Raw genomic sequence first — 111,722 nt, forward strand, 5'->3', positions numbered from 1 at the left:
ATGGATTCGCGAGAAGTCGCTCTCACCCAGGGTAAGCTGTTCGACTATCTCGACAGCCCGCTGCACGGCAAAGTCCGTGGCGAGCAGAGTATCATGGACTTTCCACTCTTCTCGTTAGCGAAGCGGCCTCAGATGGAGGCGATGACCTACGAAATGGACGGCGTCAAAATCGAGATCAAGCCCAGTTCGAGCGGTATCGCGACGATGTGGGATAAAGAGGTCCTGATCTACGTCCTGTCGCTGATGGTGCAGCATATTGGTCGGACCGGGGGTGAAGTACAGAACGTCTTCACCTTCAATGCACACGACTTCTTCCGGGCGACCGGCGTCGGACGCCCATCGAAGCGTGATTACGATCGCTTCATCGAAGCGCTCGGTCGTCTGCAGGGCACGCAGATCCGCACGAACATCAAAACTGGCACCGTGGGGACGAAGGGCTTCTTCTCCTGGTTCGCGGAAGCGCAGGCGACCACTCGCGAAACGGCGAGCGGCGTCGATCAACTCATGCCGGTCCGCGTCCAGCTCTGTGACTGGCTCGTCCGCGCGGTCTCGCGTGACAGCCGTATCTATGACTACCACAACGACTATTTCCGTCTCGGCTCGATTGAACGACGCCTTTATGAATTGGCGCACTGCTATTGTCGTGATGAAGAATATGAAATGCCTCTGGAAATGCTGGGTGCGAAGATCGGCTCAACGTCGCCGCTCCGCACGTTGAAAAGTCAGCTCAAGAAGATCGCAGCCGAGAATAAAATGCCGAGTTATTCGATCGAAGTTCGTGAAGTTGTCCCCGAAGTCCCTGCGCGGGATAAACTCGGCCGACGGGTCGGGAAGCCCGAAACGGTCGTTGTGATGCGGCCCAAGGATCGGTCGATAGGCGGTCGGGCCGCGTTGGCCGCCTGATATCGACCCATATGCCTGACATCCTGCCCGTCTAGCGGCGGCCGACACGTCGCGACAGGCTCTGGGAGATTGCGTCGCGGTAGCGATGCTTCGTCGGGCAAAAGGCGTTCAGAGGAGAGGGAGCCTTCGGCTTGTTGATCCGGTGATGATCACCGGGCGACAAGAAGGAAGCCCTCGATGCGTACCTCAACCGCAGCTCTCGAACTCGATTTTACCGAACCCTCGATCACGGCCGCCAAAGCAGTCGCCGACATCATCGCCAGGAACGGATCGCTCCAACGTGACACGCTGCTGTGGGTCATGGAGCAAGCCTATGGCGGATCCTCGGCCGACGGTCGCTGGTCGCTTCGCGACGCTTACGACATGCTCGAACTCGCCGAGGTCATTTACCTGGTGAAGGCCGACCTGCCAGCCACGCCGGGCGATTGCCTTGTCGCACTGACCGAGCTGGTCGCCGGCCTGCCCACGCATACCGTCCGCAGCGAGGAGCAAATCGAGCTTCAGCAATTCTCGACCCCCGCCCCGATCGCCTATCTCGCTGCGCTCGCTGGCAGGATCGCGACCACGGATCTGGTCCTCGAACCGTCTGCCGGCACCGGCCTGCTCGCCGCCTTCGCGCACCGCGCCGGTGCCCGCCTGGTCCTTAACGAGATCGATCCGGCCCGCGCCGAGATGCTTGCGGCCGCCTTCCCGGGCGTCGCTGTCACGCGCCACGACGGCGAGCTGATCCACGATCTGCTCGAACCAACGATCCGGCCCACGGCCGTCCTCATCAATCCTCCCTTCTCGCGCAGCATCGGTCGCCACGCCGACCGCCAAGCAGCGTTCCGGCATCTTCGCGGCGCCTTGATGCGTCTCGGCACCGGAGGCCGCTGCGCCGCCATCCTGCCCGACCGCGTCGACACGTCGAGCCGCGGCTGGGCGAAGGCGACCGAGGGCTGCACGCTGACGCTGCACCTCGAACTGCCAGCGAACGCCTATGCGAAGCATGGCACCAGCCAACCTGTGAAGATCATGGTGCTGGAAAAGGGAACCGGCACGCCGGCCGAGCTGATCCGGTGCGCGACGCTCGCCGATGCGCTCGCGGCGATCGCCGCAAAGGCCGTTCCACTTGTGTCGGCGCCTGTCCCGCGCACGGCCTCGTTGCTGGCCCGCCCGCGCGGGCGCAGCTCGCTTCTTGGCGGCTTGGCAAGCAAACCACGCCTGAGCGCGCCCCCGGCAAAAGCCGCGCAGTCGCAGACCGCGACGCCGATCGATTACACCGTGTTCGCCGAGCCACTTCCGACCGGCGAGTCTGTCGGTGTGTACCTGCCCTATCGGCCGAGCCGCATCGCGATCGGCTGCGCATCGGCGCATCCAACCGCTCTGGTCGAATCGATCGCCATGGGCTCGATCACCGCGCCACGGCCGACCTACGTCCCCATGCTCCCGCACGCGGTCGTCGATGCAAAGACGCTCTCCGACGCGCAGCTCGAGACACTGATCTATGCCGGCGACGCCTTCGAGCGCGACATCCCCGGCCTGTTCAAACCTGTCGAGGAAGGTCTTTCGATCGCACCATCCGAGGATGGCCGTCCGTACCGGACCGGCTTCTTCCTCGGTGACGGCACCGGCGCCGGCAAGGGCCGCCAGGTCGCGGCGATTATCCTCGACCAGTGGCTGCGCGGTCGCCGCAAGCACATCTGGGTCTCCAAAACCGAGACGCTGCTCGAAGATGCGCGTCGCGACTGGGCCGCAGTTGGCGGTCTCGCGCTCGACATCCAGCACCTCAACCAGTGGAAACTCGGGTCGGCCGTAGGCGCTGCCGAAGGCGTGCTGTTCCTCACCTATGCGACGCTGCGCTCCAATCGCGGTGACAAGGGCACGCGGCTACAGCAGATCCTGGAATGGGTCGGCGACGACTATGACGGCATGATCGTGTTCGACGAGGCGCACGAGATGGCCGGTGTCGCAGGCGGCGAAGGCAGTTTCGGCACGAAACAAGGCTCCGACCAGGGCATCGCCGGCGTCCGTCTCCAGAACCTTCTTCCGCGCGCTCGCGTCCTCTACGTGTCCGCGACTGGCGCGTCCGACGTCAACAACCTCGCTTACGCGACCCGGCTCGGGCTGTGGGGTCCGGGCACGGCCTTCGCCGATCGCCGGACCTTCGTCGACTCCCTGCGCCGGGGCGGGATCGCCGCGCTGGAGCTGATCGCGCGCGACCTGAAAATGCAGGGCCTCTACGTTTCGCGTGCGTTGAGCTTCGCCGGTGTCGAGTACGAAATCCTCGAACACAAGCTGACCGTCGACCAGATCGAGGTCTATGACGCCTATGCCGATGCGTGGGCGATCATCCACAGCAACCTGCGCGCCGCGCTCGACGCGACCCGCGTCACGGACAGCTTCTCGAACGACACCTACAACAGCGGCGCCAAGGCCGCTGCGTTGTCGATCTTCGAGTCCACCAAGCAGCGGTTCTTCTGCCAACTCCTGATCGGCATGAAGCTCCCCTCACTCGTGCCCGCGATCCGCGCCGATCTCGCCCGCGGCGAGAGCGTCGTGATCCAGCTCGTCTCCACGTCCGAAGCGATGCTCAACCGGGCACTTGCCGCGCTGACCGTCGAAGAGCGGGCGAACCTCGACATCGAGCTTTCGCCGAGGGAGTTCCTCATGTCCTATCTGACGGCCGCCTTCCCGGTGCGTCAGATGAAGACCTTTGTCGACGACACAGGCAAGACCCGCTCCGAACCGATGTCGGACGAGGACGGCCGCCCCGTGTTCAGCCAGGAGGCGCTGGCAATGCGCGACAACCTTCTCGAGCAGCTCTGCGCGCTGCCCATCGTCGGCTCCGCGCTCGATCACATCATCGGGCATTTCGGCACCGATGCAGTCGCCGAGGTGACGGGGCGCAGCCGGCGTGTCATCATGGACGCCCACGGCCGCCAGCGCGTCGAAAGCCGCTCGCCCCGCACCAATCTCGCCGAGACCGACGCCTTCATGCGGGGGCAGAAGAAAATCCTGATCTTCTCCGACGCTGGCGGCACCGGCCGCAGCTATCATGCGAGCCTTACCGCTGAGAACCAGTCGCGTCGCAATCATTACCTCCTCGAGCCAGGCTGGCGTGCTGACGCCGCCATCCAGGGGCTCGGACGCACGCACCGCACCCACCAGGCGACCGCACCGCTGTTCCGGCCGGTGTCGACCGACTGCCGGGGCGAACGCCGCTTCATCTCGACGATCGCGCGCCGGCTCGACAGCCTGGGTGCGCTTACCCGCGGCCAACGGCAGACGGGCGGTCAGGGGCTGTTCGATCCACGCGATAATCTCGAAAGCGACTATGCCAAGGAGTCACTCGAACAGTGGTTTCGTTTGCTCGCCAATGGCAAGCTGCGCTCGACCACGCTGTACGAGTTCCAGAAGCTGACCGGCCTCGAGCTGGAGGGCGAGGGTGGCGGGATCAAGGAGGAGATGCCCCCGATCCATCGCTGGCTCAATCGCATCCTCGCGCTGCGCATCGCCATGCAGAATGCGATCTTCGACGAGTATCTCGGGCTGATCGAGGCACGGATCGAGGCGGCCAAGGAGGCCGGCACGCTCGATCTCGGCGTCGAGAGCATCAACGCCGAGCGCATCACGATCCTCGATCGCACCGTCATCCGGCGCGATCAGACCAGCGGCGCCGAGACCGAGATCCTGCGGTTAGAAACCGAGGAACGCTACAAGCCGCTCGCGCTCGATCGCGCTTTGCGGATCCTTGGCGACGACGCCCGCCTGATCGTCAACCGCAAGTCGGGCAAGGCCGCGATCCGGTGCAGCACCTACTCGCTGACCGACGACGACGGGGAGATCGTGCGTCGCTACGAGCTGGTGCGGCCCATGCGCACCGAGCGGATGCGGCAGGATCTTCTCCTCGAGACAATGTGGGAGGATGCCAGCGAGGCGGAGTTTTCCGCGCTGTGGCAGGCCGAGGTCGAGGAAATGTCGGGCAAGACCCGCATCAGCACGCTGTACCTCGTCACCGGCCTGCTCCTGCCGGTGTGGGACCGTCTGCCCGACGATCACGTCCAGGTCTGGCGGTTGAACACCGATGATGGCCAGTCCTTCCTCGGCCGCATCGTTCCTGCGCCGCTCGTGACCAAGCTCGCGGACGCCTTCGGCATCGCCGCGACCATCACGGTGTCGGGTGCCGAGACCGCCAGGCACGTCATGGCGACGGCTGAGATCACCGCGCTCGGTTCGTACCGGCTGAAGCGCAGCCTGGTCGCCGGCCAGCAGCGCCTCGAACTGCTCGACTGGCCGCACACCCGGTTGCCGGAGCTGAAGGCAGCCGGGTGCTTCACCGAGATCATCCAGCACAAGACGCGGATGTTCGTTCCCGTCGCGACCGCCGCGACCGTGATCGATCGTATCACCGCCTGACACGAACGAGGCTCTCTTCCCGATCATCAAAGGGAGGGGAGGGAGCCTTCGGCTTTTTGAGCTTGGAGGACCAGGCTCGCGTGACCGCGGGACGCGGCGCGCCATTTCCAAACGGAGACGACCGATGATCCAGTCCGTGAAGATCAAGAACCTGACGCTGTCGAAGGACAATGTGCGCAAATCCAACCGTGACGCAGGGATCGACACCCTTGCCGCGAACATCGCAGCCCAGGGGCTGTTGCAGAACCTGATCGTCACCCCGCTCAAGAAGGCGGGTACGTTCACGGTGAAGGCGGGCGGTCGGCGCCTGCGCGCGCTCCAGCTCCTGATCCAGCAGGGCACCCTCCCCGCTGACCACACCGTCCCGGTCCTCGTGCTGAGCGATGACGACAACGCGATCGAGGTAAGCCTCGCCGAGAACTTCCAGCGCGTGCCGATGAATCCGGCCGACGAATGCACCGCTTTCAACTTCCTGATCCAGAAGGGCATGACCGCCGAGGACGTCGCCAAGCGCCAGGGCGTGACCACCCGCTTCGTCGAGCAGCGCGTGCGCCTTGCCGAGCTGGCCCCAACCGTGTTCGAGGCGCTCGCAGCCGGCGAGATCACGCTCGGCGTTGCGCAGGCTTACGCCGTCACCACCGACGTCGATCGCCAGACGCGTGTGTTCGCCCAGATGAAGACCTCCTACTACGGCGATAACCCCGACAACATCCGTCGCGCCATCCTCAACGGCACCGTCAAGGCGAACGACGCCAAGGCCCGCTTCGTCGGTCGCGAAGCCTATGTTGCCGCAGGCGGTCGCATCGAGGGCGACCTGTTCGCCACCGAGGGCGACGAGAACTGGATCGACGTCGACCTGATCGAGACGCTCGCCGCTTCGAAGCTCGAAGCCGCAGCGGCCGAACTGGCGAAGTCCGAAGGTCTCGCGTTCGTCACGCCGATCGCGGCGACGCACGTCCCCTACGATCTGGAGCGCCAGCTTCACGAGTATCACGCTCCGGCCCGCGCCCTCACCGAGGACGAGACCGCGCGTGTCGAAGTCCTGTCGGCCGAGAACGACGCGCTGATCGACCAGCTCGAGCAGGAACTGCTCGACGGCAGCGCCGAAGCCGAGGCGGCGAACGCGCGTATCGAGGCGATCGAGCGCGAGCTGGAGACGATCGAGGACGCCCGGCACGAGATCGATCCGGCGCTTAAAAGCCAGATCGGGACGTTCGTCTATATCGGGGGCGACGGTGAACCCCGTGTCCACACCCGCCTCTTCAGCGAAAAGCCGGTCGTGGATCCGAACGCCCCGCCCAAGGAGTCGGGCGGCGCAACCGGGGACGGCGATGCCGGCGACGCCGAACAGGGGCGCACCCTCAGCGCCACGCTGATCGATGAACTGGCGACGCAGCGCCGCCAGATCCTCGTCGCCCACGTTGCCAGCGACCCGGCGATGGCACTCGACCTGACCATCTTCCTGATGGCGCAGAACGTGGTGTTCGAGCAGGCCCACATCCCCAACCACTCGACCCTGAAGTCGAGCGCCGCGGGCTTCCCGATCTTCGCCTTCCGCGACGAGGGTTCGATGGCGTCGCAGACGATCGACGACCAGCGCCAGCGGCTCGACACGAGCTGGGCGGGTCTGCCGACCATGACCGCCCGCTTCGACGCCTTCCGCGCGCTCGACGACGAGGCCCGGGGCGCTTGGGTAGCATACTCGATAGCACGAACTCTCGAACCGACGCTCAACGTTGCCGAGGGCTATCGGAGCAACGGCTTCCACGACCATCTCGGTCGCCTCCTCGACATCCAGGTCGAGAATTGGTGGCGCCCGACGGCCGAGAACTTCTTCGGCCGGGTCAAGAAGACCGTCATGCTCGACGCGCTCGAGGAGATTGGAGGTCCGATCCTGCGCGGCCGATACAAGGACGCCAAGAAGGGCGACCTTGCCGGCACCTGTGCCTCGCTGTGCAACGGCCAGGGCATCGTCGAAGCCGAGATCCGCGAGAAGGCGACGGCCTGGTTGCCGGAAGCCATGCGCTTCGAGGCACAAGAGAAGGCGGCACGCACGCCGCTGCGCTCGAGCTTCGTCGATGACGAGACCGGCACCGATCCGGACGAGGACGAGGATACCGATCTCGACTCCCGTGACGACGCAGTGATCGATCACGAGGAAGAGGGGGATTTCAGCCAAGCGGCCTGACGCCGGCTTGCACATTTCGAGGCACCTGGGGGCGGCACTCTTCGCGCAAGTGTCGCCCCTGTTTTTGTGACCCGGCACCGCCCTTTCAGAGGGGAGGATGCTCACGGGAGTTTGCCTCACCTCAATCAGGAGACCGATCGTGGCACAGACCACCGACAAGCCCTTGCCTGCCGACATCATCACCAACACCATCATCGACAAGCTCGAATCTGGAGTACGGCCCTGGGTCAAGCCGTGGCGCCCCGGCCTTGGCGGCCGTCCGCTGCGCGCAACCGGCGACCCCTACAAGGGCATCAACTGCTTCTGGCTATGGCTGTGTGCCGAGGGCGCAGGCTACAACTCGCGCACCTGGATGACGTACAAACAGGCGCAGGCTCACGGCGGCCAGGTCCGCGAGGGCGAGCGGTCGCAGATCGCGATCTTCTATAAATCCTACAGCAAGACCGTCGAATCGGTCGTCACCGGCGACACAACCGACGAAATGCGGCGCGTGCTGCGCTCCTACGCCGTGTTCAACTGCGACCAGATCGACGGGCTGTCTCCCGACTTCTACCCGAGCCCAGTCAGCATCGTGCCCCCGACCGATGCGCTGCCCGAGCGCGCGCAGCGCTTCCTCGATGCGCTGCCGGCGACGGTCCACATGCGCGGAGATCGCGCGTTCTACGACCGTACCGCCGACAGCATCACCATGCCGCCCGTCGCGCTATTCTCGACGCGCGCCTATTTCGCGGCGACGCTCGCCCATGAGGCTGGCCACTGGACCGGCCATCCCGACCGGCTCGATCGCACGTTCGGCAAGCGCTTCGGCGACGACGCCTATGCGTTCGAGGAGCTTTGCGCCGAGATGACCTCAGCGCTGCTCGGTGCCGATCTTGGTCTCCCGACCTCGCACATGGACGATCACGCCGCCTATATCGGCTCGTGGTTGAAGGTGCTGCGCAAGGACAGCCGGGCGATCATGACCGCCGCGGCCAAGGCCGAAGCCGCAGCCGGGTATCTGCTCCGCGCAACCGGGCTCGACGCCTTGGCCGAACCCGAGGAACAGATCAGTGAAGCAGCATGACCGCTCCGGCCGCCCTCCCCGACCTCGGCGCCTACCGGCACTTCGTCGTGGCATTCAGTGGCGGCAAGGACAGCCTTGCCGCCCTGCTCCACCTGCTCAGCCTCGGCGTGCCGGCACACGCGATCGAGCTGCATCACCATGATGTCGATGGCCACGGCCCGACCTTGATGGATTGGCCGTGCACCCCCGCCTATGTCCGCGCGATCGCCGACCATTTCGGGATCGCGCTCTACGTCTCGTGGCGCGTGGGCGGCTTCGCGCGCGAGCTGGCGCGCGACGACGCGCCGACCGCCCCGATCGCGTTCGAGACGCCAACCGGCATCGGCCGTGCCGGGGGCAAGGGCCCTGCCGACACGCGCAGGCTCTTTTCCCAGACGTCTCCCGATCTTCGGGTGGGCTGGCGCAGCCCCGCGCTAAAGATCGACGTCCTCGCGGCCGCGATCCGGAATCAGCCGCGCCTCCTCGACGGCCGCACGCTGGTCATCACCGGCGAGCGCGCCGAGGAAATTCCTGCGCGTGCGCGCTATGCGACGCTCGAGCCGCATCGCACTTCCACCCCCGCGCGTGAGGGCGGCACCCCGCTTGTCGATGCCGATATTCCTGTACGTCAGCAATACAAGGGCCGCACGGGCGGGATTGGCTGAGGAATTACTTGGTTGTTCCGAGAGACCTGGGCGAGGCATCGGGTGCCAATCCTTGATAGGTCGATTCCCCCCATCCAAGTCCTAGTGATTTTTGGATGGCGACATAACTTGCCGTAAGAGCCGCAATCGCACTTTGAAGGTTTGATGCGGCAAGCACTTTCTGACGACCGGACTCGAGTGCGTCGCTGCGGGAAATCACCTTTCGCTGGAAGCGTTGTTGTGTCAGAATATCTGACTCGTCGGCTGATCGCTTGATCTCGGCGAGCGCTGCCACATTGCGACGTTGCTGTGCAAAGCGCGCGAGCGAATTCTCGGCGTCCTGGAACGCACCTAGAACGACCTGTCGATACTGTGCCTCAGCTTCGTCTCGTCCAGCGCGCGCTTGCGTTATCTGGGCCGAAGTTCGTCCAAAATCGAGCAACCCCCATTGTAGCTGGGGCACGGCAATGTTGGAGATATTTCCCAGATCGACCAAGTCTCCGACAGACGTTCCGCCGATGCCTAGGATCCCCATAAAGCTGATCTTGGGAAAACGCGCTGCTTCAGCGACGCCAATCCGGGCAGTCGTGGCCGCCAGATTGCGCTCGGCGGCGCGTATGTCGGGTCGACGGCGAAGGAGAGAGGCGGGATCGCCGATGGCGACGACCTGTGGCGGCAAGGGGACGTCACGCGGGACAGCCAGCAAGGAATCGAGCCTCCCTGGCGCCTCCCCTGCAAGCACGGCGAGCGCATTGAGATAAATTCCGATCTCCGCCTCAGCCGTAGCGAGATCGCCGTTGGTAGCCTGAATGGCGCGGTTCGCCTGACCAATGGCAAAGGCCGGCACCGTGCCTTGCTGAAAGCGTTGCCGAGCGAGGCCTAGCTGCTGCTTCTGCAGGTCCAGCCCCCCACGAAGTGCAGCGGCGCGCTGCTGCCGGTCCCGCAGATTCGTATAACTTTGCGCAACGTCGGCTGCGAGTTGAACGTGTGCATCTGCCGCGTTGTAGGAAGCCGCTGCGGCTAGTGCGTTAGCGGATTCTATTTTTCGGATCTGGCCTCCTGCAAGATCGATTTCCCAATTTGCGTTCAGGCCGAGATTGAAAAACTGGAGAGAGGAATCCGCGTCCTGGGAAGGGGGCGTTGCGCCGTTCCCCTGAGCCGACTGCAGATCGATCCCGGGAAGGTCCGCGAAGATTCCGGTCGCTTGTGCCCCAGCTTTCGGAAAGCGGTTAGCGCGCTCCTGGCGCACGGATGCACGCGCCTGACGGAGCCGCGCCTGGGCGACATCGATCGACGGATTCGCTGCAAGTGCGCGTCGCTCAAGCTCGTTCAGGACCGGATCTTGAAGAGCCGTCCACCACTCAGCAACTGCGGGGTCATTGGTGCTCGTACTCGCGGTCTGGCGCACGAACTTGGATTGGGGGGCGGCGCGACCCAACCCCGGCGGTCCGGCGTAGTCCGGGCCAACGACACATCCGCCGAGCAGCAAGGGGGCGAGAACGAGACCTCTGAAGTTTGTCATCGCAGCCTCAATGCATCGCCATGGACTGCCCTTTGGGCAGCGGGCGCAGGAACAAAACGAGTGGAAGCGTGGCCAGTGTCGCAAGCGCCATCGCCAGGAAAATGTCATTGTACGTCATGATGAAGGCCTGCTGCTGAATGGTCCCGGCAAGCGACTGAAGGGCGGCGTCCATCTGGCCAAACGTCCTGGCCATGCCGGCGAGATAATTTTGCAACCTTGGGTCGTTTGCCCAAAGGGTCTCTTCCATCCGCCGGCTATGGAGCGACATTCGCTGGTCCTGAAAGGAGGCCAGGGCGGCCAAAGCGAACGACCCGCCGAGATTTCGTGCGGCATTGAAGATGCCTGATGCATCACCGGCATCCTCCTTGCTGACCGAAGCGATAGTGGCCTGGTTCAGGAACAGCATGGTGAGGATCATGCCGACACCACGCAGTAACTGTCCGGCGGTAAAGGCTTCTCCGGCAGATTCCGCGGTGAGGCTGGTGTTGACGAGGCAGCTGGCGGCCATGAGCGCAAGGCCTGTGCCGACGGCGAGCCTGATATCGACGACGCGGATAAGCAGCGGGATGACGGGCATCAGCAAGAAGGCAGGCACACCCATGAGGAAAATCACCTGACCCGTCTCAAGGGCGTTATAGTCAGCGATCAGCGCGAGGAATTGCGGGATGACGAAGGTCGAGCCGTACATCACCATGCCCAGCGCCAGCGCCATGACGACGACGCTGCCGAATTGTCGATTCATTACGATCCGCAGCTTAAGCACAGGCTTGGCGGCCCTGAATTGTCCGATCCCCAACATGACAAAACCAATCAGGGTCATGATCGTCAGCCGGACGATGTACGTCGATTCAAACCATTCTTCACGGTGCCCTTCCTCAAGCACGACCGTCAGTCCTCCCAGGCCGAGGATCATGCCGACAATCCCGAACCAGTCCGCATCGCGGAAATAGACCCAGTTCGTTTTCTCGTGCGGCAGGCCGAGAAGCAGCAGCAGCACGAGCAGACCGCAGACCGGCACGTTGACGAAGAAGGCATAATGCCAGCTCAGATTTTCCGTGAGCCAGCCTCCGAGCAGGGGGCCAAGAACCGGACCCAGGATGACGGTCATTCCAAAAAGGGCCATGCCGATCGGCTGTTGCGATGGCGGGAGGCGCTTTGCGACGATCGTCATCGCTGTCGGGATGAGCACGCCGCCCGTGAACCCCTGACCCGCCCTGCCGACGATCATTGTCATCAGATCCGTAGCGGTGCCGCACAGGACCGAGAATCCTGTAAAAGAGGTCACCGAGATGAGGAGAAGTGTCCTCAATCCCAAAAGCCGTTCCAGCCACGCGCTCAGCGGTATGATGATGATCTCGGCAACGAGAAAAGCCGTGGCGATCCACGTTCCTTCCGTGCCGGTCGCTCCGATCTCCCCTTGGATAGTCGGCAGCGCCGAGTTGACGATCGAGATGTCGAGCGTCGCGAGCAGCGCGCCCAGCGCGCCGGCCGCGACCGCGATCCAGGCCGTCGAGTCGGCTCGCTCGGCGCGTAACGTCCCCGGACATGCAGCAACCGTCGCCACGCTCAGCGCTTCCGACTTACGGCCTGCCGGATTCTCTCCAGGTCGCCTTTGGCCGAACGGGTATCGACAGTAATGCCGACCGACATTCCGGGAACCAGAAGGGGTCTGACTTCGGGCGGCGCATCGATCGCGATACGGACGGGCACGCGCTGAACGATCTTCGTGAAGTTGCCGGTCGCGTTTTGCGGCGGGAGCACGGAGAACTGGGCACCTGTGCCCGGTGCGAAGCTGGCAACCCGCCCTTTCAGCTCGACCCCGGGGAGCGCGTCGACGTCGATGCTGACGGGCTGGCCGACTCGCATGAGACCTAGCTGCGTCTCTTTAAAATTGGCCTCGATGAAGAGGCGCTCCACCGGCACCAGCGTCATCAGGCGCGTTCCGGGCTGTACGAACTGCCCTACCCGGACAGCGAGATCGCCGACGCGACCATCGATCGCTGCCTTGAGCAACGTCGATTCGGTGTTCACACGCGCGGCGGAGAGCTGAGCACGAGCGGCTTCGGCCTGCGATTGCGCCTGTCGTACCTGGGCACCAAGCGTGCCAACGCGCCTTTCTGCTGCGGTAAGGCCGGCCTGAGCAGCATTGGCGCGCTCATCTGCCTGTCGTGCCTGCGTCTGAAGCTGGGCAAATCGCTCGCCTGGCTCTGCGCCAGACGCCGCCAGCGGCTGATAGCGCGCAACCTGCTGCCGCGCGAAGGCGGCCTCGGCGCGCGCCGAGGCCGCCTGAGCACGCGCCTGGACGATTGTCGCCTGCTGTTCAGCGATCTGCGAACGGCTCGTCTCGACCGCAGCTTTCGCTGTGTCGATCTGGCTGGCGATCTGCTCGCTTTGGGCTCGATATTCGCGAGGATCTAGTTCTGCCAACTGCTGCCCTTTGCGGACCGCTTGGTTCGCACTGACAAACACGCGCTCGACATATCCGGCAACTTTCGGGGCCACCACGACAGAGTCCGCCGCCACATAAGCGTTGTCGGTTTTCTGCATGAACTTGCCGCGGTTCTGATGGTCAAAATACCATACCAACCCCGCTCCCACGATCGCGACCGCGACAACCAACAGCGCCAGCCGAACCCGTACCGACTTGAGCGGACCAGCGGGCCGCTCGCCGACATCGTCATGGTCGCCTGAACCGACTGTGGGATCTTCCACCATTCTATTCCCGATCAACTATCGATTCAAAGAGCCGGGGGACTTGCCACGGCGGCCAAGCTTCGGCAATACCACATTATATGGAACCTCACCAATCGGGTATACGTGGGATCGCAACCACCTTCGGCTGGACCTGGTACAGGATGCGGCGGCTGATCGACGCCTATCTTGCCTGTCAGGGTGCATCGATGGCCCAACTAAAACTGCTCGCGTATCTCGCGGAACAACCGCGCCGCTCCACCGACATTGCGAGCTTTTTCGATCAGGCGCCCCGCACTGTTACTCAGGCGATCGACGCGCTCGAGCAAAATGGTCTCGTGTTCCGATCGCCTGCTCCGGACGATCGCCGTTCCAAACTGGTGCAGATAACAGACGCCGGCCGGGCCACGTTGGGACTGGCCATGCCGCTCTACGACGACATCGTAGGGCAGACCTTCGGAAGCCTGACAGCGGATGAACTCGAGGGTCTCGACGCAGCGATCAAACATTTGAACCGGCTCGTCGACCATCTGGAGACGAAGGCCAGCGTTCCCGAGACCCAAGTTCCCGCCCCGAAAAGCCGGGCGCATGATTGATCTAGCTCCTACCGATGAAGCCGATACGACTGCTCTAAAAGAAAGGGAGCGGTTCGCGCAGATACTCGTCCTGTTCGGCCGGCACGGTCTCAAGGGGCTGGCCGCTCGGTTGGGTCTGGGGGCGGGGGGGGGCGAGCCGATTGAAGATACCCGGCCGGAAGCGATCGTCGCGCTTTTGCGGGATATCGGCCCTGTCGCGGTCAAATTCGGACAGATCCTCGCGATGCGAAGCGACCTTCTGGAGCCGGCATGGGTCGATGCACTTTCAAAACTGCAGGACCGCGTTCCTCCGCTTCCATTCGCGGCCGTGCAGCCGCTGATCGAGGAGGCGATCGGCGGGCCAATTGAAACGAGTTTTAGTCACTTCGACACCGAAGCGCTTGCGGCGGGTTCGATCGCTCAGGCGCATGCGGCGACGCTGCTCGACGGGCGTGACGTTATCGTCAAGATTCGCCGCCCAGGCATCGAGCGGATCGTCGATGCCGATCTTCGGCTCTTGCGAAGACTGGCCCGGGTTGCGGAGCGCCGTATCCCCGAGATCGCAAGACTGAAGCCGGACGAGTTGTTGCGCCATTTCGCCGAGAGCCTCGCCCGGGAGATGGACCTCAGCGCAGAAGCGCGCGCCAGCGACGCGATCGGTGAATATCTTAAAAACTACGGGGTTCGAACCGCACGCTTCGATTGGGAGCTTTCGGGAAGGCGAGTGAACATCCAGGAGCGGCTCTGCGGATTTCCCGCAAGCGATCTGGATGCGGCACGCCAAAGCGATCTCGATCTGGCGGCGCTCGCCAGCACCTATGCGCAGGCGATCCTGCGCATGATCATCATCAACGGTCACTTCCACGCTGATCCGCATCCCGGCAACGTCTTCTTTCTTGAAGACGGGACGCTTGGCCTGATCGATTTCGGGGCCGTGGGCACCCTCCTGCCTAGGCGCCGGGAGGAACTCGTTCGGCTTGGCCTCGCGATCGCTTCGGAGGACACCGGCGGTGTCGTCGATATCCTTATGCTCTGGGCCGGTGATCCGGACGTGGAGCGGGTCCGGCTCGAAGAAGCAATGGCCGAACTGATCGACCGCTTCAGCAACGTCCTGCTCGATCAGATTGACCTCGCCGACATTTTTCAGATGGTATTCGCGATTCTGCGCGACTTTCATCTCGCGCTTCCGCCTGACCTCGCTTTGGTGCTCCGGACCTTGCTGACCGCCGAGGGGTTCGTCCGGCGCATCGATCCGGCATTCGACATTGCTCGCGAGCTTGCTCCCATAGCAAAGGAATTGATGCGGGAGCGGGCGAGCCCTGCCCGGCTGCGCGGTGAGGCGGGCAAGCTGCTCGCAGCGCTCGGACGAGCGGTTCTGTCAACGCCGAACCTCGTCGGACAGATCGAGAAGGTTGCGCGAACCGGCTCAATCACCGTCAGTATCGCGCCCAAGGACCTTGAGCGTTTACGCGGAAGGGAGCGTGCCGGCAGGGGTACTCCGCAACTCTATCCTGCCGCCCTCGCGATCTGCGCCGCGATAGTGTTTTCCTCGCAGCCTCTCCTGGCGGGACTGTTGGCTTTCGGCGCTGTTGCACTGGCCGTTTTCGAAGGTGTGAGGCCGCGATGAGCGCGGCGTACGCAGAGCTGACCGCGGAGCATCGTGCCTGGCGCGGTGGGCCACGGAATTTCTGACTTTCTATGGAAACGCATTCAAACTGGTTGAAGGTGAGCCTGATCGTGGGCCTGCTCATGCTCACTGCGATCGGATTCGCTTTGTGGCTTCTCCAGGCGAGCGATGCCAAGGGGCCGACGTACCAAATACGATTTGAACAATCCGTCGATGGCCTGCAACCGGGGTCGGCCGTGAACCTTCTCGGTGTTCCCATCGGCCGCGTAACTGAAATCCAGGTCCAGCCCAAAAATCCAGATTTTGTGACCGTGCGGTTCGTACTGACCAGTGACGCGATTCTTCATCGCGGTGTGACAGCATCGATCGAACGATCGTTATTTGATGGATCGGCAAAGCTGAGCCTGAGCGGCGACAACAATCGCAACCCTGTGCTCGCGGCCCGAGATGGACAGCCGTTCCCGATCATACCAGCAAAGGGCGGAGGACTCCTGGGCGGCGGTGGCCCAGCAGACCTCATTGCGAAGGTTTCGTCGAACGCTGAAAGCGTGTCTAAAAAGCTCGATCCCGCTGGTTTGCGTTCGATAGAAAAGCGTCTCGACGAACTCGCGCGCAACTCGCAAAGCTGGACTGACAAAGTCGGCCAAGTGGCGGGACGGTTGCCACAGACGGACAGGCTCGATGCTTTTGCAAAGCAGATCGCCAATACAGGAGATGGTGCAACGAGACTTCGCAGGCGCATTGAAGCGTCACGTGGAGGATTTCGTGAGCGTATTTCTAGGTCGCTGAATTCGGCTGACAAATCAGCTGTGTCTTTTGGGCAGTCGCTTTCGCGCGCACGACCTCGGATGAGGCAGTTGGAAGCGGATGCCCGCCAGGTCACTGAAACCGTTCGATCGCTCCGGGGACCGGTCGGTCGTGCCGGCGATGTCGCCAAGAGGATCGAACAGGGGGGCTTGGGATCGACCAAATTGCCCGATTACAAACCCTCGCCTGGCCAACCAAGCGAGATCGAGACCCCTGCAACGAAGATCGGATCGAAGCAATGACCAGCGTATGCCGATCCACGGCACGGCATTGCTGGCAGGTGGTTCGCGCCGGAATCGATGCAAGAAGGCGCGATTTATCAACAACGGCAGCAACCATCGGAGTGATCGATGCCGAATACCGACCCAAAAGACAAAGCGGCGACACTTATCGCCACGCTGCTCGTCCTCCTTGCGGAAGCCGATGCGTTCGGATTCACGCTACCGGCGATACACATCGACGCTGCGATCACAGCGTTGAGTGGGATTGGCGGCGCAACTCAAATATCGACCAAAGGCTGACTCGACGGCATCCCGCGTCGATGCGTTTGCCCATTCCGATCTCCTCTAGAAAGCCACAGAACAATGGGATCGCGTCGGCTTTCGTGGCTGGAGCGGTCTTCTCACCCAATTTGCACAGTCTGCAAAGGTGACGCGGATGACACTTCCCGTCGCCATTGAGCAGACTGATCCGTTTATAAGCCAGCGCGGTTTTAGCCATGCTGTGCGCAGGGTGATGCCGAACCTGCGGATTTATGCGCGTCGACTGACGCGTAACGAGGCAGATACCGAGGACCTCGTTCAGGATACATTGGCGCGCGCCTGGGCCGCGCGAGAGCGTTTCGAGATCGGGACGAACCTCAAGGCTTGGCTTATGCGGATCGCACGGAACAGCTTCCTGTCCGGGAAGCGAAAAGATCGGCGCTCGGTATCGTGGGATCCGACAATCGCAGAACGTCTTTTAATTGCCCCTGCCGCGCAGGACGAAGGAATTTTCTCCAGTGAACTCAACCAAGCCGTGTCGTCGCTTTCTGATGGACAACGCGTAGCCTTCGAGCTGGTGACACGGGACGGGCTGACATTCGAGGAAGCCGCGGATCGTCTCGGCGTACCGCTTGGCACTGTCAAAAGTCGCGTATCGCGAGCCCGTCGGGTGCTCGTTGACGGCTTTGAAACCGATCCGCCTCTCCCGGTCCAGCTACCAACGCCCCCCGCGCCCGCGTGCGAAGCTCCAGAAACAAGCGATGCGAACATATACCAAAACTGGAAAAGATCAGGTTCGAGAACAATCGGATGAATACGCGGCAGCCTGGACAGTTCGGTTTCAATCGCGTCACGCCGGATCAAGGCCACATAATTGATTCAGTCAAAGAAAGGCACTGAGGACCATGCGTGAAATCCCGTCCGATATCGTACAGACCTGGGCGCCAGATCCTGCATACCTGCCCGATTGGTTTGTCGACGCGCTATCCGTGCCGCGGGAGGAAGGCTTCGTCGAGGTCTCTGGTGTAAGAATGCACTACTTCCGCTGGGGAGATCGTTCCGCGCCTCCTTTACTGATGACCCACGGCTTTCTCTCTCATGCACGGTGCCTGGCGTTCGTCGCGCCTTACATGGCTGAAAATTACCATGTGATCGCCTACGACCATTCAGGAATGGGGGACAGCGACGTTCGCGAGAATTGTGACATGGTCGCGCGAGGACGGGAGATGATTGGGGTCGCGGAGGCCCTTGGACTTTTTGGACACGAGCACAAGCCGATCATCGTCGCACACAGCTTTGGCGCGGCAGTCGCGCTCCAGGCGATCACGCTGGCGCCGGATGCCTTTGCCGGCACGGTGATTTGCGATCTGATGGTGCTGCGTCCGTCCAGCTTTGACGCCGTTTGGGGCGGCGGCCGCACCGGCCCGGGATCAGGCGACCCCGATCGCCCGCATAAGCGCTACCCCGATTACGCCAGCGCGCGCGAGCGGTACGTTCTATCTCCGCCACAGCCCGTTGGTGAGGCGTTCCTGATGGATTACATGGCCTATCACTCACTTCGACGCGAAGGCGAAGCGTGGACCTGGAAGTTTTCGCCATCAGTGTTCAAGCGGGATAATGCGCCAAGCGAATGGCTTGAAATGGGCAGAACGCTGGTCGAGGCGCCAGGCCGCAAGGCGATAGTACACGGCGAGCAAAGCCTCCTTTTTACAAATGATTCCAGTGATTACGTACGCGAGCTCGGCGGTATCGATATCCCGATCATCGCTGTACCCGAAGCTCGGCACCATCTGATGCTGGATCAGCCGCTGGCGTTCGTCGCCACCTTGCGGGCGTTACTGGCGGGCTGGACCATCGAGCGCAATTAGACCGGCATGATACCAGGCTACGCTACTCCGACCGCATTCGCTGCCGGGCTCGAACAGCAACGGGCGGGATTAACCCCGCCCGTTGCTTCACCTGCGCTCATGCGTGACAACACCGGTCGGTGTCTGGTTGCCGCTGGTTGAAAGACTGAGGTTACATCATCTTCAGCCGTATACGCTAAGTTAACACGACGTTCTTGGGGTTGAAGCGATTGGCGCGGATCGGGCGATAGCGTACCGGGGGCAGTCGATCTCGTTCCATAGATAGTCGCCGATGAGCGCAATATGGGTACAGGGCGACGGCGCGACCTGGGCGAGGAGCGCGTTGGGAATGGCGCGTTCCCGCATTGGTCGCGATACTACCTTGCTGAAAGTAAATCGTTCACTCGTGCGCAAGCATTCAACACCTTGAGCGCGACTTCAGGAACTTGCTCTTCGCTGAGACGCTCAGCCGGAACTATCAACGCCAAAGCACCGATCGGACCACCAGTGTGGTCTGCGATCGCGGCTGCCACGCTGTTGATCCCGCGCGTCCACCCGCTGCGACTTACTGCGAAGCCTTGATCACGGATACACTCGAACTCGTTGATCATCGCCGACCGATCGAGCTCTGCCGCCTCCGGCACTGTTTTGATGATCGAATCAAGCAATTCGAGTCCCGAAGAATGGTGTGCGAGGATCACCTTTCCAGCGGCAGTAAACGCGGCCGGCACCCTCCATCCTTCCCGCAGGGTGGCTCGAAGGGGCGTCAACGATAGCACACGCTCCACATATAAAATGTCGCTACCGACCAGAATGGCCAGCGCTACCGTCTCGCCGGTGGCTTGATGAAGTTGCTGCACGAACGGAGTAGCGGCTCGCTTTACTGGATTTCGATTTGCCACCAGCGCGCCGAGTTCGTGTACTTTCATGCTGGCTTCGTACCGTCCAGTGTCGTCTTGCCGCGCAAAACCTTCCTCGATCAAGCTTTGAAGAAGACGGTGGACATTGCTCTTTGGCAAGTCGAACTCACGTCCCAGTTCTGACAGGCGAGTCGCACCGCGACGTGCAAGAAAGTCCAGTATCTTGAGTGTGCGCAGGACAGCGGGCGTCACGAAAAGCCTGCCAGCCAGCATGGCGGCGCCCATCGTGCGAGGCATCGTATTATTATGATCATCGGTATTAGAGTAGCCTTAACCAACCTAACGGTCCAGCCCTCGGAACGTCGTTCCAACTAATTGCGGTAATCAGCCAGCTACGCGGCCCAGTAGGTCTCGAGCTATGATGAGCTTCTGAACTTCCGTGGGTCCCTCGCCGATCCGCCGGATGCGCAGTTCGCGATACCAGCGCTCCAGTGGCAGTTCCTTGCTCACGCCCAGCCCACCGTGGATTTGCATAGCACGATCAACAACTCTCCCTGCGCCTTCGGTGGCGACGATCTTGGCCACCGCCGCCTCGGTGCGGAATGGTTCACCTGCATCAGCCTTGGCTGCGGCTTGCAGGACCAGCAACCTGGCACTCCGAAGATCGATCTCGTTCTCGACAAGCATCCACTGGATGCCTTGGCGCGCGGCCAGTGGTTGACCGAATGTCTCGCGAAGTTTCGAGTATTCGACGGCCATCCTATGAGCGACTTCCGCGACACCGATGCACTGCGCTGCGTAGGGAATACGCTGGGCGCTCAGGCGCCCGTTAGCGAGCGCGAAGCCCTTGCCTACTTCCCCGAGCCGATTGCGATCAGAGACGCGAGCGTCGTCGAAGGACAGCTCCGTTGCATAGTGGGTTGATCGCATCGTGTGGACCACGCGACGTACTTGAAAGCCGGGGGTGTCGGAGTCGACGATGAAAGCCGTGATACCGTCTCGACCTTCGCCGGTACGCGTGAACACGACGCCGAAGTCGGCTTTGTCTGCTCCGCTGATCCAGAGCTTGGACCCGTTGATGATCCAGTCGTCGCCATCCTTGACTGCTCGCGTTCGAATCGCGCGGGCTGGATCGCTGCCTCCGCTAGGTTCGCTCAATCCAAAGTAGCCATGCTTCTCACCCCGCAGCATCGGATAAAGGTAGCGCTCCTTCTGGTCGTCGCTGGCGTCATAAAGCTGCGCCAACCCCGCTCCCCCGAACACACCATAGCACGGCGCGTACAGACCACCGCGATGCTGCGTCATCTCGAAAGCCAGCAGCGTTCGGGTCATGACGTCGAGGCCCGCGCCGCCGAACTCCTCCGGCACGTCCATACCGTACAAGCCCAGCGCGCGTACCTTCGCTTCCAGGCGCGCGGCGTCTTCAGGGCGAAGTTCACTTGCATCGGGGTCGAGATCGGCTTCGAGCGGCACGATCTCTTCGCGAACAAAGCGCCGGACCAAATCGATCAGCGCCTGCTGTTCCTGTGTGGGGGTAAAATCGATCACGGTAGGTCTCCCTGTATTGCCGGTCCAAGGCGACCCAGCCCGACGCCGTCTTCAGCACTGTTGAGCGGTGGAAGCGTGCCATGTTGACTGAAATGAAGCATCAGCAGCTCCTTCCAGCGCGAAATGTACTGCATGTTCTGCTCGACCCGGAACTTCAGGCCGATGCTTGAATTGTCCGCCAACGCGGTCGCTAGGGTCGAACGCAGGCCGAACAATGACCGGCCGCCTGCATAGCCGATCAACTGAATCTGGCCGCTCGAGTTGGCAATCTCGAAGACGCCTAAGGTCGCCGGCAGTGTGGACAACGCTGTTTCCGTTGCGGGATGCCACGCGCCGCGGATCGCGAGACCGTGAGCAGCGTTCAATGCCTTGCCTCCACTATTGCGCTTCCTTCCAAGCAAGCGGCACCGTCTTGGTTGACTTCCCGCAGGGTGAAGGTGAGCGTTCTGCCGTCGTCCGAGCGTTCGATCAGCTCTGCCTGTGCGGTCAGCGTGTCACCGACGACGGCGGAACGGATGATACGATATGCGACTTTGCAGATGCGCCACTCACTGCCCAGCCCTTGCGTTAGGACCCTGAGAGCATTGGCAGCGTGCAGGTGTGAATGCACGACCAGGCCTTCGTGCCCCTCGTGCGCGGCCCACTCGCGGTCATAGTGAATTCGGTGGGCGTTCCATGTCACCGCACTATAACGGAACAGTTGCAGCGCAGTCGGAACCATCACTACGTCCGGCAGTGGTTCGCCAGGGGACAAGATAACCGTCATTGAGAGTGCCCTTCGGGTCTAGACGCGCGCAAGGATCGTGCGACGGTTGCGGTTCAGGACGGAGCCATCAGCTCCGCTGAATTCATGGAGTGTCGTCACGAATACGATCGGCCCGCTACGGCCTTGCTTCAGATCGACGCTTTCGATGAGTTCGTCATCGTAGATGTCCACTCCTGCGATTACGGACTGCAGCAATTCCATGTCCTCGCCTGCCCCCATGACGCGCAGGTCGGCCGTGCCGTCCATTCGCACGGTGCCGTCGGGCGTCAGTTCCGACTCTGCCAAGCCCCCGTTCCACTCGGCGATTCCCGCGAGTAGATTAGGCGGCGCGACAAGCCCGGCAAAGCCGGCTGCTTTCGCGGCGCCTTCGTCGAAATGAATTGGGTTCGTCTCGCCGATCGCGATCGCATACCGGAGGATCATAACCCTGCTGACGACGCCTAGGTGACGGCGATGACGTTGCCCGACACGCGAACGCATGTCGTCATAAAACCGGGCTAGCGAGTCGGTGGCGTTCGTTGTGTCCTCCATGTCGTCCCTCCATTTAGTTCTATGTGATAGAATGAGGTTATCCAGTCAACCTCACTATTCGAATTATTAGTTTTTTTCTGGACAATCCGTTCTACGAGGCAGAATGAGGGTCCATAAAAAGAGCGGTGGAGGGTGCTGTGGGCTCAGATGGAGAACTTGCGTCGGATGAGGGCGTTGCGGAAGCGATCGCTCCACAGTCGGCGGCTTATCGCTGGTACGCCGTCACGTTGATGCTCGTGCTGTTCATGCTGAGTTTTCTGGACCGCCAGATCATCAACATCTTGGCAGAGCCCATCAAACACGAGCTTCACCTCGCCGACTGGCAGATCGGGATCATGTCCGGCCTGGCGTTCGCGTTGCTCTACACGATCGCCGGAATCCCGATCGCCCGCATGGCGGAACACGGGAACCGGCCCTTGATCATCGGCGTCGCCGTAGCTGTCTGGAGCATGTTTACCGCGGCGTGTGGCTACGCCAGCAGCTTCGTGCAGCTGCTGGCGGGTCGAGTCGGCGTCGGGATTGGTGAGGCTGGCCTTACGCCTCCGGCCATGTCGCTGATCATGGACTACACTCCGCCCGAGAAACGGGCGTCGACGCTTGCCCACTACCACATCGGCGTTCCCCTTGGGTCGCTGATGGGGTTGGCGCTTGGCGGATTATTGCTGGATGCGGTCGGATGGCGCTCGGCGTTCCTCGTGGTAGGGATTCCGGGTGCGCTGCTTGCCTTGCTCGCAGGACTGACGCTTCGGGAGCCGCGGCGCAATCTCTCCGCTCGTACAAAGGCCGCACGAACCAAGTCCACTTTTGGGCAGACCGTCACTACTCTGACAGGGATTCGAACCTACCGTCTCTTCGTGCTCGCAACTGCCTTTCAGGCGTTCGTCACATATGGCCACGCACCTTTCACCGCGTCGTTCTTCTTTCGCATGCATGACGCCGAACTGGGTCGCCTCGCAGCGGTCTTCGGGCTGGAACGAGCTGGCTTCCTGGGCGTCGCGCTTGGCCTTGCAACCGGGATCACCGGCGCGTTGGGCGTCTGGTTGGGAGGGCAACTGGCCGACCGCGCCAGCCGACGCGACGTGCGCGCCTATGCGACCATCCCCGCCATCGCCGCATTGCTGACCATCCCGACCTACATCGCAGCCGTGATGATCAAGGAGACATGGCTCGCCCTTGCGCTCATGACGATCCCCAGCTTCTTAAACTCGCTGTGGTTCGGCTCCGTACATACGACCCAGCAGGGCGTGGCACCGCCGCACATGCGGGCAACCGCGACTGCGTTCCTGCTCCTCGTTCTGAACCTGATCGGACTGGGGCTCGGACCGCTCACGGTGGGGCTGATGAGCGACTGGTTTTCGAATTCCGGAGGACTGGGATCCGCCCGCGGCGTCCAGATTGCGCTGATCGTCTCCAGCTTCATCGGCTTCGTGCCGTTCTCGCTCTTTTGGTCTGCGCGGCGATCGATCCGCAGCGATCTCGAGAATGCGCGCCTAGTTGCCTCATGACCGAGGCCCATCAGCGCGAACGAAATACAAACATAATGGAGAGTATTATGAAACAGGCTTTGCTGGCGTCATCGGCACTGATGATGGTTCTTGCCGCTACCCCTTCGGCTGCACAGGACGCGACGCCGGGGAGCGTCACGGCGCGAGGCGACTGCGCGTCCTCGACAAACAATTCAGCTGAGAAGGACTGCCCTGCGACGCCTGAGGATGTGACCGCCGCGCAGCAGGTCGGGAGCACGGTGGCAAGCTCGGGAGAAGGACAAAGCGAGGAAACCGATATTCTCGTCACCGGGACCCGGCTTCGGTCCGGATTCGCGTCGCCGACGCCGGTGACGGTATCAAGCACCGCCGATCTGCGTGCGGCAGCACCGACCTCGCTCACCGATGCGCTCACGCAGCTTCCGCAGTTCCGCAACTCGTCGCGGTCGTCGACGGCAGGGCCGTCCGCGGTGCGCGGCAATGGCGCAGCCTTTCTCAGCTTGCGCGGACTTGAGCCGCAACGAACCTTGACGCTGCTGGACGGCCGCCGCGTCGTCGCTGCGAGTGCGGCCGGCTCGCCCGACGTCAACCTCTTCCCGCAGGACCTAGTCTCGCGGGTCGAGGTCGTCACCGGCGGCGCGTCCGCCGCCTATGGCTCGGATGCGGTCGCCGGTGTGGTCAACTTCATCCTGGACAAGGATTTCACGGGCCTACGAGCGCGGGTTCAGGCCGGGGTTTCGGACTTAGGCGACGGACCGTCACAGCAAGCCGCCCTGACCTTCGGCTCGTCGCTGTTCAACGACTCGGCACACCTGCTGTTGAGCGCGGAATATCGGCGCACCGGAGAAATCCACGCGCCCGGTCAGCGGCCGTGGGCCGATGCCGCTTACGCGATCATCGTCAACCCCACCGGCTCTCCCGCGCGCCTGATCGCGCCGAGTGTGGCCTCGAACGCCAGCTTCGGCGGGCTGATCGTCGGAGGACCGCTCAACAACACGCAATTTCTGCCGGGCGGTGTCAGTGCCCCCTTCCGGTTGGGCACCGCGGTGACCGCCACCACCATGATCGGCGGCGACGGGGCGCCGACGCAGTTCGGCTTCACGGCCGGGCTGGAGAGCTACAACGTCTTCGGCCGCCTGACCGGCGACGTGGCGAGCGGACTCAGCGTCTTCGTGGAAGGCTCGGCGGCTCGGTCGACATCCAGTTATGACCTCGCGCGTCCATCGCAGACGGCCGGGACAGCCTACACGATCTTCAACGACAACGCGTTCCTACCTGCAGACGTCCGCACGCGCCTCGCCGCCGCTGGCGCAACATCGTTTCGCCTTGCCCGCGTGAACCGGGACTTCGGCTTTGCTCGTGTCGATGGAAGGAGCGACACCTGGCGAGCGACGGCAGGGTTCGAGTGGAAGATCGACGGCAACTGGGAAGCCGAGGGCTACTACGCCCATGGCTCCAACGATTACCGTGTCGAAACCAATAACAACACCATCTATCGTCGGCTGTTCGCGGCCGCGGACGCTGTCGTTAATCCCGCCAACAACCAGATCGTCTGCCGCTCCACGCTTCAGGGGCTCGATCCGGGCTGTGTTCCCATCAACCTGTTCGGCGAAGGATCGCCCTCGCAGGAGGCACTCTCCTGGATCAACGGTTCGGCCGTCCAGGTGCTCAAGCTGAAGCAGGACGTGGCGTCCCTCACCCTGCGCGGAGGCCTTTTCGACGTGCCGGCAGGACGGGTTCAGCTCGCGACCGGCGTCGAATATCGGCGTGAGCGCGCGGACCAGACGTCAGACGCCCTGTCGCAGACTGTCATCTCGGCGGCCGGAGTCCGTGGTCTGCCCGCCTCCTTCGTCGGTCAGCGCGGCTCCTTCTACCTCTCCAACCCCCAGCCGCTGGCCGGCGGCTACAACGTCAAGGAAGGCTTCATCGAGCTAGAGGTGCCCTTGCTTAAAGACTCGCCGATCGCCCGATCCCTTACGATCAACGGCGCGGTCCGGGCGATCGACTACAGCACGGTCGGAACGCTCACCGCCTGGAAGGTCGGAGGATCCTACGAGCCATTCGAGTCCCTGCGTTTCCGCGCGACACGCTCACGCGACATCCGGGCGGCGAACGTCTCCGAACTGTTCACGGGTCCAGTGAGCATCCAAGGCACCGTGCTCTACAACAATGCGAGCACGGCGTTCATCGGGCGCCGAAGCGGGAACACGCAACTCCAGCCCGAGCGAGCGGACACCATCACGGCCGGCGCGGTCTTCCGGCCCACCTTCATCCCCGGGTTCAACCTGTCCGTCGATTTCTACGACATCAAGCTGAGCGGCGCGATCGCGCAGCTCACCCCCCAGCAGACGATCGACCAGTGCAACAGCGGCTTCACGCCGGCGTGCGCGCAGATCACCAATCCGGGACAGCTCACGCTCCAGATTCCGACGCTCAACCTGTCGTCCATCAAGACCCGAGGTGTCGATCTCGAAGCGCTGTACGGGTTTGATCTGGGTGGCGGCAACGTCCGGCTGCGGACGATCCTCACCTACCTCGACAAATTTGAAACGACCTTGCCGGGAACCGCGCCGATCGACCGCGCCGGAGACATCGGCACGCAGGGAACGCCGAGGTGGAGCGGGACCTTCTCGATCAACTACGTCGCGCAACCGTTCGACCTGTTTGTGCAGGAGCGCTACATCGGCAGCGGCAAGATCGATACCACTGCGGCCCCCGGTACCTTTGCCAACAACCATGTCGAGTCGGTCTGGTACACCGACGTCACGGCCCGCTTCAACATTCCGGGTGCCAATGGCAATGCACAATTCTTCGCGACGGTGAACAACCTATTCGATCGTGATCCGCCGATCGTTCCGACCATTCCGTACGGCGGCTACCGTAGCACGAACTTCGCGCTCTACGACGTCATCGGACGGTATTTCACAGCTGGTTTTCAGGCAAAGTTCTGACATGAACGCGAGAGAAAATAAGGCTTTTAGCGGCATCCGCGTCCTCGACATGGGGCAAATCTACAACGGTCCCTATTGCGGTCTCCTCCTGGCGCTGCTCGGTGCCGACGTGATCAAGGTCGAGCCGCCGGGAGGCGAGCCGCTGCGCTTCCGCTCTACCAATCAGGTCGAGACGCACGAGTTCATGATGCTGAACTCGAACAAGCGCAGCATCGTCGTCGATCTCAAGACGGACGCGGGACGGAATCTGTTTCGCGACCTAGTTTGCGAGGTAGACGTGGTGATCGAGAACTTCGCGCCCGGCGCGATGGAGAGGATGGGGTTGCCGCCGGCGAGCCTGTTGGGCCTCAATCCCCGGCTGATCTACGCGTCGGGCAAGGGCTACGGCAACTCAGGTCCCTATGCCCACATGTCCGCCATGGACATCACCGTTCAGGCGATGGCGGGCGTCATCGCTTCGACCGGTTTCCCCGATGGGCCTCCGACGAAGACAGGACCCGCGTTCGCGGACATCATGGGCGGCGTACACCTCTTCGGCGGCGTCGCTTCCGCGCTCTACCAGCGCGAGAAGACGGGTTTGGGCCAGATCGTCGAAGTCTCAATGCACGACACGATCTATCCTGCTCTCGCCTCGCCGCTCGGCGCCATCTTCAACGATCCGTCACGCGATATTCCCGAGCGGACCGGCAACCGGCACAGCGGACTCGCCGTCGCGCCCTACAATGTCTATCCCGCCAGCGACGGTCACATTGCGATCATGTCGGTCAACGAACGTCATGCTAGCGGCGTCCTTAGGGCTGCTGGCGGCGACGTACTCACCAATGACCCGCGCTTTGCCGACCGCGCGCTGAGAATCAAGAACATCGACGCACTCGATGCGGCGGTCGAGGCATGGACGACCACGCTGGACCGTTGGGCGCTTGTGGAACGCCTGGCAGAGCACGGCGTGCCCTCCGCCCCGGTGCTCACGGTGCGCGAAGTCGCCAACGATCCGCACCTGCGTGAGAGGGGCATGGTCCGCGATGTGGATCACCCCGTCCGTGGCAGGATCCCCGTTCCGGGCTCGGCGATCCGGCTCGAAGACTCGCCGGTAGACGTCATCCACGCGGCTCCCGGCCTCGGAGCCGATGCGGACGCCATTCTACACGACCTGCTTGGAGCCGACGATGACCACGTGGCAGCGCTGGTCGCGAGCGGTGCTTTGGGAGCGGCTGCATGACGACGATCACACGACCACGGCGGCCGATCAGGATCGCGAACTGCTCGGGCTTCTACGGCGACCGGCTGAGCGCCATGGCCGAAGTTTTGCGCGGTGGTGAGGTCGACGTGATCACCGGCGACTATCTGGCGGAGGTCACCATGCTGGTTCTCGCAAAGAACCGGCTGAAGGACCCCGCCTCCGGATATGCCAAGACGTTTCTTGCGCAGGTTTCTCCACTGCTCGAAGAGATTGCCGAGAGGGGGGTAAAGATCGTCGTCAACGCAGGCGGGCTCAACCCGGCAGGCCTTGCCGCGTCGGTACGCGATCTGTGTGCAAAACGGGGGGTCGTGCTTAAAGTTGCCCATATCGAAGGCGACGATGTCGTCGACCGTTTGGATAATCTTCAGGCTGCGGGGCACCGCCTGGAGCATCTCGACACGGGCAAGTCGCTTTCCAATTGGGGAAAGTCGCCACTTACAGCCAACGCATATCTGGGGGCGTGGGGTATCGTGGCTGCCCTTAAGACCGGTGCCGACATCGTGATCTGTCCCAGGGTGACGGATGCATCGGTCATCGTTGGTCCCGCCATCTGGTGGCACGACTGGGCAGTGGGCGACTGGGACCAACTTGCGGGGGCCGTGGTTGCGGGGCACATTATCGAGTGCGGTACTCAGGCGACAGGCGGCAACTACTCCGGTTTCGAGGAAATCCCAGATCTGATCCGTCCGGGCTTCCCCCTCGCGGAGATCGACGCCGCCGGATCATGCGTGATTACGAAGCACGCGGGCACCGGCGGCGCCGTGACGATCGGCACCGTGACCGCACAGCTGCTGTATGAGATTCAAGGGCTGGATTACCTCAATCCCGATGTGACTGTTCAGCTCGACACGATACGTGTCGAAGACTGCGGTGCGGACCGGGTGCTCGTTACGGGCACTCGAGGTGCGCCGCCGCCGGCCACGACCAAGGTTGCGTTAACGGCGCTCGGCGGATTTGAGAACAGCATGATGTTCGTTCTGACCGGTCTCGATCGGGAGAAGAAGGGGAAGCTGGTCGAGAACGGCTTTCGCGCACTCCTGCAAGGCGCAGCGATCGATGAGCTCCGCTTCGACCATATCGGCGGGACCAGCGAAGCTACGGGCGATCAGCTGAGCGTGACGTCGTTCCTGCGCGTGTCGGTCAAGGGCACGGAACAGGCGGTAGGACGGGCATTTTTTGATGCCTCGGTAGAGTTAGGGCTCGCAAGCTACCCAGGGCTGTTCTCCCTTCGGACTGGATCGCGCGCAGCGAGCGCCTACGGCGTTTATTGGCCAGGACTGCTCCCGCAGAGTGCCTTGGTCCATGAAGCAGTCTTGGCGGATGGCACCCGCATCGCCGCCGCGATCCCCGTTGCCACCTCCTACCCTCGCGAGCTCAGTGTTGCAAAGCCGTTAGACGTAGATTTCGGCGAGACGCGACCTGCTCACTTGGGCGAGTTGTTCCATGCTCGGTCCGGCGATAAAGGCGGGAATGGCAACGTGGGAATTTGGGCCAGCGATGAAGCCGGCTACCGTTGGCTCCAATCGGCGCTGACGCCCGATGTTATTCGTGAGTTGCTCCCCGAGACGAGGGACCTTGTCGTTGAACGCTATGATTTGCCAAATATTCGAGCACTTAATTTCGTGGTACGAGGACTACTTGATGGCGGCGCAACTGAAACCTTGCGATTTGACGCACAAGCTAAGGCTTTAGGCGAGTACCTGCGAGCGAAAGTTATGGACGTGCCGATAGCACTCCTCTCGAGCAATACCCCCATTTAGGTCGAGTGGATCTTGAGCACCGCGCGACGGATAGACGATGAATATCCAGGCGCCAATGCAATGCGGCACCACTCGCCAAGGTGCTCGATCAATGCCGGTCTTGATCCTCATTCGTCCAATTAAATCCTGTTCTTTAGAGCGCAGCTTTTTCCTCTATCATGCATCGCACGTGTCATCCGCTCCCAACGAGACGGTGACGAGCGGAGCGATGGCTCCCGGATCGACTTCGAACCCGCCGATCGCCGCGACTTGACGCAGGATGCGCGCTTCGCGCCCTTCGGGGTTAGACTTCGCAGCAGCGAAGAGCGCAAGCACGGGAGTCGCGGTCTTCGTCAACTGGGTCCAGACATAGGTCTTGGCGTCCATAGCCACGCCCGGCCACGAACCTTACGAGATCCCGTTCCAGCGGCAGGACCTCGTTGACGAACCATCGCTTTGTCGTGCTGTCGTCGGTCATCGGTCATCGGTGGCTTAGACGCGCGAGCAGGCAAAAGCAGTAACACGTCCCAGCGCCGGCTCGCACCGATGTATATCCAGGTGGTGCCCAGCAAGGTCGATCGCGACGCACCGATTGCAATTGCAATCCTGTCACGCTGGATCGTCACGCGAGCTCACTAGGGGGCGTAGCGTCAATCGCTCGATCAAGCGGCTGACGTCATCGGCTGAACTGGTCAGTCCCTCCGTCAACCACCAGCTTAAAATGGTGATTATTCCGCCCACTACGACGCAAACAGCGAGTCCGCGAGGCACGGATAAATCGAACGGAAGATCGAGCCCCTCTGCGTATCGAATGGCGCGAGCCGTTACTTCCTGTCGCACTGCATCGCCACCGCCAACCAACAGAGCTGCAGACGCGTGCCGGTGTAGATCGACGAACTCCACGACCGATCGCACGGCGTTTCCCACGTCTCCACGTACGAGAGCCGGGGCCACCTGCTTAACCAACCGTCCCATCAACTCATCCGCCACGTCGAGCAACAGCGTGTCGACGCCGGGATAATGGCGAAAGAAGGTCGCGTAGCCGACTCCGGCATGAGCGACGATACGTTGCGCTGTGATCGAATGCGCGTCGCCGTTTTGCAACAGCGCCAGCATCGCGTCGCGCAACAGAGAACGGGTTCGCGTGACACGAGCGTCCACGCCCTTTTCGCTATTACCCCTTTTATGAGCCACAGTAGATCATATATAGTGGACCTTGGAGTAAAGGAGCAAAGCGATGAGTTCGTATTCCACGCTATCGCGCGAACCGTCCAGCGGGGTCGACGATCTTCGTGATGATCGAAAAAGCATTCCATCGCAGCCCATGGGTCGCGGTTGCCCAGTTCAGTCTTTTTCGGACGCACGCGCGCTGCTCCGGGACGATGAGTTGCATCAGGCCAGTTTCCGCGCTGATCTGATGGCAAGGTTCAGCGACGAGCGCTTTGCGCCGATCATTTTCCAGCACGGTGACCGCCATCGCCGTCAGCGTGCTGCGACCGCTCGGTTCTTCACCCCCAAAACCGTCGACACCAGCTACCGTGCGATCATCGAGCGTGAATCCGATGCATTAATCGGCGACATGCAGCGTCGCGGCCACGCAAAGCTGGACGAAATGAGCATGCGGCTGGCGGTGTCCGTTGCGGCCGAGGTTGTCGGTGTTACCGATAGTAATCGCACCGGGATGGCGCGTCGGATCGAACGCTTTTTTCACGCTGGCAATGTCGCGCTCGGCAAGTCGATCCTCGATCTGCCACGCTTCGCGCGGGCGCAGATCCACATGCTCAACTTTTACGTTCGAGACGTGTTCCCAGCGGTTCTCGCGCGTCGCCGTACACCGCGCGAAGACGTGATCTCGCATTTGATCGCCGAAGGCTATTCGGATCGCGCGATTCTTACCGAGTGCGTGACCTACGCTGCCGCCGGCATGGTGACGACACGCGAATTCATCACGATGGCGGGATGGCACTTGCTCGAGCGCGAGGAGCTTCGGACACGCTTCCTTGCCACAGATGAGACCGGGCGGATCGCCATCTTGGAAGAGATCCTTAGGCTCGAACCGGTCGTCGGGGAGCTTTCGCGACGGAATCCAAATACCGGCCAGATTTTCAAAATCGATATCCGCCAGGCGAATGCTGATGTTGCGGCGGTGGGCGCGTGTCCGCATGCAGTCGATCCTGATCGCGCCTTGGCAGCGCGCGTCGGTAGCGCGGGGCTTGCGTTCGGTGATGGTTCCCATCGATGCCCTGGCGCGAGCATCGCAATTCTCGAAACTGCAATTTTTCTCGATCGCCTGCTGCGCATTGCGGACTTAACGCTGGAAGCACCGCCGAAGATCAAATGGAACGCGTTGATCACAGGGTATGAACTTCGCGATTGTCGCCTTCGCATTGCACCGACAATCAGCTTGAGCTCCGCAACCTGATCGGCGCTGCCGCATTGCTTCCCGCAGCCATCATATGGCTCGGTAGCCCCTCCCTTGCCTGACGGAACTGGCAAAAATGACGAGACGTTCAAAAGAAGACATTTAACACGAGAAAACGATGCTTAGAACTCTTATACTTTCCAGCGCTGCCGCAATCATGATGGCTACGCCTGTCGTCGCTCAGGACATGATGGCTTCTACCGGATCCCTGACGCCGACAGAGGTGGGGGTGTCGCCCCTCTCTGCAACGTCGGCGACCGACTATGTCAAATTGGCGGCTGACTCGGACAATTACGAAATTCAGTCCAGCCGCTTGGCTCTGACGAAAAGCAAGCGCGACGACATCAAGTCTTTTGCCCAGCAGATGATCACCGATCATACCGGCACGACGAAGGCACTGATGGCAGCGCTGAAGAATGACGACCGCACGATCGCACGGCCCTCGACAAAGCTGTCCGCGGCCAACGCGGCCAAAATCGCGTTGCTGAAAAAAGCGCCCAAGGCGACGTTCGATGATCTTTATCTGCGACAGCAGGCACAGGCGCATCAGGCGGCTTGGGCTCTGCACAAGGGCTATGCCACTGACGGGACTGATGCTGCCCTGAAGCAGGTGGCTTCCACCGCAGTTCCTGTGATCGAACGGCATTTGCAGCATGCCAAGCAAATGCTGCCTGCGGGCCTGACGCCTGCGCAATAACGCAGTGCGTCCATCGTTTGTTTAGAATGCCCGCTCAGTTGTCTGTGAGGCAAAAGTTTCCAGGTTATTTCATGAGTGGGACGCCCAAGTCCCGGTTAACGCTATCGCGCCGCTCCCCCGCTTGCGGGGAGCGGCGCGACTTTAAGGGCGGTCGGCTATTGAAGGAGCCGAGCTTGCCACGGAACGCGCCGACGACGCTCCCCTGATCCCAATGGCCGGACAGAATGCCGCGCCGGGTGATGTTGCCGATCGGCTTTCGGCGCGCGGCGAGTAGCCGCGCGCGCCGGGTGTCGCGATCGACCGGCTCGCCGGTGATGAAGTGGTTCGCGGTGCGCAGCGCGATCATGACTCGCGCCACTGTTCGACTAGCGCCACCATCGCGTCGCGGTAGCCCCAGGCATCGGGATAGACGGTCGGCTCCTGCGCGAGATACGCCATGACGATCAGCATATCCTCGGCAATGATCGCGTCGCAGTTGCAAAGGTGAAGGACCGGGAAATGGCCGTTGTCGCCACCATTCCACCACGCCAACAGGAAGTCGGCCGCGCGCGCCGCTTGGCCAGCGTCGGACCCCGCGACGACGATCAGGCGGGTGATAGCCTCGCCTACCTCATCGAAGGCGACGGCGCGGATCGCGGGACGGCGTTGGGGTGGTGACATAGCGGCGGCTCCTACCGGCATCTTGGCGCGCTCATGCGGAGAAGGGAACGGGGACCAACAGCGCGTCCTCGATCGGCGCGACGTCGCGCAGCTCGACTTGGCGATCTTCTCGGCGCGTTCCGCGCCGAGAAGATCGAGATAGACGTAGGTGTGGTCGGCAAAAACGGGGCTGCACAAGCGCCAGATGACGCCCTTGCGCCCGACACGGTGATCGGCGCGGCCATCAAGCGCGCCTCCGTTACGAGGGCGCGTTGCGTGCGTCGCGAGCAGCAAAGACCAGCTCGATGACACGCGGCTGATGGAACAGCCCGCTGCGCTCGATCAATGCAATGCCCGGACCATCCAGCACTTCACGGATGCCATCCTGCACGACGTGTTCCAGCACACGTGCGAGGACTCAAAAGTGAAGCGGGTGACGGTCGCGGCCCTCGGGGCGGATTGGTCACTGTCGACGATAGCCGGTGACAGGGAATTGATTTCGGCCGGGCCACGTGGCGGTCGAAGGCGAGCTGCGCGAACAGGCGATGATGGGACATGGAAAAACCCCGTGACGCCGTGATTGGCGACACCAAGCGGGAGTGGCTGCGTCCCTCACGATAGGAACAGACTGACGGATTAGCTCTACAAACACGCCTACGCGACACAAGTGGCCCGCTGATCAAGGGTGGCGGATTGCAAGTCGATCTTCTGCTTTCGTTCTCTTCTCGACTGACTCATAGAATAGTCGTGCGGATTACGTTTGAACATCACTGGCTCTATCCAATCGACTGGCTCGAGCTGTCGACGCTGATCCGCTTCGGCCGGCGGCGATGCCGTCTATCATTTCCTCTGCTGGGTCACGCACAAGCTCGGGATGGTGGGCGTGACCGGCGTCGCCCCGCGAAAAAGGTCCGGCGTGATGGTCCCGCCTTTGGCCTCATACGCCTCGCGCCCGAGGAACAGGAACGCGCCTTGGGCGCGCGCCCTTCTCGGTGGTGAGCATCCGGTGGACGGTGTGGCTTGGCCGTTCGCCGCTTTGCAAACTCTAACCTGCTGGTCGTGATCGTCGGTGGGGTCGATCACTGGCACCCGGTTCGTGATCGGACCGAGCGCCTGATCTGGGACGCAATCGCGCAAGCGCGGATCCGTCCCCACCCGGCCTACGTCCTGGGTTGGGGCCGCCTGTCCTGCCGAGCCTGCATCTTCGGCTCGCCCGACCAATGGGCGACGCTCCGCCTCGTCTTCCCTGCCGCCTTCCGATGGGTCGCGGCTCGCGAAGCCGCGAGTGGGAAGACGATCCATCGCTCGCTCACCGTCACGCAGCTCGCTGACCGCGGCACGGCGTTCCCGGCTGCGACGCTGCATCCCGACGAATTGGCGCAAGCCGATGATCAGGTCTGGCGTCTCTCGATCCTGGCGGATCGCTGGACGCTCCCTGCCGGCGCATTCGGCGACCATGCAGGCCCGCCATGAACGCCGCCACGCGCGTCGATCTCATGGACCTGCTCGCTCCCACGCGGGAAGACCCGCTGTGGGAAGCGGAGAAATCGGGATGGCGCTGCTTCGTCATGGGCAACGACCGTTGCCATTACCGCCGAGGGAGCAAGCTCCGTACGGCTTGGCAGTCCGGCTATGACGCGGCCTCACGATCGGCCGATCCTGTTGGCGGGATGCTGTGACTAAGGCCCAGTCCACGGAGGAGAGGGAGCCTTCGGCCTTTTGAGCGCGCCCTGGCGCTCAGGAGGTTCGGCCATGCTCTACGACACCCACTACCGCCACAATGAGGCACTGTCTCCCGACGCGCTCGGCACCCTGCCCGCAGCGCTCCATGCCCTGAACGCGGGCGTCGACGACTGCCGGCGTGCCGGCAAGCCGATCGACCGCGATGCGTCGATCCTGCTGCTGATCCGGAACCTGGCGTCCGTCGCCGAACGTGGTGCGCCCAGCACAAACGAACTGCGTCTGCGCTGTGCGGAAGTCCGCAACAGCGTCGTCGCCGGATCCGCGCTGCTCGACATCGCCGGTAACAGCGTCGCCGGCGATGCAATGGCGAAACGGACCTTCCATCGGCAGGCACGCCTCGCGCTCGCTTCGCTCGCCGAGACGATCGGCCTCGAGGCGCAGGACGTCCGTATCGATACCGACATGGGCGGTATAGCGGACGATGGCACGACCGAGCTGCGCCACGCCGATCTCTCGATCCGGGTCCGGCCGCACAGCTTCCTCCCCGACAGCGAGATCACCTTCAACCGCTGCCGGGGCGGCGAACACGCCGGCCCCGTTCAGCGCGCACCGATCGCCGAACTGCTGGATGCAGCCACGTTCCAGCGCCGGCTCACCGCGACGGTTGGCCACATAGGCACTCCGCGCCTCGCCGCTGCCGCCTGATCCTCACGTCACCGGAGACTTATTATGGGTTGGCTCTTCATGCGCGATATGGGCGGCTACGCCACCCCGCGCTCCTATCTCGACAACCAGTTCACTTACCAGCGCGACACGCATCGTCTGACCGTGCTGGCGTCCGCCATGGTCGGATCGACCTATTACGCCGCTTGCGAGCGCCTCGCGGACGATGCGGAACGGATCGTGTTCGGCATCGTCTGCCTCACCAAGACCAGCACCGGCGCCCGCGACGGCTGCACGTTCGGGTACAAGGATATGGATGAAACGGTCGGGCCGAACGAGAGCGAGTGTCCGGCTGCGATCCTCGACGAGCTGACCGCCACGGACAGTGAATATGCCTTGGCCTGGCGCGCGCGGTGCCACGCCAACCTGCTCGCGAAGAAGCTCGACCGGGCCAAGCCGACCCCGAAGCCCGGGCAGACCATCATCTTCGATGAGCCCATGCGCTTCAGCGACGGTAGCGACCGGAGCCGCTTCGAGGTGGTCGCAAATCCAAAGGGGACACGCCGCTCTTCCGCGACCCGGAAAGCCGCGTGATCTGCCGCATCCCGGCATTTCGCAAACGGGCATACCGCATTGTTCATGCCGCGATCGTCGTAAGGGAGACGGCCAGTGGCTGACCGCCCGCCCGTCATCGCGGCCTGGGGAGCCGGGGTCGATTCTACTGCCATGATCGTCGAACTCACCGAACGCGGCGAGCCCATCGACATGGTTCTCTTCGCCGATCCCGGCGCCGAGAAATCGGCGACCTATGCGTTCATCCCCGTGTTCCGGGCCTGGATGTCTGAGCGCGGCATCCCATCCGAGATCGTCCGCTACCAGCCCCGCAACTTTAAACATTGGCCACCCTATGCGGGCATCGCCGAGAACATGCTGACCAACGCCACCCTGCCCTCCGTGGTATTTGGTGGCGGGTCATGCAGCCAGAAATGGAAGGCCGCCCCGCAAGATGCCTGGACCGCCCAGTGGGAACCCGCGCGCCGCTGCTGGGATGCAGGCGGGCGCGTCGTCAAGCTGATCGGCTACGACGCTTCTGGACGCGACACGCAGCGTTACCATCACGCGGTCGGGTGCGAGGATCCTCGCTACGCCTACCGCTACCCCTTGCGGGAATGGGAATGGGTGCGTGCCGACTGCGAGGCACGCATCGCGCGCGCCGGCCTCCCCGTCCCGCCCAAGTCGAGCTGCTACTTCTGCGGCAGCATCAAGCCCGACGAGGTGGTGGAGCTTTCAACCGAGGAGCTGCGCATCATCGTATTGATGGAAGCACGAGCCAAGCCGCGCCTCCGCAATGTCGAGGGCCTGTGGCGCAGGCCGGTGCTTGGCCGTCGCGGTGCGACGCCGCGTCCCGGCAGCATCACCGAGTTCATCCGCGAACGCGGCCTCCTCTCGCCCGCCGAAGTCGACCGCATCATCGAGACCGCGCCCTTGGCGCTACTCAATTTTCAGGCGGCGCAGGCCGCGCTTCTTCCTGAGCAACGCGTCCCGATGGGGCGCTGGCTCGACGACTTTCATCGCGCGTCCGACGCGCTGGCCGGAGACCGTCATCATGCCTAACCCGATCATCAAGAAATTCGTCGTCGAAGGATCGACGGCGTTTCCAGTCGCGATGCTCAACACGGATCAATGCTGGCCCGCGCGCGCCGCTGACGCGGCCGCGATCGCGGACCACGCCAGCGATGCCGATGCGCGCAAGATCATCCTCGCGACGGCCGCAAAATATGCGCCCAATCGCCAGGGCTGGATCGCTGCTGGCTGGCGCGTGATCGACTGAAACAGTCTCCCGGAGGAGAGGTATCCTTTGGACAGATGAGCCTTGGGCTCATGCTCGAGAGGGGATCATCACCATGCACAGCGTTGCCGTTTACCTCGTCCAACGGCTTTATGGCGGTCCCGAGGAAGGTGGCTAGCACTACGATTCCGGCGCACTCTGCACCGACCCGGCACTGACCGCCTTCGGCATTACCTTTGCCGAGGGTCACGAGGACCGTGCCCGGATGATGGCGCTGGAGGTTCAGGCGCATCTCGATCGCGATTGGAACGTCGGCGATCACGCGAGTGAGATCAGCAGCGTCCTCTCCGCTGCTCGCTTCGAGGCCTACGTCCACGAAGGCTGGCCCCCTCTCGCCTTTCCGGCCGAGCGTCCCCGCTACGAATGACCCGAACCGCTTGGGCCTCCCATTTTGCCAACCTTCAGAAGTCCGGTCCCATGAAGACCTTCACCGGCCCCTTTCGAATACCCTGCCCATTACCGTGCGGAAATCCTGGTCGAGGCGGAAGATGTCGTCAGCGCCTGCCGCTCGGGACTCGATGCGTCGCATACGACCGACGGGTGGAAGAGCCTCGATACGGTGCATCCCGCTTATGTCAGCGCTTGTCGCTGAAGGTGCGGACGTCAATCCTTGGCGCTTTGTCCAGAGCGCGGCGATGCCTCCGTCCTGCCCGTCCCGGGCCTGTTCTCGCAAGCTGCGGCGTGCGCGGGCTATGCCACGAACCGGAGCGAGGATCCGGTCGGCCAGCTTGCGCATCATGGTCGATGCGATCGGCGCCGATGGAGCGCCCACGGATCACCCCCAGCGGCGATGGTCCGCTTGTGTGCAACGGGGCAGGCACTTCTCGACGACGTCGCGACGTTCGGGTTGAGCCCCACGTCAACCGTAGCAGCAAGCGTGGTCACGTCTGCGCCCGACGCCACTTGACTTGCCGTAGCCTTCCGCCGGAGAGATGCGGCACATGGGCGGCCGCGAGACCCCCGCAACCGCAAAAATCCGGGCCGAGTTGCCGCTTTGCGGCTGCCCGCTCCACCCCGTTTTTTGCGGTTCTCCTCCGCTTCGCGTCGGTGCGGGCGCCTCTTATTCGGCCGCCCAGGAGGTGCGCATCCGGCGGATAGGCCGCCGGCCTCGATCAGATGAAGGGCTTGACCCCATGACCACTTCCCTCGCTTCCGCACTCTCCGCTCTGGAGCTCGGACACCTCGAACCCCGCGCCGAAGACGTTTCGGGCATGTGCCCGCCCTCGACCGAAGCACTGGAACAGACCACCACCGCCATATGGAGCGACCTGTTCGCAACCCTCCAGAATACGTCGCTCGAGCGCGACATCGAGGAGATGGGCTGGGGCCTGGTCAACCTCTTCCACCGGGCCGCGGCGAAGAAGCACGCGACCATCGACCGTCTCACCGACGAGATCAGGCTCCTCCTGGCCGAGCAGGACGGTTCGGAGATCAACACCGCCAACCTCGAGGACAAGATCGACCTTGCCAAGAAGATCGAGGAAGCCGCCACCTGCTACGAACACATGCGCGACACCGCAGCGGCGCATTACATCCGCGAAACCGGCCGTTCCTGGATCCCGTCGACCGGCAACCGCATTTCGCTCGGGGTTACGTCGGCAATCGTTGACGGACGCGCCTTCCTTCAGGCTCGCCGCGAGCGGGTCCGCGACGCCAACACGGCACAGGGCACGCCGGTCGTGTTTGCCGGGGGACGGCTGACCTTCCGTACCGACGAGGACATGAAGGCGTTTGGCGACAACCTGCTGCGCACCCTGGGTGCGGTTCGTGAGCGCGTCGGCGACATGTATCTCGTCCACGGCGGCGACATGAAGGGCATCGAGCGCATCGCGGCGTCGTGGGCCGAACAGAACGGTATCCAGCAAGTCCGCTTCGGTCTCGACCGCAAGCTGGGTGATCGTGCCGGCTTCCGTCGCAACGAACAGATGCTCTCGCTGAAGCCCCGCTACGTCATTGCCTTCCAGGGCAACGGCGTGACCGAACGTCTGGTGATCGACGCCAAGAAGGCAGGCATCCGCGTGGTCGATCGCCGCGGACCGCTCGGCACCCCGCCCGCAGCTCAGAACGCTCAGCGCGACCGAGAGGTCGCCTGAGCTTCGGCTCGGCCGCTGGCAAAGCCAGCGGCCTCGCCCTTTTCGGCCTCGCCGCAGGAATCCACTCACTTCCACATCATCGAGGACTAAATCGATGCCTCGCGCCAACCCGTTCCAGACGGCTGCGCATTGCTGGCGCTTCGTGCTTCGCAGCCGCTGACGGCGACACCTACCACGTCGTCATCACGGACAATCCTGCTGCTCAGCGTGCGGTTCTACGCCTGGATCGAGCGCGCAGCCAGTGGTCCAGCGTGAGCGGCTTCCCGCTCCCCTGCTCTCAAGACCCTTCAAGACTCCCGTATCTGAAATTGTGATGACTTGCGGCTAAGGACCTTAGGGGCGTCTCCCGGCGATGCCGGACCGTCGCTCTATTTCGCTTCGCTCCACCGAGCCCTTGTCAGGTCTTGGCCCGTTCGGGTGACGATCGACTGACGGGGGCTTGCCGCGCCCAAATCGCGATTCCGACGCGGGGCGGTTCCGTGGGGCGGTTCCGTGGGGCGAGGCCGGAGTCTGCTCTGCGCCGTGTGCCTCTCGGTCGGGCCGCACGCCACCTCACCGCGTTGGTCTCTGCGCCGGCTTCGTCGCGTTGTGCCAGGTGGGATGCACTGCCGGCATGCACGTCAGCCGCGCTTGGTTCCTGCCGTTCGGGCGGGACGCTGCGCAGCACGAACCCCCCATCGTCGTCTCGACACGCACGACGCGTGCGCGCCGTGACGGCGAAAGGCGGCACCAAGGTCCACGCCGCCACCATCATCCTTCACGACAGGCATCGCCGCAGGCCGCAAGCACCAGCGAGGGGGGGGTGTCGGAGCCGCCCGGATAGCGGGATCGAGGCCTAGTGGCACTGCCCGACGAGCAACGCGACAAGGGCGTCCTGCTTCACGGTTCCGTGTCCGGTGCCCGCCGGGGGGGCCATCCCCTCTCTGTCCTGAACGACCTAATCCGACCGTCCACCCCCTCCAACCCGCGATCATTCGGGCCGAGTTGCCGTGTGCCACGGCTGCCCGCACCACCCCTTCGATCGGGGTTCCCCTGCGCGTCTTCGCGCTTTCGGTGGAGAGGGCGTCCTGGCCGTCTTTTTTGGTGTTCAGTCGAGGGGACGGACCCCCCGGCGAGCAAAAAAGGAACCCCGAAATGCAGAACCTCGTTATCCTCGCCGGCAACGTCGGCGCCACGCCTGAAGTCCGCACCACCCAGGGCGGCACCAAGATCACCAACTTCTCCCTCGCCACCTCGCGCCCCAAGCGCGACCAGGACGGCAAGACCATGAAGGATGGCGAAGGTCGCCGGGTCGAGGACACCGAATGGCACCGGATCACCTGCTTCAACGGCGTCGGCAAGACCGTCGCGCAGTATGTCGAGAAGGGCCAGAAGGTCATGGTTCGGGGCCGCATCCACTACACCCGCTGGACCGACGATCAGAACATCGAGCGCTACGGTGTCGAGATCATCGCCGACGAAGTGACCTTCCTCTCCTACGGCAAAAGCCGCCAGGAACGCCAAGGCGCCGCGCAGGACGATGAGGCGGATGACGTCCCCTTCTGAGGGAGGCAGTACGGGCCCGGAGCTGACGCTCCGGGCCTCTTCTCGCGTTCACCGGCCAATCGGGACCGCAAGGTCACGAGTTCAAGAAAACAGCTAAACCGCGTGCTTGATCTGCTCGGGTTGCTTGTTCTCCAGCAGCCTCTCCGTGAGATGTTGCTGGAGAATGCGATCGTCGAAAGGCTTGCCGATGCACGTCGCTTTGTCGGGCATGTCCCCCGGACATGGCGTCACGTTGCCGCTTGTGAGCACGATCTCGATCCAGAGCCGATGCTCGGCAACGTAATGGGTAAGCGCGAACCCGTCGCGGTCACCCGGCACGCCACGTCTGAGAACAGGAGGGTCACACCGTCGGTATGATCGCTCAGGAGGTCTTGGCCTCGTCGCACGTACCCGCTTCGTGAAAGCGAAAATCCGCTTCTTCCGGAATGTCGCACGCATGCATCAGAATGAGCGGATCGTCGTCGACTACCAATGCATGGTTGACGGTAGGGATCGCCATTCAATCTAAAGCCATATCATGAAGCCGGGTAGCCTGTGTGGGTGGCTCGAAACGAGTTGGCGTCTCCCGGCGAAGCCGGGACCGTCGCTCTATTCCGCTTCGCTCTACCGAGCCCGTAGCCGGCCTCGGCCCATTCGGGTGACGATCGACTGACGGGCGCGCAGTGCGGAAAGTTCTTTCCGGAAAGCGGCAACTTCCTTCCATCGTGGCCCGGCCGGGGCTGCACCGCCGAGCAGCGTACTGTGCCCGTCGACATTGGAGCGCAGAGAGGGGGCACCGACTGGGCAGGTGTCCACCGCGCCTGCGAGGGGGCGCTTTACCGGCAAACCAACGCTGAGCACGACGTTCCCTGCAGGCGGGCTTCACCCCGCTCTTGAGGCGCAATCCTTGGGCCGGCTCAGCGCCTTGTACGATCAACCCGCAAGGGGTCCGGGCGCTTCGCTACGGCTTTTTTCGCGTGCGAAAAAAGTGATCGCGGCCCTTCCCCGTCCTGTCGGGCGCCTGTCGAGCGGGGATGAACCCCGCCGGCTTCACAGGAGCCTCGGACATGTTCAACGATATCTGGATCGCCCGCAAAAACGCCATGGGCCTCGCAAGAACCTTGATGGTGGCAACCATGGTCATCGCCGTCGGCACCCAATATGCCGTCATCACCGCTGAAGATCACGACAGCTCGCTCACGATCGTCAACGAATACGACCCTTTCGCCTGAGCCGTCCGGGGGGCTCAGGCCCCCCTCCCCTCCCCGCGCTTCAGCCGTGAAGGCAGCGGAGCGGGCATCGAGCCCGCCCCGCCGCCGCTGTGCAAGCACGGCTGCGCCGCGAGACGAAGGGCTTCTGCTTGTTTCTATCCGCCGCTTGGGTGCGGGATCCAGATTCAGACGGTATCTCTTCCGGAGGCGGGCGATCAGCTCCACGCCGTCCGGACAGGCGGCAGTTCCTCGAACACCTTCATCAGCCGCGGATCGCGCAGGAGCGTCACCCATTCGCGGCCATAGGTTCGCGACGCCAGATAGAAGGTAGACCCTTCGCACTCGACCATTCGGCAGCGCTCCAGCTTGTCGACCAGCGAATAATCGGAGCCGTGGCGTGCCACGATGTCTTCCAGCTCGGCCCGCATCAGAGTCCCGCATTTGCAGCAGCGAGTCCGGACCAACGCCTTCATCCGGAGCATATCGCCAGCGCTGTCCATCCAGCGGGGCCACAGGGCAACGATGTTGGCAGCCGTTTCCATGATCGCACGATACGCCGCGATCGGCGTGGTCGTCCAGCATCAGCCTCGACGTGAAGTCTCCCCGTGTCGACGATCCGCGCGGCATTTCGGGCTCGTACGTCCTGGCCGGGGCGCTCCCCCGCGCAAGCCCGCCAGCGGGCTTCTCCACTCCGTTTCGACCCTTTGGGTGCGCGAGCGACCTATGCCCCGGCCGTCCTGTCGCCTGTCGAAAGGCCCCGATCGTCGGGGTCAAGGGCAGGAGACCATCATGGCCGAGCAAACGCCTCAATCGAACCACGCCAAGGGTGGCGCAGCGGAGATCGCCCGCCTCAACGACTGGCTGCGCGAGCATCTCACCGCCCCGGGCAACAACCGTGTCGTGATGACCAGGGGGATCGCAGACCTGATCGGCGACGTCAGCCTCTTCCGAAATTTCCGCAAGCGGGCGGAGCTGCTCCGTGCCGTTCGCGACTTCGATGCCTTCGACGACGCAATCGACCCCTACGGCGAGCACGACCTGGGCCGGTTCCTGTTCGAGGGCACGGATTGCTACTGGAAGATCGACTATTACAATCACGACCTGAGCGCGGGCTCGGAGGATCCGGCCGATCCCTTCAAAACCACGCGCGTCCTGACGATCATGCGCGTCGACGAACGATGACGCACCGCCCCGGCGCGATGGCGCCGGGGTTCCCCCTGCTGCGGAAAGGATGAGATCATCAATTTCGAGCTGCCCTTCCCCACACCACGCTCGGCGATGAGCGCATCCGAGCGCGCGCGACGGGAAGGCGAGATCGACTTCGCTGGTGGCAACGTCCGTCATGAAGGCGGCATTCCCTCCCATGAGATCGTGGCATCAACGCCCGCGATTTGCCGCAGAATTTGATTGAGACCAGCTGACGGTCGCTATCTGGACATCGACGGTTGTCCGGGAAAGGTGACTGGTGCGTGCGGGAGGCAAGACCGTCGCGTGGGTCGGCGCCCCCCTGCCCTACCAACGTCGGAGGGGCTCTGTCGTCGATCTTGTCTATTGTGACGACCGGGCGGAGCCAGCGTCAAGGATGCGCGGTTCCCCCAATTTTGACGCGGCCTTCGCTTCGCTTCGACCACGACAAAATCGGCACCCCCACGCCCCGCTTGCGCGGCTGCTGCGCGGTCCTGTGACCCTGGACCCCACCCGATCGTCAGTCGGCATCCGTCTCAACGAACAGACGGAGGTTCACATGCACGTCCAAACCGCACGCACCCGCGCATGGCTCGCTGAATTTGCAAGCATCCAAGCGGAGATCGCAGCACACGGGATGCCCGAGCGGGCACCCCTCCCCGCAGTAAAGCGGACCCGCAAGCTCAAGCCGCTCTGGGAGGAATGAACATCGTCCGGGCGGCCTCGGCCGCCCGATTAGAGGATCGGGTCTTCGTCTTGAGCGTCGTTATATCCGGTGTGGTGCAGGTCGTGTCGAACGAGATCTGGCCGTGGGTACTTCACGATCGATTTCGCCATTTTGCGCTTTGGTGAACGCCGATCGCGTTCGTCGCGTTCGGCGTCTCGATCTCTTGTCGATTTGTGGCTTGGCACTGCGGAGTCATCAATTGCTTTGACGACACGCGAACTGAGGGTGATTGTTCCTTCGTCTGGTAGCTGCTTGGTAGCAACGAGCTAGCGACATTGTAGCGATCTGATCGCGGTTTGCGTTCGGGTAGCAACCCGATAGCTATGACGTAGCATGTTCATACACGGTGTGGCCCAGCCTCTCACGCCTTGACAACCGCGTCTCGATGGTATCGCAAGGGTGCGTATCGCTAGTTGGTAGCAAGCAGCAACCGGCCACCAACCAGATCGCGAGCATGTAGCTTCTTAGCCGCAACATTGTCGCATATAAGCTGCAATCGGCTCGCGATTAACTCGCAACCAACTCGCGGTCTAGATGCGAGCAAATCGCAATCATACCGCAAGCTGCTCGCTGTCAGATTGCGTCAAAGTCGCTAGACGCTAGCTGCTAGGTTGCGATATAACAGCTTCATGAACGCTGGCTGCTACATGGTAGCAACCTGGCCGCAACGGGAGAGCAGCATGCCAGTTATCAGCTTCGTGTCGCCGAAAGGCGGGGTGGGCAAGACCACCGCGACATTGTTGCTCGCCGGAGAGTTGGCGGAGGCGGGGGGTACCGTACGCCTGATCGATGCTGACCCGAACCTTCCGCTGGTTGAATGGGGGCAGCTGCCGGGACGTCCAGATGCGATAACTGTCGTTGGATGCCGCGACGAAAACGCGATCATCGATGAGATCGAGAGGGGCGCGTCGGAGGCGCGCTTCACACTCGTTGACCTCGAAGGCGCGGCGACCGCGACCGTCACGTTCGCAATCGCGCAAAGCGATCTGGTGATCATTCCTTGCAAGGGGTCGCATCTGGATGCCACCCAGGCTGCCCGCGCTATCAAGCTCGTCAAGCAGACGGCGCGCGGTACCAGGACAGAGATCGATTATGCAATCCTGTTCAGCCAAATTCCGCCGGCGCTGCGCTCGAACAATCAGAAGGACATCGCGGAGCAGTTCAACGATGCTGAAATTCCAGTCCTTCCGGTCATGATCTACAATCGCGAGGCCTATCGCGCGATGTTCGCCGCTGGTGGAACGCTTCGCACCATCAACGACAAAGGCGTCGGTAATATGAAGGCAGCGCTCGAGAACGCCGAGGCCTACGCGGCAGCGGTGATCGCGAGGCTGCGTAAGGCGCGTACCGTGAAGGAGGCAGCATGACCCGGACCCGGCTCGATCTCTCGGAGTTCGATGATACGCCCCCGAACAAGGATCCAGCCAAGCTACGCGAGATCAGCGACGGGGCCGGCTTTCCGTCGCGTCCGGCTGTCCCAGCTGTAGCTGCCCCGCCTGTAGCGGCGCCCGTGCCTCAAGAGCGTCCCCAAGCCGGGACATTCCAACGGCCGCCACGCGTAACCGGCAATCGCAATATCGCGATCAACGTGAGGGTAGATCCCGAGACCGCTGCGAGACTCTATGCTCTTCGTGACGCGGACCCGGCACGCAAACGCGTTCTCGCCGACGTCGTCGCTGATGCGGCGCTTTTGCTTTACGAACGCGAGATCGGTGGCGCTAGTCAATAGGTAGGGCAGGGGGCTCGCATGTCGTTAGCGAGGCGGCGCACCGTATCCCGGTTGACCGCCCGCGCGCCGTAGACCTCGTTAAAGGCGATCCCACGATCAAATTAATAGGGCGTGATTGCTCGCTTGGCAGGATCGCGACGGCGCCCGAAACACCATACGAGCGGCGCCCGTGTGCAGAGGCGCACGGGCGATCACCAGCCACCAACACAACGCAGTCTGTGGTGGGCCCGCAGGGGAGGGGGCAGCGTGATCCGGCGCGGTCAACCTGCTTCCGGGTATCCTGCGGTCGCACCGAAGCGATTGCGCCGGCGACTGCCCCGTGCCCGACCCGCAAGCGGCGCGGCTGCTTCAACCCGACCATGCCGGCTGCCTACAGCATCACGATAGCCAGCATCGCGACGCTGACGAACCGCTCGACCAGTTCCTTGCGCGGCATCGCTAAAAATAGCGCGTCGACGATGGCCAACGGGACGCCTCCGGCTGGAGCTAACGAGCGTTGGCGTGGCTCAACCCGCCATCATCATCTCGACCGCTGTCACTGCCGGCAGGAAGGAAGGCCAGAGGGTCTCAGCCTTCCCGCACATTCGGTGCGGTATTCTCGTGGTCAAGCCCCACGGGCCCGATGCTCCAATGCTCCAGATGCTTGTAGACGATGACCTTGCCGGCGAGCAGATCGCCATGCCCTTCGCAGAAATGTTCAAGTTCCGCGCGCTGGCCGATCAACTCCACGCACATCGTCAGGTGCGGATCGGCGATCTCGGAGCCGTTCTCCCGCACGGGTCCGTGGTTGCTGTAGCCATAGTGGGTATGGTGCGCGGTGGCGTTCATGATGCCATCTCGCTTCGCCTGCGCCACCAGTTCCCGATAGAGCGGCTTGCCAGGCCAGAAGGCGCGCGGCCGCTTCGCGGTCTTGTCCGATGGCTTGAGGTAGATGCGAACCATGCCGATTTTGGTCGGCGTGACCTTGTGCTGCTGCGACATCAATCGAGCTCCTTGTTGGTGGATAGAGGTTGTGGCGATGGCCGACGCCGGGTCGCGCGGGCTTCACGAAGCGTCGGTGCGTGCGGCACCTGGTGCCTGCCATACTTCGGCACGGCGATTCGCTGCGACAGGTAGATGCCGTTATGCCCCGAGCAGAGGTAGGCGACGAAGCAGGTGATGGCGATCGGCACGGCATGGGCAGCGCCGAATAGCTCGATCCCCATGATCGTGCAGGCGAGCGGTACATTGGCCGCGCCCGCAAAGACCGCGACGAAGCCCAGGCCAGCGAACAGGTCGACCGGCGCATTCAGCAGGCCCGCAAGCGCATTGCCGAGCGCGGCCCCGATGAAGAACAAGGGCGTGACCTCGCCACCCTTGTAGCCGGCGCTGAGAGTGACGACTGTGAACAGCATCTTGAGCGCCCAGCTCCACGGATCGACATGGGGGGCGAAGAAGCCGGCAATGGTCGGATCGCCGGGAATGGCAGACCAGACGCCGAGGCCGAGATAGGCGCGCGTGCCGAACAGACAGACTAGCGCTATCACGGCGACGCCGCCCAGCGTGGCCCGCAGTGGGCCATAGGGGATGCGCCGCTTGAGGAAGCCGCCGAGTGCGTGATTGGCTTCCGCGAACACCAGACCCGCAAGCCCGAAGGCGACGCCTGCGACGGCCGCCTTGGCGAGCAACAACGGCTCGACGAGCAGAGCGGCCGACGCCGGAGCGGCATAGGCGACATGGTAGGCGGTGTGATCGATGCCCCAGGCATGACACGTCCAGTCGCCCACTAGCGCGGCGAGCAGACAGGGCACGAGGCCGCCATATTCGACGCGTCCGACCGCTAGCACTTCGAGGGCGAACACCGCGCCCGCCAATGGCGTACCGAACACCGCGCCGAAGCCGGCCGCAACGCCGGCCATGAGCAGGATGCGGATGCTTGGCGCATCCAGCTTGAACAGGTCAGCGACAGCGCTGGCCAGACTGCCGCCGAGTTGCACCGCCGTTCCCTCGCGGCCAGCCGACCCGCCGAACAGATGCGTGACGATCGTGCCGAAGAAGACGAGCGGCGCCATGCGGAGCGGCACGCCGCCGCCTGGTTCGTGTATCTGTTCGACGATGAGGTTGTTGCCGGCCTCGACCGAGTGACCGACCAGATGGTAAAGCAGGGCCACCGCCGCGCCGCCCAGCGGCAGCAGGAACAACAGCCAGGGATGATCGAACCGTGCCTGGGTCGCAGCATCGAGGAGCCATAGGAAAGCGGCGCAGAGCGTGCCCACCGCAGCCGCCATCGGCGCGAGGATCAGCGTCCAGCGCAGGACCGACACGGCATGGTCGTGGCGATTATGGACGAACGCCTTCAAGTTGAGTTCGTCGTAGAGATTGCGGAACGTCGCGCGCATGATTCCTCCTTGCTGCCTTGCGGCGCTTGGTAGGAATCATCGGCCCTTGCGAGGGCGGTTCGGCTGGAAAGCCCGGCAGAAATCCATTGCCGTGGCGTAGCATATGAATGTCCAGGCTCGGCCCGTCAACGGGTGGCGCGTTGTTTCAAAAACCGTTCGATTCAGAAACCGCTCTCTTGGCTAATGGATGATTGTGAGAGGGTCATCTTTCGCCAAACAGCTCACGTTGAGCCTTTTCAAGCTCGTCCGCATAACGTCGCCGGACGTAACTTTCGGAAACGATTCCAAGCACATGACATTCGGCAGACAGCACCGCGAGTTCGTCGGTCCGTGCTTCATCGAAGCATGCCATCACAGCAGTGATGTCCATTTCCGGCGTGAGTACGATTTCGCGTCCCGTCGCAAGGGCGGCGACGGTGCCGTTCGGATCGAGGCCTTCCGCATAGGCGGCTGGCACGACAACGATCCCCGCATAGCCATCCTTTGCGTCCGCCAGAACGACCCGGCTGGTTGATCCAAGCGGGAACGTGCGCCTGAACTCCGCGATCGACATGGAGGCGGGGGTGGGGCGCGTTTCCTTTCGCATCATCCGGCCCGCAGTGAGCGTTTTGACCCATCCCACGTCGCGCGCGCTCTTGATGGTCTCTCCGCGCAGGTGAAGCCGCCACGTCGAGAAAGAATAGCCGAACAGCTCCCGCACGATCGTCGAGGACACGAGCGAAGCAGCGATGACAGCCCCGGTCAGCGGGAAGTCATGCGTCGCCTGCAGGACCAGCATCGCCATTGTCATCGGTCCGCCCACGACCGCGACTGCGAACGCGGCCATCCCGACCAGCGCGGCATTGTGAGCGTCGATCACGGGATGACCGACCAGCAGCGTCAGGGTGTCGGCGAACAGATGCCCGATCAGCGTTCCCAAGAACAGTGATGCGAAGAACAGTCCGCCCCTGAACCCGAACCCGAGCGACACGATCGACGCGGCACTCTTAGCGAGCAGTACGAGCAGGATGAATCCTAGTGACGCCCCGAGCGCTAGATCGGCATGAAGTGCGTCGTGTCCAGCCGACAGGACCTGCGGCGACACCATCGCGATCGGGATGAGCAACAGGCCCCCGAGCGTAGGGCGCGACCATTCTGGCAGCCCGGTTTGCCGGGATGCGCTCTCGACCAGCGCGACGGCACGCATTAGCGCAATACCTAGCAGCGCGCAGATCGCACCCAGCCCGGCGTATATCAGGTAATGATGCGTCTCGACCGAGGCGTTCGAGGCGGCGTCGATCAGATAGGGTTGCTGTCCAAAGGTTTGCGCGACGAGGGCACCCGCCAGCGCCGCAGCGGCGACGGGGGCTATCGCCGAGGGCGAGTAGGTTCCGATAACGATCTCGAAGGCGTAGAATGCCCCGGCCAGGGGAGCGCCGAACGCAGCCGCGATAGCCGCGCCCGTGCCGGCGCCGACCAGCGTGCGTTGGTCGGCACGACGGAGCTTCAGCCAGCCCCCAAGCACCGATGCCACGGCCCCGCCCATCTGCGCGTAGGCGGCTTCGAGGCCAACCGAGGCCCCAAAGCCGTTGGAGAGGATCGTCTGGCCCGAGATCACCAAGCTATCCGGCAGCGACATACGCCCGCCATGCAGAGCGTTCGCCTCGACTGCATCGACCAGACGGCGCTTGCGGGCGCGGGTCGCGTAGCCAAATGCCGTGAAGATCACGCCGCCCAGCGGCAGTACGATCAGGCTCGCCAGGCCGAGTTCGGCAACGCCGCTCAACCGCGTGTTCGGAGGCAGTGCGAACAGCAGGTGTTGCAGGGTGCGCGCAAGCGCACCCAGAACCACGCTAAGCAGGCCCGCCGCAGCACCGATGCCAATCGCCAACACGATGAACGATGCTTCGCTCGCGCGAAGCCATCCCCGGAAATCGCGTGCCAGCACACGGGCGCGACGCCGGGAGATGATTTGCGCGGCAACGATGCGACGTCCGTCCGTCATAGCGGCGCGACGGCAGCCGGTGTTCCCGGACGCCGCTCGCGACGATGCGCAGTAGCGATCAGGTAGAAGCCACCGATGAACATCGGCAGCGTGAGCCACTGGCCCATATGAAGGCCGGTCCGCGCCGCGAACGCCACGAGTTGGGCGTCGGGTTCACGGAAAAACTCGACCGTGAACCGGGCCAGGCCATAGCCGATCAGGAACACGCCAACGAGCATACCCGGCTTGCGGCGCGCATTGGTAAACCAGAACAGGAACGCGAGCACGGCGAACAGGGCCAGCCCTTCCAGCCCAGCCTCATAGAGCTGGCTTGGGTGGCGCGCGATGCCGTCATGGCTTCCGGGGAAAACGATCGCCCACGGCAGATCGGCAGGCTTGCCCCACAGCTCGCCATTCACGAAGTTAGCGAGCCGACCGAAGAGCAGCCCGATCGGCACGGTGCAGGCCACATAGTCATGCACGCGAAGCCAATCGAGGCGGTGCCGGCGTGCAAACAGGATCAGCGCGAGCGACACGCCGGCAGCCCCGCCGTGGAACGACATGCCCCCGTCCCACAGTTTAAAAACCTCCAGCGGATGCAAAAACATCTGCGGCCCGTAGAAGATTACATAGCCGAGCCGACCGCCCAGGATGACGCCGAGCGTCGCGTAGAACACGAGATCGTCGGCTTGCGCGCGGATCATTGGCGCGGCCGGTTGGGCGAGCAGGCGCAGCAGATACCACCAGCCCGCGACGATGCCCGCGATATAGGCGAGCGAGTACCAGCGCAGATCGAGCGGACCGAGCGATAGTGCTATGGGATGCAGGCCGAGATCGGCAAGTTGGATATGGTGCGTCACCGGCGGCTTTCGAATTCTAATGAGGACTGCTGTCCAGCCGCTACCCTCTCGCCCGGTTCAAACCAAGCAGGAGTGATAAAGCAGCGGCGGAAAGAATAGGCACCGCTTTGGCCATGACCGGGCATTGGGCGGCCTCTGCCGTGCCGACTTTCCCGATTGGGAACGTGGGGCGAGACAAACCGAAGCGGGCCAAATGTGCCGACGCCAAATGGGAAGCTGTTTTACCGATTATGGTCCCGATCTGACTTCCCCGGGCGGCCTATTGGGAACGGGGGAATGGGAATGCGACGCGCGGTTGAAACGCCAGAGATAACGACCTGTCCGCGTCATCGACCGTCGATATGGATATCCGATGCGCTCGGCATGGTGGCGACCTCCGTGCAAAGCTGGGGAGGAGGCTAGGCGAGCAACGCAAGTTGGTTTGCGACCGCTTTGCCGCCGTGATTCGAGATTGCCGCAGCGATCGCCCGGGCATCGGCTTTGTCGATCGCTGCGATTTTAACTCGCTCAAGTGCGGCGATAAGAACGGGACGGCCAGCGTCCCGAGCCGTCTGCTCCGCCGCCCTTGCCTGTTCGTCGAGATGCGCAAGTTCCGCCTTTAGAGCTTCTCGCCGAGCCTCGATGGCTGCTAGGTCGACGACTTTCCTTGTTCGGGCCATTCTTTGAATCCGGTTCCAATAGAGAAGAACTTACCATGTTTTGGGCGGTGCAGGAGATGGCAGGTAGGCGTACCTAGTCGTGCAAACACCTTGCGCCGAGACCACAAGACCGGAAGCTAATTATCGCTTGCATGCAGTCAATCACTTTCCACCTCCGCGTTTGGAGTGATTTCGCTCCAAAGAGGTTGTTGTTTGATGGGAGTAGGTAATTACTAGGGATGGCAGGATATGCCTCACGGCACCAATGTTTAACATTGGCTTGTGGGGCGCCGCTGCACGGGGCTTTTGAGATGAATGTAGGCCTGCGGTTGAAGGACGAGTTGGTCGCCGAGATCGACCGCGTTGCCGCAGCGAACGGGCAGACCCGCAGCAGATGGATGGCGAGCGTACTGGCCAACGCCGTGCTGGCTCCGGAGAACGATGACATCCCGGTGCTGCCAATTCAGGGCAGGGGGCATCCCGACGACCTCGTTCGCGTCACGGTCCGGCTCGAGAGGAGCGAGATCGAAGGCATCGACATCGTAGCGGCGCCAATGAGGATGACGCGAAACGAATGGATCAAGCGTACGCTTCGCTGGCGGCTCTGGAACAAGGCGGGCGTGCTGAGGCTGGCTCCTGCCACCCAGGTTGAGATCGTCAGATTGCGCAAGCAGGTGCTTCTGATCGGCCGGAACATCAACCAGGCGGTCCATGCGATGAACGCCGCCAACCAGCCCGAAAGCTCGCTCGACATCGCCCGCATCGCCGGCCCCTTGATCGAAAAATGTGAGGAGCTGAAGGCGCTACTGTTTGCGACCCGGTTGGCCCTCTCGGCTTCGATCGGGGCAGAGGTCGGGTACTGGACCGATACCTACCGAGGTTCAGCAGCGTGAGCTTCCGCTTCTCTTCCGGAACGATGGACTCCATGGCGGGCGTCTTCGCGCCGCCCAAGAAGTACCGCCTCGGGACCGGGGGCGGTAATGCCAAGGGTCCGAAAACGGGGGGCACAATGCTCGGCCATGCCGTCGCATCGATGTTCCCGAAGGCCGCATCATCTTTGGCCACTTCGCGTCCCAGTGCGCAGGCGAAACATGCTTTCGGGGGAGGACCGCAGGCCCGGATGAGCGGCCGGGCGATCATGGCTGCGGATCGCACATCACGTCGAGTTCCAGAGGTTATGGTGCGGATCACGGGGCGTCAGCATGGCGGCGGACACGTCCTTGCCAACTTCGCCTACATCAGTCGGCTGGGGCATGGTCCCGACGAGGAACTCGGGCTTGAAACCGGCGAGGGCGTCGTGCTGCGCGACGGACGGGACATGCAGATTCTCGCGAAGGATTGGCACAACTTCGAGATGGACGGGGACGCCAGACGCAAGGGTGCGACGTCCATATCGATGATCCTTTCGATGCCGTCGGGGACCGATCCGGAGCGTCTGAAAGCGGCAGCTCTGGATTTCGCAGCCGAGGAGTTTGCGAACCGGTCGTGGGTTGCCGGCCTTCACGTCGATCGCGACCATCCGCACGTTCACCTCACGATCGCACGTCGCGATTACGATGGGCGCCGCTTCCATCCGGACCGGGATGATCTGTTTCGATGGCGGCAGCGCTTCGCCGAGAAGCTCCGCGAACGCGGCATCCAGGCCAACGCCACGCCGACCAGAGCGCGCGGTATCGACCCCGCGCATGAACACATCGCGGTACGGAAGATGCGCGACAAAGGGCAGGTTCCGCAGATCGATACGGGCCGCGCCGAGCGCGCCCGGCGCCTTCGCGACCAGGGTATTTCCGACCCGGTCGAGGCCGTTCTTGCGAGTCAGCAGGCCATTGTTCGCGCGACCTATATGCGATCCGTCGCGGAGCTATCGGCTTCGCATTCCCTTGCCGATCAGGTGGTCGCACAGAGCCTCGAACGGTTCGTCGCGGCATTGCCGCCGCCCGAGCCCAACTCCGCCCGGGCGATGCGTGCCGTTTCACCGTCCCGCAGGCGCGACGCGGTCGTCGATGCTCGGACGCGCCCGGCTGTTGCGGACCCCGGGCGCGATCCGATCACCGCAGCACTGGAACGTTCACGCGTCATGCGTGGAAAGCTGGAGGCCAAGCAAGCACTCCGGGAGAGCCCCGAGCGGACCGAAGACACTCCGCATGAACACCGACCCTCAGTGGTATCCGAGCGCCTTCGTTCGCTTATGGCCGAGGCCGAACGGCAGGCCACAGCACCGACGCCAAGCAAGCCGGAGGAGGTCCTTCGCGAGATATTGGATCGTGATCGCTCAACTCTGGACCGCGCGCGTTCGCCGGATAGGGGGAGGCCAGAACGATGAGTACGGACCAGGTAAGCGTTGCTCTGGCGGGCGTTCTGGACGCGTTGACGCTCGTTCAGGAGCAGCTCGATGCGCTGACCGAGAGCAGCGAGCGCATTGAGGCGACACACAAAGAGATCGTCAGCAGGCTCGACACGATCGATGCGGGCCAGGCCGCCGTGACGGATCTAACGCCGATCCTCGAGATGATCCTAGCGCGATCGATCGACGATCGTGAGATCATGAAAACGCAACTGGGTACGATTGCGGCGGCGATCGGTTTCGCTCATGCCGCGGCTAACGGTAACCGGGCACCGCTGCCTGTCGCAGTGGCAAGCGATCCGCTCCTCGAGCGCTTTATCCTAACCCAGCCTGCGGATCTGGCATCGAAGGAACGGGCTTTGACGGACTGGCGCAACGCCGCGTCGACCACCACCACCGCGGAGCTTATCTCTTTCCTGAACCATCAGCAGCAGCCCTCACCAACGGATACCTCAGAATCCCGGGTCCTGCGCTACCGCCTGGTGGCAATTACGCGGGCCGAGATCAAGGGGAGGGGGGCCGCGCCGCCAGGACCGCCGGACACCACGGTTGCGGGCGATCGAACGGCCTCGGCTTGCATGATCCGGTCCCACCAACTTGCCGGCCTATGGCGAGCAGGGGAAAGCGCAGCGCTATACAGTGAACCCGAACTGGCAGGCGCAATAGATCTCTTCGACGATACGGAGCGCAGGCTGGGGTCTGCGGCTGGTGTGCATTTTCCACCCGAGCTCGGCTCGCTTCACAGCGATCTAGCAACCCGCATCGAGGCAGGCGAACGGCCGAGCATAGGTGACAGTGGCCCGGCTTACAGCAGCGAACGTGCGACTACGGTCGAGCCCAGCAAGGACCGTTAGACGGCGTCCGGTAGAGTGAATTGACGGCTTCCGACCAGATTACGAAGTTCACTGGCGTTTCGCCAATGTCCGGATCGGACAGGAGCGGCCGCCCGAGCTTCACGAAACTGTCTGCCGGCACTCGCCAAGTCCCGGTCGTTAGCGCCAAAATCTAAGAGCCTTGGAAGCCTGATTATGACACGCGGTTCTGATACCTACAAACAGACGGAAAACCGCGCTCCGGACAGCGGTTCCAAAACCGACCGGTTATGACACCGGCAGCGTTACCGACTGGAATGATGAAGCAGGAAGCGTATCGGCGCGATCAGTCTGGGATCAGCGCCCAACCACGCAGCTGCAACGTCGCCAAAGTAGTCAGCGCAGACACGTCGGTCTCGACACTCTTTTCTACCGTAGCGGGGTCGATCTTGTTGCCAATAAGAGCTTGGCTGCATACCCGAACGGACACACCCGCCTTCTTCAACGCCTCAATCAAAGCAAGGTTGGGGTTCGCAGCTACTCCCGTCTTTATCGCATAGGCGCGATCTTCGGTAACGATGGGCGTCGCCGGACCGTGGACGATCACGACGACATCGCCTTGTTCTGGACGAACGCCGTCGTTGCCTAGCAGGTTCAGGAAGCGGGCGACCTTCTCCAGAGATGGATTGATCTTATCCGGCGTTGCCGCGGCCTTGGTCACATTGAACAGCACGCGATAGCGCAACTTGCGATCGGGCCGTTCCGCAGCACCTTCGATGGGTGTGATCGCGCCGTATCCCGCTATCACCGCCTGCCCGGGCACGCTGGCTAAAGCACTGACGCTGCTCATGAGTGACAAGCATCCTGCAACAGCAATGATTGGCATGCGCATCCGCTTTTTCCTTTTTCAGTCAAAATGATCAGCCAACTCTCGCAAAAACGGCCGCACCGATATTTTGCGGTCGAACCACGGAGGGCGTCTCGCGCGGTCGTACTTGGCGGAGGGCGGGGGCTGTTTGGGGGGCCGACAGATCGTCGGCTCCAAACATCGCCTCCAGGGTTCGCACGCACAATGCGGCTGCGTCGTCGGCAAGGCGGTAGTGAACCTGTTTGGCCTCACGTCTGGTCTTAACGAGTTCGGCGCGCCGTAGCTCGGCAAGCTGCTGGCTGAGCGCGGGTTGTGTCACGCCCGTGGCGGCCTCAATGTCCGCTACCTGCCGTTCGCCGTCTAAGAGATAGGACAGGATCATAAGCCGCTGAGGCTGCGCGAACACGCGCAGCTTCTCGACTGCGACGTCGGCGAGCGCGCGGGACTGGTAAATCGCCGTCACCGGTCAGCCTTCGTTTGGTGAAACCAGTCAGCGCCTGCGTGCCCCGGCAAGGCAGGAGGCAGGAGCACGTCGTCACCCGGCTGCCAGTCAGCAGGCGTATAGGCCTCGCCATCGGCCGAGCGCCGCAACGCCCTGACCGTGCGCAGCATCTCGTCGACAGACCGACCAACATTCATCGGATACCAGCTAAGCGCGCGGATGATGCCTTCAGGATCGATGAAGTAAGTCGCGCGCACGGTTGAGGCATCTCCGGCCTGCTCGTCGAGCATGCCGTAGGCATACCCGACCGCCATCGAGGGATCTTCGATTACCGGAAATGGCACCTCTACACCGAAGACGTCTTTGATCGCGCGTAGCCAAGCCACGTGCGAGTAGAGGCTGTCGACCGACAGCCCTAGCAGCGCGCAATCCAACTCTTCAAAGCGAGGTGCCGCCTTGGCCAAGGCCACAAACTCGCTGGTGCAAACCGGCGTGAAGTCGGCAGGGTGCGAGAAGAACACGACCCAGCGCCCACGATACTGATCGAGCGCAATCTCGCCCTGCGTGGTGCGGGCGGTGAAGTTCGGGGCTGCATCCCCGATGCGCAGCGAGCGCGGCATGTTCGCATCAATCATTTCCATTCCTCCCAAATGGCACGAACACCCCGTTGACGCAATATGATTACACAACTACATAAACCGTGATATTGATTAAACGGAGATGGTCATGGACCCGGTTTTGAGCGAAGCCAACGCCCAGATCAGACGCGCAAAAACGGCCGGATCGCCGGTCGTTCAGTCCTTCTTTGATGAGCCCACCAACACAGCGACCTACGTCGTTTGGGACGCGGCGACGAAAAAAGCTGCGATCGTCGACAGCGTCCTCGATTTTGACGCCGCGGCGGGCCGGACCAAAACTGCGTCGGCGGACGCAGTGATCGCTTACGTGCGGGATCAGGGACTGACGGTCGATTGGCTGTTGGAAACCCATGCACATGCCGATCACCTGTCTGCGGCACCCTATCTTCAACAGGCGCTTGGCGGGCAGCTCGCGATCGGTCGTGAGATCATCCGGGTCCAGAACGTATTTGGCAAAATCTTCAACGCTGGCACCGATTTCGAGCGCGACGGTTCCGAGTTCGACCGGCTGTTCGACGACGGCGACCGCTTTGCCATCGGCAACATCGACGCCGTTGCGCTGCACGTGCCCGGCCATACGCCGGCGGACATGGCCTATGCCATCGGCGACGCGGTCTTCACCGGCGATACGCTCTTCATGCCCGACTACGGCACCGCGCGGGCAGACTTCCCTGGTGGCGACGCACGCCAGCTATTCCGCTCGATCCGCCGGCTCATGCAGCTGCCGGACGAGACGCGCCTGTTCCTCTGCCACGACTACAAGGCGGTGGGTCGCGACCAATATGTCTGGGAAACGACTGTAGGCGCGCAGCGTGTCGGCAACGTGCATGTCCACGAAGGGGTCAGCGAAGACGACTTCGTCGCGATGCGGACCAGTCGCGATGCCACCTTGTCGATGCCCAAGCTCATCCTGCCCTCGATTCAGGTGAACATGCGCGGTGGTCATTTGCCGGAGCCGGAAGCCAACGGCACCCGCTACCTCAAGATCCCGCTGGATGCGTTGTGATGCTGGGCTTTCCGCATGCCATGCCGCTCGAAGGCTTCATCGGCGGGCTGATGATCGGTGTCGCCGCGGCGATCATGCTGCTCGGAAACGGTCGCATCGCCGGAGTCAGCGGCATGTTCGCGAGGGTTTTGGGTCTTTCCGCTGGAGGTCCACCATGGGCAATCGCGCTGCTTTTCACCGCGGGTCTGCCTTTGGGCGCGGGTATTGTTGCAGCCAGCTTAGGCGTGAAGGCCAGCTTTCCGACATCGCTTTCGCTGATCGCCGTCGCCGGTCTGATCGTCGGTATCGGAACACGGCTCGGGTCCGGGTGCACCAGTGGGCACGGCGTATGCGGCCTGTCTCGCCTGTCGCCCCGGTCCATCGCCGCGACCGCTACGTTCATGGCGACCGGCGTCGTCACGGTCACGATCATGCGTCTGTCCGGGGTAATACTGTGATGCGCCAGAACCTCATTTCACTCGCCAGCGGGACGCTGTTCGGCGCCGGCCTTGCCGTCTCGGGAATGATTGATCCGGCGCGCGTGCGGGCGTTCCTCGATGTCACCGGCGCGTGGGACCCGACCCTGGCGTTCGTCATGGCGGGCGCAATTCTGCCGATGGCGATAGCGTGGTTCGTCGTGCGGCGTTGCTCGACCCCGATCGCGGCCGAACAATTTCACACGCCCGCCACCTCGCCGATCGACCGGCGCCTCATCGGCGGTGCGGCCTTGTTCGGCATAGGCTGGGGCATCGTCGGATTGTGCCCAGGTCCCGCCATTGCCGCACTGGCGATCCAGCCTCTGCCGGCATTGGTCTTCATCGCTGCAATGGCCCTCGGCGTTGCCGTCCACCGCTTTGCATTCACTTCCCGCCGTTCGGCCTGATCAGACAGGAGACATCACATGGCTTTCAAGCAGATCACCTCGTCCTTCTCTGCCGCCCCCCAGCTGACGCAAGACGACCTCGCCGCTGCCGCGAAGGCAGGATATCGCTCGATCATCTCAAGCCGCCCGGACGGCGAAGAGGCGGGCCAGCCGAGCGCGGAAGAAATGGCCCGAATGGCAGGCGAACATGGTCTCGCGTTTGCCCATGTCCCTATCGTACCGGGCAAGGCGACTGACGCCGATGCGGATCGCATGAAGGAGGCGCTAGCCACACTGCCACAGCCTACGCTCGGCTTCTGCCGTAGCGGGACACGCGCGGCGACCTTGTGGGCGTTGGCCGAGGCCGATCGCGCCGATCCGGCGACGATCATCGCCCAGGCAAAGGCTGCCGGGTACGACCTTGCCGATTTGACGCCTGCGCTGAAGCGCCGTTCCGAAAGGGTGGATCAATGACCTACGACGTCATCATCATCGGGGGCGGTGCCGCCGGCATCGCGACAGCCTCCAGCATTCTGAAGCGCAACGCCAAGGTGACGATCGCGGTCGTCGATCCGGCCACGGACCACTATTACCAGCCTGGCTGGACGATGGTCGGGGCCGGCGTCTTCACGCCCGAGCAAACCCGCAAGGCCGAAGCCGATGTGATGCCTAAGGGCGTCCGCTGGATACGGTTGCCCGCGATCACCATCGACCCCGACCGCAACGCGATCGAGCTCCAAGACGGTGGCACATTGACCTATCGCGTTCTGGTCGTCGCGCCCGGGCTGCGCCTGGCGTGGGAGAAGATCGAGGGGCTGCCTGAGGCTCTCGGCCGCAACGGCGTCACCTCCAACTACCGCTACGATCTGGCACCCTACACCTACCAGCTCGTCAAGGAGTTGCGGCAGGGGCGGGCGCTGTTCTCGCAGCCACCCATGCCGATCAAGTGCGCCGGCGCACCGCAGAAAGCGATGTATCTCTCCTGCGACATCTGGCGGGATAGCGGCGTTCTCCCAGCTATCGACGTCGAGTTCCATAATGCCGGCGCAGCCCTGTTCGGGGTCCCGACCTACGTCCCGGCGCTGATGGAATATGTCGAGAAGTACGGCATCGATCTCAGGCTTGAGTCCAACCTGGTCGCGGTCGACGCCGATCGTCGCGTCGCCACGTTCGAGCGCAAGCAGGACGGCGTCTCCGAGCGGATCGAACGTGAGTTCGATATGCTCCATGTCGTGCCACCTCAGGTGTCACATGCGGTCGTCGCCAATAGCAAGCTCGCGGCTGCGAACGGCTTCGTCGAGGTCGACGAGACTACGCTGCGGCACAAGCGATTTGAAAACATCTTTGGCCTTGGCGATGCCGCTGGCACCAGCAATGCCAAGACGGCCGCTGCTGCTCGCGTCCAGGCGCCCGTGGTCGCCGTCAACGCGCTGGCCGCGCTCGACGGCAGACCCCCCGTTGCCGACTATAATGGTTACGGCTCATGCCCGCTCACGGTCGAACGCGGTAAGATCGTCCTCGCCGAGTTCGGCTATGGCGGAAAGCTGCTGCCCAGCTTTCCATCCTGGCTGCTCGACGGAACGCGTCCCACGCGCGCCGCCTGGTTCCTGAAGGAGCGCATGCTGCCCCCGATCTACTGGCAGGGCATGCTGAAAGGCCGCGAGTGGATGGCCGCCCCGCATGAAATCGGCAAGGCAGCATGACTCTCGAACCGATCCAGTATCTGCTTGGCGCCCTTTCGGGCAGCTTGGTCGGATTTACCCTTGGCCTCGTAGGCGGCGGGGGCTCGATCCTCGCCGTACCGCTGATGGTGTATCTGGTGCGCGTGCCCGATGCGCACCTTGCAATCGGCACGAGTGCGTTTGCCGTGGCAGCCAATGCCGCGACCGGTCTTATCGGTCATGCCAAGGCTCATACCGTAAAATGGCGGTGCGGGGGCATGTACGCCACAGCGGGCGTCATCGGTGCGCTGCTCGGATCCACCGTCGGCAAGGCCGTCGATGGCGGCAAGCTGCTCTTTCTGTTCGCGCTTGTCATGGTCGTTGTCGGCGTCCTGATGCTTCGCGGGCGGGGTGATGCAGGTAATCCCGGTGCGGAATGCAACCGGGAGAAGGCACCCAAGGTGCTGGGCTACGGCCTTGGGACGGGCTTGTTCTCAGGGTTCTTCGGCATCGGAGGTGGCTTTCTGATCGTTCCGGGCCTGATCGGATCGACGGGTATGCCGATCCTCAACGCTGTCGGCACGTCGTTGATTGCTGTCACCGCCTTCGGCCTGACGACCGCCGCCAATTATGCATTCTCCGGGCTGGTCGACTGGCCGCTTGCCTTCGTCTTCATTGGCGGCGGGGTCGTCGGCGGGTTGATCGGCACACGCATGGCCAAGCGCCTTGGCTCGGGCGGAACGCTTACCACCGTCTTCGCGGTGCTGATCTTCGTCGTGGCAGCTTACATGCTCTGGAAGAGCGCAGGCGCGTTTCTCTGATGGGAAGCGCGATTGCCATCGGACCGCTCATGATGGCGGTTGAACGCGGACTGGCGGTGCTATGCATCGTCGTGTTCCTGGGGCTGACAACCTTGGCAGGGCGGTTCCGCTTCCCGCGGGTGTCCACGGTCGCCACCAGTGCCATCGTCGCTGGACTGGTGGCGGCGCGGATCGGCTATGTCGCGGCACATTGGGCGAGCTACGTCGAAGCGCCCCTATCCATTTTCGCCGTCTGGCAGGGCGGCTTCTCCGCCATCGCCGGCATCATTGGTGCTGCCGCGACGCTGGCCTTCCAGCTTGGCCGAACACGCGCCTTGGCGGCGGGCTGGGGGGCATTGGCGATAGCGGGTGGCCTGTGGTTTACGCTCCAGGCGCTTATCCCGCCCGTGAACTACGGTCCGTTCCCCTATTATCTAACGTTGACGACGCAGCCCGGAGTTCCGCTTCCGCTTGCACGCTTCCAGGGCCGCCCCTTCGTGATCAATCTATGGGCGACATGGTGCGGGCCGTGCCGGCGCGAGCTGCCGATGCTCGACGCCGCGGCAACGCGCAATCGGGATGTGCCGATCCTGCTCGCCGATCAGGGTGAGGCTCCAGCAATCGTCACCGGGTTTCTTACCCGTGAAGGCATCGGCGTGAGCAATGTCGCGCTCGATCCTGCCCGTGGGCTTTCCCAAGCCCTCGAAGTCGCTGGCTATCCCGCAACCGCCTTCGTCGCTGCGGACGGAACGATCGTGCAGCTTCAGCTTGGCGAGCTGTCACGCGCCGCCCTCGCTGATGGGATCGATATGGCAAGGAAACACCGATGAACCGACGCAACCTTCTCTGTCGCAGCTTTCTGGCGTTGCTCGCCGTCGCCGTGCCGGCAATGCCAGCAGTCGCGCAGCAACCCGATCTGTCGCGTAAGGCGGTCGTAGACGATCCCGTTGCTCCGAAGCGTGCCGGCCGAGCCTATGACGTCACCGTTGTCGAGTTCTTCGACTACAACTGCCCCTATTGCCGTCGCATGGAGCCGGTGCTGAACGCTCTGCTTCGCTCCGACCCGAAGGTGCGGATCGTGTATCGGGATTGGCCGATATTCGGACCCGCCTCCCGTGAGGCGTCCCGGGCGGCCGTCGCGAGCCAGTGGCAGGGCAAACATGCCGCCTTTCATGAGGCGCTGCTGACCTCGCCGGCACGGCTCGATAGCGCCGGGGTTAAGGCCGCTGCCGCGAGAGCCAAGGTAGACTGGCCGCGTCTGCAACGCGATCTGAAGACCCGCGGTGCAGAAATCGATGCGCTCCTCGCTCGTACCAACGCCATCGCTCAAGCGATCGGGTTCAACGGAACACCGGCGCTGATCGTCGGCTTACAAGTGGTGGCCGGCGCGGTTGATCTGCCGACGCTACGCCGGCTTGTCGCAACGGCGCGCAGCAAGCCTCAGGCTCGCTGAACATGCCAGAGCCGCTCAATCGCAGGCAGGCAGTCGGGCTTGGGGCCGTCGTCGTGACTGGTTGGGCAGTCGGACAGATGCTGCGACGCACAGCGCCGATCGGTCGCGACGTTGGTCCGACCGCTGACCTGATTCTGGCGGGCAGCGGTTCGCCTGAATACGGCCCTGCCAATGCCACGCTGCGACTTGCCGTGTTCACCGATTATCGTTGCCCGGCCTGTCGTCACGCCTTCCCCGCACTGGAAGAGGCGGTGCGACGCGATCGCAAGGTTCGGGTCATCTACAAGGACTGGCCGATCTTCGGTCCGCCGTCCGAACGCGCCGCGAGCGTTGCGCTCGCCTGTGCCGAACAGGGCATCTACCCGGCCGTTCATCGCCAGCTGATGACCGACAGTCGTTTGATCGACGACGACATGCTGAGGGACATTGTCACCGGCGCTGGCGGGGACTGGCTGCGCGCGACGACCTGGCTTGCTGCGCATGCACAGGCTGTCGCAGCGCGTCTGCGCGCGAACGGCCAAGAGGCCTATTCGATCGGTTTGGCCGGCACCCCGGGCTTTCTTGCTGAACGCATGCTGGTGATGGGCGCGATCGAAGCAGGTGATTTCGAACGATTGTTCGCGCGTGCGCGGGCGGAAAGCTGACAGAGCGAGAGGACGAAAACATGATCGAGTATAAGCACGATGGCATGACCGTTGCGTCGCTCCATGACGAACGCACTGGTAGCTTCCAATATGTTGTCGTCGACGACACTACGAAAACGGCCGCGATCATCGATCCAGTCCTGGATTTTGACCCGCGCGCTGGTGCGACCGCGACCCGCAACGCCGATCTGATCCTCGACTATGTGCGTGAGAAGGGGCTGACGGTTGAATGGGTGCTCGACACCCACCCCCATGCCGATCACTTCTCAGCCGTTCCGTACCTCGCCGGCAAGACCGGTGGCAAAACCGCGATCGGCAACAAGATCGTGGAAGTGCAGAAGCTGTGGCGGGACATCTACTGCCTGCCCGATCTCGCCGTCGACGGCAGCCAGTGGGACCGGTTGTTTGCGGATGGCGAGCGTTTCCGGATCGGTACGCTAGACGCTCAAGTCATGCTGTCCCCGGGCCATACGCTCGCCTCGATCACTTATGTCGTCGGTGACGCCGCGTTCGTTCACGACACGCTTATGGTCCCCGATAGCGGCACAAGCCGGGCAGACTTCCCGGGTGGTGATGCTCATGCGTTGTGGCGCTCGATTCGCGCCATCCTCGATCTGCCACCCGAAACCGCAACCTATGTCGGGCATGACTATGGAAAGGATGGCCGGGACGTACTCGGTCACTCGACCGTCGCCGATCAGCGTCGCGACAACATCCATGTTCACGATGGCATCGACGAAGCCGAGTTCGTCGCAACCCGCGAGAAACGCGACGCATCGCTCCCACTACCCGACCTGATGCTTACCGCGCTTCAGGTGAACATACGTGGCGGCCGACTGCCAGATGCCGACGAATGTGGGACGGCGTTTCTCAAGGTGCCTCTGAACCGGTTTGGACCTGGTGCTTCATAGCTCAGTCCGCGCTAGGGCAGCTGCTGTATCAAGTGTCAGAACCGAACGGTTATGACCCTCGGAGGGAGGGCGGCGGTATTCGACCATGCCGGGGTCACTGCACGAAAGTGAAGTTTACGTACGCTAGGATCGAACGAACGGCGAACGCGGACGGTCCTAACGTCTGAAGGGAATGACGACAGCCTGATCGAGGAAGACGCGCATGCCTTCTTCTTTAACGGTCTGGCGGAAGGCGGCATGAGCCGCATCGTCGGTCGCGAAGAGGTCATCCCACACCGTGGACGTTCCATTCTCATTTTCCACTTCGAGCGACCAACCCGGCTCATTCTCGAGCCTTATGATATTTACACTCACGGTGATGCCCTGCTCTGTAACGACGCCGGATAGGCTCGAAGTGACGATGTTGGGGTCGCGTTCGTGCATCACTCTTTCCTCATGCTTTGCTACGGTTTGGCAGCGGCGCCTTCGAGCGCCTTGTAGAGCGCTGTTTTACCGACTTTGAGCCGCGTGGCCGCCTCCCGGACCGTCAGGCCTGCCGCGATATGATCGCGCGCCTTGCGCAATTTGTCAGGCGTGATGACCGGACGCCGACCGCCAAGGCTCCCCCGTTCCCGCGCAGCCTTCAAGCCGGCGTTGGTGCGCTCGCGGATCAGGTCGCGCTCGAACTGGGCGAGCGAGCCGAAGATGTTGAACACGAGCATCCCGCCCGACGTGGTGGTGTCGATCTGCTCGGTGAGCGATCGGAAACCAACGCCACGCGCGGCCAGTTCGCCGACCTTTTCGATCAGGTGGCTCATTGAGCGACCGAGGCGGTCCAGCTTCCATACAACTAGCGTGTCACCGCCACGTAGATAGGCCAGGGCCTCGGCAAGCCCCGGCCTATCAGTTTTAGCGCCGGACGCATGGTCGTCGAAGATGCGCTCGCATCCGGCCGCGTTGAGCGCGTCGTTCTGTAGCGCCAGCTTCTGGTCGCCGGTCGATACCCGCGCATAGCCGATCAGCGCCACGGTCGGTTCCGATCTGTCCGTTGTCCCATCGATTTGCATTCTTGTCCGAATCGCCATCGCGGGTCCAGAGTTGACGGACATATTCATGCTGGCCGCCAGAGGACCGTCTGACGGACAGTGCGGGAAAGGTCGTGACGCATGGCAAGACGGCAGTTGCTGACACGCGAAGCGCTCGGCTCACATTACGATCCTCCAACCGACGAACGGGAGATCGCCCGTCACTTTACCCTCAGCCGTGAGGATCTCGATCTTGTCAGCGAACGACGTGGAGCGCCAAGCCGCCTCGGGTTCGCGCTGCTGCTGCTTTACATGCGTTGGCCGGGCCGCGTGCTGGAAGCCGGTGAGAAACCGCCGAGTGCCATCCTCGCCTTTGTCGGCGATCAGGTCGACGCGCCGGCAAAGGCGTTCGACGATTACGCCCGTCGCGATGAAACCCGCCGCGGGCATCTCGCCGATCTCATGCAGCGGTTCGGCTATACCGCTTTCGACCGTAACCACTTTCGCGAGATCGTGGCGTTCGCGATGCCGGTCGCGCAGACCGTCGCGCAGCCTCTCTTGCTTGCCGGCACCGTGATCGACGAGTTGCGTCGGCGACGGGTACTACTGCCGCCCCCGGCTGTCATCGAGGCAATCGTCAGGCACGCGCGCCAGCAGGCCGAACAACTCACCCATGAAATCCTGACCAGCGGCATTGAGCCTGACAAGCTCACGATGCTCGATGCCTTGCTGACCCGGCGGTCGGATCAGGGAACGACATGGCTGGCCTGGCTGCGCAATGCGCCGCAATCACCGGCACCGCGCAACATCCTGCGGCTGCTGGAACGGCTCGATCATGTCCGCAACCTCGGCCTCGACCTTGCGCGCGCCGCCATGATCCCATCAGCGACATTCGACCGGCTTGCCGACGAGGCGGTACGGATCACGCCGCAGCACCTCGGCGAACTGACCCCGCTACGCCGCCATGCGACACTGGCGGCCGCAACAATCCGCCTTGAGGAAAGCCTCACCGACGCGACGCTCACCATGTTCGATAAGCTTCTCGGCAGCATGGTACGCCGGGCGGAAAACCGAACGCGCGACAAGGCAATCAGGACGGTGCGCGAGATGCAGGGGCATCTGCGCACCCTGACCAACAGTTGCCGCGTGCTCATCGACGCACACGCCAAGGGTATCGACTCCCTCGCGCGTCTCGGCCCGTTCGACTGGGAACGGTTCGGCTCCGCCGTCGATCAGGCGGAAGTCCTGGTCCGCCCCGAGACGATCGACCGCACGGCCGAACTTATTGAGCGGCATCGCACGGTGAAGTTGTTCGCCGGGCAGTTCCTGCGGGCGTTCGAGTTTCGCGGTGCCGGGCCGGTGCAGGGAATTCTCGACGCGCTCGCCATCATCGCTGATCTCTACCATACTGGAAAACGACGCCTGCCTGACAAGGTGCCGCTGCGCTTCGTGCCGGCGGGCTGGCGTCCATTCGTAATCCGTAACGGTGTCGTTGATCGCGCGGCCTATGAACTCTGCGCACTGTCTCAGCTTCGCGATCGGCTGCGGGCCGGCGATATCTGGGTGGCAGGCAGCCGACAGTTTCGGGATTTCGACAGCTATCTCATTCCGCCCGCTACCTTCGCAGCGTTGCGCGAGAAGGGGCCACTTCCGCTCGCGATCGCGACCGGGTTCGTATCTCATATCGAGGATCGCCGTGAACGCCTGAACCGCGCGATCGAACGGGTAACGGTGCTGGCCCGGCAGGGCGAACTGCCGCAGGTCCGGCTCGACGAAAACGGGCTGATGATCTCCCCTTTGAAGGCGATCACACCGCCCGCCGCAGAGGTCGCCCGCCGCACCGCCTATGACCGTCTCCCCCGCGTGAAAATCACGGATATCCTGCTCGATGTGGATACGTGGACCGGCTTCGGCGACTGTTTTACCCACCGGCGATCAGGCCGTCCGGCCGACGACCGTAATGCGTTGCTGACCGTGATCCTTGCCGATGGCATCAATCTCGGCCTGACCCGCATGGCGGACAGTTGCCGTGGTGCCAGTCTGCGCCAACTCGCGCATCTGCATGACTGGCACATCAGCGAAGCCGCCTATGGCGAGGCGCTCGGACGACTGATCGAGGCGCATCGCGCGATGCCGCTTGCCGGATTATGGGGCAGCGGCATCAGCTCGTCGAGCGACGGACAGCAATTCCATGCCGGCGGGCGGGGCGCTGCGATCAGCGATATCAACGCGCGCAACGGCAACGAACCCGGTGTGTCGTTCTACACTCATATCTCGGACCAGTATGACCCGTTCGGCTCGCGCGTGATCGCCGCGACCGCGGGCGAGGCTCCCTATGTCCTCGACGGTTTGCTGTATCACCAGACCGGGTTGTCGATCGAAGAGCATTATACCGATACGGGCGGCGCGTCCGACCATGTGTTCGGGCTGATGCCGTTCTTCGGCTACTGCTTCGCGCCACGCTTGCGTGATATCAAGGAGCGCCGCCTGCACCTCCTGCCCGGGCAGGAAGCGGGGCCGTTGCTTGCCGGCATGGTTGGCGATCCGATCGCGCACGACCACTTAGCCGCGCATTGGGACGAACTGCTGCGGCTCGCCACCTCGATCCGAACCGGAACCGTCACCGCGTCGGCTATGCTGCGCAAGCTGTCCGCCTATCCGCGCCAGAACGGTCTGGCATTAGCGCTGCGCGAGCTCGGACGGCTCGAACGCTCGATCTTCATGCTCGACTGGTTGCAGGACATTGATCTGCGCAGGCGCACCCAGGCGGGGCTGAACAAGGGGGAGGCGCGCAACGCGCTTGCCCGCGCATTGTTCTTCAACCAGCTCGGCGAGCTGCGCGACCGCCAGTTCGAAAATCAGTCTTACCGCGCCTCCGGCCTCAACTTGCTGGTCGCCGCGATCATCCTGTGGAACACACGCTATCTCGAACGGTCACTGGCCGACATGGGAGCGCCGGACGATATTGCCCGCCATATCGCACCGCTGGGCTGGGAGCATATCGCGCTCACCGGCGACTATAGCTGGGAGCGGGACGATAGGCCGGCACCGGATCAGCTCAGGCCGCTACGCATCTCGCCCTCGCTCTTGGCAGCTTAGCCCTTTGTATGACCTGATACGCCCAAGTCGGTGATAGCGAGTAAATTGACCGTTCTCGAAAGCGGACATTTCGAACCACGGTTCTGACACTTCGCGCCGCGCAAGAATACGTGGGCCTGCGGCAGCTTCACAACCGTCCGGTTATGACACCAGCGACTTTCCCGATTGAGATGGTATTTTGGGATTATGGAAGTGGCTCGGTTAGCCGGTTCCACCTGAAACATCGGGAGCCACCTTGGGGTCGGGGTCCTGCGCCTTGCCGGTTGCGGGTGCCGCCTTCTGATGCGGCATGGCGGTGAGATAGGCGACGATTGCGTCGACGTCCTTCTCGGCCACCGGCGCCTTATACACCTCGCGCATCTTGGTGACGGTCGCCTTCCACTGAGCCGCCGATAGCGCAGGCTGGGTCAGCGCCATACTGGCCGAGTGGCATGAGGTGCAGTTGGCGTTGATGACGTCGGCGTGCGGACCATCGGGATAGCTCGCGTCGTCGACCGGCAGGTCGACGCTGGTCGAGGTAAGCGAGAAGCCGCGGGCCGACACGCTGACGGGGGGCGCCGGCTCGGACGTCTCGGAGATCGGGGCAGACGCCTTGCGGCTGCTCGGCGCACCTATCGAGATGAGGATGATACCGGTCAGGCCGATCAGGCCAGCGGCCATGATGCCGGGAGACGGGGTCTTCATGCTACTCGCTCCTCAGGCCGCAATGATGGTGGTGGTTTCGATGTTGCCGCGCATGAACCCGCCGGGGTTCCAGATCGGCTTCATCGGCTGGGCGACACCGTTGGCGTTCCAGCAGCGCACCATGATGGGGTTGGGACCGCGCCTAAGCGGCACGCGACCATCCCAGCGCCGGAAGCTATACTTGCCCTCGTCCGCTCCGAGCGTCGTCCTGTACCAAGTGCGGCCACCATCGGATGAGACATCGACCTTGGCGACGCCGCAGTCGCCGCCCATCGCGATCCCGCCAACCGGGATGGACGCTTCATAGGCGATCGCCTGGCCATCCGGCAGGCTGGTCATCCAGCTGCGCGGGATCATGCGATTGATCGGCACGGTCGGGAAGTCCTTGGCACCGGGCGCGACATTCGCGCCGGGTGTAGCCGGTATCTTGTAGGCCTTGGCCATCCAATACTGGTCGTCAGGGCCGGGCAGTACCTCGATCGCGTTCAGCATCTTGACCCAGTAGGTCGAATACCAGCCCGGGACGATCAGCCGGCAGGGAAAGCCGTTGAGGAGCGGCAGCTGCTCGCCGTTCATGCCGAAGGCGATCATCACTTCGCCGTCGCGGGCATGGTCGATGTCGAGCGCCTTCTCGAAGTCAGGGGCGCCCGTCACAACCGGCTGATCGAGCGCGCCGAAGCGCACCTGTACCGCGCCTGCCTTGACCCCCGCGAGGTCCAGCACGTCGCGCAGGCGCACGCCGAGCCATTTGGCATTGCCCATCGCGCCGTTGCCCCATTGCGCGCCGGCGACACGCGGCTGGAACAACCCACGGCTGTTGCCCGAGCACTGATTGACCGCTGCCATCTCGACGCGCGGCAGGCGCAGCAGTTGGGCAAGGCTGATCGACAGCGGTCTGTTGACGTGGCCGAAGACCTTGAGGCGAAAGCTCTCGACGTCGATCGAGGTCGGGATGTCGGCCCAGTGCCAGCGGACGAAGAACTGGTCGTTGGGCGTGAACACCGACTTGTCGAACACGTCCATCGGCGTCTCCAACAGCGGAGGATGGATGCGTTGGAGGATCATGCTGCCCTTGCCAGGAAAGGCGCTGGTCATCGGCCGCTCGGCATTGCCGCCAGGCAGCTTCAGGTCGACGAGCTGCTGCGCCAGCGCAGGTGCTGCGGCAAGGCCGGCGGTGCCGAGCGCCGTACGCCTGAGAAAGCGGCGACGGCTGGTTTCACTCGCCAGCGCGGCGTCAAAATTGTCCATGACAAGGCTCTCCTGTGGCCAGCCACGCTGGCGGATCGAAGGGGCGTTCTGCAAGTGATCGGACCGACTGATCCGATCATCAGGGTGGATCAGTTCGGGGTAGCGATGCAGGGCGAGACGAACAGGTTGCCGCGCCATGCTCCGGCGAGCGTCTTGGCACCGACCAGCAGCCACATCGCCGCGAGCGCGATCGTCAGCACCGTGCCGACGATACCGAAGAAGCCGAGGTTCAGCGTCGTACCGAGGCGGAAGGTGGCGACGGTGTAGACGCCGAGCGGGAAGGTATAGCCCCATCAGCCAAGGTTGAATGGGACGCCGGCGCGCCAGTAGCGGATGGTGATGAGCGTCGCGAGCGCCAGCCACCACAGGCCGAAACCCCACAGGCAGAGCCCGGCGACGACGCCGATCCCTTGCGCGACGGTACCGACACCGACCAGCCCGTGCGCCGCGAGGATCGCCGGCGCATCCGCCCCAAGCACCAGCATACCCAGCGCCCCGGTGCCGATCGGCCCCAGCGCGAGCCAGGAGGATGCCGCCATGCTCTCGTGCGGGAGCTTGTGGAGCGCCATGCGCAGGATCAGAACAGCGAGGATGCCAAACGCGACCGGCACCGAATAGGCCCACAGCACATACGAGGTCGCGAGCGTCACGATCTGCGCGTGGGGATCGGTCAGATGCGGAGCGAGTAGCCCGCCGCTGGCACCCGCCACTTCCGCTGCGACGACCGGCAGCAGCCATACCGCGGTCATGCCGTCCAGGCTGTGCTCGTGGCGGGTAAACATCAGGTAGGGGATCAACACGCCGCAGGCGAGCGACATGGCGACGTCGATCCACCACAGGACGTGTGCGACCGGCACGATGCCGTTACCGAATCGCGCGATCCCGAAGGCGAGACATCCGTTGATGATCGTCGCCAGGCCCATCGGGATGGTCCCGATGAACATCGACACGGTGTTGTGGCCGAAGATGCGCCGTGCCTCATGCCCGAACATCGCCCAGCGCGCGCCATAGAGACCGGCGAACAGGATGAAGAGCGCGATGTTGAAGAACCACAACACCTCGCCAATCGGTTTGAGCGCGGGGCCGATGCCGGGCACCTGCGGCAGCGCGAGAGCGAGGATGCCGGTGCCCATGGTCGCGGCAAACCAGTTGGGTGTGAACTGGCGGATCATCTCGCGCGGGTGATCGAGCCTGCTTAGCGGCTTGAGGCCGGTCAGGGCCGAAGGTGCGTCGGCAGTCATGCGACCTGCTCCTTGATGAGGTCCGTCAGCGCGTCGGCCGCGCGGGTGCGATAGCGTTCCTTGTGGCGCAGCGCGTGGAAGGCGCGATCGGGTAACTCAAGCGCCAGCTCGACCAGATCGCCGGCCTTGAGCGCGCGTGCGACGACCAATCGCGACAACACAGCGACGCCGGCACCGGCCTCGACCGCGGTACGCACCGCCTCGTTGGACGGCAGCGTCATCGCTACCGTCAGCTGGGCCGGATCAAACCCGCGCGTTCGCAGCACGTCCTCGAAGGTCGAGCGCGTGCCCGAACCCTGCTCGCGGACGATCCAGCGTGCAGCGCGAAGCCAGTCCTCGTCGACACGCTCGGCGTCCCTGCGTCCGACCAGCACCATCGGATCGCGTCCGACTTCCCAATGCGCCAGCGCTGGTTCGTCCACTTCGCCTTCAACGAAACCGAGTTCCGCCGCTCCGCTAAGGACCTGCGCTGCCGCGCCTTCGGTGTTGTCGATCGCCAGCTCGACCGCGATCTGCGGGTGGCGCTCGTGGAAGGCGGCAAGCCTTGCGGGCAACCAGTAGCTTGCGATCGTCTGGCTGGCGACGATCCGCAACGAACCACGGGCAAGCCCGGCATAGTCCGCCAGCATCGTCTCGGCATGCGCTGCCCGCCCCAGCACCGCGCGCGCTTCCTCCAGAAAGCCGCGGCCCGCTTCGGTCAGCTGGATGCCACGCCCGACGCGGTGAAACAGAGGAACCCCGTAGCGCGCTTCGAGGGCCGCGACCGCGCCGGAGGCAGCGGACTGCGTGACGTTCAGCACCTCTGCTGCCTTGGTGACGTGTTCGCGCTCGGCGACACCGACGAAGATTCTGAGCTGCTCCAGGGTCATGCAGCTTGTATCGCGGAAACTGATCGATACGACCAACCGTTTGATCTGTTTGTTCCAATCTGGATATCGGAACGATTGGTAATCCTTCGTCTGCGATAGTCTTGAAGGCTTGAAGCGATCCGCGCGCTTGCGGCGTTGGTTCGTCCATGACTGATATGATCGAGCGCAAATCCGATCCCTACAACGCCGAGCCGACGCCCGGCGCGCTGATCGAGCGGTTCCTGACGCCGCAGGCGCTGTTCTACGTGCGCAGCCATGGTGCAGTGCCCGATCTGCCTGCCGATCACCGGATCGAAGTGAGCGGGACGGGCATGGCGAGCCGCTCCTTCTCGGTGGAGGAACTGAAAAGCGCGTTGGCCACGCGGACGGTGACGGCAGTTCTCCAGTGCGCCGGCAACCGGCGCACGGATCTCCAGCAGGTCGCTAAAACGTCCGGCGACCCCTGGGACGTGGGCGCGATCGGCAATGCGGAATGGACCGGCGTACGACTGTCCGACGTACTGGATGCCGTCGGTGCGCCGAATGCGTCCGACCTGTTCGTGGCGTTCACCGGCGCGGACGAGGTGGACGTCGAAGGCGAGGAAGCATTGTTCGGGGTCTCGATCGCCATGGACAAGGCGCGGCAACCCGACGTCCTTATTGCCTGGGCGATGAACGGCGAGCCGCTGACGCCCGAACACGGCGCACCGCTCCGCATGGTGGTGCCGGGCTATGCCGGGGTGCGGAGCGCCAAATGGCTGACACGGATCGAGGTGCGCGAGACGCCATCCGACGCACCGATCCAGGCGCACGACTACAAGCTCTTTCCTGCCGATGTGACGAGCGACACCGTCGACTGGAGCCAGGGTCTGACCATCAATGCCATGCCGCTCAACGCCGCGATCTGCGTGCCCGGCTCTGGCGAAAGCCTGCCGGCCGGGGAGGTGCGGATCGAGGGCTATGCCATCGCCTATGATCGCCGCGTCTCTCGGGTCGAAGTGTCGGTAAACGGTGGTCGCGACTGGCAACAGGCGACGTTCACCGATGATCCGGAGGCGCACTGGGGTTGGCGGCGCTGGACCCTCGACGCCACGCTCGCCAAGGGGCGCCAGCACCTTGTCGTGCGCGCCTTCGACGAGACTGGACAGGGTCAGCCCGAGCGGCCGGATACGGTGTGGAACTTCGCCGGCTATCTGTGCACCGCCTGGCATCATGTGCACGTGCTGGTCGAATGATCGAAGCATCAGCGGCATCGGACCTCGGCTTCTGGATCGATGCGATCGGGCGGCTGGTGGTGGCGACCGCGGCTGGGATGGTGCTCGGCTGGGAACGCTCGCGCGAGAACCGGCAGATCATGGGATTGCGAACGCTGGGTCTGGTCGGTCTGGCGAGCTGCATCGCCGTGCAGGCGATCGTGCACAGTGGCTTGCCGAACGTAAACGCCGATGCCGCAGGACGGGCGATGCAGGGCATTCTGTCCGGCGTCGGCTTCATCGGTGCCGGCGCGGTGCTGCGGGTCGGCCAGGGTCAGGAAGTGCATGGATTGGCGACCGCCGCGTGCATCTGGGTCACGGCCACGATCGGCGCGGCAGCAGGGTTGGCGGTGTGGCCGCTCATCATCGGCGGGTTGAGCCTTGCGATGCTCGTACTGTTCGCGGGCGCTCCGCTCGAACGTCGCATTCGCGAGCGGGCCAGGCTGACTCCGGCAGAGGCCGACCGGAAGGATGCCGAGCGCAAGCCGTGATCCCGCTGGTCCGCCCAGTGCCTGTCGGCGCTAAGAAGCGGCCAGGCGCTATCAGGAGACAAGCCCCGCATCGGCCTGGCGCCGGACCTCATCGGCGATCGGATGCAGCTCGGCAGCGGGTCGCTCGCCCACTACACTATAGCCGATCCCGTCGACAGCCCATGTGACCCGGCCCATGGTCCCGCTGGACGTGCTGGTCATGCTTGCGCTCTTGTCGATTTGCATAGGCCTCGTCAGCACCGCGAGCTTTGACGCTTGCGGTCCATCGTAGAGGAGAAGAACCGCAGGGCCGTGGGGCGTCGCGACCAATCGCCCCCCGCCATAGCGGTAACCGGCTGTGCTGAGGTCCGGGATGGTCACGCGCTCACCCAATCGGGCGGAGGTCCACCGGATCAGCATGGCGCGCTGGTCGGGGCCGATTTCCGCCGGTCGTATCCGGTCGGCGGCATAGACACGGAAATTGTCACTCGCCTCGTTGGCCAGCGCCGCGATGCCCGCGCGGGGTTCGCCGCTCCAACGCGCACTCGACCAGCCCCCGCCAAACCCGACCGCCAGCAGAAGCGACGCGGCGATGGCGAGTTGCCAACGCGGTTGGCGTTGCCGTCCCCTGATGGCTGCGACGCGCATCGTCGCCGGGATAGGTTCATCCGCGATTGGAGCGAAAAGCGATGCAAGGGCTCGCGCCTGCTCCGCCTGCTCCCGCAAACGGGCATGCACGTCCGGCTGGCCTTCAAGGTAAGCGTCGACCAGACGCTGCCGCTCGGGCGACAGCCTGCCATCGATCCACGCGGCCAGATCGTCCTCTCCGATCGGGCTGGTCATCGAATACTCCTTAATCGTGGCCGTTCACCCTCCCGGAGGAGCGTCGCCAGACGGTCGCGCCCCCGCGATATGCGCGACATCACCGTTCCCAGCGGCACACCGACGACGGCAGCGACTTCCCCATATGACAGACCTTCGACGGAAATGAGGAGCAGCACCGTCCGCTGCTCCTCGGGCAACGCATCAAGTGCGCGCAACAGGTCTCGGTGGTGCAGGCCTGCGTCCTGATCGGCCGGGCGACCGAGCGCAACGTCGTCCACGAGGTGGAGCGGAACCGCCGTACCTCGCCGGACATGCTGCCGCTTATGATCGACCAACAGATTATGCAGGATTGCATAGACCCAGGGGCGAACCTCCGTCCCGCGTCGTTGCCGCCAGCGCCCGACCGCGCGCTCAAGGCAATCCTGCACCAGGTCATCCGCCATCGCCTGATCGCGCAACCACGACCGGGCATAACGGCGCAGACCGGGGACCAGGGGCTCGATCGCGGCGGCAAGCGGGTCCATCTCAGTCGCGCTGCACCTGCACGATGCGGCCCGGTGCGCCATTCACTACCTCGGCGACCGCCAGAAAGCGCCGGGGGGCCGCTGCACTGCCCTGAACGATCTGCCGGATCGGACCCGATGCGTTGACGATCGCCGCACCTGCCGGATTGCTCATGAAGTTCGCAAGCGGCTCTACCGCACCGCTGCCGTCCGCGTTGGCGGTGAGCACGAGCATGTAAGGCTTCTTGGGCTGCAAACCGGTAACGGCACTCTGCACGACCTGAATGATGCCCTGGTCGAAGAGGGTAATGCTGCTTGCCGCACCATTGCCGCCAATCGGCCCCATGTTCAGATGCACCGCCTTGCCTGCCGTACCGAGCGGTTGGAGATTGTCGGTGCCGGGGCCTGTCGGAACAGCGTTCGGCACATAGGCGATCGCCTGCGGTGCCTGTCCGACCGGCACGGTGGCAACGACCTTGTTGCCGGCGGTGTCGATCGCGGCAAGTTCATCGGCATTCTCCAGCCCGACATAGATGCGCCGGCCGTCGCCCGATGGCCAGACGCCGTGCGGCATCTTGCCGACCGGGATGGTGGCGACAAGCGCGAAGTCGGACGTGCGGAACACCTTCACCGCGTTTTCCCCGCCCACCGTGACATAGGCGAACTGTCCCTTGACCGTGCGGGCGAAGTTGACGTGATTGGTGATCGGTCCGGTATCCAGCACCTTGAGGATCGCGAAAGGCGGCTTGGCATCGAATGCGACCGTCTTGCCGATGTCCTTCAGCGTGAACCAAACCTGCTTGCCGTCCGGCGTCGCGGCGATGTTGGGACAGAACGGACTCGGCTGCGCCACCTGTCCGACCTGCGCGTGGGTCGAGACATCGAACACGGCCAGCACCGGATTGAATGAGGAACAGACATAGCCGTATCGGCCATCGGGAGAGAAGATCGTCATGCCCGGACCACCGGGCGTCTTGATGCGACCGGTCTCCTTGTACGTCGTGGGGTCGAGCACGGCGATGTAATCCTCGCCGCGTACCGTGACCCACACCTCCTTGCCGTCCGGCGTGAAGAACGCCTCATGCGGACTGCGCCCGACATAGGTCGTGTGCTTGACGGTGTTGGTGGCGGTGTCGATCCACGACACGGCGTTGGATCCGATCGACACGACCGCCAGTGTTTTCCCGTCCGGCGAGAAGCCGAGGCCGTGAACCAGCACCTGCCCCTTGTAGAGCGGGGAAAAATTCATCGGCTGCGGATCGCCGAGCTTGATGACGCCGAGCAACCTGTTGTCGGCCGGGTCCGTTACCGACACCGTGTTGGAGAATTGTTCGGATGCATAGACGCGGTCGCGGTGGCTGACAGGCACGTCCTTGGCGTTCCACGGCGCCTGCTGAGCCATGGCAATGCCCGGTGCGGCGCTCATCAGCAAGGCGGCCGAGAGCAGGAAGGTCCGGATCATGTCAGTGCTCCATATGGCTGTGGTGGTCGCCGCCCTGCGTCGGGGCTGGCGTCGAAGGGGGTAGCGGCTGACCGATCGCCAACTTCATGGCGGCGATCTCCTGCTGCTGATCGATGATGATCTCCTGCGCGATGCGCTTGAGCTGCTCGTTATGGCCGTAGCGCAGCTCTGCCACCGCCATATCAATGGCGCCCTGGTGATGCGGAAGCATCATCGCGACGAAATCGCGGTCGACGTCGCCGGACGGCTTGACCATCATGCCCGCCATCATCCGGTCCATCGCGGCAGATACCATGCTGGCGTAGCCATCGGCGGGGGCGGCCGCGACTGCGCCGGTGAGCATGGCCGAAGCAGTCAGACCCAGCATCCAATTTCGTCTACGCATAAGCCTCCTGCGGATCAGTCTCGAAAGGGTAGACGACGCCCGTCGGGGTTTATTCCATGGGTGAGCCAATTATTGATCCTCAGCAAAACAATCGTCTCATCGTGACCCTGCCGTTGGTTGACCAGGTCGCCGTCGGACAGCATATGCTCGGGCACGGCGATGGATTTCCGCCGGGCCATTCGGCCGAACCGCCCTCGCAAGGGCCGATGATTCCTACCAGGCGCCGTAAGGCAGCAAGGAGGAATCGTGCGCGCGACATTTCGCAATCTCTACGACCAGTTCAACATGGCAGCGTTCATTCGCGATCGCCGCACCCATGCCATGTCGGTGCTGCGGTGGGCTTTGATCCTGGTCCCGATGGCCGCAACGGTGGGAACGCTCTGCGCAGCCTTCCTGTGGAGCCTCGATGCCGTAACCCGGATTCGCTTCGCCTTTCCCTGGCTGCTCTACCTGCTGCCGATCGGCGGGTTCGTGGTCGGACTGCTCTACCATCTGACAGGGCGCTCGGTCGAAGGTGGCAACAATCTTATCGTCGAGCAGATCCACGAAAAACTCGGCAAGCAGGCAGTGCGACGACCTCGCGCGTAATATGACTGCGTTGAGGTGACCAATTTTAACAAGAAGTTGCAATGATAGGCATGATACGAGAAGAATATTGCCCTGACCGACGCCTCTTCCGAGCCGAAGCAACTTTTTCAACAGCCTAGAACGGTTATGACACCGCTCAAAGACAGCTTTCAACCATCCCGAAATCTGCCTGTCGCCTAACCACCGATCCGTGTCGTTCGCTGTTCGTTCGGGCCTGGCGTACGCAAAGCGCACTTTCGTGCAGTGACCCCATGCCGGCTCGGAAAGCTGCCCGGGCGCTAACCACCGCTTTTTGCCGTCCGTAAGCCAACGGATCAGCATTGCGCGTCGGTCGCACCGAATGTGGTTTCTGTCTCACGGAGCGTGCGTTCCCCGCATCGATCCGTCTCACGCAATGCGAGCCGAAAACCGCCCTATATTGCAGTTCCGGGCGATCATCATTGCGAGCCGCTACACCTATCATCCCCAGACGATCCTTGCCTGGGGCATGAACGATCAACTGTTGAGCGTCAGACACGGTGCACCATTGCGACTGCGGGTCGAACGCCAGCTCGGCTATAAGCAGGCGAAATACGTCATGCGGGTCGAATTGGTCGACAGCCTCGCCAGAATCGGATCGGGAAAGGGCGGCTATTGGGAGGATTCAGCCGGATACCAGTGGTACGCCGGCATCTAGCGATAAGGGGTCCGTTCGGCCATCTGACGCGGTCACGGCTGCCATCGTCAGAACGGAGATGTCATGATTTGCGGGCTGGAGCGCGAGGCGGCGGCGACCCGCGACCTCGACCGAAGGCACGATCTTCACGCCAGCACCGGTCTCCTGACGCAATCTACATCCAAAGTGATGGCCCAACTCGCGCACATGCACATGCACCTGATCTTATCGTTCATTCGATAAAGATCGGTTCCGAAAGGATTATGAAATGGCCGTCGGCAGCGTCAATTATGCATCGCCGGTGCAGGTGAACGGCTACGCCTGCAAGAATTGCAGTGACGTCGATCTCGCCGCCAAGAACATCGATCCTGCGCACCCGCGTTCAGGTCCGCTCAATCGCGATGCCGTTCAGGATCCTACTCGGCAAGATACGGACCCGGTCAAAATCGCTGCCGCTCGTAAGACGGCGGAAGCTATCCAGGTTCAAGTCGTGGCTTATTCGCCAGCGGGCGTTCGCAATGCCAAAGTCTCGCCAGGGGCGATATTCTCGCTCGTTGCATAAGTCGCTTCGACTCGGCTTGGCTTTGATCGGAATGACCGCTCGCGGCGGAAGCTGCCGTTTGGCATCGCTTTCGCGGATGGCGGGTTTGTCCAATTCGACGCCATTGGGGACAAATCGCTCGTTCCCAAAAACGATTCTCGCTGGAAAATCGCCGAAAAGGCATTCTCAATAATTACGCAGCTTTGCCTCGCACCATGAGGACGCCTTCGAAGAGCTTGGCGACACGCTCGTTTGGCGGAACGGCCAAAGCCGCGCTGATCGCGGCCTGATTCAATCCACGCAGACCAGTTGCACGAGCGCCGTTGGTCGCAGCAGGTTCTGAGGGTGTCGCGGCGCCTCGCATCGACGAGGCGTCGTCGACGGGAGCCTGCGTGGCCTCGATCACCCGAAGGCTGTTAGCAGCGACGGCTGGGTCCACGCGGATCTGGGGCATCTCCGGGGCCGGTATCTTGGTTCGCGCAGAGAGCTTTTTCTCGGCATAGTAGCGGACCTTCTTTCCATAGGTCGCGTACATGCCCCGCCGGAAAACGATCAGATCGTTCTCCGGCAGCAACTCGACTTCCTGAGGGAGCATCAGCGGCCGGCGCTGATCGGAGTCCGAAGTGGAGCCGCCCCCGCCGCCCCACGTTCCCATCGAGCGCGACCTCGCCTTGAAGGTGTAACTGCCGAGCTGGTCGGAAATCTTCTTCGCCTCGGCCAAACCGGCCGGACGAAGAACAAGCCGCACCGCGCAGTTTCGCTCGATGTCGGCCGCCACCTTGTCTCCATAGACGCCCTGGATCTGTTCGAGCGACTGGAACGCCGGCAGCATCCGCAACCCGTAGCCGGCGACATAGCTGAAGGCGTTCGCGAGCACAGTGCATTTGCCGAGGCTCGCGAACTCGTCCAATGCAAGCAGCACCTTGATCTGATGCTTGTCGCCTTTCGGCAGCTCGCGGACGTTGCGATCGATGAGTTGCTGGAAGAGCAGGCCGTAGATCGGCGCAACCCGCTCCAGGTCATCCGGCGACACGCCGAGATAGAGCGAGATCCGCTTGTCCCGGAAGTCGCTCAGATCGAAATCGCTCTCTGAGGTCGCCGCATCTACATACGGGTTCAGCCAGCCGTTGATCTTGGACGTAACCGACTGGCGCAATCCGGAGAACGTGTTCGCCGACGAGCCGGTATAATCCTTGATCGCCGAGACGCACCCTTCCGACAGGGGCTTTCCAGCTCTTTTGCGGTCGGCGATAATCTTCGGGAAACGCCTTTGCGCATCGCCGGCCGCGAACTGGCGGTACACCTCGCCGAGCGTGAAGGGGAGGGCGTCCTCTCCATCGTCGACGGTCGCGGCGATATAGGCGGTGATACCGAGGAACGCGGTTCGTGCGCCCTCGGCCCAGAACTTTTCGCCCGTGAGCGGATCGGGATAGAGCATTGCCGCGATCTTCTGAAGCTCGTTGATGACCTCCACCGGATCATGCCGGTTGATGTAGCTCAGCGGGTTCCACCGCACGGTGCGGCCCGTGGGATCGAGCGGGTTGAAGAGCAGCACCTGCTGCCCGAGCGCCTTCAGCCGATACCCCGCCGTGTTGTCGTAATTCTCCTGCTTGATGTCGAGCACCACGAGAGAATCGAGCCAGTCGAGCAGGTTCGGGATGATGACGCCCACCCCCTTGCCGGCGCGCGTCGGGGCTTCGAGCATCACATGTTCGGGCCCACCGAAGCGCATCACCTTGCCGCCGAACTTGCCCAGCACGATGCCGGCCGAGGCGAGCATCTTGCCATTGCGGACCTCGCCGACTCGCGCGAAGCGTGCCTCACCATGGAGCTTTTGCCGCGTGAACAGCGTCGAGACGATGATGACGACCGTCAGGACGACGCCGCTCCCGAAGCCGATCAGGAACGGCTGATAGACGATCGGATAGCCCTTCAGCGCCCACAGCGCGGCCGGCACCTTGCGCCACGGGGTATGGGCGTTGAGGAGGTGGGCACGCCACAGGACGGCGAGGGCGCCGATCGCGGCGCTGACGAACATGCCGATGACGCCGAGGAACGCGATCGCGCCCGGCTGCGACCCTTCGTCGCTTCGCACCCATTTTCCGTTCATGCCGGCACCCCCTTCAGTCGGTCGGCTTGCTCGCCGGATCGAACCATACTTCGGTCATGCGATAGCGCGCCGGCTGGCCCTCGCCGGGTGGCAGGCGGTGCATCTGCACGACGATATCGACCAGGGAGCGCAGCAGCGCCCGGATGTCGTGGCGGTCGAGATCGTTGCCCCCTTCCGATTCCTTCACCAGCAGCGTTAGCTGCTCGAGCGCGCCCTCGGCCGTATTGGCGTGGACCGTGGTGATCGAACCGGGATGGCCGCTGTTGACGTTGCGCAGGTAGAAGAAGGCGGTGCCGTCCCGCAGTTCCTGCAGAAGGATGCGATCGGGCCGCATCCTCAGCGCCGATTCCAGCAACTCCTTGGCGCCCGCCTTCTGGAGGCTCTTCCCATCCTTGGCGTACATCATGTGGACGTGGTTGCGCTGGGGAACGACGAGCTCGCGTGTGTCCTCGATCGTCAGGATCCGCTCATAGTCCGGGATCAGCTTGATGAGTCCCTTCGAGAAGCTCGTCTTGCCGGAGCCTGTCGCGCCGGAGATGAGAATGTTCTTGCGGGCCTCGACCGCCAGCTTGAAGAAGGCACGCCAGTCGCCCGCCTCGCGTAGTCGCAGCAGATCGGGGTCGACCTGCTCGTACAGGCCGTGCGCGCGGACCTCGCTGAACAGGCCGGCACGCTCGAAATCGTCGATGTTCATCGTCACGCCCGACGCTTTGCGGATCGTGATCGAGATGAAGCCTTGCTCGACCGCCGGGGGAACGACGACCTGTGCGCGCTCGCCGCCCGGCAGGACCGAGGAGCATATCGGATATTCGGAGTTGATGTCCTGCTTGGTCAGCCCCGCAATCAGCTTCGCCAGCGTCATGAGGGCCGCATTGTCGAGTGCGGGCTCCTCATGCCACTCCCAGCCACCCCGCGTCTCGAGGCCGATCATCCCCGGCTCGTTGATGACCAGTTCGGTCACATCGTCGCGCAGAAGGTGCCGTCGGATCGGCTCGGCATTATGCTCGTAGATCAGCGACGTCGGACTGGATGCCACGGCCTTAACGCCTCAATCCTACGTCATAGACCGAGCGGAAATCGAAGTCCTTGGCGACGAAGATCGCCGCGGTGTCGCCCTGGTTCTTCTTCAAGATCGGCTTGATGTTCATAGTTTGCTGAAGGACCGTCTGCCCGGTTTGGCCGGGGACCTGCGTGGTGTTGCTCCCCTCATTGGCAACCGCTCGACCAGCAATTTGCGAGGCATCCTCCAGCACCGAGATGACGAGCCCAACGCCGAAACGTGCCCAGAACTGGGTATCGACGCCGCCTGGCAACCCGGCCCGGCCAAGGCTATCCGCTGCCGGCGACCCGAGGTCGATCGCGACGCCACGCGGCGTCAGGGCGCGCGTCCACAGTACGAACAGGCGCGCTTGCCCCTGCGTGATGCCACCGGAATACTGCCCCAGCACCTTGGTCCCCTTGTCGAGCAGGACGATGCGGCCGTTCTCGGAATAGACGTCGTGATTGATGACGCAGGACACCAACCCGGCCTGCGTCGAGTTGATCGCCGTTTGGAGCGTGCAGGGGATGACCGTGCCGGCACTCAGCAAAAGGTTGCGGTCCGCGACCATCGTTGCCCGGACCGTCTGGATCGCGGCATGGCCGAGCTGATCGCTGAAGTCGGTCGAGCCCTTGCCCGCCTCGGCCGGACTGTCTTCACCCCGCGCTCCGAAGCCACTGGCACCGAGGCCCCGTCGCGCGACGGTGGATTGTCCGCCGCCGCGCGTCCGGTCATCGAGGTCCGTCCCCTGTTGTGCGTCCGCACCGGGCGCGGAGGCGGGAAGGGCGGCCGAGGCCAGCCCGGTGTTGCCAAAGGCCATGATCGGCGACCGCCGCGCCGCATCGGCCATGGCGCGTGCCTGCTCGGCACGTCGCTGCTCGGGAGATTGCTGCCCGTTCGCCGTCGGGGAGGTTGTCCCGCTCGTTGCCGGCACCGGATTTCCGTTGGCATCCGCGACCTGCGGCCCCGGGGCTGCGGCGATCGGCCGCCCGAAGATGTCGGTTTGCGCCGCGCCGGGCTGGCCGAGCTGACCCGCGAGCGCCGCTCGCTGCGCGTTCGGCGATCCCATCACGTCGTCCACGGCACGGTCACTGGCCTTTGCGGGCTGCGCGGCAGCCGCGGTACTGGCCGATTGGTGAAACGCACCATAGCCTATCACGATGCCGCCTATGGCACCGAGCAGTCCGATCCCCGCACCGATGAAGGCGAGGTTGCCCCACCCGCCGCTACGCGCGACCGGGTTATCGACCTCGCCTGGCGCAACGGTGTCGGCAGCGACATCGCCCCCGCGGTCAATCACGGTCCCGACCATGTTACTGCCCCTTCACTTTGCGTTCGACGACATTGGAGACGGTGCCCGTTCGATCGCCGCGATCGTTCCGCAGCGGCGCCTCGTTGTAGATGCACAGCACCGTCGCCCCGCGCCTGAGGCGCAGCTGCCGGTAGACCGCGTGGATCACGACGAAATCCTCGCGGACATCGTAGGGGACGATCGTCTCGGTCCCGTCGACATCGACCGCGAAGATCGAGGGAATGTCGGCGTGGCCTGGATAGCGCAGCACGGTGAACTCGCCGTTGTCCGAGATTTCGGTGGGTTGCAGCGCGCTGTCACCCTGCACGGTGTAATTCATATTCCGGGCGCCCTCGATCACGGCATGGTCGAGCGCGGCGGTGGTGATGCTCGTCTCGATCGCCTTGGCAGCCTGGACCTGGGCAAGCTGCACCTGCAACGCCGCCATCGCCCGTTCCTCGCGCGGATAGCGGAACCGTACGCCGTACATCGTGGCGCTGGTCCCTAGTGCGAGGTTGAAATGATAGGTGCGCGGCACGCCGCCGGCGTTGGTGACGACGATCAGGTTGGTGCCGCCAGCCCTCTCGCGGGGTTTGAGGAAGACGATGTTTCCCACGGGCGCGATCTGCCAGGAGACGGTATCGCCCAGGGCGGCCTGCGTTACCGTTTCGCCGGGCCCGAACTGGATCTCGATCGCGTGCCGGAAACTGCCGACGATCGTCACCACCTGATCCGGATCGTAGTTGACGTTGCGAACGCGGGCGTCCTTGGCCCCGGGGACGGGGGTCTCCGAGGCGAACGCGGGTTGCGGCGCGAACGTGACTGCCGCGGCACCCAGAACCGAGAACGCGACGAGGCGGTGCCACACCGCCCCGACCCCGCGCCAGAAGCGGTTCCTGGCGCCATCCTCCGTCAGCACCAACGCCGTCGTCGGCGGTGACAGGCGCAGACCCAGCTTCTGGCGCAGCGCTGGCAGGAAGGGGACAGTGACACTGTCGCCATTGTCCAACGTATTTGGCTGGTCGATCATGTCACGCCTCCGGGTCAGAACGATAGTTCACGACCTGGAAGCCGAGCGGATTGAGATTCCGATCCTTCTCATGCTCCGGCGCTGTCGTATACCTGAAGGTCAGTATCGCGTTCCAATTTTGCGCGATCGGCGTGTTCTGCCCGAAGGTGATGATCTTCGTGAAGCGGACCTGCGCCACGGTAGGACTGAGGAAACTGATCGTCCGGATCGAGATCGAGACGAAGCCCTTGTCGCCGTAAATGTTGGAAGGCGCGTTCTTGTTGTTGGCCTGAACGCTGTTGAGGTAACGAGTGCTCTCGGCGGAATCGCTGGTGAGCATGACCGTATAGGCGTTCTCCCGCGCGGCATCGTTGAGCCAGCCTTCGCGCAACCGTACATATTGCGAGATGAAGTAGCGGTTGACCGCATCCTCATAGGTGCGCGGCTGCGGCCCCTTGAGCGCGGTCACGACCTGCGTCTCGCCCGAGCTCTTGTCGACCCTGATGACATAGGGCTCGACGGTCTTCAGCGGGCTGAGCATCGCGACTGCCGCAACTGACGCCACAGCGAGCGTGCACGCCGCCGCCGCAACGCCCCAGGCGAGCCGCTTGGACTGGATCGCCGCCCGCATACGATCATATTCCCACGTCCTCGATGTCTCGTAGTATTTCTCTTTATCTTCGGCCTTCACCGCGCCCATGGTGTCGATCCCTTCAGCAGGAGGAGTAGGTCGGCGCGACGTCCTGCGCGGACGTGCGTGGCGCCGATCGCGGGATATTCATGGCCCCAGGTCCGATGGGGTCGGCAGGCGTACCTCCGGCACCGGGCGTAGGGGTCGGTGCGGGAAGAGGCGCCGGTGCTAGCTCGCGTGATGGCGGCGCCACCATCGACTGCCCTGCGCCCTGCTGTGACGCCGGCAGTGGCACGGGCAAGCTCGGCAGGATCGACCCGTAGAGGTTGGCGGGACGCCGGTGTTTGCCGTCGCACACCGAGACAGGTCTGATATGAGTCCCGGTGCAGCCGCCAAGCACAAGCGTGCCGATCGCCACGATGGTCAGCCTTTTCATACGGTCTCCGTTCGTAAGGTCCCGCGCCCGGCGGTTCCGTGATTCATGGTCTTGGACTGGCCAGCCGACTTATGCGGACCGGGAAGCCGAGCCGCCCGTGGCGCCCCCTCCTGGCGGGGGACGGTTCGCCTGCGTCGCGCGCCGGAACATGAGCCGGTTGGTCAACATGTTCGCCCCGGTCTGCAGGAAGCCATGGCCGCCGGATGACGCACCCCCCGAGATACCCGCGGCGATGGCCGGCGATTGAAAGAAGAAGATCGTGCCGACAATGTAGATCGCCGCACAGGCGATCGTCGCGACGAGCATCACGGCAGCTTTCAGAACGATGTAGCCGTTCTGCGCCATGACGAAGGACGAGCCGTCTTCGGGGATCGATCCCATGATGCCGTCCATCGCGGCTTCCTGGAGGCCGGTGATGAACTTGGTCATGATCGCCATGACGACCATCAGCAGGATGAAATTGACGGTCTGCTTCAGCCACCCGTCGAACAGCCAGCGGGAGGAGTTGAACAGCAGACACGCCAGCGCGAGCGGCGCAAGCGCGACGCAGATCGCTACCGACAGCTTGGCAAAAATGACGATGCAAAACCCGATCGACGCCGACATAAACGCGAAGATGTAGAGGACGGCAACGCACAGATAGGTGATCAGCGTGGCGCTGAGCTGGATCACGGGTGTGCGAAAGTCAGTGATGCCCTTCTGCTCTTGCGACTGAACCTTCAGGTTCGCATTGACCAACTTTTCCGAGAGCTTGCCGGTATCGGCAACATAGGTATCGAAGGTCGTGCCCGGATTGGTGACGGGCGTGCCCGATCCAGCCGCGATGATCTCGCTCGGCAAGTTGGTGACCACGTTCACCACAAACGCCGAATAGCCAACCGCACTGGCAGCCGCGAGGGCGAACCCGACCTTGCCGGCCTGGAATACCAGCTCGCGAAGTGGAGCCTGAATAGCCCCTCGTAGCACGGCAAAGCCGAGCAGCAGGAAGTAGATGATCGCCGCCAGGGCCAAAGGCGCTGCAACGAAACTGACGAGCCCCGCCCCGAAGCTCGCAACCGAGGTCGCTATGGCGGTCTCCACATACGAATACATCGTCGTGAACAGCGTCATGATGTTGGGTGGGCCGGCAGCCATTGGGTGAGGTTCCGATCTTCGGCGATCAAGGCGCAGCGATTAAATCTACTTCTTGCGGATCGTGTTCTGTTTGAAGAAGTCCGCCTCTTCGTTGCCGGCCTTGGTCTGGGCGACCGAGATGGTCGCGTCGCCGGTCGTCGCGCACATCTTGGCCTTTTGATCCGCAGGGAGATGGCTGTACTCCCCCGCATCGCACTTCGCCTGCCACTGCGAGAGGAGTTGAGGACTGGCGATCAGCTCCTTGGCGGTAGGCACCACGACGTTCTGTTGGCATCCGCAGACGACGAGCAACGAGCAGAGGGATAGTATCTTGCGCATGATCACTTCCTGATCGTGTTGGCACTGAAGAATGCTGCTTCATCGCGACCGGCCGCCACTTGCGCTGCGCTGATCTGCATGTTCGCCTGACCGGCCTGCGCCATCTGGATCGCCTGCATCTTGAGCATATCGTTTTGAAGCTGTGCCTGTTCGACCGAGATTCGGGCTTGGAGGTCCATCACGTCCTTGGGATCTTTGGCATACGACAGTTGCTCGCGGAGCTGGTCGAGGCCTTGCATCCGGGTCTGGGCGATGCTGAGCGTATTCTCGCCCAGCGCGGCCGTGGCGGCCGATGAGCTGGTCGCATCCTTGAGCGCCTGGTTGTACGCTAGGTCTGCGTCGGAGGACGACGTTGCCGGCAGCGCGTAACGAGACTGGATGCTCGATGCGAGCGAACCGAGCGAACCAATCTTCGAGAGGTCCCCACTGAGCAACGTCGAGGCGTCGATCGTCGTGTTGGGCAGGATGTTGCGCACCTGCGCGTTGAGCAATTGCGGGGCGAGCGCGTTGACGTTGGTCAGCTTCTGAAGCGAGCTGAGCGTTGTCGTCGCCGTCTGGATCTGCTGCTCGCCCTGCTGGATCATTTTGATCGTGTTCTGGACCTGGGCGAGCGCTTGCACATAGGTAGAGGTGTCGAACACGGGGATGCCCTGTGCAGCGGCCGGCGACGTAAACGCGACGATCGCGACCGGCGCGGCTGCCACCGTGATGATGCGCTTGAGCGACATGTCAGCTTCTCCTTTGGTTGGCATAGAAATGCGGCAGCCACGCCGCAGGATCGTTGCCCGCCAGGGCAATGGCCTCCTCCATGGCGACGAGGGTTTCCTCGCGGCCGGAAAGCACTTTCAGCTCATTGGGCATCCCGCCGAGATCGAGCTTCGCAACGATCGAGGTATGCCCTTGCTTGACCAGAAAGGTCCGGCTCTCCGGCGTCAGGTCTTCACGGATCAGCCGATACTCCGCATCCGTCAGGCCGAGCCCGTCGCAATAATCCGATCGCTTGGCGTCCGAGTTTGGAAGCAGGATCTTGGTCGCGGTCTGCTCGATGATCGAGTGCGCGATCGGCGAGCGCAGCGCATCGGCCGGGGACTGCGTGCCAAATACCATGAAGGCGTTGCGCTTACGGAAGGTCTTGAGACCGTCCTGCGCGAACGCCCGAAAGGCTTCGTCCTGAAGCGCCTTCCAGAACTCGTCGACGTCGACCACGACACGCTGCCCGTCCAGCAGTTCGTCGACACGGTGGAAGAGGTACAACATCGTGGGAGTGCGGATTTCCGGGTTCTCGAGGAAGTCCGTCATGTCGAAGCCGATGAACCGCGCCGACATCGACACTTCGTCCTGCGGACCGTCAAAGGCCCAGCCGAGCGGGCCGCCCAGACACCAGCGCTCCAGCCGGGCGCCGATGCCTTCGGCATCGGCGTAGCCCAGCATCTCGCGCAACGCGCTGAACGAGCGCGACGGCGCCGGCAGCCGCATCACCGCCTCGATACCCTCGTCGATCAGTCGCTCTTCCGCGACGCTGAGCGGCCGGTTGTCCCGGCGTACCAGGACGCGGATGAATTGCCGCAGAAATGCTATGTCGCGCGGCGACGGTGTGAGACCCTTCAACGGCGCGAACCCGGTAGGCTCGCCGTCGCGCAGCGCCAGATAGGTGCCCCCACAGGCGCGGACGAAGATCTCGGCACCGCGGTCCTTGTCGAAGAACACCTGTTTCGCGCCGGTCTTTTCGAGCTGCGCTTGCAGGAAGTTCTGCAGCACCGTCTTGCCGCCACCGGTTGGCCCGATGATGAGCGTGTGGCCGATGTCGGCACGGTGAAAATTGAACCAGAAGGACGAGCCCGCGCGCGTCTTGAGCAGCGTTACCGCGTCGCCCCAGTGGTTTCCAGACTTGCGGCCTGCCGGGAAGGTGTAGAACGGGCTCAAGCCTGCGAAATTGCGCGTGTTGATGACCGCGGGGCGCGCGCGCATCCGAAAATTGCCGGGAAGCTGCGCCCAGAAGGCTGCCTCCAGCGCGACGTCCTCGCGCGCCATGACCATGCCTGTGTCGGCCGCTGCCGATCGTGCGATCGACAAGCGTTCCAGCAGCCGCTTCGGGTTCTCGTCGATTACCGCGATCGAGAGGTGATGCTCGCCCATGGCAAAGCGGTTCGCCATGAGATCGTCGACGCCGTCGAGCAGTTCCTCCGCCTGGCTGACGCCGGCATCGTCCGAGGAGACCATTTGCTTGTATTTTTTGGTGAACCGCTCGCTCGCGACCGACTTCACCAACGGCGCGAAACTCTGGGTCAGCACGAACGGGAAGTCGAGCGTGAGCAGGCTGTTGAACTGACCGGTCCGCGTGCTGGCGACATACTCGCGCACGCCGAACATTCCGAGGAAATGCGACTTGTGCGGAAGCCGGATCTCGGCCGCCTCGCGACCGAACACCACGCGTGAGGCATACAGGGCTTGGCCCAGCCTGCCGTCGAGCAGCGGCACGCGGATGCGGTCGCCGGTCAGGATGAAGTGAAGCACCTCCATCGGTCGTGAAAATAGAATACCGTTGTGCTCATACATCGAGAGCGGCTCCGGAACGACATCAGCAAGCAGCGTTTCGAAGTCGCGGCACTTGTCCGCCATGATCGTGAGCGCGCGATCGTCGATCTCGGCGTTCGCTTTTCGCCTGGAGAAAAGCCGCGTCACTTGTTCGCCGGCCATGCTCGACGGCCGGACGATGATCGTGACGTAGAACTCGTTGTGGTAGAGGACCTTCTCCTTCAGCGTGTCGGCGTATTTCTCCTGCAAGGTTCGCGCGAAGTCGGAGTGGAAGTCGCCGCCGAGTACGGGGTCTGTGGCTGTCCGCACGAGATGGGTCCACAGCGCAACGCGATCGTCACCGATCGAGCGCCACGCGATGTTGAGCTTGTTATGCCAGGTGTTGAGGTCGCCGATGTCGCTGGTCTCGAACGGCCGCCCATCGACGCGGTACATGCGCATGAGCGAGCCGTCTTCGAGAGCAACCAGCGTGTCATCGACGTGCCGCGTGTAGGGAATGAACTTGATGTCATCCGTCTCGCGGACAGCGATCTTCTTATGCTTGAGCCTGGAATCAGTCATTGCCGAAATGCTTCCGCTTCACGCCTTTGGCAAGGCGAACGGGAGAGTAGCTCCCGCCGCCCCAGAACTTGCGGTTCTTGGATAGGAAGCCGGTCTGGAACCACAGGCCCCACAGCCGGAACGCGTTGAAGTCGTAGTGACAGATCATGCGTGCCGGGAAGTAGAGCGCGCCAAATAAGGCCAGGGGGTAGAACGGATTATGGAAAACCCCCCAGATCACCATGCAGACCATGATGATCGGCAGGATCGCCTCGAGCGGCAATCCCATGAACACCGATGGCCTGGTCAGGGCGAGGAACACCTTATCCTCGGCGAGCCTATCCGCGTCAGCCACCCGAGCTGCTCATCCAGCCGACGATCGTCGTGGCCGAAAAGATGATACCGATGCCAATCAGCACTGTGACCGCTTTTCCCCAGTCCATCCGACCTGTTAGCTTGGCATAGCCGACCGCCATGACGGCGATGACGCCGACCACGGACGCAACGGTAGTCATCCATGCCTTGATAGTGTTGAGACCACCTTCGATCGCGGTTCCATCGGCAAAGGCCGGCTGGGCAATCGAAATGAGGGCGAGCGCACCGGCAAAGCCGATGACCTGCCGCGCGCGGGCGTCGGACAACATCCGGCCCATGGATTGAGTGAACTTCATACGGGTCTCCATGGCTTGGGGTTTACCTCTCGAGATCGTGGGTGGGGCGGATCGGCTCGACCTGCCGAACAGGCGTCGGCTCGCGGACCGAAACATCCAGGCCGCGCCGCAGCACGTCCGAGATCATGTGGCGGCTCTCCAAGCTCGCGGACGTCATCCGTTCCGCGTCGCCATCGAACGCCGCACCAAGGTGCTGATCCATTGCCGCCTGCGCCTGTAGCGCGTTGGCGAGCCGCGGCTCGGCGGCAATACGCTCCGCCCCGCCATGAAGGAACAGTTCGGCCAGTTCGTCATTTTCGTGACGTCGCTCAGGCGCGGCCTGATGAAGGCGCTCCTCCCGAACGATATGGGGTTCCTGTTCGGGCTGTCGCTCGGGCGCAGCCGTCGCTTCGCCGGCCAGGCGGTTTTCGGGCGTGGCGGCGAGCGCGCCGCCGAGCGGCACGTTCGCACCGGCTTCGCGGGCGACTTCGTGCCGGTTGAGCCCGGAGCGGACGATGTAGATCGCATCGGCGACCTCGCCGTCCCACGCGCCGTCGCGCGCCATCTGGCGCAGACCGTCGGGTTCATAACCGGACCTTGAGAAGGCGCTGACCAGCGTCGGGCTTTCCAAGGCCCGCTCCAGCGCCCCGTTCAGCGCATCCCTGTTCAGATCGATACGTTCGGCCTGAACCTCCCTCCGCAAGGGGTCCATGTCCTCGCTGACGGCCGCGTAGAGCGCCTTGCGATCCTGCGTGTGGACGCTCACCGTCAACAGGAGGCGCTTGTCTGCGTCGGACAATTCGGTGCTGCTTCCGCTTGGCAACGGCTGAGGCGCGCCGTTCCTCTCCGCGTCGGCCGACGGCGCGAGGACTGTCGCCTCCGTCGCCCCGACAGCCGCCGTCGGAGCGACGGGTTCGACAGTCGGCGCTGGCTTCTCCGCCACCTCACGGTCGCGTCGTGCAGCATCGGCGCGACGCAGCCCTTCCATTCGCGCCTGTTCGTCGAAGCTCGGCTCATAGCCGTGCACGGTCAGGCTTTCGCGCGACGCCGCCGTCCACACGGCCTGACGAAACTCAGGCGAACCTTCGACGTCGATTCCCGCCCAGCCATTGTGCTTGGCGATCGTGACCAGGGCCGAGACGGTCTCGGGATCCTCGTTTCGAGCAACGATGCGATCGCCGGCAATCTCGATCGACGGGTTCTCCCGATCCGTCGGCAGGAACATGCCGACGCGGCGCTCGCTGCCGTCGGACGGCTCGATGATCCGCACCTGATAACGTGTCGCCAGCTCAGGCGGAATCTGGAAAGCCGCCTGTCCGGCTTGCGTCTCCGCGTCGAGGCCGCCCCGCGCAACGCTGTTATCCGCGCTCATTCGAAGACCTGGACCGCGCTGGAAGCGATCTGCCCCACCACCCAGCTATCGTTGTCGGCCGCTGGCTTGGCCGGGCTCGCCGTCAGAACTGTCGCGGACGGCGAGCCCGGATTGGGCGGGGGCGTCTGGATAGTCCCCATGTGGCTCGCGGACGACCAGATGCGACCGACATAACCATTGCGGAAACCGCGCGTCAGCGTGCCGGTGTTGTAAAGCGAGTAGGTCGCAGAGATCGCGTCCAGCCCCGGATAATGCTGGATCGCGAGGCCATATCCCGCCCGCAGCATCGAGGATGCGAGCCGCAGGTTCGTACAAGGGACGAAGGCCTGCTCGACGGTGACACCCAGTCGCGCGAAATTGGCGGAGTTCACCTGAGCCAGACCAACATCGACCGTATAGCCGGCCGCCATGTACCGGCGCACCAGCGCGGCACCGTCGGCGATCGACGCGGCGCGGACACGCGGCCCCTTGTTGATATTGATCGCCAGATCGTCGCCGCCGCTTTCGGTCACGACGAGGGGAACAACCGCCTCGGTCGCGATCTCAGGCGCGCATTGCTGCGCAAGCATGGTGATCGCGGCGATGGCGTGGATCATTGCTGCGTCACCGTCTGGTAGCGGGTGTCGAGCGCGTACCGCGACGTTCCGCCATCGGCCTGCGTTACGGTCAGGTCGTAGCCGTGCTTGGCCTTTTTCATTTTGACGCCGACCCCGGTGCAGGTCGGGAACGAGCCGCCGACAGCGAGGGCGTTCCAGAGTTTCGTAATCGGGGGGACGCACTCGACATATTTCGTCGGCGAACCGGGTGTCGCGAGGCAGAGGACCACCTGACACCCCCAGTCCGACGCGTAGGCGGGTTGTGGGGCCGCGACCGCCACGACGCCGGCCACGCAAAGCGCGATGGCGCCAGTGGCGCCGCCCAGCTTGGTCATCAGATATCGGATCATGAGCCACCTCCATGCGTTGCGCGCCACTCTTCGGTTGCGAACACGTCCCACTGCGCCGGTGCATTGGCGGCTAGGGCGAGGGCCGAGGCCTGCGCGGTCGGTGCGGGGGCCGCCTCAACTCCGGCGGGCGTCGGCGTGGACGGCGCGTCGCCCTGTGCGACGGTGATGATCCAGTCCTCGTCGCCTTCGATCGGTCGGGTCCGGTCGATGACCTGCCCGGGTCGTGCGAACGCAACATGCCAGTGGTTCGCGTGACCGCGATCCCCCGGCCCGAGCAGTTCGATGATCCGGATACCGCTCTGTGCCATGAGGGCCCGGATCTGCTCGCGGTCGATCGCGTGGACGCCGCCTGCGGGAACGAAATCGACCGCCTGGCCGAACTTGTGCCAGCTATACCGCGCGCCGTAGCTGGCGTTCATTGGGCGGATCGTATCGGTGATCCGCGAGCCAAAGGCGCGACGAACGAGGGCTGCGACGTTCGACGCCGAGAGCGCGCCCACGGAGCCGATAGAAGACCGGTCGTCGTCGATATGCGAGAGCGCGCAGGCATCAAAAACCGTTGCCGGCGTGATACCGTAAGTCGCGAAATCACGGCCGCGGATCGCCAGCGGCCCCGCCTCGAAGTCCGCGCCCAACGCGATCAGATCACGCACCGTCGCCTCTGCGTCAGCTGCGTTGTCGGGCTGCCTGGCGAGGACCGCACCCGAACGAACGGAGATTGCGAGCGACGCGGGAGATGGCGTTCCGGCCCCGGCTAGCCCGGCGGCACAGAGTTGAATTGCCTTCGCTACGATACTCGCCGGAAGCACACCAAAGCACCATTGCTGAATTGAACCCAAGCAGATGTCAGCGACTAGAGGACATCGACATCAAAAGGCTAAACCTGAAGCATAAGGCAAACAACAACACATCTGGAGCGATCCATTCGCGATTATGGAGTGATACGGCGTAATCTATTGCGACTAGAGGCACGGTATTGCACCATGACCATAGGAGATGTGTTTCAAACCGCTTTGGGTAATTGTCAGCTAGGCCAGCACCTAGCTGATTCGGTTGTCGAGTGGTTTCGAGTTGACTGGGACGACGGTGGATATACGGGCCATTCGCTCTTGAAGCTGCAAGCTATATCGGGCGGGTTGGCGCTCTTGATCGCCATCGGCTTCTGGTATCGGCCGTTCGATGACAAGCGGGCTGGGAGGCGAGGGGAGGTTTCGGCCTGCAGCGTCGCTGCGACGCATGACTTCTGCGATGCCGTTGCCGGCCTATCGACGGCGCTCCGCAATCCCTTCTTGCGGGTGGACCGAACCAGCATCTTGCCGCCCCGCGACACGCCAGGGGCCGTCGATCCCTCTATTACTCAGGCGAACATCGGCACGACGATCTGCCGACCCGGCTATGCCCGATCGGTCCGCCCCGCCTTCGCGGTTACCGCGCCCGTCAAACGGCGCTTGATGGATGCGCAGCATCCGGGCGAGTCCTTCGCCGATTACGAACTCGACCATCTGATCCCGATCTCGCTTGGCGGCGCGCCGCTCGACCTACGCGATCTGTGGCTCCAGCCCCGGCGCGGCCAGGCGAACGCGGCCGACAAGAATGCCTTGGCCTATGTCTTGTGGCGATTGGTTTGCGAGCGCCGCGTGCCACTTCGGACGGCGCAGCAGGCCATCCGGCGCGACTGGACGACGGCCTACGACACATACGCGACGCCTGAAAATTTGGCGCGCTACCACTTTGCGCACCGCCAAGAGGAGCGCGGCTAGGCTCGCACAGGCCCGCCGGATCCGATCCGAACATCAACGAAGGAGGAAATCATGCCACAGAATATTGCCGAGTTCCGGATCATCGGTCGCATCGGCAAAATCACGGCGCGCGAGAAGGTCACCTATGTGAGCGTCGCCGCCAATTATAACCGCCGCGACGGCGACGACTGGAAGACCGACACGCTGTGGAACAGCGTCGTGTGCTTCTCCAATGTCGGACCCCAGGTCGAAGCAGCCGGGAAGGGTGATCTGGTGCATGTCACCGGCCGGGTCCGCGAGAGCAACCACGGCGAAGGCAACGAGGTTTCCTACCGCACCGAGCTGATTGCCGACACCTTCTCGATCCTGACCAAGGCCGAAGCCGAGCATAGCTGATTGGGAGCGGGAGCGGGTTGGCGGCGCGGTTCAAATCCGCCGCGTTGCGGTCCAGCCCGCGTAGCAGTCTGGGCCCGGTCGGGTGACGATCCTCGCTTGGGTCGCCACCCGGACGAAAGAGATCATCGCGCAGCGCGCGGCCGACCGGCTCCTGCCGACCATCCAGAGTGGAGGATGCCGCCTGTGCCTTCGGTGATATTTTCCGGAGGCCAGAGTGACCGAAACCGACCAACTTCACAGGACGTGGCCGATGGCGAGACTACCGCTCGATGCCGAAATTCGAGCCAAGAACATCGTCGAACAGCTCGGCGGGGTGTGGCGCGGCACTCGCGGCGAATGCCGCTGCCCGGCCCATGACGATGGCTCCCCCAGCCTGTCCGTCCGCCTCGGCGATTCGGCAATCCTCTTCCACTGTTTTGCCGGCTGTACAGCGCTCGAGGTGCTGAAGGCGCTTCAGCGCCAAAAGCTCCACGACCGTTCTGCGGTGGCAATGCCGGAGGGAAAACCAAAGCGCGACATGGGCGCGCTCGCCCTGCGTCTCTGGAATGCCAGCGTGCCGGTCGCGGGCACGCTCGCCGAAGCCTATCTCGTCGCCCGCGGCCTCTCCGCGCCCTATCCCAAAGCTTTGCGCTTCAACCCGGCGACCATATTCGGCTCCGGTGCCGACAGACGCGTCATGCCCGCTATGATCGCCGCAGTCGAAAACGACCTCGGACTGGTTGCCGTCCAGCGGACCTTCCTCGATCCTGTCGATGTGCTGCGCAAGCCCATCCCAAAGCCGAAGGTTGCGCTCGGACTGCTCGGCACAGCTGCGATCCGTCTTGCGCCTGCGACCGACGAGCTGGGCCTTGCCGAAGGGATCGAGGACGCCCGATCGGCGACCGAATGGTTCGGGACGCCGACATGGGCGCTGGGCGGTGTCGAACGGCTAGCCTTCGTCGCGATCCCGGAGAAGGTCCGCCGTGTGATCGTTTACGGTGACCGGGGCCGTGCGGCCGACCGCCTGCTCGAAAAGGCACGCGATCACCTGACAGCGAACGGGCGCGAACTCATCAGCCGCGTGCCCGAGCATCACGACGACTGGAACGACGCCTGGCGCGCGCACCAGCGGAGCGCATAAAACTGAAACTGCGGCAGCTAAATTACGCGGATCATGGGCGTGTCAGCCGAGCCGCATCAATTGGGAAGGGTAGGGGGCGACGAGCCCCTTCAGATCGTCCCATGGGGCCGATAGCCAGCGATCATAATCGTCGTCGTGAAGGACCACCGGCATCGCCTTTGGATGGATCGGCGCGACGATCGCATTCGGCTCGGTGGTCAGGAACCCGTAAGCATTCCCGCGCTCGGTCGGTCGCCAGATTCCGGCAAAGGCAAAAATCGGGCGGCTAGGCACGTCGAACCAGTGCAGCGGCTTCTTTCCATCCTCGCCAGGCGCGATCCCGAACTCGGAGAACGCCGTTACCGGCACCAGGCAACGGCGCGCCGGCGTTGTCAGCATCGACCGCCAGAAGCTCGAGTTGAGATTGCGCACGTTGGTCACGTACTTGGTGAGCTTGACGCTTGGGTCGCGCTTGCTCGGCACGTGGGTCGGTACACCCCACTCCATCCGTTCGATCTTCCGGTCGGTGCCGTCCTGGATGACCACTTGGCCGAAGAAGGGCGTCTTCTTGCCCGTCGGAAAGATGTCGGGAGCCGGGTACGTCTCGTCGGGCTCGTAAGGCGGGCGGATGCCGAACGTCGCGGCTATCTCCTCCTGTTTCGCCGTCAGCCTGTATCGATTGCACATCCGAGCACCCTATCGTGGTGCCGGCAAGCTTCGCCCGCCGGCACTCTGGTCTTAGAGCTTGTCCTTCAGGCCCTTGGCGGGCGTGAACGAGACCTTCTTCGATGCAGCGATCGTCATCGCCTCGCCGGTCGACGGATTGCGGCCCTGGCGCTCGGGACGATCCTTCACCGAGAACTTGCCGAAGCCGGCGATCGAGACTTCTTCGCCTTTTGCGGCCGCGCTTGCGATCTGGTCGAACACGGCGGCGATTGCGGCCTTGGCCTCTGCCTCGCTCGTGCCTGTCGTCCCAGCGACGCCCTTCGCCAGTTCACCGATGTTCATGCTACTTACTCTCCCTAGTGGATCTGGCCGGACCTTAGCCGTGCCGAGCGCCGATACAATGATGCTGCTCGACGATGCGCATGTCGCGGGCGCCCGCCTGATGGTCCGCAAACTGGCTAATCATGACGTGGTCGAGGTGTATCAGCCCGGGTGCGGGCAGGGGGCGATCGCCGAGCTGGCGCCCGAGCCAACGCAAAGACTTCGGCCGGGTTTCTAATGCGCACTGCGCTCTCGCGTGACGCGCGGATCTTCATACAGGTCGCGGATTGCGCGCAGGCGAAAGACGTTCCACCAGCGCTGCCATCGATGCTCGGCCGCATCGTGGATCATATGGCAACGCTGGCAGAGCGCCGCGAGATTGCCGGGCATGCTGTTGCCTGGATCGTGATCGAGATGCGCACAAGCCAGCACGACATAAGTCGTTCGTACCGACGCCAGAATGAAGCCGCCCTTGAGCGCGATCCGCTTGCCACGGCCGGAGCGCCAACACACGGCATTGGCATCCCACCAGCGACCATCGCCAAGATGGGCGACCCGACGCATATGCGGCCTCGAGCAGTGCTCGCAGCGCGCGCCGGCCCGATCGAACCGGATCACGTCCGACAGCTGGCGCCAGTCGATCGGGTAAAGCCAGCGGTTTTCAGGGCGGATCGGCATCTCGATTCTATGAGTCAGCCGATGGCAGAACGAAAGCAAAATCTTCTTGGTTTGTTTTTGGTCTGTTGTGTAACCGTTCCATTCGGTGCGTACCGTCAGTTTTCGTGGCGACTGCCCGCGATCGTGCGCGGCGACACTGGCAACTCACTCGAGATCGCGCTGTAGACCTCGTATTCGTTACGACTCCGTACCGTCTGGCCCTCGGCTGCGGTCAAGCGCAAAGACTCGATCCGGCAGACATAAATCCGTTGACCAAGCGTCGGCGGTAACGGAACATAAAGCGAACACGTAGAGTCTAACCACCATGTCAGCCGCCCTCGATTCGCTTCCCCAGAGCATCGCCCATCTGCGAAGCATTGCGATGCCGATCGCCGAATACCGGGTCCTGCCGTTCGGGGTGAGTGACCTCGACAATCGTCTGAACGGGGGAGGGCTCCGGGCTGGAGCACTGCACGAGGTCGCCGCACGGACCTGTTCGCTGGTCGACGATGCGGCTGCCACGCTGTTCCTTGCCGGTGTCGCCGCGCGAGAAGCGCGGAACATGCGCGCCCCGGTGCTTTGGGCAAGCTGCCGGAACGATCTCTACGCCCCCGGCTTGGCGCAAGCCGGCTTGTCCTCGGCGAACGTGATCTACGCCCAGCCCAAGGACGACGCCGCGCTTCTGGCGGTCGTCGAGGACGCGATCCGGGATGGTACGCCGGCAGCGGTGGTGGCCGAGGCGGCAAAGGTTTCGATGGTCGCCACGCGCCGCCTGCAGCTTGTCGCGGCGGAAGCCGACATTCCCGTACTGCTCCTGCGCCGCTGGCGGGGCCGATCGCAAGACCCGCTCGGGGAGCCCTCCGCTGCCTGGACGCGCTGGCGGGTCGCCAGCGCCCCGTCGCAGCGGCTCGCGGTTGCCGGGGTGGGACGCGCCCGTTGGTCGGTCGAGCTGGCGCGTCAACGCACCGGCGGGTCCTTCTCATTGATCGTGGAGGGGTGTGATGAGACGGGTTGTCTCGCTGTTCCTGCCGCACTTGGCCATCGAGCGGCTGAGACGGCTGGACCGGCACGCTACGCCGCGGCCTGAGCGGCCCGCGCTCCAGCTTCCGGTCGACGACGATCCGGGTGAATGCTCTGTCCCGAGGGGTGGCGGATGGCGGCCGGGTGCGCGCTGGGCGCGGGCGCAATCGCCGACCAAGGCCGAGGTTGCCGGGCAGATAGCCGCGCTTCCGGCGCATGCGAAGCCCCCCATGCGCGAACTCGGGCGGCGATCGGAAGCTGCGAGCCATCCGTACAAGGACCAGTCGGTCACGCGGTCGGCCATGATCGTGACACGGCCCGCAACCGCTCACGCTCCGCTGGCGCTTGTCGGCAAGGTCGGACGTCGTGAGGAAGTTGTGGCCGTCTGTGCCGCGGCGGCCTCGCTCGGCATCCATGTCGGAATGGCCGCGACGCATGCCCGCGCGCTGGTGTCCGATCTCGACTTCCGGCCCGCCCAGCCAGAGGCGGACGCGGTCCTGCTCGATCGCTTGGCGCTGCTTGCCGTTCGGCGTTGGTCGCCCATTGCGGCCGCGACGCCGACCGATGGCCTGTGGCTTGACCTCGCCGGCTGCGATCACCTCTACGGGGGAGAAGAGCGCTTTTGCCGACGCCTGCGCGCCTTCTGCCAGCGCGCCGGATTCACGGCGCGCATCGCGGTCGCCGACACGCCCGGCGCTGCGCACGCGCTTGCAAGGTACGGCCGGGAAGATCTGACGATCGTGCCCGCGGGGGGGACGATACGAGCGATATCGCCTCTTCCGATCGCCGCCTTGCGACTGACCGGCACGGCGCTCAGTGCGGCCAAGCGGTTCGATTTCGAGACTATCGCAGACCTTTTGCCGGTAGCGCGCGGCCCGCTTGCGCGGCGGCTGGGCCTGCCCGCCATCACCCGGCTCGATCAGGCGCTCGGTGGCGTGGCGGAGCCGATCACGCCGCGCGAAGATGTCACCGTTCCAGCCGTCGAGCGCCGACTGCTCGAGCCGATCGGCACGGCCGAGGCGATCGCGCAGGTCATGGAGGATCTGCTCGGCGATTTGGCCGAGGTACTGCAGGCGAGGGGGCTTGGTGCGCGGTTGATCCGCCTGACGGGGCTGTGTGTCGATGGAACCGAACAGGTGGTTGCCGTCGGGACATCGCGGCCGACACGTGATGTCTCCCATCTCTTGCGCCTGCTGAAGCTCAGAATCGAGCGCATCGATCCCGGAATGGGCCTCGAACAATTCTTGCTCGTGGCGCCGCATACCGAGCCGCTCGATGCAGTGGACCTGGGTGCAGTGCTTGCCGGCGAAGTTCTGGTGCGCGATATCGCGCGCCTCGTCGATGTCGTCGCCGGCCGCATCGGCCCGAATGCGGTCTATCGGATCGCGCCGATCCCGAGCCATGTACCCGAGCGAGCGGTCGCGCGCGCCGACCCGGTCGAAATGCCGGCAGGGTGGCCGACATGGCGGCGGCCGGTTCGGCTCTTCGCCAGGCCAGAGCCCTTATGGGGCGTCATTGCGCTGCTGCCCGACCAACCGCCGCGGCGCTTCGAGTGGCGTGGCGAAGCGCACAAGGTCGTCGCCGGCGATGGCCCCGAGCGGATCCACGGCGAATGGTGGCGCCGCGACGCCGAGACTTGGGCGGTACGGGACTATTTCCGCGTCGAGGATGAGGCAGGCGGCCGTTTCTGGGTATTCCGGCGCGGCGACGGCACACATGATGATACCGGCGATCTCAGCTGGTGGATCCACGGCGTGTTCGCATGAGCGCGCCCTATGTCGAGCTTCAGGTGCTCACCCATTTCTCGCTGCTGCGCGGCGCGTCGAGCCCCGACGAGCTGTTCGCGGCGGCGGCACTGCTCGGGTATTCCGCGATTGGGATCAGCGACATCGGTACGGTGGCGGGCGTCGTGCGCGCCTGGGAGGCGCAAAAGGCGACCGGCGTCCGCTCGATCGCGGGTACGCGTGTCGATCTCTCCTGCGGGCGCCGCCTGATCCTCTATCCGACCGATCGCCCCGCCTGGTCACGGATCACGCGGCTCCTGACCCTGGGCAAGAAACGGGCGGGGAAGGGGGGGTGCCTGCTGCACTGGCACGACCTCGAGCCATGGTCGGAGGGGATTGTCGCGATCCTGCTGCCGGACGAGGCGGATCAGGCGAACCTTGCGGCACTTGCCGACCTGAAGACGGTTTACGGCCGGCGCGGGTACATGGCGCTGTTCCAGCGCCGGCGGCCGGACGACGCCGTCCGTATTGATGCGCTGGCTAGGCAGGCTGGCGGCGCCGGCGTCCGCGCGGTCGCAACCGGTGACGTCCTCTACCATGCCCCCGAGGCCCGCCTTCTGCAGGACGTGGTTACGGCCGTGCGCCAGAAGTGCACCGTTGATGAGCTCGGCTACCGCCGTGAGATCAACGCCGATCGCGCGCTCAAATCACCGGAGGAAATGGTCCGGCGCTTTCGTGATTATCCCGATGCGCTGCGCGCCAGCGTCGATATCGCCCGGGCTTGCACCTTCGATCTTGGTGAGCTGGCCTATCAATATCCCCACGCGCGGCTGATCGATGGCCTGAGTGCGCAGGACGCGCTGCAGAAGCTGGCGACCGAGGCGGTCGAGCGGATGTTCGATGGCAACGTGCTGGCTGCCTATACCGACCAGATCGGCCACGAGATGCGGTTGATCGGCGAGCTCGGTTACGCGCCCTATTTCCTCACCGTCTATGCGATCGTGCGTGAAGCACGCCGCCGCGGCATCCTGTGCCAGGGGCGTGGCTCGGCTGCCAACTCGTGCGTGTGCTTCGTGCTCGGCGTCACCTCGATCGATCCGATCAAGCACGAACTTCTCTTCGAGCGTTTCGTGTCGGGGGAGCGGCGCGAACCACCCGACATCGACGTCGACTTCGAGCATGAGCGCCGTGAAGAGATCATCCAGTGGATCTACGAAACCTATGGGCGTGATCGATCCGCGCTGACCGCGGTGGTCCAGCGCTACCGCGCGCGCGGTGCGGTGCGTGATGTCGGCAAGGCGTTGGGGTTGCCCGAAGACCTGACGTCCTCGCTGGCGGGGCTGGTATGGGGCTGGTCCGCTGAAGGCGTGAGCGAGAAACAGGTCCAGGAGCTGAACCTCGATATCGGCGATCGCCGGCTGCGCCTGACTCTGGAGCTGGCCCGCAAGCTGATCGGCGTGCCACGCCACATGAGCCAGCACCCCGGCGGGTTCGTCCTGACGCATGATCGGCTCGACGATCTCGTGCCGATCGAGCCCGCCGCGATGGAAGATCGCCAGATCATCGAGTGGGACAAGGACGACATCGATGCGCTGAAGTTCATGAAGGTCGACGTGCTCGGCCTCGGCATGCTCGGCTGCATGAACCGAGCCTTCAACATGCTCGAGCAGGATAAGGGCATCCGCGTCGGCCTGGCCGACCTCCAGGACGACGATCCGGCCGTATACGCGATGATCCAGAAGGCCGACACGCTCGGCACCTTCCAGATCGAGAGCCGCGCGCAGATGTCGATGCTGCCGCGGATGAAGCCGCGCCGGTTCTACGATCTCGTGATCCAGGTCGCGATCGTCCGACCGGGGCCGATCCAGGGCGACATGGTTCATCCCTATCTGCGTCGGCGCGAGGGGCTGGAGAAGCCCGAATATCCCAGGCCTGAGCTGCGCGCGGTGCTCGAAAAGACGCTCGGCGTGCCGCTATTCCAGGAACAGGCGATGAAGGTCGCGATTGTGGGCGCAGGCTTCACGCCGGCCGAGGCGGACCAGTTGCGCCGCGCCATGGCGACCTTCAAGGTCACCGGCGGCGTGTCGCATTTCTCGGAGAAGCTGGTCGAGGGAATGGTCGCGCGCGGGTATCCGCGCGACTTCGCCGAACGCACCTTCCGCCAGCTCGAGGGCTTCGGCTCCTATGGCTTTCCGGAAAGCCACGCGGCGAGCTTCGCGAAGATCTCGTACGCGTCGAGCTGGATGAAGCACCATCATCCCGACGTCTTCTGCGCCTCGCTGCTGAATGCGTATCCGATGGGGTTCTACGCCCCCGCACAGATCGTCCGCGACGCCCAGGCGCACGATGTCCAGGTGCGGCCACCGTGCATCAATGCGAGCCGCTGGGACTGCACGCTGGAGCCGACAGGCGGCCGCTACCTCGCGGTTCGGCTCGGACTGCGCCAGGTGCGCGGACTGTCGAACGCCGACGGTGCCGCGATTGTAGGCGCACGCAGCACGACGCTGTTCGATTCCATCGAGGATGTGTGGCGTCGATCCGGCGTCCAGCGCGCCGCGATCGAGAAGCTCGCGGATGCCGATGCGTTTCACGCGTTCGGCGCCGACCGGCGGCAGGGCCTGTGGAAGGTGAGGGGCCTCGGCGAGGCGCCACTGCCGCTGTTCGCCGCCGCGGATCGCGCTGCAGAGACGATCAGCGCCGAAGGGATCGAACCGTCCGTCGCTCTCCGTCCGTTGACGGACGGCCGCGAGGTGATCGAGGATTACCGCTCGCTGCAGCTGTCGCTGCGGGCGCATCCGCTGACGTTCGTCCGAGGTGAACTTGCGCGACGCGGCGTGACCAAATGCGCCGAACTCGCGAACATTCGGGATGGCCGGCACGTCGAGGTCGCTGGCATCATTCTGGTCCGCCAAAAGCCCGGCTCCGCCAAGGGCGTGTTGTTCATCACGATCGAGGACGAAACGGGGATCGCGAACGGTATTCTGTGGCCGGATCGGTTCGAGCGGCAACGCCGCACGATCATGTCTGCGTCTATGATCGGCATGAAGGGCAGGGTGCAGAAAGAGGGGGAGGTGATCCACGTCATCTGCGACCGGATCATCGACCATGGTGACCTGCTGCACCGCGTGGGCGAGATGTCGTTCCCCCATCGGACCGGCCGCGGCGATGGGGCCAAGCATGCCGGATCGCCTGACCGGGGTGACGCGGGTTGGAAGCCGGAGCCCCGCAACTGCTACTGGCCGCCGCACGCCGAAGGCATGGACCCCGAGGACGCGGTGCGCTTCAAATCGCATGACTTTCGTTGAGCGATGGCAAAGCTCGCTCGCCACCAGCGCGTCGTCATCGCGCTATCGGTCCATATCCTGCGGGGCGGCGTCGTCCGCTGCTCGGACTCGCGCGTGGACGGCGTAGAGGTTCGTCTGGCGCTTCGGTGCCTCTTACCGCATTGCCCAGAGCGTTGGCCGCTTGAGCTCTACTGGGACGCGGCGTGCCAGGAGAACGAGATCGGCAGGGCACAGGGGGTGACCGCTGCGTTCAATGGCATTGTCCGTCAACTACGCCGCGCAGGCCGTTATGAAGAAGTGCTGGATCAGTGAGAAAGAGTCCCGCCCGCATCGTCGGCTGAGGCACCTCGGGCGTAGCTCCCACGGATGCCATGGATCGGCCCGGCTGACGCTGCCCCTCTGCCGCCGCTTCAGCCCTCTACGTCGGCCGCGGTCAGCAGGATCGGGGGCTCCCCGCCGAGCCGCTTGACGAACTCGCGCTGCGCTATGCGGTGAATGTCGCTCTCGAACTCGATGAACACCTCGAGCGCAGTTTCGGAATCGAGCGTATCGCGATCGGGATCGAGGAGCTGCGTCAGAGCCTCGCTGGTGATGAGGAACTCGACGACTCCTAAGTTCGTGGTGCCCGTGAAACCGACGCTCTCGCGTTCGGCAACCCAGTAATAGTCCCCCATCTCGAAAAGGACGCTTGGGTTGGCCATTCGAGCTTACTCCTCGGTCGGGCTGGAAGCAGGTAGATGATCCGCTAGGGCTGCAATGCCTTCACCGGCGAACGTCGTGCTGGAGGCGCCATCGATCTGCACGGGATGCTCAACCGTCAGGACGGCCGCGGCTTGATGCTCGGGGTCCAGCTCCCGCCAATCACGAACTGCCCGCTCGAGGTTGGTGACTTCAGCGACGTCGCTATCGCCGCGCGGCACGTTTTCGAGCGAAGCGCTCATCCGCCAATTGATTTCGGGCGTCTTCGCGCTTTCACCCCAGGTCGCTTCTGTCATGATCGTCTACCTTCTCGCGTCTGGTTCTTGGCGCGATTTCGAATGTAGCCCGACAGGGCGCGTCCGTGCCAGTCCGAAGCCCACAATGCTCGAGCTTCAAGGGCCGCGAGGGGCGACCGCGATGATATCGATCTTGCGCAGGGCTCGTGCCATGCGTTTGGCATCGAGCAGCCCGATGCCATGTGCGCGAAAGGCGCTGGCGAGTTGTCGCTCGGTCAATGGCGCCGACACCTGATCGAGAACGGCAAGCGCTGCTGCGCGCACCTCAGGGGGTGCAGCCTTCAGGGCGTCTAGGGCTATCATTCTGCCTCGTGAAGGTTGCTCGGTCTGATCGGTAGACCAGCGACATAGCCCCGCGCCATGTGACTTGCACGTACCACGCCCCGCGGTGCCGGCTACCTGAAGAGCAAGCTGCCACGGCCGACGCTCTGTTTGAGATTGCCTGTTCTGTCGACGCCGCCGGAGTAGGCACTTGCATCCGCTCCTGTCGAACCCAGGCAACGCATCAAACCGGCTATCTCGACTGGCAACGTAAGGTCGTGTATAACCTACCGTATTGGCCTCATGGGCGCTTATATGAGACGCTAGATGCGATCGACTGTCGCTGATACTCTTCCGCCGCGCGTGAGGCGGAGCTTGACGAAGCTGGGCGCCGATATTGCGCTGGCGCGCAAGAAGCGCAGCCTCACGGTGGTCATGATGGCCGAACGCATTGGTGTAGCCAAGAGCACGTATCTCAAGCTGGAGAAAGGCGATCCCACCGTCGCGCTGGGCACGTACGCCATGACGTTCTTCGTTCTGGGGTTCGGCGAAAGCCTCGGAGAGATCCTCGATGCCAGGAAAGACGAGCAGGGTCTGTTGCTCGACGTGGAGCGCATGCCGCAGCGCGTCCGCAGACCCAAACCGCCGGTTTCGCTGTGAGGCGGACGATCGGCATCCAGATCGGCGACGAAGCCCGCGGTGTCGGATTGCTGCACTACAATCAGCAGGGCAACCGGGAGAGCGCGGGCTTCGAATACGATGCCGCCTGGCTGGCAGACCCCGATCGCTTCGCTCTCGAGCCCGCGCTGCCGCTCGTTGCCGGCCCGCAGTTTCACCGCAAGGTGGGCACCGGCTCTGTCTTCCATGCCGCCATCGCTGACACCGAACCAGACGGCTGGGGAAAGCGCGTCATCCAGCGCGACCATGCCAAGCGGCGGCAGGACGCTCGCCGCCGCGGTGATGAAGTCGACGCCCGGGCACTGAATGGCCTAGATTATCTGTTAGCGGTCGACGACATCAGCCGGGTGGGGGCACTGCGTCTCATCGACGAACAGGGGACTGCTCAGCGCGCCACCGAGGATGGTCGCCGCACTACGCCGCCGTTAATCGAGCTGGGCCATCTCTTAGCCGCCAGTCGTGCGGTCGAGACGAACACCGAGACTGCGGCAGACCTTGCCTATCTGCGTGGTCGCGGCACATCGCTCGGCGGACTGCGCCCGAAATGCACTGTCGTCGATGACGAAGGGCATCTGTCGATCGGCAAGTTTCCGAGCGTCGCGGACGAACGCTCGGTCACGCGAGGAGAGGTGTTGGCAATGCGGCTCGCCCGTCAGGCCGGGATCGACGCCGCCGACGCTCGGCTGATCGAAAGCGATGGCGACGCGATCGCGCTAATCCGGCGGTTTGATCGCCCCGCAGAAGGCGGGCGGCTCATGTACGTCTCGGCGGCCACGATGATCGGTGCGGAGCCCGGCGATGCGCAGGAGCATGCCTATACCGAGATCGTCGACGCACTCCGTGTGAATGGCAGCGCCCCCACCGCCGACATCGAAGAGCTATGGCGCAGGATCGCTTTCTCGATCCTGATAACCAACGTCGACGATCATCTGATGAATCACGGCTTCCTCCACATCGACCGTGGCCTTTGGCGGTTGGCGCCAGCCTTCGATATCAATCCATTCCCCGAGCGATTGCGAGAGCTGAAGACCTGGATCTCGGAAGAGGTTGGACCTGAAGCGACCATCGATGCATTGATGTCGGTGCTGCCATACTTTCGCATCAGCCTGTCTCGCGCCAAGGATATGCTGGCGCAGGTCGAACAGGCCGTCGCGGGTTGGCAGGACGAGGGACGCGGGCTCGGTATGACCAGCGCCGACCTCGACAGCTTTGCCGAGGCGTTTGAGCATGGGGAGCGCGCAGCGGCTCGAGCGGCGCTGGCATGATGCAACGCTCGACGCCCCGAACTGCAGCCACCAAAAGGATGCGATGATACGCCTGATCCACACCGCCGACTGGCAGCTCGGCAAGCCGTACGGCCGCTTAGACAGTGAGGTCCGCGCTGCCCTGACCGAGGCGCGCTTCGACGCGATCGACGCGCTCGGCAAGGCCGCAGCCGAGAACGACGCCCAGCATGTTCTCGTCGCGGGCGACGTCTTCGACACCGAAGGTCCTGAGGACCGCGTGATCGTGCAGGCGGTCTCGCGGATGCAGCGCTATGCCTGCACGTGGTGGCTGCTGCCGGGCAATCACGACTTCGCGCGCAACAGCGGCCTTTGGGATCGCGTGCGGGCAAAGGGTGCCACCAACGTCCGGATCCTCACCGAGCCCACACCGTGCGAGCTGGAGCCCGGCCATTGGCTGCTGCCAGCGCCCCTCACGCACCGCCACAATCTCGATGATCCGACCATCCTATTCGATACGATGGAGACGCCGGGTGCGCGGCTGCGGATCGGGCTCGCCCATGGCTCGATCCGCGACTTCTCGTCACGTGGCGAGGCGCAGAACCAGATCGCTCCCGATCGCGCCCAGCGCTCGAACCTGGACTATCTCGCGCTCGGCGACTGGCATGGCGCGCTGCGGATCGATGCGCGAACCTGGTATTCGGGCACGCCCGAGACCGACCGCTTCCAGCGCGACGAGCCGGGCCATGCGCTGCTCGTCGCGCTGGAGCCGGGGGCAGAGCCCGTCGTGACGCCAATCCGCACCGGCAGGTTCCAGTGGCTGACGCGCGACTGGGCAGTCTCGGATGCCGATAGCTTTGCCGCCGAGTGCGATCGCCTCCTTGCCGATGTCGAGCCCTCGGCCACGCTTCTGCAACTCTCGCTCGCCGGCATTGTCAGTTTGTCCGACCGGATCGCAATCCTCGCGCGGCTGGAGAATGATCTTCAGCATCGTTTGCGGCACTTGACGGTCAGGTCCGACGATCTCGTCGGCCGACCGAGCGAGCAAGATATGGCTGACCTTAAGGTAGAGGGAATGCTCGGGACGGCGGCCGCCAAGCTGATCGGCATCATCGATGCCGGCGGCAGCGGATCTTCTACCGCGAAGCGGGCGCTCGAACGGCTGTTTGTCGAATATCATCGTGGACAGGACGCGGCATGAGCCTTCGGATTCGGCGTATCGCGCTGACCAACTTTCGCAAGTTCCGCGACCCGTTCGTGATTGATGGGCTGACCGACGGACTCAACGTGATCATCGAGCCCAACGAAGCCGGCAAATCGACGCTGCTCGAAGCGATGCGTGCCGCCTTCTTCATCCGCCACAACACCGCAAACCGGCTCGCGCGCAGCTATGCGCCGCACGGGGAAGCCGTTGCTCCACAGATCGAGGTCGGCTTCGAGGCTAGGGGTGAAGACTGGCAGGTCACCAAGCGCTTCCTCAAAAGCGCGTCGGTCGAGGTGCGTGGACCGGCCGGCCGCGCGCAGGGAGAGGACGCCGAAGCACAGCTGCAGGCGCTGCTCGGCTCGCGTCGCGACACAAGCCAGACGGGGGATGCAGCAGCTCATGGCGCTCTCGGACTCTTGTGGGTCGCGCAGGCACAGGCGCTTGAGGTCACGGCACCCGGTGAGATCGTCCGCGATACGGTGCGATCCACTCTGGAAGCTGAGGTCGGCACGATTATGGGCGGTGCCGCCTATCAGCGTGTTCGGCCTCGCATTGACACGCAATTTGCCGAATACTGGACAAACACTGGACGGTCGACCGGCCGGCAAACGTCGGTGCGTGATATGCACGATGCTGCGCAGTTGGCAGCCACGGATGCGGCGACCCGGCTAGCAGCCCTTGAACAGAACTTTTCCGATCTAGAAGCTGCCCGTGCCAAGCTGAAGGTGCTCGATCGCGACCTTGCCGATCCGACCGATGCCGAGCTGCGGAAGGCCTTGGTCGCACAACTTGATATCGCGCGCTCCGCGGCGCAGCTCCTCGATACGCGGCGGGCAGAGCAGGGCCGGCTTGCAGACCGGGTAAAGGGTCTTGAAGATCTCGCATCGCGTGTGGCCGACGCGCGGAAGGCTGTCGTTGATACGGAGGCCGCGCTGCGCAAGGCGCGGGCGAGTCGCTCGGGGCTGGCAGAGGAACTTACCGCCGCTCGTGAACAAGCGCAGGCGGCGCGTGAGCGATTTTCAACCGCGCGTGCGAGCCGGCGGGAGGCACACGAGGCGCTTGCGAGCGCCAGCGCCCGCGTCGCGGCGCGAAGGCGCTGGTTGGAGGTTGCGGAGGCCCGCCGACGCCACGCCGAACTGCTGACCCTCGAAGCCGAGCGCGACGCTGCCAAGACGCTCGGTGGTACTCTGCTCGCCGCAGACGTTCTCAATGCGTTCGAAGAGAAAGAGCGCGCGGTCGACAAAGCCCTTGCGGCACTCGATGCCGGTGCCACGCGGATCGAGTTCGTTGGTGATGTCAGCGGGCTGACAGTCGATGGAGCCGGAGTTGAGCCGGGCAGCAGGACGCTCTCTCGTGAGACACGAATTCGTCTTGGCGCTGCCGAGCTGATTGTCCGGCCTCCGGTGAGTGCGCAGAGCGCTGAGACGGCGCTGGCTAACGCAACAGAGGATCTGACGACGGCACTGGCCGAGCATGGCGTGACGAGTGTCGCTGCAGCACGGGCTCGCAATCAGGCCGCGCGGGACGCGATCGCCAACCTTCGCACGCTCGAGGCCAGGATCACCGGGATCACGCCGGCAAGTGTGCTGCTCGGAATTGATGCTGGTGCCGCACCCTTGAAGCTCTTCATCGCCGGACTGGACGAGAGCGCGGAAGGTGAGGGGAGTGACGAGCCGGCCGATGACGTCGGGGATCTAGGGATCGCCGTGAGCGATGCGGATACGGAGCACGCCAAGGCGGAAGGCGTCGATGAGGCCGCGTCCGAGCGGTTGCGCGTGCTGGAGGCCAGGAACGCCCCGCTGATGGTGCTGGAGACCGGCGCCGAGCGGGACGTGCTGAACGCGGAGGCTCAGCTTGCGGCGATAGAGGACAACCCTGCGGTCGCGAACCTCGCCGACGCGCTGCAGGAGGCCCGTCAGTTAGAGGCGGGGGCACTGGTCGGGCTTCAGGATGCCGAGCGGGCTGCGACCGCACATGATGTCACCGTGATCGGCGGCAAGATCGGGGTCCTGGACAAGCGCTTCGAAGTCGCCCGGACGCAACGCAACGACCTGGAGAAGGTGATTGCCGGCTTGGAGGCGCGGATCGAGGCCGAAGGGGGCAAGGGTCTCGCCGACCGTGCTGCGGCGGCGCAAGAGGAGGCGGACGCCGCGGCGGCAAACCTTGCCCGTGTGACGCTGGAGGCCGAAACACTGAAATTGTTGCGTGACACCCTGGAGGGGGCACGCGCCGAAGCTTCACGCACGTTCGTCGGCCCTGTTGCCCGGCGAGCGCGGCGCCATATCGAGCGCCTGTTGCCCGGCTGTGACCTGAGCTTCGGCGATGATCTGGGCCTGGTCTCTATCAGCCGGAACGGGCTCAGCGAAGGATGCAGCGATCTCTCTAGAGGCACCCAGGAGCAACTGGCGGTTCTCACTCGCCTTGCGTTCGCCGAGATGCTGCTGGAGCAGGGGGCACCGGTATCGCTTATTTTGGACGATCCACTCGTCTATTCAGACGATACACGGCTTGATCTGATGACCGAGGTTCTGACGGAAGCCGCAACGCGGATGCAGGTGATCCTGCTGACCTGTCGTGATCGCGCATTTCGTCACCTGGGTAATAGGATCGCCCTGACATCCGCGCGGTAGCGACGGCGATAAGTCGACGGTCTGCATGCGTGTGCAATCTGGTGGTATGCGGCCTGGCCGCTTCGAAGCGCCAAACGAAATAACCGTACTTTCGCTCAGGCAAAGGTCTGGTTGGCGATGTAGGAGCCCGAGCCGATTGGAAGCGGAACGGTGTCAGTCGCAGAGGTCGAAGAGGGCTGGGGTGCCATCCCATGCCGAATACAGGTTCTGACCGTCCCAATAGGTGACATCGCTGTCGCGGACGGACTTCTTCGCGCGAAAGACGGTGTCGGCCGTCAGGTGGTCAAGGCATGCCGGTCCGATCTCAGGCACTTCGCTACCTCTCTGCCCGAAGCCATCGTCCGATATGGTCCGGGAGGGGATCGCCATCAGCAGCGCCGCGTGCCTTGTCTCCTTCAGGACGAGCGCGAACTGGTTCATGATGACGGTGTAGCCTGTTCGTGCGTGGACGATGCGCGGATCCTTAGGCGCGAGGCGATCGA

114 protein-coding genes, 3 pseudogenes and 2 riboswitches (1 of these 119 running past the window's edge) are annotated in these 111,722 nt (G+C 63.6%); of the genes and pseudogenes, 61 read left to right on the forward strand and 56 right to left on the reverse strand.

Translation table 11 applies throughout. The features are described 5' to 3' along the window. The 5 genes from AC1MH0_RS21105 to AC1MH0_RS21125 all read left to right on the forward strand — a co-directional run. Positions 1-903, forward strand: a 903-nt coding sequence (locus AC1MH0_RS21105; RefSeq protein WP_480966134.1) for a replication initiator protein A, incomplete at its 5' end; no start/stop codon positions are given. Positions 904-1,080: 177 nt separating this feature from the next. Beyond that, the gene (locus AC1MH0_RS21110) at positions 1,081-5,301 is read left to right on the forward strand and encodes a strawberry notch-like NTP hydrolase domain-containing protein (protein ID WP_480966135.1); all 4,221 of its coding nucleotides are present in this window, start codon (positions 1,081-1,083) and stop codon (positions 5,299-5,301) included. Between the two features lie 124 nt (positions 5,302-5,425). Next, on the forward strand, positions 5,426-7,489 hold the full coding sequence (locus AC1MH0_RS21115) for a ParB/RepB/Spo0J family partition protein (protein WP_480966136.1): 2,064 nt from the start codon (positions 5,426-5,428) through the stop codon (positions 7,487-7,489). Positions 7,490-7,628: 139 nt separating this feature from the next. Beyond that, positions 7,629-8,552, forward strand: coding sequence for an ArdC family protein (locus AC1MH0_RS21120; protein WP_480966137.1), 924 nt, complete (start codon positions 7,629-7,631; stop codon positions 8,550-8,552). Beyond that, positions 8,549-9,196, forward strand: coding sequence for a hypothetical protein (locus AC1MH0_RS21125; protein WP_480966138.1), 648 nt, complete (start codon positions 8,549-8,551; stop codon positions 9,194-9,196). The genes AC1MH0_RS21120 and AC1MH0_RS21125 overlap by 4 nt, the downstream gene beginning before the upstream one ends. A 4-nt stretch (positions 9,197-9,200) precedes the next feature. Here the strand turns inward: AC1MH0_RS21125 and AC1MH0_RS21130 are convergent, their stop codons facing one another. Genes AC1MH0_RS21130 through AC1MH0_RS21140 form a run of 3 tightly spaced genes read right to left on the reverse strand, consistent with a single transcriptional unit; the run spans position 9,201 to position 13,412 of the window. After that, entirely contained in the window at positions 9,201-10,697 is a 1,497-nt protein-coding gene (locus tag AC1MH0_RS21130; RefSeq protein ID WP_183937967.1) for an efflux transporter outer membrane subunit, read from the reverse strand. Positions 10,698-10,704: 7 nt separating this feature from the next. Further along, a complete protein-coding gene (locus AC1MH0_RS21135) occupies positions 10,705-12,261 on the reverse strand; it encodes an MDR family MFS transporter (protein ID WP_480966139.1) in 1,557 nt (518 codons plus the stop codon). Between the two features lie 2 nt (positions 12,262-12,263). Further along, positions 12,264-13,412, reverse strand: a complete 1,149-nt coding sequence (locus AC1MH0_RS21140; RefSeq protein ID WP_480966140.1) for an HlyD family secretion protein — start codon at positions 13,410-13,412, stop codon at positions 12,264-12,266. A gap of 140 nt (positions 13,413-13,552) precedes the next feature. Between AC1MH0_RS21140 and AC1MH0_RS21145 the strand changes: the two genes are divergently transcribed. The 6 genes from AC1MH0_RS21145 to AC1MH0_RS21170 all read left to right on the forward strand — a co-directional run bounded on the left by AC1MH0_RS21145 (position 13,553) and on the right by AC1MH0_RS21170 (position 18,747). Next, positions 13,553-13,984 carry a MarR family winged helix-turn-helix transcriptional regulator gene (locus AC1MH0_RS21145; protein ID WP_052192263.1) on the forward strand — a complete coding sequence of 144 codons (432 nt, stop codon included), beginning with the start codon at positions 13,553-13,555 and terminating at the stop codon, positions 13,982-13,984. Beyond that, positions 13,977-15,590 carry an ABC1 kinase family protein gene (locus tag AC1MH0_RS21150; protein WP_480966141.1) on the forward strand — a complete coding sequence of 538 codons (1,614 nt, stop codon included), beginning with the start codon at positions 13,977-13,979 and terminating at the stop codon, positions 15,588-15,590. The genes AC1MH0_RS21145 and AC1MH0_RS21150 overlap by 8 nt, the downstream gene beginning before the upstream one ends. A gap of 71 nt (positions 15,591-15,661) precedes the next feature. After that, complete coding sequence (locus AC1MH0_RS21155) at positions 15,662-16,639, forward strand: MlaD family protein (protein ID WP_480966142.1); 978 nt, start codon at positions 15,662-15,664, stop codon at positions 16,637-16,639. A 108-nt stretch (positions 16,640-16,747) separates the two neighbouring features. Continuing rightward, entirely contained in the window at positions 16,748-16,918 is a 171-nt protein-coding gene (locus AC1MH0_RS21160) for a hypothetical protein (protein WP_480966143.1), read from the forward strand. 136 nt (positions 16,919-17,054) lie between these two features. Beyond that, complete coding sequence (locus tag AC1MH0_RS21165) at positions 17,055-17,693, forward strand: RNA polymerase sigma factor (protein ID WP_480966144.1); 639 nt, start codon at positions 17,055-17,057, stop codon at positions 17,691-17,693. Positions 17,694-17,784: 91 nt separating this feature from the next. Further along, entirely contained in the window at positions 17,785-18,747 is a 963-nt protein-coding gene (locus tag AC1MH0_RS21170) for an alpha/beta fold hydrolase (protein WP_480966145.1), read from the forward strand. 356 nt (positions 18,748-19,103) lie between these two features. Here AC1MH0_RS21170 and AC1MH0_RS21175 read toward each other — a convergent pair whose 3' ends face one another. The 5 genes from AC1MH0_RS21175 to AC1MH0_RS21195 all read right to left on the reverse strand — a co-directional run bounded on the left by AC1MH0_RS21175 (position 19,104) and on the right by AC1MH0_RS21195 (position 22,431). Continuing rightward, positions 19,104-19,871: an IclR family transcriptional regulator gene (locus AC1MH0_RS21175; RefSeq protein ID WP_480966146.1), complete on the reverse strand. Its 768-nt coding sequence runs from the start codon at positions 19,869-19,871 to the stop codon at positions 19,104-19,106. Between the two features lie 99 nt (positions 19,872-19,970). Then, positions 19,971-21,134 carry an acyl-CoA dehydrogenase family protein gene (locus AC1MH0_RS21180; RefSeq protein ID WP_480966147.1) on the reverse strand — a complete coding sequence of 388 codons (1,164 nt, stop codon included), beginning with the start codon at positions 21,132-21,134 and terminating at the stop codon, positions 19,971-19,973. Beyond that, positions 21,131-21,499: a DUF7508 domain-containing protein gene (locus tag AC1MH0_RS21185; RefSeq protein WP_480966148.1), complete on the reverse strand. Its 369-nt coding sequence runs from the start codon at positions 21,497-21,499 to the stop codon at positions 21,131-21,133. Before AC1MH0_RS21185 ends, AC1MH0_RS21180 begins: the two co-directional genes overlap by 4 nt. Further along, on the reverse strand, positions 21,496-21,900 hold the full coding sequence (locus tag AC1MH0_RS21190; RefSeq protein ID WP_480966149.1) for an HTD2 family dehydratase: 405 nt from the start codon (positions 21,898-21,900) through the stop codon (positions 21,496-21,498). The genes AC1MH0_RS21185 and AC1MH0_RS21190 overlap by 4 nt, the downstream gene beginning before the upstream one ends. Positions 21,901-21,918: 18 nt before the next feature. After that, a complete protein-coding gene (locus AC1MH0_RS21195; protein WP_480966150.1) occupies positions 21,919-22,431 on the reverse strand; it encodes an FAS1-like dehydratase domain-containing protein in 513 nt (170 codons plus the stop codon). Between the two features lie 137 nt (positions 22,432-22,568). On the opposite strand from AC1MH0_RS21195, the gene AC1MH0_RS21200 reads away from it, so the two are divergent. The 4 genes from AC1MH0_RS21200 to AC1MH0_RS21215 are packed head-to-tail and all read left to right on the forward strand — an operon-like array spanning position 22,569 to position 29,866. Beyond that, complete coding sequence (locus AC1MH0_RS21200) at positions 22,569-23,936, forward strand: spinster family MFS transporter (RefSeq protein WP_480966151.1); 1,368 nt, start codon at positions 22,569-22,571, stop codon at positions 23,934-23,936. A gap of 47 nt (positions 23,937-23,983) precedes the next feature. Continuing rightward, complete coding sequence (locus tag AC1MH0_RS21205) at positions 23,984-26,866, forward strand: TonB-dependent receptor domain-containing protein (RefSeq protein WP_480966152.1); 2,883 nt, start codon at positions 23,984-23,986, stop codon at positions 26,864-26,866. A gap of 1 nt (position 26,867) precedes the next feature. Continuing rightward, positions 26,868-28,085, forward strand: coding sequence for a CaiB/BaiF CoA transferase family protein (locus tag AC1MH0_RS21210; protein WP_480966153.1), 1,218 nt, complete (start codon positions 26,868-26,870; stop codon positions 28,083-28,085). Next, a complete protein-coding gene (locus AC1MH0_RS21215) occupies positions 28,082-29,866 on the forward strand; it encodes an acyclic terpene utilization AtuA family protein (protein ID WP_480966154.1) in 1,785 nt (594 codons plus the stop codon). Before AC1MH0_RS21210 ends, AC1MH0_RS21215 begins: the two co-directional genes overlap by 4 nt. A 156-nt stretch (positions 29,867-30,022) precedes the next feature. On the opposite strand, the gene AC1MH0_RS21220 is transcribed toward AC1MH0_RS21215, so the two are convergent. Together AC1MH0_RS21220 and AC1MH0_RS21225 are read right to left on the reverse strand one after the other, a co-directional pair. Further along, the gene (locus AC1MH0_RS21220; protein WP_480966155.1) at positions 30,023-30,232 is read right to left on the reverse strand and encodes a hypothetical protein; all 210 of its coding nucleotides are present in this window, start codon (positions 30,230-30,232) and stop codon (positions 30,023-30,025) included. A gap of 222 nt (positions 30,233-30,454) precedes the next feature. After that, a complete protein-coding gene (locus tag AC1MH0_RS21225; RefSeq protein WP_480966156.1) occupies positions 30,455-30,961 on the reverse strand; it encodes a TetR/AcrR family transcriptional regulator in 507 nt (168 codons plus the stop codon). A gap of 121 nt (positions 30,962-31,082) precedes the next feature. Between AC1MH0_RS21225 and AC1MH0_RS21230 the strand changes: the two genes are divergently transcribed. Together AC1MH0_RS21230 and AC1MH0_RS21235 are read left to right on the forward strand one after the other, a co-directional pair. After that, a complete protein-coding gene (locus AC1MH0_RS21230; protein ID WP_480966157.1) occupies positions 31,083-32,267 on the forward strand; it encodes a cytochrome P450 in 1,185 nt (394 codons plus the stop codon). Between the two features lie 187 nt (positions 32,268-32,454). Further along, positions 32,455-32,964, forward strand: a complete 510-nt coding sequence (locus tag AC1MH0_RS21235; protein ID WP_480966158.1) for a DUF4142 domain-containing protein — start codon at positions 32,455-32,457, stop codon at positions 32,962-32,964. Positions 32,965-33,028: 64 nt separating this feature from the next. Here the strand turns inward: AC1MH0_RS21235 and AC1MH0_RS21240 are convergent, their stop codons facing one another. From AC1MH0_RS21240 to AC1MH0_RS21250, 3 genes are all read right to left on the reverse strand, one after another. Beyond that, positions 33,029-33,310, reverse strand: a complete 282-nt coding sequence (locus AC1MH0_RS21240) for a hypothetical protein (protein WP_480966159.1) — start codon at positions 33,308-33,310, stop codon at positions 33,029-33,031. Further along, positions 33,307-33,624, reverse strand: coding sequence for a DUF7673 family protein (locus AC1MH0_RS21245; RefSeq protein ID WP_480966160.1), 318 nt, complete (start codon positions 33,622-33,624; stop codon positions 33,307-33,309). The genes AC1MH0_RS21240 and AC1MH0_RS21245 overlap by 4 nt, the downstream gene beginning before the upstream one ends. Before the next feature lie 238 nt (positions 33,625-33,862). Then, a complete protein-coding gene (locus AC1MH0_RS21250) occupies positions 33,863-33,994 on the reverse strand; it encodes a hypothetical protein (RefSeq protein WP_480966161.1) in 132 nt (43 codons plus the stop codon). A gap of 629 nt (positions 33,995-34,623) precedes the next feature. Between AC1MH0_RS21250 and AC1MH0_RS21255 the strand changes: the two genes are divergently transcribed. The 9 genes from AC1MH0_RS21255 (at position 34,624) to AC1MH0_RS21295 (ending at position 41,436) form a co-directional block, all read left to right on the forward strand. Beyond that, entirely contained in the window at positions 34,624-35,076 is a 453-nt protein-coding gene (locus AC1MH0_RS21255) for a hypothetical protein (protein ID WP_480966162.1), read from the forward strand. After that, the gene (locus AC1MH0_RS21260) at positions 35,073-35,282 is read left to right on the forward strand and encodes a hypothetical protein (RefSeq protein WP_159513210.1); all 210 of its coding nucleotides are present in this window, start codon (positions 35,073-35,075) and stop codon (positions 35,280-35,282) included. The genes AC1MH0_RS21255 and AC1MH0_RS21260 overlap by 4 nt, the downstream gene beginning before the upstream one ends. A gap of 73 nt (positions 35,283-35,355) precedes the next feature. Further along, positions 35,356-35,991 (forward strand): hypothetical protein, encoded by a 636-nt coding sequence (locus AC1MH0_RS21265; protein WP_480966163.1) that lies wholly within the window; start codon positions 35,356-35,358, stop codon positions 35,989-35,991. Positions 35,992-36,015: 24 nt separating this feature from the next. Next, positions 36,016-36,543, forward strand: coding sequence for a DUF6927 domain-containing protein (locus AC1MH0_RS21270; RefSeq protein WP_480966164.1), 528 nt, complete (start codon positions 36,016-36,018; stop codon positions 36,541-36,543). Positions 36,544-36,675: 132 nt separating this feature from the next. Continuing rightward, positions 36,676-37,563: a hypothetical protein gene (locus tag AC1MH0_RS21275; RefSeq protein WP_480966165.1), complete on the forward strand. Its 888-nt coding sequence runs from the start codon at positions 36,676-36,678 to the stop codon at positions 37,561-37,563. After that, positions 37,556-37,780 (forward strand): hypothetical protein, encoded by a 225-nt coding sequence (locus AC1MH0_RS21280; protein WP_454887967.1) that lies wholly within the window; start codon positions 37,556-37,558, stop codon positions 37,778-37,780. The genes AC1MH0_RS21275 and AC1MH0_RS21280 overlap by 8 nt, the downstream gene beginning before the upstream one ends. A 226-nt stretch (positions 37,781-38,006) precedes the next feature. Beyond that, positions 38,007-38,165 carry a hypothetical protein gene (locus AC1MH0_RS21285; protein ID WP_480966166.1) on the forward strand — a complete coding sequence of 53 codons (159 nt, stop codon included), beginning with the start codon at positions 38,007-38,009 and terminating at the stop codon, positions 38,163-38,165. Positions 38,166-38,931: 766 nt separating this feature from the next. Further along, positions 38,932-39,891 carry a DUF2493 domain-containing protein gene (locus tag AC1MH0_RS21290; RefSeq protein ID WP_480966255.1) on the forward strand — a complete coding sequence of 320 codons (960 nt, stop codon included), beginning with the start codon at positions 38,932-38,934 and terminating at the stop codon, positions 39,889-39,891. Positions 39,892-41,025: 1,134 nt separating this feature from the next. After that, positions 41,026-41,436, forward strand: coding sequence for a single-stranded DNA-binding protein (locus tag AC1MH0_RS21295; protein WP_037527256.1), 411 nt, complete (start codon positions 41,026-41,028; stop codon positions 41,434-41,436). A gap of 93 nt (positions 41,437-41,529) precedes the next feature. Here the strand turns inward: AC1MH0_RS21295 and AC1MH0_RS21300 are convergent, their stop codons facing one another. Both AC1MH0_RS21300 and AC1MH0_RS21305 read right to left on the reverse strand, forming a co-directional pair. Continuing rightward, on the reverse strand, positions 41,530-41,754 hold the full coding sequence (locus AC1MH0_RS21300; protein WP_480966167.1) for a hypothetical protein: 225 nt from the start codon (positions 41,752-41,754) through the stop codon (positions 41,530-41,532). Between the two features lie 43 nt (positions 41,755-41,797). Further along, the gene (locus AC1MH0_RS21305; protein ID WP_480966168.1) at positions 41,798-41,935 is read right to left on the reverse strand and encodes a hypothetical protein; all 138 of its coding nucleotides are present in this window, start codon (positions 41,933-41,935) and stop codon (positions 41,798-41,800) included. Positions 41,936-42,482: 547 nt separating this feature from the next. Between AC1MH0_RS21305 and AC1MH0_RS21310 the strand changes: the two genes are divergently transcribed. Then, complete coding sequence (locus AC1MH0_RS21310) at positions 42,483-42,647, forward strand: hypothetical protein (protein WP_480966169.1); 165 nt, start codon at positions 42,483-42,485, stop codon at positions 42,645-42,647. A 194-nt stretch (positions 42,648-42,841) separates the two neighbouring features. Here the strand turns inward: AC1MH0_RS21310 and AC1MH0_RS21315 are convergent, their stop codons facing one another. Beyond that, on the reverse strand, positions 42,842-43,054 hold the full coding sequence (locus tag AC1MH0_RS21315) for a hypothetical protein (RefSeq protein ID WP_245337149.1): 213 nt from the start codon (positions 43,052-43,054) through the stop codon (positions 42,842-42,844). Positions 43,055-43,415: 361 nt separating this feature from the next. On the opposite strand from AC1MH0_RS21315, the gene AC1MH0_RS21320 reads away from it, so the two are divergent. The 3 genes from AC1MH0_RS21320 (at position 43,416) to AC1MH0_RS21330 (ending at position 45,905) form a co-directional block, all read left to right on the forward strand. Next, positions 43,416-43,808, forward strand: a complete 393-nt coding sequence (locus AC1MH0_RS21320) for a DUF3768 domain-containing protein (protein ID WP_480966170.1) — start codon at positions 43,416-43,418, stop codon at positions 43,806-43,808. A gap of 562 nt (positions 43,809-44,370) precedes the next feature. After that, a complete protein-coding gene (locus AC1MH0_RS21325) occupies positions 44,371-44,517 on the forward strand; it encodes a hypothetical protein (protein ID WP_480966171.1) in 147 nt (48 codons plus the stop codon). A gap of 701 nt (positions 44,518-45,218) precedes the next feature. Beyond that, complete coding sequence (locus AC1MH0_RS21330) at positions 45,219-45,905, forward strand: nucleotide-binding protein (RefSeq protein WP_480966172.1); 687 nt, start codon at positions 45,219-45,221, stop codon at positions 45,903-45,905. Between the two features lie 929 nt (positions 45,906-46,834). Here AC1MH0_RS21330 and AC1MH0_RS21335 read toward each other — a convergent pair. The 4 genes from AC1MH0_RS21335 to lgt all read right to left on the reverse strand — a co-directional run bounded on the left by AC1MH0_RS21335 (position 46,835) and on the right by lgt (position 51,468). After that, positions 46,835-47,248: a DUF190 domain-containing protein gene (locus AC1MH0_RS21335; RefSeq protein ID WP_480966173.1), complete on the reverse strand. Its 414-nt coding sequence runs from the start codon at positions 47,246-47,248 to the stop codon at positions 46,835-46,837. Further along, positions 47,248-48,645, reverse strand: a complete 1,398-nt coding sequence (locus AC1MH0_RS21340; protein ID WP_480966174.1) for a voltage-gated chloride channel family protein — start codon at positions 48,643-48,645, stop codon at positions 47,248-47,250. Before AC1MH0_RS21340 ends, AC1MH0_RS21335 begins: the two co-directional genes overlap by 1 nt. A 23-nt stretch (positions 48,646-48,668) precedes the next feature. Next, positions 48,669-48,745: riboswitch (Fluoride riboswitch) on the reverse strand. Between the two features lie 102 nt (positions 48,746-48,847). Beyond that, on the reverse strand, positions 48,848-50,629 hold the full coding sequence (locus AC1MH0_RS21345) for a chloride channel protein (RefSeq protein WP_480966175.1): 1,782 nt from the start codon (positions 50,627-50,629) through the stop codon (positions 48,848-48,850). Continuing rightward, positions 50,626-51,468 (reverse strand): prolipoprotein diacylglyceryl transferase, encoded by an 843-nt coding sequence (gene lgt / locus AC1MH0_RS21350; RefSeq protein ID WP_480966176.1) that lies wholly within the window; start codon positions 51,466-51,468, stop codon positions 50,626-50,628. Before lgt ends, AC1MH0_RS21345 begins: the two co-directional genes overlap by 4 nt. A gap of 979 nt (positions 51,469-52,447) precedes the next feature. On the opposite strand from lgt, the gene AC1MH0_RS21355 reads away from it, so the two are divergent. Genes AC1MH0_RS21355 through AC1MH0_RS21365 form a run of 3 tightly spaced genes read left to right on the forward strand, consistent with a single transcriptional unit; the run spans position 52,448 to position 55,304 of the window. After that, the gene (locus tag AC1MH0_RS21355) at positions 52,448-52,999 is read left to right on the forward strand and encodes a hypothetical protein (RefSeq protein ID WP_480966177.1); all 552 of its coding nucleotides are present in this window, start codon (positions 52,448-52,450) and stop codon (positions 52,997-52,999) included. Then, entirely contained in the window at positions 52,996-54,429 is a 1,434-nt protein-coding gene (locus AC1MH0_RS21360) for a relaxase/mobilization nuclease domain-containing protein (RefSeq protein WP_480966178.1), read from the forward strand. Before AC1MH0_RS21355 ends, AC1MH0_RS21360 begins: the two co-directional genes overlap by 4 nt. Further along, a complete protein-coding gene (locus tag AC1MH0_RS21365) occupies positions 54,426-55,304 on the forward strand; it encodes a hypothetical protein (RefSeq protein ID WP_151989774.1) in 879 nt (292 codons plus the stop codon). The genes AC1MH0_RS21360 and AC1MH0_RS21365 overlap by 4 nt, the downstream gene beginning before the upstream one ends. A 304-nt stretch (positions 55,305-55,608) precedes the next feature. On the opposite strand, the gene AC1MH0_RS21370 is transcribed toward AC1MH0_RS21365, so the two are convergent. From AC1MH0_RS21370 to AC1MH0_RS21380, 3 genes are read right to left on the reverse strand one after another with little or no spacing between them, the layout of a single operon-like run. Then, positions 55,609-56,154: a DsrE family protein gene (locus tag AC1MH0_RS21370; RefSeq protein ID WP_409349188.1), complete on the reverse strand. Its 546-nt coding sequence runs from the start codon at positions 56,152-56,154 to the stop codon at positions 55,609-55,611. Between the two features lie 28 nt (positions 56,155-56,182). Then, positions 56,183-56,593, reverse strand: a complete 411-nt coding sequence (locus AC1MH0_RS21375; RefSeq protein ID WP_037529358.1) for an ArsR/SmtB family transcription factor — start codon at positions 56,591-56,593, stop codon at positions 56,183-56,185. Beyond that, positions 56,590-57,213, reverse strand: a complete 624-nt coding sequence (locus AC1MH0_RS21380) for a peroxiredoxin (RefSeq protein ID WP_137788024.1) — start codon at positions 57,211-57,213, stop codon at positions 56,590-56,592. The genes AC1MH0_RS21375 and AC1MH0_RS21380 overlap by 4 nt, the downstream gene beginning before the upstream one ends. A gap of 85 nt (positions 57,214-57,298) precedes the next feature. Here AC1MH0_RS21380 and AC1MH0_RS21385 point away from each other — a divergent pair, with 85 nt between their 5' ends. The 10 genes from AC1MH0_RS21385 to AC1MH0_RS21430 are packed head-to-tail and all read left to right on the forward strand — an operon-like array spanning position 57,299 to position 64,526. Then, a complete protein-coding gene (locus tag AC1MH0_RS21385) occupies positions 57,299-58,216 on the forward strand; it encodes an MBL fold metallo-hydrolase (protein WP_480962149.1) in 918 nt (305 codons plus the stop codon). After that, positions 58,216-58,653: a YeeE/YedE family protein gene (locus AC1MH0_RS21390; RefSeq protein WP_183937832.1), complete on the forward strand. Its 438-nt coding sequence runs from the start codon at positions 58,216-58,218 to the stop codon at positions 58,651-58,653. Before AC1MH0_RS21385 ends, AC1MH0_RS21390 begins: the two co-directional genes overlap by 1 nt. Further along, on the forward strand, positions 58,653-59,078 hold the full coding sequence (locus AC1MH0_RS21395) for a DUF6691 family protein (RefSeq protein ID WP_037529424.1): 426 nt from the start codon (positions 58,653-58,655) through the stop codon (positions 59,076-59,078). Before AC1MH0_RS21390 ends, AC1MH0_RS21395 begins: the two co-directional genes overlap by 1 nt. 18 nt (positions 59,079-59,096) lie before the next feature. Next, on the forward strand, positions 59,097-59,531 hold the full coding sequence (locus tag AC1MH0_RS21400) for a protein tyrosine phosphatase family protein (RefSeq protein ID WP_183937834.1): 435 nt from the start codon (positions 59,097-59,099) through the stop codon (positions 59,529-59,531). Then, a complete protein-coding gene (locus AC1MH0_RS21405) occupies positions 59,528-60,760 on the forward strand; it encodes an NAD(P)/FAD-dependent oxidoreductase (RefSeq protein ID WP_480966179.1) in 1,233 nt (410 codons plus the stop codon). Before AC1MH0_RS21400 ends, AC1MH0_RS21405 begins: the two co-directional genes overlap by 4 nt. Further along, positions 60,757-61,539 carry a sulfite exporter TauE/SafE family protein gene (locus AC1MH0_RS21410; protein ID WP_037529349.1) on the forward strand — a complete coding sequence of 261 codons (783 nt, stop codon included), beginning with the start codon at positions 60,757-60,759 and terminating at the stop codon, positions 61,537-61,539. Before AC1MH0_RS21405 ends, AC1MH0_RS21410 begins: the two co-directional genes overlap by 4 nt. A 32-nt stretch (positions 61,540-61,571) precedes the next feature. Further along, entirely contained in the window at positions 61,572-62,348 is a 777-nt protein-coding gene (locus AC1MH0_RS21415) for a TlpA disulfide reductase family protein (RefSeq protein WP_260171718.1), read from the forward strand. Further along, complete coding sequence (locus AC1MH0_RS21420; protein ID WP_037529343.1) at positions 62,345-62,971, forward strand: DsbA family protein; 627 nt, start codon at positions 62,345-62,347, stop codon at positions 62,969-62,971. Before AC1MH0_RS21415 ends, AC1MH0_RS21420 begins: the two co-directional genes overlap by 4 nt. 2 nt (positions 62,972-62,973) lie before the next feature. Then, a complete protein-coding gene (locus tag AC1MH0_RS21425; protein ID WP_480966180.1) occupies positions 62,974-63,615 on the forward strand; it encodes a DsbA family protein in 642 nt (213 codons plus the stop codon). A gap of 20 nt (positions 63,616-63,635) precedes the next feature. Continuing rightward, complete coding sequence (locus AC1MH0_RS21430; protein WP_480966181.1) at positions 63,636-64,526, forward strand: MBL fold metallo-hydrolase; 891 nt, start codon at positions 63,636-63,638, stop codon at positions 64,524-64,526. 156 nt (positions 64,527-64,682) lie between these two features. Here AC1MH0_RS21430 and AC1MH0_RS21435 read toward each other — a convergent pair whose 3' ends face one another. Together AC1MH0_RS21435 and AC1MH0_RS21440 are read right to left on the reverse strand one after the other, a co-directional pair. After that, positions 64,683-64,949 (reverse strand): hypothetical protein, encoded by a 267-nt coding sequence (locus tag AC1MH0_RS21435; RefSeq protein ID WP_037529330.1) that lies wholly within the window; start codon positions 64,947-64,949, stop codon positions 64,683-64,685. A 20-nt stretch (positions 64,950-64,969) separates the two neighbouring features. Continuing rightward, complete coding sequence (locus AC1MH0_RS21440) at positions 64,970-65,533, reverse strand: recombinase family protein (RefSeq protein ID WP_056496550.1); 564 nt, start codon at positions 65,531-65,533, stop codon at positions 64,970-64,972. A gap of 138 nt (positions 65,534-65,671) precedes the next feature. On the opposite strand from AC1MH0_RS21440, the gene AC1MH0_RS21445 reads away from it, so the two are divergent. Further along, positions 65,672-68,629: a Tn3 family transposase gene (locus tag AC1MH0_RS21445; RefSeq protein ID WP_480966182.1), complete on the forward strand. Its 2,958-nt coding sequence runs from the start codon at positions 65,672-65,674 to the stop codon at positions 68,627-68,629. A gap of 201 nt (positions 68,630-68,830) precedes the next feature. Here the strand turns inward: AC1MH0_RS21445 and AC1MH0_RS21450 are convergent, their stop codons facing one another. The 4 genes and pseudogenes from AC1MH0_RS21450 to AC1MH0_RS21465 all read right to left on the reverse strand — a co-directional run bounded on the left by AC1MH0_RS21450 (position 68,831) and on the right by AC1MH0_RS21465 (position 72,671). Beyond that, positions 68,831-69,313 (reverse strand): c-type cytochrome, encoded by a 483-nt coding sequence (locus AC1MH0_RS21450; RefSeq protein WP_037529331.1) that lies wholly within the window; start codon positions 69,311-69,313, stop codon positions 68,831-68,833. Positions 69,314-69,325: 12 nt separating this feature from the next. Then, a complete protein-coding gene (locus AC1MH0_RS21455) occupies positions 69,326-70,561 on the reverse strand; it encodes a molybdopterin-dependent oxidoreductase (RefSeq protein ID WP_055982114.1) in 1,236 nt (411 codons plus the stop codon). A gap of 89 nt (positions 70,562-70,650) precedes the next feature. Beyond that, positions 70,651-71,802 (reverse strand): annotated as a pseudogene (locus AC1MH0_RS21460) (TDT family transporter). Continuing rightward, complete coding sequence (locus AC1MH0_RS21465; protein WP_055982119.1) at positions 71,799-72,671, reverse strand: LysR family transcriptional regulator; 873 nt, start codon at positions 72,669-72,671, stop codon at positions 71,799-71,801. The pseudogene AC1MH0_RS21460 and the gene AC1MH0_RS21465 overlap by 4 nt, the downstream one beginning before the upstream one ends. A gap of 146 nt (positions 72,672-72,817) precedes the next feature. On the opposite strand from AC1MH0_RS21465, the gene AC1MH0_RS21470 reads away from it, so the two are divergent. Both AC1MH0_RS21470 and AC1MH0_RS21475 read left to right on the forward strand, forming a co-directional pair. Further along, complete coding sequence (locus AC1MH0_RS21470) at positions 72,818-73,885, forward strand: sulfite oxidase (protein ID WP_037529332.1); 1,068 nt, start codon at positions 72,818-72,820, stop codon at positions 73,883-73,885. Next, positions 73,882-74,394, forward strand: a complete 513-nt coding sequence (locus AC1MH0_RS21475; RefSeq protein WP_052149081.1) for an MgtC/SapB family protein — start codon at positions 73,882-73,884, stop codon at positions 74,392-74,394. Before AC1MH0_RS21470 ends, AC1MH0_RS21475 begins: the two co-directional genes overlap by 4 nt. A 51-nt stretch (positions 74,395-74,445) precedes the next feature. Here the strand turns inward: AC1MH0_RS21475 and AC1MH0_RS21480 are convergent, their stop codons facing one another. The 4 genes from AC1MH0_RS21480 to AC1MH0_RS21495 are packed head-to-tail and all read right to left on the reverse strand — an operon-like array spanning position 74,446 to position 77,506. After that, positions 74,446-75,216: an anti-sigma factor family protein gene (locus AC1MH0_RS21480; RefSeq protein ID WP_037529333.1), complete on the reverse strand. Its 771-nt coding sequence runs from the start codon at positions 75,214-75,216 to the stop codon at positions 74,446-74,448. Beyond that, positions 75,213-75,722, reverse strand: a complete 510-nt coding sequence (locus AC1MH0_RS21485) for an RNA polymerase sigma factor (protein ID WP_055982122.1) — start codon at positions 75,720-75,722, stop codon at positions 75,213-75,215. Before AC1MH0_RS21485 ends, AC1MH0_RS21480 begins: the two co-directional genes overlap by 4 nt. Position 75,723: 1 nt before the next feature. Continuing rightward, the gene (locus tag AC1MH0_RS21490) at positions 75,724-77,163 is read right to left on the reverse strand and encodes a YncE family protein (RefSeq protein WP_056496544.1); all 1,440 of its coding nucleotides are present in this window, start codon (positions 77,161-77,163) and stop codon (positions 75,724-75,726) included. A 1-nt stretch (position 77,164) separates the two neighbouring features. Beyond that, positions 77,165-77,506, reverse strand: coding sequence for a DUF305 domain-containing protein (locus tag AC1MH0_RS21495; protein WP_081974599.1), 342 nt, complete (start codon positions 77,504-77,506; stop codon positions 77,165-77,167). Between the two features lie 188 nt (positions 77,507-77,694). Beyond that, positions 77,695-77,771: riboswitch (Fluoride riboswitch) on the forward strand. Between the two features lie 23 nt (positions 77,772-77,794). Between AC1MH0_RS21495 and AC1MH0_RS21500 the strand changes: the two are divergent. The 3 genes and pseudogenes from AC1MH0_RS21500 to AC1MH0_RS21510 form a co-directional block, all read left to right on the forward strand. Beyond that, a pseudogene (locus AC1MH0_RS21500) lies at positions 77,795-78,121 on the forward strand (voltage-gated chloride channel protein); the annotation flags it as partial. Positions 78,122-78,593: 472 nt separating this feature from the next. After that, positions 78,594-78,812, forward strand: a pseudogene (locus AC1MH0_RS21505) (molybdopterin-dependent oxidoreductase); the annotation flags it as partial. A 247-nt stretch (positions 78,813-79,059) separates the two neighbouring features. Beyond that, on the forward strand, positions 79,060-79,353 hold the full coding sequence (locus AC1MH0_RS21510) for a hypothetical protein (RefSeq protein WP_037533342.1): 294 nt from the start codon (positions 79,060-79,062) through the stop codon (positions 79,351-79,353). 172 nt (positions 79,354-79,525) lie between these two features. Here the strand turns inward: AC1MH0_RS21510 and AC1MH0_RS21515 are convergent, their stop codons facing one another. The 16 genes from AC1MH0_RS21515 to AC1MH0_RS21590 form a co-directional block, all read right to left on the reverse strand. Continuing rightward, positions 79,526-81,442: a type IV secretory system conjugative DNA transfer family protein gene (locus AC1MH0_RS21515; protein WP_480966183.1), complete on the reverse strand. Its 1,917-nt coding sequence runs from the start codon at positions 81,440-81,442 to the stop codon at positions 79,526-79,528. 13 nt (positions 81,443-81,455) lie between these two features. Further along, positions 81,456-82,478 carry a P-type DNA transfer ATPase VirB11 gene (virB11, locus tag AC1MH0_RS21520; protein WP_037533344.1) on the reverse strand — a complete coding sequence of 341 codons (1,023 nt, stop codon included), beginning with the start codon at positions 82,476-82,478 and terminating at the stop codon, positions 81,456-81,458. Between the two features lie 4 nt (positions 82,479-82,482). Next, positions 82,483-83,793: a type IV secretion system protein VirB10 gene (gene virB10 / locus AC1MH0_RS21525; protein ID WP_037533346.1), complete on the reverse strand. Its 1,311-nt coding sequence runs from the start codon at positions 83,791-83,793 to the stop codon at positions 82,483-82,485. Between the two features lies 1 nt (position 83,794). Beyond that, positions 83,795-84,802, reverse strand: coding sequence for a TrbG/VirB9 family P-type conjugative transfer protein (locus AC1MH0_RS21530; RefSeq protein WP_480966184.1), 1,008 nt, complete (start codon positions 84,800-84,802; stop codon positions 83,795-83,797). Position 84,803: 1 nt separating this feature from the next. Beyond that, positions 84,804-85,481 carry a VirB8 family type IV secretion system protein gene (locus AC1MH0_RS21535; RefSeq protein WP_037533349.1) on the reverse strand — a complete coding sequence of 226 codons (678 nt, stop codon included), beginning with the start codon at positions 85,479-85,481 and terminating at the stop codon, positions 84,804-84,806. 13 nt (positions 85,482-85,494) lie between these two features. Further along, positions 85,495-85,848, reverse strand: a complete 354-nt coding sequence (locus AC1MH0_RS21540) for a hypothetical protein (protein ID WP_480966185.1) — start codon at positions 85,846-85,848, stop codon at positions 85,495-85,497. 69 nt (positions 85,849-85,917) lie between these two features. Continuing rightward, positions 85,918-86,982, reverse strand: a complete 1,065-nt coding sequence (locus AC1MH0_RS21545) for a TrbL/VirB6 family protein (protein ID WP_306286589.1) — start codon at positions 86,980-86,982, stop codon at positions 85,918-85,920. Between the two features lie 45 nt (positions 86,983-87,027). Further along, positions 87,028-87,300: a hypothetical protein gene (locus AC1MH0_RS21550; RefSeq protein ID WP_037533493.1), complete on the reverse strand. Its 273-nt coding sequence runs from the start codon at positions 87,298-87,300 to the stop codon at positions 87,028-87,030. Positions 87,301-87,302: 2 nt separating this feature from the next. Next, complete coding sequence (locus tag AC1MH0_RS21555; RefSeq protein WP_037533352.1) at positions 87,303-88,028, reverse strand: TrbJ/VirB5 family protein; 726 nt, start codon at positions 88,026-88,028, stop codon at positions 87,303-87,305. Position 88,029: 1 nt separating this feature from the next. Next, the gene (locus AC1MH0_RS21560; protein ID WP_480966186.1) at positions 88,030-90,396 is read right to left on the reverse strand and encodes a VirB4 family type IV secretion/conjugal transfer ATPase; all 2,367 of its coding nucleotides are present in this window, start codon (positions 90,394-90,396) and stop codon (positions 88,030-88,032) included. Further along, positions 90,389-90,730 carry a VirB3 family type IV secretion system protein gene (locus tag AC1MH0_RS21565; protein WP_121905603.1) on the reverse strand — a complete coding sequence of 114 codons (342 nt, stop codon included), beginning with the start codon at positions 90,728-90,730 and terminating at the stop codon, positions 90,389-90,391. Before AC1MH0_RS21565 ends, AC1MH0_RS21560 begins: the two co-directional genes overlap by 8 nt. Next, on the reverse strand, positions 90,723-91,046 hold the full coding sequence (locus AC1MH0_RS21570; protein ID WP_480966187.1) for a TrbC/VirB2 family protein: 324 nt from the start codon (positions 91,044-91,046) through the stop codon (positions 90,723-90,725). The genes AC1MH0_RS21565 and AC1MH0_RS21570 overlap by 8 nt, the downstream gene beginning before the upstream one ends. A 22-nt stretch (positions 91,047-91,068) precedes the next feature. Continuing rightward, positions 91,069-92,397: an LPD7 domain-containing protein gene (locus tag AC1MH0_RS21575; RefSeq protein WP_480966188.1), complete on the reverse strand. Its 1,329-nt coding sequence runs from the start codon at positions 92,395-92,397 to the stop codon at positions 91,069-91,071. Next, entirely contained in the window at positions 92,394-92,993 is a 600-nt protein-coding gene (locus AC1MH0_RS21580; RefSeq protein WP_480966189.1) for a lytic transglycosylase domain-containing protein, read from the reverse strand. Before AC1MH0_RS21580 ends, AC1MH0_RS21575 begins: the two co-directional genes overlap by 4 nt. After that, entirely contained in the window at positions 92,990-93,343 is a 354-nt protein-coding gene (locus AC1MH0_RS21585; RefSeq protein ID WP_480966190.1) for a hypothetical protein, read from the reverse strand. Before AC1MH0_RS21585 ends, AC1MH0_RS21580 begins: the two co-directional genes overlap by 4 nt. Further along, positions 93,340-93,996 (reverse strand): muramidase, encoded by a 657-nt coding sequence (locus AC1MH0_RS21590; protein ID WP_480966191.1) that lies wholly within the window; start codon positions 93,994-93,996, stop codon positions 93,340-93,342. The genes AC1MH0_RS21585 and AC1MH0_RS21590 overlap by 4 nt, the downstream gene beginning before the upstream one ends. 492 nt (positions 93,997-94,488) lie before the next feature. Here AC1MH0_RS21590 and AC1MH0_RS21595 point away from each other — a divergent pair, with 492 nt between their 5' ends. The 3 genes from AC1MH0_RS21595 (at position 94,489) to AC1MH0_RS21605 (ending at position 96,598) form a co-directional block, all read left to right on the forward strand. Beyond that, entirely contained in the window at positions 94,489-95,103 is a 615-nt protein-coding gene (locus AC1MH0_RS21595; RefSeq protein WP_480966192.1) for a hypothetical protein, read from the forward strand. Between the two features lie 51 nt (positions 95,104-95,154). Then, on the forward strand, positions 95,155-95,478 hold the full coding sequence (locus AC1MH0_RS21600) for a single-stranded DNA-binding protein (RefSeq protein ID WP_037533373.1): 324 nt from the start codon (positions 95,155-95,157) through the stop codon (positions 95,476-95,478). Between the two features lie 250 nt (positions 95,479-95,728). Further along, positions 95,729-96,598 (forward strand): DUF7146 domain-containing protein, encoded by an 870-nt coding sequence (locus AC1MH0_RS21605; RefSeq protein WP_480966193.1) that lies wholly within the window; start codon positions 95,729-95,731, stop codon positions 96,596-96,598. Positions 96,599-96,640: 42 nt separating this feature from the next. On the opposite strand, the gene AC1MH0_RS21610 is transcribed toward AC1MH0_RS21605, so the two are convergent. Next, entirely contained in the window at positions 96,641-97,264 is a 624-nt protein-coding gene (locus AC1MH0_RS21610) for an SOS response-associated peptidase (RefSeq protein WP_480966194.1), read from the reverse strand. Positions 97,265-97,315: 51 nt separating this feature from the next. Beyond that, a complete protein-coding gene (locus AC1MH0_RS21615; protein ID WP_037533376.1) occupies positions 97,316-97,585 on the reverse strand; it encodes an HU family DNA-binding protein in 270 nt (89 codons plus the stop codon). A gap of 40 nt (positions 97,586-97,625) precedes the next feature. Between AC1MH0_RS21615 and AC1MH0_RS21620 the strand changes: the two genes are divergently transcribed. Then, on the forward strand, positions 97,626-97,802 hold the full coding sequence (locus tag AC1MH0_RS21620) for a hypothetical protein (RefSeq protein ID WP_480966195.1): 177 nt from the start codon (positions 97,626-97,628) through the stop codon (positions 97,800-97,802). On the opposite strand, the gene AC1MH0_RS21625 is transcribed toward AC1MH0_RS21620, so the two are convergent. Further along, positions 97,799-98,242 (reverse strand): hypothetical protein, encoded by a 444-nt coding sequence (locus AC1MH0_RS21625; protein ID WP_480966196.1) that lies wholly within the window; start codon positions 98,240-98,242, stop codon positions 97,799-97,801. The two genes, AC1MH0_RS21620 and AC1MH0_RS21625, sit on opposite strands and share 4 nt — an antisense overlap. 304 nt (positions 98,243-98,546) lie before the next feature. Here AC1MH0_RS21625 and AC1MH0_RS21630 point away from each other — a divergent pair, with 304 nt between their 5' ends. Genes AC1MH0_RS21630 through AC1MH0_RS21645 form a run of 4 tightly spaced genes read left to right on the forward strand, consistent with a single transcriptional unit; the run spans position 98,547 to position 104,561 of the window. Continuing rightward, on the forward strand, positions 98,547-99,308 hold the full coding sequence (locus tag AC1MH0_RS21630; RefSeq protein WP_480966197.1) for an ImuA family protein: 762 nt from the start codon (positions 98,547-98,549) through the stop codon (positions 99,306-99,308). Then, the gene (locus tag AC1MH0_RS21635; RefSeq protein ID WP_480966198.1) at positions 99,223-101,007 is read left to right on the forward strand and encodes a Y-family DNA polymerase; all 1,785 of its coding nucleotides are present in this window, start codon (positions 99,223-99,225) and stop codon (positions 101,005-101,007) included. Before AC1MH0_RS21630 ends, AC1MH0_RS21635 begins: the two co-directional genes overlap by 86 nt. After that, a complete protein-coding gene (locus AC1MH0_RS21640) occupies positions 101,004-104,270 on the forward strand; it encodes an error-prone DNA polymerase (protein ID WP_480966199.1) in 3,267 nt (1,088 codons plus the stop codon). Before AC1MH0_RS21635 ends, AC1MH0_RS21640 begins: the two co-directional genes overlap by 4 nt. Before the next feature lie 3 nt (positions 104,271-104,273). After that, entirely contained in the window at positions 104,274-104,561 is a 288-nt protein-coding gene (locus tag AC1MH0_RS21645) for a hypothetical protein (RefSeq protein WP_480962167.1), read from the forward strand. 98 nt (positions 104,562-104,659) lie between these two features. Here the strand turns inward: AC1MH0_RS21645 and AC1MH0_RS21650 are convergent, their stop codons facing one another. From AC1MH0_RS21650 to AC1MH0_RS21660, 3 genes are all read right to left on the reverse strand, one after another. Then, complete coding sequence (locus AC1MH0_RS21650) at positions 104,660-104,950, reverse strand: DUF1488 family protein (protein WP_480966200.1); 291 nt, start codon at positions 104,948-104,950, stop codon at positions 104,660-104,662. Between the two features lie 6 nt (positions 104,951-104,956). After that, a complete protein-coding gene (locus tag AC1MH0_RS21655; protein ID WP_480966201.1) occupies positions 104,957-105,244 on the reverse strand; it encodes a hypothetical protein in 288 nt (95 codons plus the stop codon). A 96-nt stretch (positions 105,245-105,340) separates the two neighbouring features. Further along, complete coding sequence (locus tag AC1MH0_RS21660) at positions 105,341-105,547, reverse strand: hypothetical protein (RefSeq protein ID WP_480966202.1); 207 nt, start codon at positions 105,545-105,547, stop codon at positions 105,341-105,343. Positions 105,548-105,880: 333 nt separating this feature from the next. Between AC1MH0_RS21660 and AC1MH0_RS21665 the strand changes: the two genes are divergently transcribed. From AC1MH0_RS21665 to AC1MH0_RS21680, 4 genes are read left to right on the forward strand one after another with little or no spacing between them, the layout of a single operon-like run. Next, the gene (locus AC1MH0_RS21665; RefSeq protein ID WP_480962170.1) at positions 105,881-106,165 is read left to right on the forward strand and encodes a helix-turn-helix domain-containing protein; all 285 of its coding nucleotides are present in this window, start codon (positions 105,881-105,883) and stop codon (positions 106,163-106,165) included. Beyond that, complete coding sequence (locus tag AC1MH0_RS21670; RefSeq protein ID WP_480966203.1) at positions 106,162-107,448, forward strand: type II toxin-antitoxin system HipA family toxin; 1,287 nt, start codon at positions 106,162-106,164, stop codon at positions 107,446-107,448. Before AC1MH0_RS21665 ends, AC1MH0_RS21670 begins: the two co-directional genes overlap by 4 nt. Positions 107,449-107,494: 46 nt before the next feature. Beyond that, complete coding sequence (locus AC1MH0_RS21675; RefSeq protein WP_480966256.1) at positions 107,495-108,607, forward strand: metallophosphoesterase family protein; 1,113 nt, start codon at positions 107,495-107,497, stop codon at positions 108,605-108,607. Beyond that, a complete protein-coding gene (locus AC1MH0_RS21680) occupies positions 108,604-111,240 on the forward strand; it encodes an AAA family ATPase (RefSeq protein ID WP_480966204.1) in 2,637 nt (878 codons plus the stop codon). Before AC1MH0_RS21675 ends, AC1MH0_RS21680 begins: the two co-directional genes overlap by 4 nt. Positions 111,241-111,393: 153 nt before the next feature. Here AC1MH0_RS21680 and AC1MH0_RS21685 read toward each other — a convergent pair whose 3' ends face one another. Then, positions 111,394-111,722, reverse strand: the 3' end of a protein-coding gene (locus tag AC1MH0_RS21685; protein ID WP_480966205.1) for a restriction endonuclease. 820 nt of this gene lie beyond the right edge of the window; only the last 329 of its 1,149 coding nucleotides appear in the window; its start codon lies beyond the right edge, outside the window — the gene reads right to left on this strand; its stop codon occupies positions 111,394-111,396.

The organism is Sphingomonas sp. AP28 (assembly GCF_056680455.1).

Coding starts and splice junctions, on each gene's coding strand:
- AC1MH0_RS21125 (WP_480966138.1), top strand. CDS start 8,549: ATGACCGCTCCGGCCGCCCTCCCCGACCTCGGCGCCTACCGGCACTTC.
- AC1MH0_RS21625 (WP_480966196.1), bottom strand. CDS start 98,242: ATGCCGATCCGCCCTGAAAACCGCTGGCTTTACCCGATCGACTGGCGC.
- AC1MH0_RS21130 (WP_183937967.1), bottom strand. CDS start 10,697: ATGACAAACTTCAGAGGTCTCGTTCTCGCCCCCTTGCTGCTCGGCGGA.
- AC1MH0_RS21410 (WP_037529349.1), top strand. CDS start 60,757: ATGACTCTCGAACCGATCCAGTATCTGCTTGGCGCCCTTTCGGGCAGC.
- AC1MH0_RS21385 (WP_480962149.1), top strand. CDS start 57,299: ATGGACCCGGTTTTGAGCGAAGCCAACGCCCAGATCAGACGCGCAAAA.
- AC1MH0_RS21310 (WP_480966169.1), top strand. CDS start 42,483: ATGTTCAACGATATCTGGATCGCCCGCAAAAACGCCATGGGCCTCGCA.
- AC1MH0_RS21380 (WP_137788024.1), bottom strand. CDS start 57,213: ATGGAAATGATTGATGCGAACATGCCGCGCTCGCTGCGCATCGGGGAT.
- AC1MH0_RS21540 (WP_480966185.1), bottom strand. CDS start 85,848: ATGAAAAGGCTGACCATCGTGGCGATCGGCACGCTTGTGCTTGGCGGC.
- AC1MH0_RS21220 (WP_480966155.1), bottom strand. CDS start 30,232: ATGGACGCCAAGACCTATGTCTGGACCCAGTTGACGAAGACCGCGACT.
- AC1MH0_RS21315 (WP_245337149.1), bottom strand. CDS start 43,054: ATGCGGGCCGAGCTGGAAGACATCGTGGCACGCCACGGCTCCGATTAT.
- AC1MH0_RS21485 (WP_055982122.1), bottom strand. CDS start 75,722: ATGGACCCGCTTGCCGCCGCGATCGAGCCCCTGGTCCCCGGTCTGCGC.
- AC1MH0_RS21580 (WP_480966189.1), bottom strand. CDS start 92,993: ATGATCCACGCCATCGCCGCGATCACCATGCTTGCGCAGCAATGCGCG.
- AC1MH0_RS21195 (WP_480966150.1), bottom strand. CDS start 22,431: ATGGAGGACACAACGAACGCCACCGACTCGCTAGCCCGGTTTTATGAC.
- AC1MH0_RS21210 (WP_480966153.1), top strand. CDS start 26,868: ATGAACGCGAGAGAAAATAAGGCTTTTAGCGGCATCCGCGTCCTCGAC.
- AC1MH0_RS21280 (WP_454887967.1), top strand. CDS start 37,556: ATGCCTAACCCGATCATCAAGAAATTCGTCGTCGAAGGATCGACGGCG.
- AC1MH0_RS21345 (WP_480966175.1), bottom strand. CDS start 50,629: ATGACGGACGGACGTCGCATCGTTGCCGCGCAAATCATCTCCCGGCGT.
- AC1MH0_RS21140 (WP_480966140.1), bottom strand. CDS start 13,412: ATGGTGGAAGATCCCACAGTCGGTTCAGGCGACCATGACGATGTCGGC.
- AC1MH0_RS21370 (WP_409349188.1), bottom strand. CDS start 56,154: ATGCGCATGCCAATCATTGCTGTTGCAGGATGCTTGTCACTCATGAGC.
- AC1MH0_RS21430 (WP_480966181.1), top strand. CDS start 63,636: ATGATCGAGTATAAGCACGATGGCATGACCGTTGCGTCGCTCCATGAC.
- AC1MH0_RS21330 (WP_480966172.1), top strand. CDS start 45,219: ATGCCAGTTATCAGCTTCGTGTCGCCGAAAGGCGGGGTGGGCAAGACC.
- AC1MH0_RS21155 (WP_480966142.1), top strand. CDS start 15,662: ATGGAAACGCATTCAAACTGGTTGAAGGTGAGCCTGATCGTGGGCCTG.
- AC1MH0_RS21145 (WP_052192263.1), top strand. CDS start 13,553: ATGCGGCGGCTGATCGACGCCTATCTTGCCTGTCAGGGTGCATCGATG.
- AC1MH0_RS21190 (WP_480966149.1), bottom strand. CDS start 21,900: ATGACGGTTATCTTGTCCCCTGGCGAACCACTGCCGGACGTAGTGATG.
- AC1MH0_RS21390 (WP_183937832.1), top strand. CDS start 58,216: ATGCTGGGCTTTCCGCATGCCATGCCGCTCGAAGGCTTCATCGGCGGG.
- AC1MH0_RS21270 (WP_480966164.1), top strand. CDS start 36,016: ATGGGTTGGCTCTTCATGCGCGATATGGGCGGCTACGCCACCCCGCGC.
- AC1MH0_RS21495 (WP_081974599.1), bottom strand. CDS start 77,506: ATGCTCACCGGCGCAGTCGCGGCCGCCCCCGCCGATGGCTACGCCAGC.
- AC1MH0_RS21395 (WP_037529424.1), top strand. CDS start 58,653: ATGCGCCAGAACCTCATTTCACTCGCCAGCGGGACGCTGTTCGGCGCC.
- AC1MH0_RS21660 (WP_480966202.1), bottom strand. CDS start 105,547: ATGATAGCCCTAGACGCCCTGAAGGCTGCACCCCCTGAGGTGCGCGCA.
- AC1MH0_RS21295 (WP_037527256.1), top strand. CDS start 41,026: ATGCAGAACCTCGTTATCCTCGCCGGCAACGTCGGCGCCACGCCTGAA.
- AC1MH0_RS21215 (WP_480966154.1), top strand. CDS start 28,082: ATGACGACGATCACACGACCACGGCGGCCGATCAGGATCGCGAACTGC.
- AC1MH0_RS21450 (WP_037529331.1), bottom strand. CDS start 69,313: ATGAAGACCCCGTCTCCCGGCATCATGGCCGCTGGCCTGATCGGCCTG.
- AC1MH0_RS21480 (WP_037529333.1), bottom strand. CDS start 75,216: ATGACCAGCCCGATCGGAGAGGACGATCTGGCCGCGTGGATCGATGGC.
- AC1MH0_RS21340 (WP_480966174.1), bottom strand. CDS start 48,645: ATGCGCGCGACGTTCCGCAATCTCTACGACGAACTCAACTTGAAGGCG.
- AC1MH0_RS21600 (WP_037533373.1), top strand. CDS start 95,155: ATGCCACAGAATATTGCCGAGTTCCGGATCATCGGTCGCATCGGCAAA.
- AC1MH0_RS21320 (WP_480966170.1), top strand. CDS start 43,416: ATGGCCGAGCAAACGCCTCAATCGAACCACGCCAAGGGTGGCGCAGCG.
- AC1MH0_RS21630 (WP_480966197.1), top strand. CDS start 98,547: ATGTCAGCCGCCCTCGATTCGCTTCCCCAGAGCATCGCCCATCTGCGA.
- AC1MH0_RS21165 (WP_480966144.1), top strand. CDS start 17,055: ATGACACTTCCCGTCGCCATTGAGCAGACTGATCCGTTTATAAGCCAG.
- AC1MH0_RS21175 (WP_480966146.1), bottom strand. CDS start 19,871: ATGGGCGCCGCCATGCTGGCTGGCAGGCTTTTCGTGACGCCCGCTGTC.
- AC1MH0_RS21445 (WP_480966182.1), top strand. CDS start 65,672: ATGGCAAGACGGCAGTTGCTGACACGCGAAGCGCTCGGCTCACATTAC.
- AC1MH0_RS21110 (WP_480966135.1), top strand. CDS start 1,081: ATGCGTACCTCAACCGCAGCTCTCGAACTCGATTTTACCGAACCCTCG.
- AC1MH0_RS21655 (WP_480966201.1), bottom strand. CDS start 105,244: ATGACAGAAGCGACCTGGGGTGAAAGCGCGAAGACGCCCGAAATCAAT.
- AC1MH0_RS21420 (WP_037529343.1), top strand. CDS start 62,345: ATGAACCGACGCAACCTTCTCTGTCGCAGCTTTCTGGCGTTGCTCGCC.
- AC1MH0_RS21645 (WP_480962167.1), top strand. CDS start 104,274: ATGGCAAAGCTCGCTCGCCACCAGCGCGTCGTCATCGCGCTATCGGTC.
- AC1MH0_RS21575 (WP_480966188.1), bottom strand. CDS start 92,397: ATGAGCGCGGATAACAGCGTTGCGCGGGGCGGCCTCGACGCGGAGACG.
- AC1MH0_RS21570 (WP_480966187.1), bottom strand. CDS start 91,046: ATGAAGTTCACTCAATCCATGGGCCGGATGTTGTCCGACGCCCGCGCG.
- AC1MH0_RS21400 (WP_183937834.1), top strand. CDS start 59,097: ATGGCTTTCAAGCAGATCACCTCGTCCTTCTCTGCCGCCCCCCAGCTG.
- AC1MH0_RS21515 (WP_480966183.1), bottom strand. CDS start 81,442: ATGAACGGAAAATGGGTGCGAAGCGACGAAGGGTCGCAGCCGGGCGCG.
- AC1MH0_RS21490 (WP_056496544.1), bottom strand. CDS start 77,163: ATGATCCGGACCTTCCTGCTCTCGGCCGCCTTGCTGATGAGCGCCGCA.
- AC1MH0_RS21455 (WP_055982114.1), bottom strand. CDS start 70,561: ATGGACAATTTTGACGCCGCGCTGGCGAGTGAAACCAGCCGTCGCCGC.
- AC1MH0_RS21225 (WP_480966156.1), bottom strand. CDS start 30,961: ATGCTGGCGCTGTTGCAAAACGGCGACGCGCATTCGATCACAGCGCAA.
- AC1MH0_RS21535 (WP_037533349.1), bottom strand. CDS start 85,481: ATGGGCGCGGTGAAGGCCGAAGATAAAGAGAAATACTACGAGACATCG.
- AC1MH0_RS21305 (WP_480966168.1), bottom strand. CDS start 41,935: ATGGCGATCCCTACCGTCAACCATGCATTGGTAGTCGACGACGATCCG.
- AC1MH0_RS21285 (WP_480966166.1), top strand. CDS start 38,007: ATGGCGCTGGAGGTTCAGGCGCATCTCGATCGCGATTGGAACGTCGGC.
- AC1MH0_RS21510 (WP_037533342.1), top strand. CDS start 79,060: ATGGCCGTCGGCAGCGTCAATTATGCATCGCCGGTGCAGGTGAACGGC.
- AC1MH0_RS21605 (WP_480966193.1), top strand. CDS start 95,729: ATGGCGAGACTACCGCTCGATGCCGAAATTCGAGCCAAGAACATCGTC.
- AC1MH0_RS21160 (WP_480966143.1), top strand. CDS start 16,748: ATGCCGAATACCGACCCAAAAGACAAAGCGGCGACACTTATCGCCACG.
- AC1MH0_RS21550 (WP_037533493.1), bottom strand. CDS start 87,300: ATGCGCAAGATACTATCCCTCTGCTCGTTGCTCGTCGTCTGCGGATGC.
- AC1MH0_RS21290 (WP_480966255.1), top strand. CDS start 38,932: ATGACCACTTCCCTCGCTTCCGCACTCTCCGCTCTGGAGCTCGGACAC.
- AC1MH0_RS21585 (WP_480966190.1), bottom strand. CDS start 93,343: ATGATCCGATATCTGATGACCAAGCTGGGCGGCGCCACTGGCGCCATC.
- AC1MH0_RS21635 (WP_480966198.1), top strand. CDS start 99,223: ATGAGACGGGTTGTCTCGCTGTTCCTGCCGCACTTGGCCATCGAGCGG.
- AC1MH0_RS21170 (WP_480966145.1), top strand. CDS start 17,785: ATGCGTGAAATCCCGTCCGATATCGTACAGACCTGGGCGCCAGATCCT.
- AC1MH0_RS21275 (WP_480966165.1), top strand. CDS start 36,676: ATGATCGTCGAACTCACCGAACGCGGCGAGCCCATCGACATGGTTCTC.
- AC1MH0_RS21610 (WP_480966194.1), bottom strand. CDS start 97,264: ATGTGCAATCGATACAGGCTGACGGCGAAACAGGAGGAGATAGCCGCG.
- AC1MH0_RS21545 (WP_306286589.1), bottom strand. CDS start 86,982: ATGGCTGCCGGCCCACCCAACATCATGACGCTGTTCACGACGATGTAT.
- AC1MH0_RS21680 (WP_480966204.1), top strand. CDS start 108,604: ATGAGCCTTCGGATTCGGCGTATCGCGCTGACCAACTTTCGCAAGTTC.
- AC1MH0_RS21530 (WP_480966184.1), bottom strand. CDS start 84,802: ATGATCGACCAGCCAAATACGTTGGACAATGGCGACAGTGTCACTGTC.
- AC1MH0_RS21435 (WP_037529330.1), bottom strand. CDS start 64,949: ATGCACGAACGCGACCCCAACATCGTCACTTCGAGCCTATCCGGCGTC.
- AC1MH0_RS21365 (WP_151989774.1), top strand. CDS start 54,426: ATGAGTACGGACCAGGTAAGCGTTGCTCTGGCGGGCGTTCTGGACGCG.
- AC1MH0_RS21650 (WP_480966200.1), bottom strand. CDS start 104,950: ATGGCCAACCCAAGCGTCCTTTTCGAGATGGGGGACTATTACTGGGTT.
- AC1MH0_RS21425 (WP_480966180.1), top strand. CDS start 62,974: ATGCCAGAGCCGCTCAATCGCAGGCAGGCAGTCGGGCTTGGGGCCGTC.
- AC1MH0_RS21470 (WP_037529332.1), top strand. CDS start 72,818: ATGACTGATATGATCGAGCGCAAATCCGATCCCTACAACGCCGAGCCG.
- AC1MH0_RS21260 (WP_159513210.1), top strand. CDS start 35,073: ATGAACGCCGCCACGCGCGTCGATCTCATGGACCTGCTCGCTCCCACG.
- AC1MH0_RS21245 (WP_480966160.1), bottom strand. CDS start 33,624: ATGTCACCACCCCAACGCCGTCCCGCGATCCGCGCCGTCGCCTTCGAT.
- virB10 (WP_037533346.1), bottom strand. CDS start 83,793: ATGGTCGGGACCGTGATTGACCGCGGGGGCGATGTCGCTGCCGACACC.
- AC1MH0_RS21150 (WP_480966141.1), top strand. CDS start 13,977: ATGATTGATCTAGCTCCTACCGATGAAGCCGATACGACTGCTCTAAAA.
- AC1MH0_RS21415 (WP_260171718.1), top strand. CDS start 61,572: ATGGCGGTTGAACGCGGACTGGCGGTGCTATGCATCGTCGTGTTCCTG.
- AC1MH0_RS21205 (WP_480966152.1), top strand. CDS start 23,984: ATGAAACAGGCTTTGCTGGCGTCATCGGCACTGATGATGGTTCTTGCC.
- AC1MH0_RS21560 (WP_480966186.1), bottom strand. CDS start 90,396: ATGACTGATTCCAGGCTCAAGCATAAGAAGATCGCTGTCCGCGAGACG.
- AC1MH0_RS21230 (WP_480966157.1), top strand. CDS start 31,083: ATGAGTTCGTATTCCACGCTATCGCGCGAACCGTCCAGCGGGGTCGAC.
- AC1MH0_RS21240 (WP_480966159.1), bottom strand. CDS start 33,310: ATGATCGCGCTGCGCACCGCGAACCACTTCATCACCGGCGAGCCGGTC.
- AC1MH0_RS21615 (WP_037533376.1), bottom strand. CDS start 97,585: ATGAACATCGGTGAACTGGCGAAGGGCGTCGCTGGGACGACAGGCACG.
- AC1MH0_RS21475 (WP_052149081.1), top strand. CDS start 73,882: ATGATCGAAGCATCAGCGGCATCGGACCTCGGCTTCTGGATCGATGCG.
- AC1MH0_RS21640 (WP_480966199.1), top strand. CDS start 101,004: ATGAGCGCGCCCTATGTCGAGCTTCAGGTGCTCACCCATTTCTCGCTG.
- AC1MH0_RS21115 (WP_480966136.1), top strand. CDS start 5,426: ATGATCCAGTCCGTGAAGATCAAGAACCTGACGCTGTCGAAGGACAAT.
- AC1MH0_RS21405 (WP_480966179.1), top strand. CDS start 59,528: ATGACCTACGACGTCATCATCATCGGGGGCGGTGCCGCCGGCATCGCG.
- AC1MH0_RS21265 (WP_480966163.1), top strand. CDS start 35,356: ATGCTCTACGACACCCACTACCGCCACAATGAGGCACTGTCTCCCGAC.
- AC1MH0_RS21465 (WP_055982119.1), bottom strand. CDS start 72,671: ATGACCCTGGAGCAGCTCAGAATCTTCGTCGGTGTCGCCGAGCGCGAA.
- AC1MH0_RS21325 (WP_480966171.1), top strand. CDS start 44,371: ATGCACGTCCAAACCGCACGCACCCGCGCATGGCTCGCTGAATTTGCA.
- AC1MH0_RS21235 (WP_480966158.1), top strand. CDS start 32,455: ATGATGGCTTCTACCGGATCCCTGACGCCGACAGAGGTGGGGGTGTCG.
- AC1MH0_RS21335 (WP_480966173.1), bottom strand. CDS start 47,248: ATGTCGCAGCAGCACAAGGTCACGCCGACCAAAATCGGCATGGTTCGC.
- AC1MH0_RS21555 (WP_037533352.1), bottom strand. CDS start 88,028: ATGTCGCTCAAGCGCATCATCACGGTGGCAGCCGCGCCGGTCGCGATC.